The 113,244-nt window shown below is 65.7% G+C and carries 105 protein-coding genes, 1 tRNA gene and 1 pseudogene (1 of these 107 cut by a window edge); 67 read left to right on the top strand and 40 right to left on the bottom strand.

From position 1 onward, the window contains the following. Nucleotides 1-355, bottom strand: the 5' portion of a protein-coding gene (locus TX79_RS11760; protein WP_049927633.1) for a 50S ribosomal protein L15e. The gene continues 236 nt to the left of window position 1, outside the view; 355 of the gene's 591 nt are visible here — the first part of the coding sequence; the start codon lies at nucleotides 353-355; the stop codon falls past the left edge of the window. 310 nt (nucleotides 356-665) lie between these two features. On the opposite strand from TX79_RS11760, the gene TX79_RS11765 reads away from it, so the two are divergent. Then, nucleotides 666-2,918, top strand: coding sequence for a GLUG motif-containing protein (locus TX79_RS11765; RefSeq protein WP_049927634.1), 2,253 nt, complete (start codon nucleotides 666-668; stop codon nucleotides 2,916-2,918). Nucleotides 2,919-3,295: 377 nt separating this feature from the next. Here the strand turns inward: TX79_RS11765 and TX79_RS11770 are convergent, their stop codons facing one another. Beyond that, nucleotides 3,296-4,207, bottom strand: coding sequence for a serine/threonine-protein kinase RIO2 (locus TX79_RS11770; protein WP_049927635.1), 912 nt, complete (start codon nucleotides 4,205-4,207; stop codon nucleotides 3,296-3,298). A 170-nt stretch (nucleotides 4,208-4,377) separates the two neighbouring features. Between TX79_RS11770 and TX79_RS11775 the strand changes: the two genes are divergently transcribed. The 4 genes and pseudogenes from TX79_RS11775 to TX79_RS19875 all read left to right on the top strand — a co-directional run. Continuing rightward, nucleotides 4,378-4,692 (top strand): hypothetical protein, encoded by a 315-nt coding sequence (locus tag TX79_RS11775; protein ID WP_230198572.1) that lies wholly within the window; start codon nucleotides 4,378-4,380, stop codon nucleotides 4,690-4,692. A gap of 77 nt (nucleotides 4,693-4,769) precedes the next feature. After that, on the top strand, nucleotides 4,770-5,603 hold the full coding sequence (locus TX79_RS11780) for a lipoate--protein ligase family protein (protein WP_049927636.1): 834 nt from the start codon (nucleotides 4,770-4,772) through the stop codon (nucleotides 5,601-5,603). Nucleotides 5,604-5,654: 51 nt separating this feature from the next. Further along, nucleotides 5,655-6,611, top strand: coding sequence for a M48 family metallopeptidase (locus tag TX79_RS11785; protein WP_049927637.1), 957 nt, complete (start codon nucleotides 5,655-5,657; stop codon nucleotides 6,609-6,611). Between the two features lie 46 nt (nucleotides 6,612-6,657). Then, nucleotides 6,658-6,774, top strand: a pseudogene (locus TX79_RS19875) (deoxyribonuclease IV); the annotation flags it as partial. A 126-nt stretch (nucleotides 6,775-6,900) separates the two neighbouring features. On the opposite strand, the gene TX79_RS11790 reads toward TX79_RS19875, so the two are convergent. Then, nucleotides 6,901-7,323, bottom strand: coding sequence for a hypothetical protein (locus TX79_RS11790; protein ID WP_049927638.1), 423 nt, complete (start codon nucleotides 7,321-7,323; stop codon nucleotides 6,901-6,903). Nucleotides 7,324-7,477: 154 nt separating this feature from the next. Here TX79_RS11790 and TX79_RS11795 point away from each other — a divergent pair, with 154 nt between their 5' ends. From TX79_RS11795 to TX79_RS11805, 3 genes are all read left to right on the top strand, one after another. Beyond that, a complete protein-coding gene (locus tag TX79_RS11795; RefSeq protein ID WP_049928374.1) occupies nucleotides 7,478-8,347 on the top strand; it encodes a deoxyribonuclease IV in 870 nt (289 codons plus the stop codon). An 85-nt stretch (nucleotides 8,348-8,432) separates the two neighbouring features. Continuing rightward, complete coding sequence (locus TX79_RS11800; protein WP_049927639.1) at nucleotides 8,433-9,398, top strand: AIR synthase family protein; 966 nt, start codon at nucleotides 8,433-8,435, stop codon at nucleotides 9,396-9,398. A gap of 48 nt (nucleotides 9,399-9,446) precedes the next feature. After that, nucleotides 9,447-10,067 carry a hypothetical protein gene (locus TX79_RS11805; RefSeq protein WP_049927640.1) on the top strand — a complete coding sequence of 207 codons (621 nt, stop codon included), beginning with the start codon at nucleotides 9,447-9,449 and terminating at the stop codon, nucleotides 10,065-10,067. A gap of 55 nt (nucleotides 10,068-10,122) precedes the next feature. On the opposite strand, the gene TX79_RS11810 is transcribed toward TX79_RS11805, so the two are convergent. Continuing rightward, entirely contained in the window at nucleotides 10,123-12,969 is a 2,847-nt protein-coding gene (locus tag TX79_RS11810; protein ID WP_049927641.1) for an AAA domain-containing protein, read from the bottom strand. A gap of 204 nt (nucleotides 12,970-13,173) precedes the next feature. On the opposite strand from TX79_RS11810, the gene TX79_RS11815 reads away from it, so the two are divergent. Continuing rightward, a complete protein-coding gene (locus TX79_RS11815; RefSeq protein ID WP_049927642.1) occupies nucleotides 13,174-13,728 on the top strand; it encodes an SPW repeat domain-containing protein in 555 nt (184 codons plus the stop codon). 34 nt (nucleotides 13,729-13,762) lie between these two features. On the opposite strand, the gene TX79_RS11820 is transcribed toward TX79_RS11815, so the two are convergent. After that, nucleotides 13,763-14,041 (bottom strand): hypothetical protein, encoded by a 279-nt coding sequence (locus TX79_RS11820; RefSeq protein ID WP_049927643.1) that lies wholly within the window; start codon nucleotides 14,039-14,041, stop codon nucleotides 13,763-13,765. Nucleotides 14,042-14,206: 165 nt separating this feature from the next. Here TX79_RS11820 and TX79_RS11825 point away from each other — a divergent pair, with 165 nt between their 5' ends. From TX79_RS11825 to TX79_RS11835, 3 genes are all read left to right on the top strand, one after another. Further along, nucleotides 14,207-14,758: a hypothetical protein gene (locus TX79_RS11825; protein ID WP_049927644.1), complete on the top strand. Its 552-nt coding sequence runs from the start codon at nucleotides 14,207-14,209 to the stop codon at nucleotides 14,756-14,758. 84 nt (nucleotides 14,759-14,842) lie between these two features. Further along, complete coding sequence (locus tag TX79_RS11830) at nucleotides 14,843-15,247, top strand: nuclear transport factor 2 family protein (RefSeq protein ID WP_049927645.1); 405 nt, start codon at nucleotides 14,843-14,845, stop codon at nucleotides 15,245-15,247. Next, entirely contained in the window at nucleotides 15,244-15,483 is a 240-nt protein-coding gene (locus TX79_RS11835) for a hypothetical protein (protein WP_049927646.1), read from the top strand. Before TX79_RS11830 ends, TX79_RS11835 begins: the two co-directional genes overlap by 4 nt. A gap of 333 nt (nucleotides 15,484-15,816) precedes the next feature. Here the strand turns inward: TX79_RS11835 and TX79_RS11840 are convergent, their stop codons facing one another. From TX79_RS11840 to TX79_RS11850, 3 genes are all read right to left on the bottom strand, one after another. Next, nucleotides 15,817-16,773 carry a zinc-dependent metalloprotease gene (locus tag TX79_RS11840; protein WP_049927647.1) on the bottom strand — a complete coding sequence of 319 codons (957 nt, stop codon included), beginning with the start codon at nucleotides 16,771-16,773 and terminating at the stop codon, nucleotides 15,817-15,819. Between the two features lie 95 nt (nucleotides 16,774-16,868). Beyond that, nucleotides 16,869-17,165, bottom strand: coding sequence for a hypothetical protein (locus TX79_RS11845; RefSeq protein WP_049927648.1), 297 nt, complete (start codon nucleotides 17,163-17,165; stop codon nucleotides 16,869-16,871). 80 nt (nucleotides 17,166-17,245) lie between these two features. Then, complete coding sequence (locus TX79_RS11850; protein ID WP_081655554.1) at nucleotides 17,246-17,527, bottom strand: hypothetical protein; 282 nt, start codon at nucleotides 17,525-17,527, stop codon at nucleotides 17,246-17,248. 159 nt (nucleotides 17,528-17,686) lie between these two features. Here TX79_RS11850 and TX79_RS11855 point away from each other — a divergent pair, with 159 nt between their 5' ends. The 6 genes from TX79_RS11855 (at nucleotide 17,687) to TX79_RS11880 (ending at nucleotide 20,929) form a co-directional block, all read left to right on the top strand. Continuing rightward, nucleotides 17,687-17,944 (top strand): LSM domain-containing protein, encoded by a 258-nt coding sequence (locus TX79_RS11855; RefSeq protein WP_049927650.1) that lies wholly within the window; start codon nucleotides 17,687-17,689, stop codon nucleotides 17,942-17,944. Next, the gene (locus tag TX79_RS11860) at nucleotides 17,941-18,117 is read left to right on the top strand and encodes a 50S ribosomal protein L37e (protein ID WP_049927651.1); all 177 of its coding nucleotides are present in this window, start codon (nucleotides 17,941-17,943) and stop codon (nucleotides 18,115-18,117) included. The genes TX79_RS11855 and TX79_RS11860 overlap by 4 nt, the downstream gene beginning before the upstream one ends. A 154-nt stretch (nucleotides 18,118-18,271) precedes the next feature. After that, nucleotides 18,272-19,465, top strand: a complete 1,194-nt coding sequence (locus TX79_RS11865; protein ID WP_049927652.1) for a threonine synthase — start codon at nucleotides 18,272-18,274, stop codon at nucleotides 19,463-19,465. A gap of 144 nt (nucleotides 19,466-19,609) precedes the next feature. Continuing rightward, the gene (locus TX79_RS11870) at nucleotides 19,610-20,257 is read left to right on the top strand and encodes a helix-turn-helix domain-containing protein (RefSeq protein WP_049927653.1); all 648 of its coding nucleotides are present in this window, start codon (nucleotides 19,610-19,612) and stop codon (nucleotides 20,255-20,257) included. A gap of 172 nt (nucleotides 20,258-20,429) precedes the next feature. Then, the gene (locus TX79_RS11875; protein WP_049927654.1) at nucleotides 20,430-20,717 is read left to right on the top strand and encodes a HalOD1 output domain-containing protein; all 288 of its coding nucleotides are present in this window, start codon (nucleotides 20,430-20,432) and stop codon (nucleotides 20,715-20,717) included. Continuing rightward, nucleotides 20,714-20,929, top strand: coding sequence for a hypothetical protein (locus tag TX79_RS11880; RefSeq protein ID WP_049927655.1), 216 nt, complete (start codon nucleotides 20,714-20,716; stop codon nucleotides 20,927-20,929). The genes TX79_RS11875 and TX79_RS11880 overlap by 4 nt, the downstream gene beginning before the upstream one ends. Nucleotides 20,930-20,986: 57 nt before the next feature. On the opposite strand, the gene TX79_RS11885 is transcribed toward TX79_RS11880, so the two are convergent. After that, a complete protein-coding gene (locus TX79_RS11885; RefSeq protein ID WP_049927656.1) occupies nucleotides 20,987-21,805 on the bottom strand; it encodes an SIR2 family NAD-dependent protein deacylase in 819 nt (272 codons plus the stop codon). A gap of 120 nt (nucleotides 21,806-21,925) precedes the next feature. Between TX79_RS11885 and TX79_RS11890 the strand changes: the two genes are divergently transcribed. The 3 genes from TX79_RS11890 to aspS all read left to right on the top strand — a co-directional run bounded on the left by TX79_RS11890 (nucleotide 21,926) and on the right by aspS (nucleotide 23,908). Next, nucleotides 21,926-22,186: an antitoxin VapB family protein gene (locus TX79_RS11890; RefSeq protein ID WP_049927657.1), complete on the top strand. Its 261-nt coding sequence runs from the start codon at nucleotides 21,926-21,928 to the stop codon at nucleotides 22,184-22,186. Next, nucleotides 22,170-22,541, top strand: coding sequence for a type II toxin-antitoxin system VapC family toxin (locus TX79_RS11895; protein WP_049927658.1), 372 nt, complete (start codon nucleotides 22,170-22,172; stop codon nucleotides 22,539-22,541). The genes TX79_RS11890 and TX79_RS11895 overlap by 17 nt, the downstream gene beginning before the upstream one ends. Nucleotides 22,542-22,603: 62 nt before the next feature. Next, entirely contained in the window at nucleotides 22,604-23,908 is a 1,305-nt protein-coding gene (gene aspS / locus TX79_RS11900) for an aspartate--tRNA(Asn) ligase (protein WP_049927659.1), read from the top strand. A 404-nt stretch (nucleotides 23,909-24,312) separates the two neighbouring features. Here the strand turns inward: aspS and TX79_RS11905 are convergent, their stop codons facing one another. Continuing rightward, entirely contained in the window at nucleotides 24,313-25,191 is an 879-nt protein-coding gene (locus TX79_RS11905; protein WP_049927660.1) for an esterase/lipase family protein, read from the bottom strand. Between the two features lie 278 nt (nucleotides 25,192-25,469). Between TX79_RS11905 and TX79_RS11910 the strand changes: the two genes are divergently transcribed. The 7 genes from TX79_RS11910 to TX79_RS11940 all read left to right on the top strand — a co-directional run bounded on the left by TX79_RS11910 (nucleotide 25,470) and on the right by TX79_RS11940 (nucleotide 33,137). Next, nucleotides 25,470-26,141: a helix-turn-helix domain-containing protein gene (locus TX79_RS11910; RefSeq protein WP_081655555.1), complete on the top strand. Its 672-nt coding sequence runs from the start codon at nucleotides 25,470-25,472 to the stop codon at nucleotides 26,139-26,141. Between the two features lie 191 nt (nucleotides 26,142-26,332). Continuing rightward, nucleotides 26,333-27,166, top strand: a complete 834-nt coding sequence (locus TX79_RS11915) for a pantoate kinase (protein ID WP_049927661.1) — start codon at nucleotides 26,333-26,335, stop codon at nucleotides 27,164-27,166. Between the two features lie 193 nt (nucleotides 27,167-27,359). Beyond that, nucleotides 27,360-30,260, top strand: a complete 2,901-nt coding sequence (locus tag TX79_RS11920; RefSeq protein WP_049927662.1) for a DUF1508 domain-containing protein — start codon at nucleotides 27,360-27,362, stop codon at nucleotides 30,258-30,260. A gap of 121 nt (nucleotides 30,261-30,381) precedes the next feature. Next, nucleotides 30,382-31,158 carry a 4-phosphopantoate--beta-alanine ligase gene (locus TX79_RS11925; protein WP_049927663.1) on the top strand — a complete coding sequence of 259 codons (777 nt, stop codon included), beginning with the start codon at nucleotides 30,382-30,384 and terminating at the stop codon, nucleotides 31,156-31,158. Nucleotides 31,159-31,533: 375 nt separating this feature from the next. After that, complete coding sequence (locus TX79_RS11930; RefSeq protein WP_049927664.1) at nucleotides 31,534-31,833, top strand: HalOD1 output domain-containing protein; 300 nt, start codon at nucleotides 31,534-31,536, stop codon at nucleotides 31,831-31,833. Between the two features lie 73 nt (nucleotides 31,834-31,906). Further along, nucleotides 31,907-32,089, top strand: a complete 183-nt coding sequence (locus TX79_RS11935; RefSeq protein ID WP_049927665.1) for a hypothetical protein — start codon at nucleotides 31,907-31,909, stop codon at nucleotides 32,087-32,089. 67 nt (nucleotides 32,090-32,156) lie between these two features. Continuing rightward, on the top strand, nucleotides 32,157-33,137 hold the full coding sequence (locus TX79_RS11940; RefSeq protein WP_049927666.1) for a tyrosine--tRNA ligase: 981 nt from the start codon (nucleotides 32,157-32,159) through the stop codon (nucleotides 33,135-33,137). Nucleotides 33,138-33,505: 368 nt separating this feature from the next. Here the strand turns inward: TX79_RS11940 and TX79_RS11945 are convergent, their stop codons facing one another. Beyond that, nucleotides 33,506-34,240, bottom strand: a complete 735-nt coding sequence (locus TX79_RS11945; protein ID WP_049927667.1) for an alpha/beta fold hydrolase — start codon at nucleotides 34,238-34,240, stop codon at nucleotides 33,506-33,508. Between the two features lie 224 nt (nucleotides 34,241-34,464). Here TX79_RS11945 and TX79_RS11950 point away from each other — a divergent pair, with 224 nt between their 5' ends. After that, nucleotides 34,465-35,130 (top strand): DUF7095 family protein, encoded by a 666-nt coding sequence (locus tag TX79_RS11950; RefSeq protein WP_049927668.1) that lies wholly within the window; start codon nucleotides 34,465-34,467, stop codon nucleotides 35,128-35,130. A gap of 2 nt (nucleotides 35,131-35,132) precedes the next feature. Here the strand turns inward: TX79_RS11950 and TX79_RS11955 are convergent, their stop codons facing one another. Both TX79_RS11955 and TX79_RS11960 read right to left on the bottom strand, forming a co-directional pair. Next, entirely contained in the window at nucleotides 35,133-35,921 is a 789-nt protein-coding gene (locus tag TX79_RS11955; RefSeq protein ID WP_049927669.1) for an ABC transporter permease subunit, read from the bottom strand. After that, nucleotides 35,914-36,909, bottom strand: coding sequence for an ABC transporter ATP-binding protein (locus tag TX79_RS11960; protein WP_049927670.1), 996 nt, complete (start codon nucleotides 36,907-36,909; stop codon nucleotides 35,914-35,916). The genes TX79_RS11955 and TX79_RS11960 overlap by 8 nt, the downstream gene beginning before the upstream one ends. A gap of 173 nt (nucleotides 36,910-37,082) precedes the next feature. Here TX79_RS11960 and TX79_RS11965 point away from each other — a divergent pair, with 173 nt between their 5' ends. Beyond that, complete coding sequence (locus tag TX79_RS11965; protein ID WP_049927671.1) at nucleotides 37,083-38,108, top strand: amidohydrolase family protein; 1,026 nt, start codon at nucleotides 37,083-37,085, stop codon at nucleotides 38,106-38,108. A gap of 80 nt (nucleotides 38,109-38,188) precedes the next feature. Further along, the gene (locus TX79_RS11970; RefSeq protein WP_049927672.1) at nucleotides 38,189-38,668 is read left to right on the top strand and encodes a universal stress protein; all 480 of its coding nucleotides are present in this window, start codon (nucleotides 38,189-38,191) and stop codon (nucleotides 38,666-38,668) included. 193 nt (nucleotides 38,669-38,861) lie between these two features. Here the strand turns inward: TX79_RS11970 and TX79_RS11975 are convergent, their stop codons facing one another. Continuing rightward, entirely contained in the window at nucleotides 38,862-39,800 is a 939-nt protein-coding gene (locus TX79_RS11975) for a biotin--[acetyl-CoA-carboxylase] ligase (RefSeq protein WP_049927673.1), read from the bottom strand. Nucleotides 39,801-39,913: 113 nt separating this feature from the next. Between TX79_RS11975 and TX79_RS11980 the strand changes: the two genes are divergently transcribed. From TX79_RS11980 to TX79_RS11990, 3 genes are all read left to right on the top strand, one after another. Continuing rightward, nucleotides 39,914-40,138: a hypothetical protein gene (locus TX79_RS11980; RefSeq protein ID WP_049927674.1), complete on the top strand. Its 225-nt coding sequence runs from the start codon at nucleotides 39,914-39,916 to the stop codon at nucleotides 40,136-40,138. A 123-nt stretch (nucleotides 40,139-40,261) separates the two neighbouring features. After that, nucleotides 40,262-41,224 carry a tRNA 2-thiolation protein NcsA gene (ncsA, locus tag TX79_RS11985; protein WP_049927675.1) on the top strand — a complete coding sequence of 321 codons (963 nt, stop codon included), beginning with the start codon at nucleotides 40,262-40,264 and terminating at the stop codon, nucleotides 41,222-41,224. Between the two features lie 103 nt (nucleotides 41,225-41,327). Further along, nucleotides 41,328-41,765: an SPW repeat domain-containing protein gene (locus TX79_RS11990; RefSeq protein ID WP_049927676.1), complete on the top strand. Its 438-nt coding sequence runs from the start codon at nucleotides 41,328-41,330 to the stop codon at nucleotides 41,763-41,765. 163 nt (nucleotides 41,766-41,928) lie between these two features. Here the strand turns inward: TX79_RS11990 and TX79_RS11995 are convergent, their stop codons facing one another. The 4 genes from TX79_RS11995 to TX79_RS12010 all read right to left on the bottom strand — a co-directional run bounded on the left by TX79_RS11995 (nucleotide 41,929) and on the right by TX79_RS12010 (nucleotide 45,041). Beyond that, nucleotides 41,929-42,762 carry a sugar phosphate nucleotidyltransferase gene (locus TX79_RS11995; RefSeq protein WP_049927677.1) on the bottom strand — a complete coding sequence of 278 codons (834 nt, stop codon included), beginning with the start codon at nucleotides 42,760-42,762 and terminating at the stop codon, nucleotides 41,929-41,931. Between the two features lie 134 nt (nucleotides 42,763-42,896). After that, on the bottom strand, nucleotides 42,897-44,081 hold the full coding sequence (gene ftsZ / locus TX79_RS12000; protein ID WP_049927678.1) for a cell division protein FtsZ: 1,185 nt from the start codon (nucleotides 44,079-44,081) through the stop codon (nucleotides 42,897-42,899). A gap of 2 nt (nucleotides 44,082-44,083) precedes the next feature. Further along, nucleotides 44,084-44,269, bottom strand: a complete 186-nt coding sequence (locus TX79_RS12005) for a ribbon-helix-helix domain-containing protein (RefSeq protein WP_049927679.1) — start codon at nucleotides 44,267-44,269, stop codon at nucleotides 44,084-44,086. A gap of 181 nt (nucleotides 44,270-44,450) precedes the next feature. Then, nucleotides 44,451-45,041 (bottom strand): double zinc ribbon domain-containing protein, encoded by a 591-nt coding sequence (locus TX79_RS12010; protein WP_049927680.1) that lies wholly within the window; start codon nucleotides 45,039-45,041, stop codon nucleotides 44,451-44,453. A 124-nt stretch (nucleotides 45,042-45,165) separates the two neighbouring features. On the opposite strand from TX79_RS12010, the gene TX79_RS12015 reads away from it, so the two are divergent. Continuing rightward, nucleotides 45,166-45,239, top strand: a tRNA-Tyr gene (locus tag TX79_RS12015). A gap of 250 nt (nucleotides 45,240-45,489) precedes the next feature. On the opposite strand, the gene TX79_RS19690 is transcribed toward TX79_RS12015, so the two are convergent. Next, the gene (locus TX79_RS19690; protein WP_195892495.1) at nucleotides 45,490-45,648 is read right to left on the bottom strand and encodes a hypothetical protein; all 159 of its coding nucleotides are present in this window, start codon (nucleotides 45,646-45,648) and stop codon (nucleotides 45,490-45,492) included. Between the two features lie 144 nt (nucleotides 45,649-45,792). Beyond that, a complete protein-coding gene (locus tag TX79_RS12020; protein ID WP_049927681.1) occupies nucleotides 45,793-48,783 on the bottom strand; it encodes an oligosaccharyl transferase, archaeosortase A system-associated in 2,991 nt (996 codons plus the stop codon). Nucleotides 48,784-48,962: 179 nt separating this feature from the next. On the opposite strand from TX79_RS12020, the gene aglG reads away from it, so the two are divergent. The 7 genes from aglG (at nucleotide 48,963) to TX79_RS12050 (ending at nucleotide 57,782) form a co-directional block, all read left to right on the top strand. Continuing rightward, on the top strand, nucleotides 48,963-49,937 hold the full coding sequence (gene aglG / locus TX79_RS12025) for a glucosyl-dolichyl phosphate glucuronosyltransferase (RefSeq protein ID WP_049928376.1): 975 nt from the start codon (nucleotides 48,963-48,965) through the stop codon (nucleotides 49,935-49,937). A 337-nt stretch (nucleotides 49,938-50,274) separates the two neighbouring features. Further along, nucleotides 50,275-51,261: an SDR family oxidoreductase gene (locus TX79_RS12030; RefSeq protein ID WP_049927682.1), complete on the top strand. Its 987-nt coding sequence runs from the start codon at nucleotides 50,275-50,277 to the stop codon at nucleotides 51,259-51,261. A 78-nt stretch (nucleotides 51,262-51,339) separates the two neighbouring features. Beyond that, nucleotides 51,340-52,290, top strand: a complete 951-nt coding sequence (locus TX79_RS12035; RefSeq protein ID WP_049927684.1) for a glycosyltransferase — start codon at nucleotides 51,340-51,342, stop codon at nucleotides 52,288-52,290. A gap of 131 nt (nucleotides 52,291-52,421) precedes the next feature. Further along, nucleotides 52,422-54,242 (top strand): asparagine synthase-related protein, encoded by a 1,821-nt coding sequence (locus TX79_RS12040; protein WP_049927685.1) that lies wholly within the window; start codon nucleotides 52,422-52,424, stop codon nucleotides 54,240-54,242. A 60-nt stretch (nucleotides 54,243-54,302) separates the two neighbouring features. Then, a complete protein-coding gene (locus TX79_RS12045) occupies nucleotides 54,303-55,346 on the top strand; it encodes a hypothetical protein (protein ID WP_049927686.1) in 1,044 nt (347 codons plus the stop codon). Nucleotides 55,347-55,425: 79 nt separating this feature from the next. Next, entirely contained in the window at nucleotides 55,426-56,262 is an 837-nt protein-coding gene (locus tag TX79_RS19355; RefSeq protein WP_154660512.1) for a hypothetical protein, read from the top strand. A 77-nt stretch (nucleotides 56,263-56,339) separates the two neighbouring features. After that, on the top strand, nucleotides 56,340-57,782 hold the full coding sequence (locus TX79_RS12050; protein WP_049927687.1) for an oligosaccharide flippase family protein: 1,443 nt from the start codon (nucleotides 56,340-56,342) through the stop codon (nucleotides 57,780-57,782). Between the two features lie 96 nt (nucleotides 57,783-57,878). Here TX79_RS12050 and TX79_RS12055 read toward each other — a convergent pair whose 3' ends face one another. Beyond that, nucleotides 57,879-58,670 (bottom strand): alpha/beta fold hydrolase, encoded by a 792-nt coding sequence (locus TX79_RS12055; protein ID WP_049927688.1) that lies wholly within the window; start codon nucleotides 58,668-58,670, stop codon nucleotides 57,879-57,881. A 366-nt stretch (nucleotides 58,671-59,036) separates the two neighbouring features. Between TX79_RS12055 and TX79_RS12060 the strand changes: the two genes are divergently transcribed. Then, nucleotides 59,037-61,826, top strand: a complete 2,790-nt coding sequence (locus TX79_RS12060) for a valine--tRNA ligase (protein WP_049928377.1) — start codon at nucleotides 59,037-59,039, stop codon at nucleotides 61,824-61,826. On the opposite strand, the gene TX79_RS12065 is transcribed toward TX79_RS12060, so the two are convergent. Together TX79_RS12065 and TX79_RS12070 are read right to left on the bottom strand one after the other, a co-directional pair. Further along, nucleotides 61,823-64,003, bottom strand: coding sequence for an ATP-binding protein (locus TX79_RS12065; protein ID WP_049927689.1), 2,181 nt, complete (start codon nucleotides 64,001-64,003; stop codon nucleotides 61,823-61,825). The two genes, TX79_RS12060 and TX79_RS12065, sit on opposite strands and share 4 nt — an antisense overlap. 116 nt (nucleotides 64,004-64,119) lie before the next feature. Further along, nucleotides 64,120-64,833: a DUF1405 domain-containing protein gene (locus TX79_RS12070; protein ID WP_049927690.1), complete on the bottom strand. Its 714-nt coding sequence runs from the start codon at nucleotides 64,831-64,833 to the stop codon at nucleotides 64,120-64,122. A 139-nt stretch (nucleotides 64,834-64,972) separates the two neighbouring features. Here TX79_RS12070 and pdxS point away from each other — a divergent pair, with 139 nt between their 5' ends. Then, on the top strand, nucleotides 64,973-65,881 hold the full coding sequence (gene pdxS, locus TX79_RS12075) for a pyridoxal 5'-phosphate synthase lyase subunit PdxS (RefSeq protein ID WP_049927691.1): 909 nt from the start codon (nucleotides 64,973-64,975) through the stop codon (nucleotides 65,879-65,881). A gap of 57 nt (nucleotides 65,882-65,938) precedes the next feature. Here the strand turns inward: pdxS and TX79_RS12080 are convergent, their stop codons facing one another. The 3 genes from TX79_RS12080 to TX79_RS12090 all read right to left on the bottom strand — a co-directional run bounded on the left by TX79_RS12080 (nucleotide 65,939) and on the right by TX79_RS12090 (nucleotide 70,519). Then, nucleotides 65,939-66,265 carry a hypothetical protein gene (locus tag TX79_RS12080; protein WP_049928378.1) on the bottom strand — a complete coding sequence of 109 codons (327 nt, stop codon included), beginning with the start codon at nucleotides 66,263-66,265 and terminating at the stop codon, nucleotides 65,939-65,941. 36 nt (nucleotides 66,266-66,301) lie between these two features. Next, nucleotides 66,302-67,183 (bottom strand): homoserine kinase, encoded by an 882-nt coding sequence (locus TX79_RS12085; RefSeq protein ID WP_049927692.1) that lies wholly within the window; start codon nucleotides 67,181-67,183, stop codon nucleotides 66,302-66,304. Nucleotides 67,184-67,282: 99 nt separating this feature from the next. Beyond that, nucleotides 67,283-70,519 (bottom strand): methyl-accepting chemotaxis protein, encoded by a 3,237-nt coding sequence (locus tag TX79_RS12090; RefSeq protein ID WP_049927693.1) that lies wholly within the window; start codon nucleotides 70,517-70,519, stop codon nucleotides 67,283-67,285. A gap of 165 nt (nucleotides 70,520-70,684) precedes the next feature. On the opposite strand from TX79_RS12090, the gene TX79_RS12095 reads away from it, so the two are divergent. Both TX79_RS12095 and TX79_RS12100 read left to right on the top strand, forming a co-directional pair. Then, on the top strand, nucleotides 70,685-72,004 hold the full coding sequence (locus TX79_RS12095; protein WP_049927694.1) for an ABC transporter substrate-binding protein: 1,320 nt from the start codon (nucleotides 70,685-70,687) through the stop codon (nucleotides 72,002-72,004). Between the two features lie 199 nt (nucleotides 72,005-72,203). Further along, nucleotides 72,204-73,547 carry an ABC transporter substrate-binding protein gene (locus TX79_RS12100; protein WP_049927695.1) on the top strand — a complete coding sequence of 448 codons (1,344 nt, stop codon included), beginning with the start codon at nucleotides 72,204-72,206 and terminating at the stop codon, nucleotides 73,545-73,547. Between the two features lie 32 nt (nucleotides 73,548-73,579). Here TX79_RS12100 and TX79_RS12105 read toward each other — a convergent pair whose 3' ends face one another. Both TX79_RS12105 and TX79_RS12110 read right to left on the bottom strand, forming a co-directional pair. Then, nucleotides 73,580-74,848: an MFS transporter gene (locus tag TX79_RS12105; RefSeq protein WP_049927696.1), complete on the bottom strand. Its 1,269-nt coding sequence runs from the start codon at nucleotides 74,846-74,848 to the stop codon at nucleotides 73,580-73,582. 128 nt (nucleotides 74,849-74,976) lie between these two features. Next, nucleotides 74,977-75,555 carry a DUF6149 family protein gene (locus TX79_RS12110; RefSeq protein WP_049927697.1) on the bottom strand — a complete coding sequence of 193 codons (579 nt, stop codon included), beginning with the start codon at nucleotides 75,553-75,555 and terminating at the stop codon, nucleotides 74,977-74,979. Between the two features lie 276 nt (nucleotides 75,556-75,831). Between TX79_RS12110 and TX79_RS12115 the strand changes: the two genes are divergently transcribed. Then, nucleotides 75,832-77,070 (top strand): NAD(P)/FAD-dependent oxidoreductase, encoded by a 1,239-nt coding sequence (locus TX79_RS12115; RefSeq protein ID WP_049927698.1) that lies wholly within the window; start codon nucleotides 75,832-75,834, stop codon nucleotides 77,068-77,070. Nucleotides 77,071-77,240: 170 nt separating this feature from the next. Next, on the top strand, nucleotides 77,241-78,581 hold the full coding sequence (nrfD, locus tag TX79_RS12120; protein WP_049927699.1) for an NrfD/PsrC family molybdoenzyme membrane anchor subunit: 1,341 nt from the start codon (nucleotides 77,241-77,243) through the stop codon (nucleotides 78,579-78,581). A gap of 140 nt (nucleotides 78,582-78,721) precedes the next feature. Here nrfD and TX79_RS19695 read toward each other — a convergent pair whose 3' ends face one another. Further along, a complete protein-coding gene (locus tag TX79_RS19695) occupies nucleotides 78,722-78,871 on the bottom strand; it encodes a DUF7557 family protein (protein ID WP_195892496.1) in 150 nt (49 codons plus the stop codon). Between the two features lie 342 nt (nucleotides 78,872-79,213). Here TX79_RS19695 and TX79_RS12125 point away from each other — a divergent pair, with 342 nt between their 5' ends. Continuing rightward, nucleotides 79,214-80,416: a chemotaxis protein CheC gene (locus tag TX79_RS12125; protein WP_049927700.1), complete on the top strand. Its 1,203-nt coding sequence runs from the start codon at nucleotides 79,214-79,216 to the stop codon at nucleotides 80,414-80,416. Nucleotides 80,417-80,469: 53 nt separating this feature from the next. Here TX79_RS12125 and TX79_RS12130 read toward each other — a convergent pair whose 3' ends face one another. Both TX79_RS12130 and TX79_RS12135 read right to left on the bottom strand, forming a co-directional pair. Continuing rightward, nucleotides 80,470-80,874: a hypothetical protein gene (locus TX79_RS12130; RefSeq protein ID WP_154660513.1), complete on the bottom strand. Its 405-nt coding sequence runs from the start codon at nucleotides 80,872-80,874 to the stop codon at nucleotides 80,470-80,472. 234 nt (nucleotides 80,875-81,108) lie between these two features. Further along, a complete protein-coding gene (locus TX79_RS12135; protein ID WP_230198573.1) occupies nucleotides 81,109-81,600 on the bottom strand; it encodes a chemotaxis protein CheD in 492 nt (163 codons plus the stop codon). 174 nt (nucleotides 81,601-81,774) lie between these two features. Here TX79_RS12135 and TX79_RS12140 point away from each other — a divergent pair, with 174 nt between their 5' ends. Beyond that, nucleotides 81,775-82,887: an aminotransferase class V-fold PLP-dependent enzyme gene (locus TX79_RS12140; protein ID WP_049927703.1), complete on the top strand. Its 1,113-nt coding sequence runs from the start codon at nucleotides 81,775-81,777 to the stop codon at nucleotides 82,885-82,887. 24 nt (nucleotides 82,888-82,911) lie between these two features. Here the strand turns inward: TX79_RS12140 and TX79_RS12145 are convergent, their stop codons facing one another. Together TX79_RS12145 and TX79_RS12150 are read right to left on the bottom strand one after the other, a co-directional pair. After that, nucleotides 82,912-83,280 carry a hypothetical protein gene (locus tag TX79_RS12145; protein WP_230198574.1) on the bottom strand — a complete coding sequence of 123 codons (369 nt, stop codon included), beginning with the start codon at nucleotides 83,278-83,280 and terminating at the stop codon, nucleotides 82,912-82,914. 116 nt (nucleotides 83,281-83,396) lie between these two features. Further along, the gene (locus TX79_RS12150; RefSeq protein ID WP_049927704.1) at nucleotides 83,397-83,915 is read right to left on the bottom strand and encodes a hypothetical protein; all 519 of its coding nucleotides are present in this window, start codon (nucleotides 83,913-83,915) and stop codon (nucleotides 83,397-83,399) included. Nucleotides 83,916-84,131: 216 nt separating this feature from the next. On the opposite strand from TX79_RS12150, the gene uvrA reads away from it, so the two are divergent. Further along, nucleotides 84,132-87,095 (top strand): excinuclease ABC subunit UvrA, encoded by a 2,964-nt coding sequence (gene uvrA, locus TX79_RS12155; RefSeq protein ID WP_049927705.1) that lies wholly within the window; start codon nucleotides 84,132-84,134, stop codon nucleotides 87,093-87,095. 135 nt (nucleotides 87,096-87,230) lie between these two features. Continuing rightward, complete coding sequence (locus TX79_RS12160; RefSeq protein ID WP_049927706.1) at nucleotides 87,231-88,058, top strand: hypothetical protein; 828 nt, start codon at nucleotides 87,231-87,233, stop codon at nucleotides 88,056-88,058. 122 nt (nucleotides 88,059-88,180) lie between these two features. Here TX79_RS12160 and TX79_RS12165 read toward each other — a convergent pair whose 3' ends face one another. Next, the gene (locus TX79_RS12165; RefSeq protein ID WP_049927707.1) at nucleotides 88,181-91,186 is read right to left on the bottom strand and encodes a GLUG motif-containing protein; all 3,006 of its coding nucleotides are present in this window, start codon (nucleotides 91,184-91,186) and stop codon (nucleotides 88,181-88,183) included. Nucleotides 91,187-91,374: 188 nt separating this feature from the next. Here TX79_RS12165 and TX79_RS12170 point away from each other — a divergent pair, with 188 nt between their 5' ends. Then, complete coding sequence (locus tag TX79_RS12170) at nucleotides 91,375-91,785, top strand: hypothetical protein (protein ID WP_049927708.1); 411 nt, start codon at nucleotides 91,375-91,377, stop codon at nucleotides 91,783-91,785. Nucleotides 91,786-92,096: 311 nt separating this feature from the next. On the opposite strand, the gene TX79_RS12175 is transcribed toward TX79_RS12170, so the two are convergent. Further along, on the bottom strand, nucleotides 92,097-92,537 hold the full coding sequence (locus TX79_RS12175) for a hypothetical protein (protein WP_049927709.1): 441 nt from the start codon (nucleotides 92,535-92,537) through the stop codon (nucleotides 92,097-92,099). Nucleotides 92,538-92,588: 51 nt separating this feature from the next. Further along, complete coding sequence (locus tag TX79_RS12180; RefSeq protein WP_049927710.1) at nucleotides 92,589-93,272, bottom strand: hypothetical protein; 684 nt, start codon at nucleotides 93,270-93,272, stop codon at nucleotides 92,589-92,591. 130 nt (nucleotides 93,273-93,402) lie between these two features. On the opposite strand from TX79_RS12180, the gene TX79_RS12185 reads away from it, so the two are divergent. Beyond that, nucleotides 93,403-94,086 (top strand): VOC family protein, encoded by a 684-nt coding sequence (locus TX79_RS12185; RefSeq protein ID WP_049927711.1) that lies wholly within the window; start codon nucleotides 93,403-93,405, stop codon nucleotides 94,084-94,086. Nucleotides 94,087-94,127: 41 nt separating this feature from the next. Here the strand turns inward: TX79_RS12185 and TX79_RS12190 are convergent, their stop codons facing one another. Beyond that, nucleotides 94,128-95,753 (bottom strand): sensor histidine kinase, encoded by a 1,626-nt coding sequence (locus TX79_RS12190; protein ID WP_049927712.1) that lies wholly within the window; start codon nucleotides 95,751-95,753, stop codon nucleotides 94,128-94,130. A 152-nt stretch (nucleotides 95,754-95,905) separates the two neighbouring features. On the opposite strand from TX79_RS12190, the gene TX79_RS12195 reads away from it, so the two are divergent. After that, nucleotides 95,906-96,403, top strand: coding sequence for a YciE/YciF ferroxidase family protein (locus tag TX79_RS12195; RefSeq protein ID WP_049928380.1), 498 nt, complete (start codon nucleotides 95,906-95,908; stop codon nucleotides 96,401-96,403). A gap of 285 nt (nucleotides 96,404-96,688) precedes the next feature. Further along, on the top strand, nucleotides 96,689-98,137 hold the full coding sequence (locus TX79_RS12200; protein WP_049927713.1) for a M48 family metalloprotease: 1,449 nt from the start codon (nucleotides 96,689-96,691) through the stop codon (nucleotides 98,135-98,137). Between the two features lie 45 nt (nucleotides 98,138-98,182). Here TX79_RS12200 and TX79_RS12205 read toward each other — a convergent pair whose 3' ends face one another. The 3 genes from TX79_RS12205 to TX79_RS12215 all read right to left on the bottom strand — a co-directional run bounded on the left by TX79_RS12205 (nucleotide 98,183) and on the right by TX79_RS12215 (nucleotide 100,195). Next, complete coding sequence (locus TX79_RS12205; protein ID WP_049927714.1) at nucleotides 98,183-99,025, bottom strand: hypothetical protein; 843 nt, start codon at nucleotides 99,023-99,025, stop codon at nucleotides 98,183-98,185. A gap of 151 nt (nucleotides 99,026-99,176) precedes the next feature. Beyond that, the gene (locus TX79_RS12210; protein ID WP_049927715.1) at nucleotides 99,177-99,467 is read right to left on the bottom strand and encodes a DUF5779 family protein; all 291 of its coding nucleotides are present in this window, start codon (nucleotides 99,465-99,467) and stop codon (nucleotides 99,177-99,179) included. Nucleotides 99,468-99,739: 272 nt separating this feature from the next. After that, nucleotides 99,740-100,195 (bottom strand): ferritin-like domain-containing protein, encoded by a 456-nt coding sequence (locus tag TX79_RS12215; RefSeq protein WP_049927717.1) that lies wholly within the window; start codon nucleotides 100,193-100,195, stop codon nucleotides 99,740-99,742. A gap of 120 nt (nucleotides 100,196-100,315) precedes the next feature. On the opposite strand from TX79_RS12215, the gene TX79_RS12220 reads away from it, so the two are divergent. The 11 genes from TX79_RS12220 (at nucleotide 100,316) to TX79_RS12270 (ending at nucleotide 113,057) form a co-directional block, all read left to right on the top strand. After that, a complete protein-coding gene (locus tag TX79_RS12220; protein WP_049927718.1) occupies nucleotides 100,316-100,909 on the top strand; it encodes an Lrp/AsnC family transcriptional regulator in 594 nt (197 codons plus the stop codon). Between the two features lie 402 nt (nucleotides 100,910-101,311). Then, nucleotides 101,312-102,514, top strand: a complete 1,203-nt coding sequence (locus TX79_RS12225) for a LeuA family protein (protein ID WP_230198592.1) — start codon at nucleotides 101,312-101,314, stop codon at nucleotides 102,512-102,514. 317 nt (nucleotides 102,515-102,831) lie between these two features. Further along, entirely contained in the window at nucleotides 102,832-104,643 is a 1,812-nt protein-coding gene (ilvB, locus tag TX79_RS12230) for a biosynthetic-type acetolactate synthase large subunit (RefSeq protein ID WP_049927720.1), read from the top strand. After that, a complete protein-coding gene (gene ilvN, locus TX79_RS12235; RefSeq protein WP_049927721.1) occupies nucleotides 104,640-105,320 on the top strand; it encodes an acetolactate synthase small subunit in 681 nt (226 codons plus the stop codon). Before ilvB ends, ilvN begins: the two co-directional genes overlap by 4 nt. Continuing rightward, nucleotides 105,313-106,365: a ketol-acid reductoisomerase gene (gene ilvC, locus TX79_RS12240; RefSeq protein WP_049927722.1), complete on the top strand. Its 1,053-nt coding sequence runs from the start codon at nucleotides 105,313-105,315 to the stop codon at nucleotides 106,363-106,365. Before ilvN ends, ilvC begins: the two co-directional genes overlap by 8 nt. A 27-nt stretch (nucleotides 106,366-106,392) precedes the next feature. Next, nucleotides 106,393-106,668: a hypothetical protein gene (locus TX79_RS12245; RefSeq protein ID WP_049927723.1), complete on the top strand. Its 276-nt coding sequence runs from the start codon at nucleotides 106,393-106,395 to the stop codon at nucleotides 106,666-106,668. Continuing rightward, entirely contained in the window at nucleotides 106,665-108,086 is a 1,422-nt protein-coding gene (leuC, locus tag TX79_RS12250; protein WP_049927724.1) for a 3-isopropylmalate dehydratase large subunit, read from the top strand. Before TX79_RS12245 ends, leuC begins: the two co-directional genes overlap by 4 nt. Next, a complete protein-coding gene (gene leuD / locus TX79_RS12255; protein ID WP_049927725.1) occupies nucleotides 108,083-108,814 on the top strand; it encodes a 3-isopropylmalate dehydratase small subunit in 732 nt (243 codons plus the stop codon). Before leuC ends, leuD begins: the two co-directional genes overlap by 4 nt. A 123-nt stretch (nucleotides 108,815-108,937) precedes the next feature. Further along, entirely contained in the window at nucleotides 108,938-110,653 is a 1,716-nt protein-coding gene (locus tag TX79_RS12260) for a vWA domain-containing protein (RefSeq protein ID WP_049927726.1), read from the top strand. Nucleotides 110,654-111,360: 707 nt separating this feature from the next. Then, a complete protein-coding gene (locus tag TX79_RS12265; RefSeq protein ID WP_049927727.1) occupies nucleotides 111,361-112,215 on the top strand; it encodes a hypothetical protein in 855 nt (284 codons plus the stop codon). 86 nt (nucleotides 112,216-112,301) lie between these two features. Next, nucleotides 112,302-113,057 (top strand): GIDE domain-containing protein, encoded by a 756-nt coding sequence (locus tag TX79_RS12270; RefSeq protein ID WP_154660514.1) that lies wholly within the window; start codon nucleotides 112,302-112,304, stop codon nucleotides 113,055-113,057. The last annotated feature ends 187 nt before the right edge of the window (nucleotides 113,058-113,244 follow it).

Here is a 113,244-nt window from a genome sequence, read left to right on the forward strand (position 1 = left end):
AGCTGTTGAGGACCCGCAGGTTGGGGTACTTGCGCGAGACGCGCTCCTCGCCGATGCGCTGGATGTTCTTGCGTCGACCGATGCGGTTGACGCCCTGACGCTTCGTTCGGCGACCGGCCGTGAACCGGCTCTTGCGGGCGGTACCCTTGCGGACCGAGACGCGAGCGACGACGATGCCCTGCTTGGCCTTGTAGCCGAGTTCGCGGGCCTTGTCGAGTCGCGTCGGTCGCTCGATCCGTTCGATAGCGCCTTGCTTGCGCCACTCCTGTTTGCGCTGCCACTGCAGTTCCCCGAGTTTCCCGTCGTCGGGGTTCTTCCATGCGTCCTTGATGTGTGAGTAGAAGCTCTTTGCCATGGTTTCACCCGCGGGCGTTTCCTGGTTCAATCCCGAGTTTCGGGATCACATCCCTACCTGTGGCAACGGTGCGTCGACTGCACCGCCGCGTGAACAGGTGCCCGCTGGAGCCCGCGACCCAGCGAGTTGCCCGAACGTACCCAGCGTTCCCGTATAAGCGCTTCGAACCGTCGAAGGGGGCGTGGTTCCGTCCCCAGTCGTCGTCCTCGTTCCCGTTTCCAGGAGATCCTCGAGTGGCCGGCCGATAGCTACCACCTCACGTTACAGAAATACAAAATGACTATGCATTTCAGAGATTACATGTGGTGTTATGACCGATCCGAATCAGCGGGGGGAGACAGGAGCGTCGTACGGCGATTTTGATCGGCCGGATGATCCGTCGGCGCTACTCGAGCAACTGGACGGCAGTGGTAGCCGAACCGATCCGTACGTGCTCACTGACGCTCGAGAACTCCACGCGGTACGCGGGGATCTCGACGCGAACTACGAACTCGGGGACGATATCGACGCGAGCAGCTGTCAGCAGTGGACTGACGGACGCGGATTCGACCCGATCGGTGGCCAGAACGATCCGTTCCTCGGGACATTCGACGGTTCCGGACACGAGATCACCGGATTGGTCATCGACCAGGAGGACGAGGACGCCGTCGGATTGTTCGGTGCCAGTGCAGGCGTCATAGAGGACGTCACCGTGACAGCCGCGGACGTGACCGCCGATCAGTTCGTCGGCGGACTCGTCGGACGGAACCTCGGAAAGATTATCGACGCGTCTGTGACGGGATCGGTCACCGGGTCGAAGAACGTCGGTGGCCTCGTCGGGACGACCCACGGCTCCGTTCACGACCTGCTGGAGGGTGACGAACTCTCCGATCGAGTACGCAACGGCGAGACGGCTGGCCTCTTCGAGGAGTCGGACGATCGGGGGCTCATCACGGACGTAACCGTCGATGTCGACGTTTCCGGGACGGAGAACGTCGGTGGACTGCTGGGACGGAACGACTCGAAGTGTACCGTGCAACGATCGACGGTAACTGGAACCGTCTCCGGGGGCGCTGTGATCGGGGGACTCGTCGGACACAACGAGGGCGCGGTCGTCGACTGTTCGTCCGACGTCTCCGTCTCCGGAACGGAGAAAGTCGGCGGGATCGTCGGCACTAACGCCGAGTCCGTCGTCGACTGTTCGTCGTCGGGGTCAGTCTCCGGCGACGAAGCGATCGGTGGCCTCGTCGGCTACTGTGGCGGGCTGAGCCCGGACCGCGTAGCCGACTCCGAGGCCGAATGTACCGTCGACGGTGACGAGTACGTCGGTGGGCTGGTAGGACGGAATAGCGATTCCGCGATCGAATCGACACGAGCCAGTGGTGACGTGACGGCGACCGACGGCTACGCCGGCGGTCTCGTCGGGTGGGACATCGAGGGGACGATTGCCGACTCCACGGCCGAAGGACGGGTCGAAGCCGACGGAAAACACGCCGGTGGGTTCGTCGGGAAGGCCAAAGAGAGCACCATCGAGGGGTCGACGGCCGATTGCTCGGTGGTCGGGAGCGACGAGCGCACCGGAGGATTCGTCGGGAGCCTCACCGACGGGACGATCACCGACTCGTCCGCCGAGGGAGACATCGAGTCGACCGCGGAACTCATCGGCGGGTTCGTCGGTGGCGCGAAGGAAGCGACGATCACGCAATCGAACGCCCACGTCGAGGTATCGGCCCTGGGCGAGCAACTGATCGACGGCGTCGCTGACAGCCTAGTCGGTAACGAGGTAGATACCTCGGGCGCTATCACGGACGACGGCTGTACCGCCGGTGGTTTCGCCGGCGGATCGATCAGAACGACGATCGAGCGCTCGTCGGCCACCGGCGACGTGACCGCAAGCGGCGATCAAGTCGGCGGATTCGCCGGTGCGGTTCTCGAGGGTCACGTCCGGATGGTAACTGCCAGCGGGGACGTGACGACCATGGGCGACTACGTCGGCGGCCTGGTCGGTTCTGTGCGGAACGGCCGACTGACGTCGGTACGGGCGACGGGGGACGTGGTAACGGTAGGCGATCACGTCGGGGGTCTCGTCGGCGTGGTAACTGAGGAAAGCGAGATCGACGGAGCGAGCGCGAGCGGTGACGCAACTGGCTCCGAACGGGTCGGCGGTCTCGCCGGGAGCAACGCGAAACGATCGACCGTGAGGAATACCCGTGCGAGCGGCGAAATATCCGGTTCGACAAGGGTCGGTGGTCTCGTCGGCTCGAACTTCTCGGACGCCGAACTCGAACGCTCGCTCGCGGTCGGTCGCGTCGTCGACGACGCGAGTGGGGTGTTCGTCAGTATCGCCCGCATGCTGGGGCTCCGACGCGTCGGGGCCATCGTCGGCTACAACGATGCTGACGTTACCAGTTGTTACTGGGACGCCAATCGGTCGGCGAGTTCAGGCTCGAACGGGCTATCGACCGATGAGTTGTGTGGAGAGAACGCGCGCGAGGCGATGGCGGAACTGGAGTTCGACGACACGTGGGTTATCCGCGAAGACGCGTATCCGACGTTGCGAGCGCTTCGAGAACTCGAGAATTGATCGCCGCGTCGATCCCGACAGTCCTTCGATCCTAAGTCGGTCTCGCGTGGGGAGACAGGGATCGGGTATCGGTTCGTTCTTCCCGGGGATTCCAGCGGAGCAGGTTCCGTCGTTCGGAGGGGCATCAGCGGTTGAGTCGTCGTATGTAACTGTTGCATCCGTGGGGCCAGCAGTGTCGAATTCATATATCGGAATGCGATTTATGGCGGGGCGGAAGGGGATTCTCCCCGTCGTGGGACGGTTACGATTACAGTCTGAGCGGCTACTGCAGCCAGAAGTACACGATTCGGCTCAACTATTGCGAAGAGACAGCCGAACCCCTCCGATCCGAGTAACGGGGCTACCGATCGCGTTCGAATCGGTCGACTCGAGAGTCGTCACTCGAGCAACGCCGTCACCGTCTCGAAGGTCTCGTCTTCGATGGCACTCGCGATCTCGTCTTCGTCGAGATCGTCCGGAACGTGCTGGGGGTACTTCCGGCGGAAGTAGCCGATCAGGTTCTCGACGTCGCGCCGGAGGAACTCGCCGGCGTTGTCGTGTTCGGTCGGGACCGCCTGGGGCCAGTCGAAGACCGTCACCCCGTCCTCGCCGACGAAGACGTTGTACTCGCTCATGTCCGCGTGAACGTATCCGATCTCGTGCGCGCGCGCGACCTCCCTGAGGAGCAACTCGAGGACGCCGAGCACCTGGTCGTCCTCGAGTTTCGCCCGCGAGAGTTCGACGCCCTCCATCTTCTCCATGACGATGGCGTGGCGATTCTGGTCGATCGGCCGGGGGACCGACACGTCGGGATACAGCTCCTCGAGAATGTCGTGTTCGCGCTCGGCGGCCTTCCGCGCGGTGTACATCCAGGAGACGTGTTCCTTGTCGGCGGTGTAATCGCGTTCCTTGTGGACCTCCCGGAAGTTCGTGTACCCCTCGCGGTGGTACTTCAGCGCGAGGGGCTTGTACGACCGGACCTCGTAGACGTCGCTCTCCTTGCCGACGCCCAGCGGAGAACCGAACTCGGTGATCGTGTCGCGCTGGACCAGCGCCCGCAGGGCCAGCAGGTCGTAGCCCTCGAACTGGAGGGTGTAGCCTTCGTACTGGATGGTCTTTTTCTCGATCAGCCCGCGTTTCAGACAGCGCTCGAGCCGGTAGTCGACCTCCTCCTCGGTCAGCCCGGCGAAGCGTGGCAGTTTCTCGCGCTGGACCCACTCCGAGAAGCGCATCCCCTGCTCGACGCCGGAGAGGAGATAGAAGTCCTCGTCCTCGAGTTCCGGGAGTAACCCGGCGACGTTCCGCACCATAGGGAGCGATAGCCGTCGAGTACGTAAAAACGTCGTGAGTGATTCGAGTGGGTGACCGTCGGGACACGCCACGTGATAAACCACATCCCGCGATATCAAACCTGCCCCAGCGGGGAAACGGCGAGTGGATGAGAAGGCCTATAGGAACCTCGTCGAATCGCTCGACGAGTATGAGGCGATCAGTTCGAACGGCGGGACGGATTCTGGCGGGGGCCGGCCTGCTCGCCTGGCTGGGAACGACGGCCTATCTCGGCTACCGCGTGTTCGTCGTCGGACTCACGCCCGCACAGCAGCGGGCGGCCGATCAGCTTCCGCACCAGCCTTTCGAAGCGCTCTCCGAACCGCTGTTCGCGGCGTTGTTCGGGGCGTTCGTGGTCGGCGTCCTCGCTATCATCGCGCTAGCGTGCTACGGATACGCCGAATGGCGAGCCGCCCGTCGTCGGCGACTCGTCCTCGAGGGCGAGTTCTCCGACCGGACCGACTGAGCCACCCGTGTTCGAGCGACTCGGCCCCGGTCGACGGCACCGGAATCGATTTGGGACTCGCTCCCGTGGTCCGACCTATGGCTGCACTCGCCGACCGGGAGTGGCGACTCGTCCGGGACGAGCCCCGCGACGGGGCCACGCAGATGGCCCTCGAGGAGGTGGCCGCCGAAACCGCCCTCGAGGAGGACGTCCGGACGGTACGGGTCTACTCGTGGGAGCCCAGCACGCTCTCGCTGGGATATCGGCAGGACGCCGACACGGTCGACTGGGAGTACGGCGAGCGCGAGGGAATCGACGTCACCCGACGCCAGACCGGCGGCGGCGGGATCTACCACGACCGGTACGCCGACATCTCCTACACGATCGTCGCGCCGGCCGACGAGGTCCCCGGCGATCTGATGGACTGCTACGCGCTGTTCTGCGAGCCCATCCTCGAGGGACTCCGTCGAATGGGCGTCGACGCCGACTTCGCGGCGGCCGAACAGGCCTCGATCTACCAGCCCTCGTGTTACCTGCGGGACATCAATCCCGCTCACGACGTCGTCGCGCCCGCGGACGGTGACCAGCCGAGCAAGATCAGCGGGAACGCCCAGTACCGCCAGCGCGACGTCGTCATCCAGCACGGCTCGATCAGTTACGACCTCGAGCCCGAGCACCACGTCGGGGTCTTCGAGACCGAAGTGCACGCCGACGCCTTCAGCGATCGGGTGACGAGCATCCGCGAACAGACAGGTATGGACCGTGACGAGGCGGTCGACGCGCTGGCGAGCGCGCTCGGCGACTGGTGCGACGCCGACGAGGACGAGTGGCGCGACGACGAACTCGAGGCCGCCGAGAAGCTAGCCGAGCGGAAGTTCGGTACCGACTCCTGGGTTCGGGACCGGGAAGTGCTCGAGGCGGACGAGCACTGAGCACTTGTTAGAAACCAAACCGCTTTTCGCCGCCGTCGGCGACGATCCGATATGCGGCTCACGAGCCCCGTCGGTCTGCTCGTTCGAGCCCTCCTCGGTGCCTGCGTCAGCGGTCTCGCGCTCCTCGGGAGCGCGTATACGGTCGTCGCCTTCGCCGCAGCGGTTGTGCTGGTCGTCGTCACCGAGGTCGGTCCGGTGGCGCTGACCGAATCGAACGTCCTGTGGGCGCTCGGCCTGGGATCCGTCCTCGTCCTCCCGTGTTTTGCCTTCGTCGTCGCCCACGCGATTCGGCTGGAACGGCGACGGCTCCTCGAGACCACCGTTCCCGTCGCTGCGACCGACTCCGAGACGGCGCGGACGCTCGAGGCGACGGCGACGCGACTCGCCGCGCAGTTCGACGTCTCGAAGCCGGCGATACGACTCCATCCGGCCGAGACGCCGGTCGCGTACACGACGTACCGGCCGACGGACCCCGTCGTGGCGATCCGTCGGACGGGGTCGCCCGTCGTGGTCGTCTCGAAGGGACTCGTCCGGACGCTCTCGAACGAGGAACGTGAGGCCGTCCTCGCCCACGAGTTCGGCCACCTGGCGAACGACGACCTCCAGTTGACCTCGTGGTTGCTCGTGCCGTTGTTCGCAGCCGACTTCCTCGACGATAACGACGACGAGTGGCGGGTCGATCCGCTCGGCTGGGTGCTCACGTCGGTCGGATTGGTGGGCGTCGGCGTCTTCTCTCGCGGGCGGGAACTCGCCGCGGATCGGGCCGCCGTCGAGGCCACCGGGAACCCGGGCGCACTCGCGTCGGCGCTCGAGACATTGCACGATCGGCGAACGCGACGACCGACGACGGATCTGCGCGCCAGCGCGCGAACGACGAACGCGATCAACGTCCTGCCGACGCTCGGCGACAGCGGACCCGGGACCGGCGGCCTCCGCGGGACCCATCCGCCGCTCGAGGCCCGACTCGAGCAGTGCCGGTCGCTGGCTGTCGACGCCCCGGAGGAGTGAGCCGACGGTCCGACGTACAGAGGTGAACCGGTACTGACGGGAGCCTCTGAAGGTCGGCGGACACGTATCCATCCCCGGCTCGCGCGTCTCGTCAGACGACGAAACACCGCCGTGCGACGACATCCGTAACGCGGTCCAGGACCTGGGAAGCCACACCGGAAACGGCGCAGAGAGGGCCGTATGAACCCGAACAGCACTTCGAGACCGGATCCGATCCACGGACGAGCGTGTCCGACACGTGAATACCGCAACAACCGGTCGGTTGGCGGTTTTCACGACCTCAAGCCGGTCAATCGTCGGAGTTCGCCGTGACGTGTCCAATGAGGCTAGCGAGGAGGAACAGGAACGACGCCTGTGCTTCGTACGAATCGGGAAGAGCGGTCCAGACGCTGACCGCCGCGTGAACCAGGAGGTACAACAACGGTACGACGACGACCGCGACGATACCGGCGGAAACCACTACGTCCCGAACTGACGGAAGTCCCTCGAGCGAGAGATCCACCGTAATGGGGAGCAGACAGATCGATGCCACCAGATAGAGCTGAAACGCGAGGACGAGTGTTCCCAGACTCGGCTGCGGAATCCAGCCGGCGATCGTACTTGCAACGCCACCGATCATCACGAGATAGGACGGTACGAGTACGATACACGCCACGAGCAGCGAGACGACGCCCAGAAAGAACGTTTTGTCGCTGGATCGACTGTCTGACATTAGTAGCGTCTACTGGATGTAGGCACAATATAAGTATACTGTTCGATATGTTCCGCCCGAACGAGCGTCTGGATACCAGTCAGTGTCCGTCACCGATCGGGAACGATCTTCCGAAACCAGTATCTCTATCAGGAACTGGTACTGACGGATGGCCATGAAGATCGGTGCACACGTATCCATCTCCGGCTCACGCGTTTCCTCCGACGACGAAACACCGCCGTACGACGACATCCGCAACGCGGTCCACCGCCAGCGTGCGTTCGGCGGTAACTGCGGGCAGATCTTCACCACCTCGCCGCAGGTCTGGGCCCAGCCCGAGATCAGCGACGAGGCCGCCGAGGGGTTCCAGGAGGAGACCGAGGAGAAACTCGAGGGTCCCTGGGTGATCCACTCGGCGTACCTCGTGAATCTCTGTACGCCGAAGGAGGACCTCCGGCGCAAGTCCAAGGAGAGCATGCAGGCGGAACTCGACGCCGCCGACAAACTGGGCATTCCCTACGTCAACGTCCATCTCGGTGCACACACGGGCGCGGGCGTCGAGCAGGGACTGGACAACGCCGCGAACGTCATCGACGACCTCGACGTCCCCGAGGACGTTACGATCCTCATCGAGTCCGACGCGGGAAGCGGCACGAAGCTCGGTGGCGAGTTCGAACACCTCGCGGGCATCATCGAACGCACCGAGACCGACATCGGCATCTGCATCGACACCGCGCACACGCTCGTCGCGGGCAACGACCTGACGACGCCCGAGGCGGTCGACGAGACCGTCCAGCGGTTCGACGACGAGGTCGGCCTCGAGTACCTCGAGTACATCCACCTCAACGACTCGAAACACGACGTGGGCACGCACAAGGACGAACACGCCCACATCGGCGAGGGCTACATCGGTGAGGACGGCATGAAAGCGATCGTCAACCACCCCGACCTGCGTTACCTGCCCTTCGCGCTCGAGACGCCCACCGAGGACGGGCGCGGCTTCGCCTGGAACATCGAGACGGTCAAAGAACTGCGGGAGGACTGACCCGACTCCGTTTTCGACGCCCGCGGATCCCCGATCACGGCTCGCTGTCGACAGCTACAACCCGGAGACGGTACGAGTTCACCGTATGCCAGGGAAGGTTCCGCCCGGGGAGTTGCTCGAGCACGTCTTCGACCGAACGGGAGCGCCCGACGACGCGGTCGTGCAGGGGCCGGCCGACGGCGAGGACGCGGCCGTGATCGACCCGCCCGAGGGACGACTCGTCGTCAGCACCGACCCCATCTCTCTGGCGGCGTCGGCCGTCGGCACGCTCGGCGTCCACGTCGCCTGCAACGACGTCGCCGCCTCCGGCGCGGACCCGCGGTGGCTGACGGCCGTCGTCATGCTTCCCGACGAGGAGACGTCGATCGGGACGATCACCGACGACCTGGACGCCGCCGCCCGGGAGGTCGGCGCGACTATCGTCGGCGGCCACTCGGAGTACGTCGACGCGCTCGAGCGGCCGCTGGTGACGCTGACAGCGATGGGGATCTCCGACCGGTTCGTCCCAACGGGCGGGGCCGAACCCGGCGATCGCGTCCTCCTGACGAAGGCCGCCGCCGTCGAGGGGACGGCCATTCTCGCGGCCGACTTCGGCGACGAACTCGGGGTCGACGCGGAGACCTGCGAGCGCGCCGCGGGCTTTCTCGAGGAGATCAGCGTCGTCCCCGACGCCCGGGCCGTCCGCGAGTACGCGACCGCGATGCACGATCCGACGGAGGGCGGCGTCGCCGCCGGACTGCTCGAACTCGCCCGTGCCTCGGACGTCCGCCTCGAGGTCGACCGCGAGGCGGTACCGATCCGACCGGAGACGGAGACGCTCTGTGCGGCCGCCGGCGTCGATCCCCTGCGGATCTTCGGCTCCGGTGCGTTGCTCGCCGCGGTGCCGGACGCAGACTGTGCCGACGCGCTCGCTGCGCTGGCCGACGCGGGCGTCGAGGCGACCGAGATCGGCCGCGTTCGCGAAGGCGATCCCGCGCTCGAGGTTGACGGGGAGACGATCACGGAACCGGTCCGGGACGAACTCTACCCTCTCTGGGAGGATTCGGCGTAGGCCCCGGAGCGAAAGGTTGAACGAACTCGGGTGTGAGCGCTAGCCGCAATGAAGCGACGTGAACTGATTGCCCTGGTGGGGGCCACCACGACGAGCGGTATCGCCGGGTGTACGTCCGGATCGAACGAGGACACTCCATCGAACGATGACGACGACCCATCGAACGACGACGGTACGGATGACGAAAACGACGATAGCGCACCAGCGAACGGCGAAACGGGCGCTGAAGACGACTCCGAGAACACCGAAGCGGACGACGATTCGGACGAGAACGAGGACGTCGACATCGAGGCGATCCTGCAAGCCGCCGACTTCGAGGACGACGGCTGGACGCAGGTCGACCGCCAGATCGACGCCGATTACGGATTCCGGGAACTGACCCGCGGCGAGACCGAGCGGCTCCAGGTCGTGGTCGTGATCTTCCCCTCCGAAGACGAAGCCAGAGCGGAGTTCGAGTACTGGTATCCGGCGGACTCGAGCGACCTCGACGTCGCCGACCAGACCGGGGCCTACGAACACCCCCCGGAGGAAGGATCGCCCGGCGAGGTCGAACTCAGCTTCCGGGACGGCGAGGTGATGGTAACGCTCATTCACACCGACGAAACCGACGGCGACGTGGAGGTGGTGGAGTCCTACGCGACGGAGATCTACGAGAACTGGGCCGAGTGAGTGGAGGCATACGTTCCACCGGTCTCGCGCTCGAGGGGCCGGACGCCGGTCGACGCTACCGCCGCGCCCACTCGAGCATCCGTTCGTAGACCGGATCCGAGGCGAGCGCCCGCGAGTCGCCGACCAGCACCAGCGCCCGTTTTGGCCGCGTGAGCGCGACGTTGATCCGGCGGTAGTCCTCGAAGATCGGCCCCCCGAGCGACCCCGTCGCGGTGAACGAGACGACGATCACCTCCTGGCTCGAGCCCTGGAACCGGTCGACGGTGTCGACGGCGACGGCGTCGGGGACGCGGCTCGAGATCGTCGAGACCTGCGCGCGGAACGGCGCGATGACGCCGATGTCGTCGTACTCGAGGCCCGCCGCGGCGTAGGTCTCGATCAGGTCGGCGATCCGGGCGGCCTCCTCGCTGTCGGTGTACCGGCCGTCGTCTCCCTCGACGTCGACGAACGTGACGGGGTCGCGCAACGACTCGGGGAGCGCCTCGAGCGAGACCCCCTCGAGGTCCGCGAGCGTTCGTCCGGCGACCGCGGGTTCGGCGGGCCGCAGTTCGCCGTCGTAGAACTCCTGGGAGGAGAAGTACTGGATCCGCTGGTTCATCCGGTACTGTCGATCCAGCATGATCCCCGCGTCGGGGTACTGCTCGACCAGGCGTTCGAACAGCGACTCGGTGAGGTCCACCGCTCGCGGCTCGTCGCCGCTCGCGTGTTCCGGGTCCCGCTGGTCTCCGCCCTCGGAGCGGACGACCGGCGGCAGCTGTTCGTGATCGCCGACCAGCACGAACCGCTCGGCGAGGTTGACCGCCGCGAACGTCCCGGGTTCGGTCAGCTGTGCGGCCTCGTCGACGACCGCCGCATCGAACGATTGCTCTTTCATCACCCGCGAGCCACAGGTCGCAGTCGTCGCCGCCACGACCTGTGCGTCCTCGAGTTCCGCGAGTCGCGCCGTGGGGTCGCCGGCCCGCTCGAGGCGGTACGGCTCCATGTCCGCGCGGACGCCGCTCTCGGAGCCGACGCGGACGATCCGGTCCCGCTCGAGCGCGTCGTCGGCCTCGCACTGCTCGAGCAGCGCCTCGAGGGCGTTGTCGACGGCCCGGTTGGTGAAGGCCGACAGCAGGACGCGTTCGCCGCGTTCGACCATCGCGCGGATGGCGCGGGCGATGGTGTACGTTTTCCCGGTTCCCGGCGGACCGTGGATCAGCGCGAGGTCCTCCGCACCAACGGCTTTCCGGACGGCCTCGTTCTGCGCGTCGTTGTTGTCGATGAACGTCTCGTCGGGGAGGTCGAACTCGGGTTCGGTCCGTCCGAACAGCACGTCCTTCCGTCGCTCGTCGCCCTTCAGGAGGAAGTCGTGCAGCGCCGCGAGCAGCCGGTCGGTCGTCAGTTCCGAGGGGTAGACGTCGAGCCTGGTGACCTCGACCGGTTCGTCCGCGGTGAGGACGATATCATCGTCTCGCGGCTCCACCGCTCGACTATCCGCGGAGCGTGGCTCCGCGCTTCCCAGCCGTTCGATCCGGGCGAGTTCGGCGTTTCCGCGAACCGGGTGGCCGTCGCTCGCGAGGACGAGGTCGCCCTCCCGGAGCTTCGAGGTCGCGCCCCCGGCGCGACGCGCGCGGAGTTCCCAGCGTCCCTCCGAGAGTTCGCGCATCTCCTCGAACTCGAGGTCGATCAGCGCGCGGTCGTCGTCGGCCCGTTCCTGGGCGTCCTGTTCCCAGAGTTTGGCGTACTCGCGGTGGACCTCGCGGCGTTCTTGCTCGATGGCCCGATAGGTGCGCTGGAAGTAGTCGCGTTCCTCCTCGGGTAGCGGCGTCCCGATCTGTCCCGCCTTCGACTCCTGGTCGAGCCGTCCCGAGACGACCATGCAGGTGTCCTGCTCGAAGCAGTACTCGCACTTCGCGTCGCCCTCGTACCCCGTCGGCACGTCGCCCTCGATCTCCATCGCCGCGATCTCGTTGCGCAGGCGGACGACGAACTTCAGGAGGCCGTCGCCCATCGAGAAGTCCTTCGCGGGCGTGAGGTCGCCGGTCTCCTCGTTGCGGTCGAGCGCCGAATTCTTGGTGTAGAGGAGGGTCCCGGTGTCCACCGGGTCGCCGTGTTCCTCGAGCATCAGGGCGTAGCAGGCGGCCTGGACCTTGTCCTTGAAGCGGGGTTCCTTCTTGAGGTTCTTGCCCGTCTTGAGTTCGACCGGCGCGCCCCGTCGGATGGCGTCCGCGCGGCCGCGGATGCCGAACGTCTCGCTGATGAGCAACTGCTCGGAGCGCCAGCTATCTTCCTCCGTGAGGCGGCCCTGCTCGAGCCAGCCCTCGATCGCCGAGGCGTTTTCGCGAACGTCCTCGGCAACGGCGTCGGCGCTCTCGCCCAGCAGGCCCAACTGGAGGCCCCGTTCCTCGACGCGGGCCTCGATCGACTCCTCGAGGTCGCGACCCCGGAGCAGATCGCCGAAGACCTCGTGGACGATGGTCCCCTTGACGACGGGGTAGTTCAGCGGGATTCCCGACAGCTTGTTCAGGTAGTACAACCGCGGACACTCCACCCAGTTGCGGATCGACGTCACGTTGACGAGGAACGAGGGCTCGACGACGACGTAGGAGTCGCCCGTCGTCGCATACTGGGTCTCGCCCTGGTACTCGTCTTCCTCGACGTTCGTGACCAGCAGTTCCATCCCGGGCTCGAGCAACTCGGCGGACTCGACCCACTTGTCCCAGCAGGTGACCGTCGTCACCTCGCCGTCAACGGTCGTCGACTCGCTCGCGACGCCCCCGTCGGGAACGGGGCCGTCCGGGTCGTCGGCGTCGGTCTCGATCCGCTCGAGTCGCAGCGGGACCTCCGCGAGGTCGGTGTCGCCGTAGCTCGTCGAGACGGTCCGTACCTCGACGTCGCCCGCGACGGTTCCCCGAACGTTCACGCCTGTCCGTCACGGTCGACCGATCAAAAACGCTATCGGTCCCGGTCGGCCGTCGTTGGGACGCCTCGACAACCGTGACTCCGGCAACTGAGTGGCCGCCTCGAGACCGTCGCGTGGTAATCGCGCGTTACTGGCACGACGGTTCCGTCGTCGCTCGAAACGGTCACGGGCGCTTTTGCCCGGCCCGTCGAACCGACGAGACGCATGAGTGATTCGAACCGGGACGACCGCGAACCGGACCCCGCCCCGGAGGCGAAGAACCCGGGCGAGGAGACCGGGACCGCCGTCGACTCCGGCACCGGCGTCGGGGACCGCGACCGGGGCCGAGACCCCCGCGACGAGTCGACCCAGATCGTCACCGAGGAACGCCGGCGCAAGACCTCGGTCGTCAGCGCCGTCGTCGCCGTCCTCGGGGCCTGGGTCGCACTCTCTGTCCTCCTGTTCGACACCGGCGAGATCGCGCTGTGGAACAACGTCCTCGTCGGAGCCGTCGTCGTCCTGGCCGCCGGCTACAACCTCTATCGGCTCTCCAACGACGTCCCGCTGAGCGTCGGAGTCGCGTCGCTCGTGGCCGTACTCGGTATCTGGCTGATCGTCAGCGCCGCGTTACTGGGGATGCCGGCCGGCGCGGGACTGGCGGACAGCCCGTTCTGGAGCACCGTCGGCTCCGGGTTCCTGATCGCCGCACTCGCCGGCTACAACGCGTACGAAGCGCGGGAAGCAAGAGCAGTCGCGACCGAACCCGAAGCCAGCGCGTAGGTCCGCGCGTCGGTTTCAGTCCCGTCGGGTGGCGTCAATCGCTCGCTTCCGCCGTTCCCGCCCGGGAATCGGACTCGAGGCTCGACTCGAGTCGACGAAGGCGGTACTCGGCGGCGTGATGTCGCGTCGCGACGACGGCAAAGGCGATCATTACCCCGGCGAAACCGACCGCGATGAGCGGCGAGAGGCCGTTGACGAGGCTGTTGGCGAGTTGTCCGAGCGCGAGCGCCAGCGGCCCGACCGCGAGCAGGAAACTCTTCGCTGGTGCGGCGCGAAACAGTTCGACGAGCGACGGCGATGAGCGGACGGACATGGAAAGACGTGGTTACGATCCCTTCGTGGGAGTCGACGTATCCCTTTTGGTTCGCCGGTCGGTCGCCGGCGACGAGCGGGCGCGTTCAGGGCCGCCGACGTCTCGAGGGGAACGGATTTCGTGGCAACCGATACGTTCATTCCCTCGGCGTCGCAACCCTCACGTATGCGGATTCGCGAGTGGCAGGACATTCTCGAGGACGTCACCGAGCGGGACGTCGATCCCGAGGGCTGGCGTGCAGTCGCCGGCGACCGTGCGGGCGGCGTCGGTGAGGACATGTACCTCGCGCATCCAGCTGCGGGCGTCTTCTTCCTCAAGACGTACGCGAAAAACCCCTTCGAGGTCCGCGGCGTCGGCACCCAGGTCGCGCGCAACTTAGACGACGAGATCGGTTCGTTCCTCCCCGAGGACGACGCCGGCGGCCGCTTCGCCGTCCAGTCGCCGCCGGAGGACGAAGAGGAAGCCGAGACGGTCTCCAACCGCCTCGAGACGGTGCTCGAGACCCACGCCGACGCGCCGACGCGGCCACAGGACCTGTTCGACGACGTCATGGAGGCCTTAGAGAGCCCCGCGTTCGGTCCGATGGAGTACGACCAGTACGACCGGCCGGACGAACTCGAGGGGCTAAACGAGCAGTTCGAAGAGGCCGACGAACTGCTGAACGCCGAACTCGAGGACCTCATCGAGACCGACGAGGTCGACCGCGGCTTCATGTAATTGGCTTCGGGAGCGACCAACGGGGCGAGGGGCCCTGCGGTCGCGTCCGATGGGCCTTTGAACGCGGCTTGCGACGGACTAGCCATGACTACGAGCGCCGCGGACGTCGTCCGCGACTACTACGACGCGCTGCGGGCCGGCGACCCCCTCGTCCCGTACTTCCGCGACGGCGAGACCACGGTCAAGTTCGGCATCAGCGAGGCCCTGTTCGGCACCGAGGCGGTGGCCGACGCGCTCCGCGAACAGACGGCGACGACTGACGAGTGGTCGGTCGAGAGCGAGCGACTGGTCGTCGACGAGCGCGAGGGGTTCGCGACGTTCGCCGACGAGGTGACGATGGCCTGGACCGACACCGATACCGGCGACCGCATGCGATTCGACACCCGCTGGAGCGGGACGCTGGTGCCGAGCGCGGACGCCGACGGCGAAGGAAACGCGCCGGACTGGCAGTTCGCGACCATGCACGTCAGCACGGCGGACGAGCTATGAGTCGCGGGCGCGATCCCGGCTCGGGGAGGGTCGACGACCGCGGCCTGACACGCCTCGGCATCGGGTTCGTCCTGCTGGTCGGGGTCTCGGGCGCGACGATGGCCCTGCAGGGCGGTGCCTCGCTGACGATCGCTGCCGCCGTGATCCTCGGCAGCGTCGGCTTCGGCGTCGTGTTGCTCTGGTATCTCCGCCGAACGATGCGCGAACTCGAGCCCTCGAGTCGACGGCGACGCTGACACGCGGGAATCGAAGCCGCCTACCGCGTGACCACCCGACGGCAGCAATCAGCTGGCTGTAGCTGGGACTGCGACGTCGTTATCCGGCATCCGGTACGAGTCGAGACACCGTTCCGCACCTGGCCAACTACGTGCAGTGGCGCGCGCTGTCGAGCGGCCGACCGAAAGGGAGGCCGCTCGACCGACACCGTGCGAGGGATGAGCGACCAACGGGAGCGAATCGGTTGGGGAGGGCGTGGCTACTCCTCGTGTCCACGATAGCAGGACGCTTCGTCTCGACAGCCTCCGTTCGAACGGGCAATTCAGTCCTCAAGTCCACGATAGCATCGAATGCTAGGGATCGATCCGCTGAAGCCACAGGTCGGGCGCGTCGAGTTCCTCGTGGGTCGGCAGGTACTCGGGACCCTGCCAGACGACGCTCGCAGCCTCGAGGTCGCGGGCTGTGACGACGCGTTCGAAGAAGTCCTTGCCGCGCTCGTACTGCCGGCGTTTCAGTCCGAGGCCGAGCAGGCGGCGGAACAGCCGCTGGATCGGGCCACGCCCCTTGCGGCGGGCGTCGAGTTTCCGGCGGAGGTCCTCGTACTCCTCGTCGAACGCGTGATCCATCAGGAGTTCGGCGTACCCCTCGACGACGGTCATCGCCGCGTCGAGTTCGCGGAACGTATCCCGGTCGAGACGGCCGTCCGAGAGATTGGCGATGCCCTGTTCCATCCGGTTCTCGAGGTGGTCCGAGAGCCAGGGTGCGGCACCGAACTCGGCGGCGTGGGTCACCTCGTGGAAGGCGATCCAGCGACGGAACCGGTCGTACTCGACCTCGAGGGTCTCGGCGGCGTTCACGATGTTCGGCCGAACGAAGTACAACGCGTGGTCCTCGTCGGGTGCTTCCGCCAGCAGGAGCGGATCGTACTGCCCGAGGACGTTCCGGCCGAGAAACGACAGCAACACGGTCATCGTCCCGGTGTTGATCGTCCGGGCGACGCCGGGAAAGTCGTCGGTGTGGGGCTCGAGTGCGCCCATGACGCGTTCGAACGTAGAGACGTTGGCGTCGATCCAGTGGTGGCGGTTCTGGATCTCGACCGTCTCGGGGACGTCGAACTCGACGCCCGAAACGGTCCGTACTGCGGCTCGCGCGTCCCGAACGTCGCGGGCGTAGGCCTCGCGTTCGCCGGGCTCGAGCGCGAGCGAGCCGGGGTCGGTCGCGGCCTTCGCGGCTTCGGCGGCCGACCCCCAGTCGATCGCGTCGGAACCGGACGCCCCGGCAACGGCCCGGGCGCTACGATAGAGGTTCACAACAGGGGTACGGAGGCGGAGCGCAAAAGCGTTCGGCCGCTCGTGCCCACTCGAGAACGGCGTTCCGGAATGGGACTGACGTACCGCAGACCGTGTCAGTTGACGATGACGTCCGGTTCTTCCTCGGGCTCCAGTTCCTCCTCGTCGTCGCCGCGGTACTTCCTGACGGCGACGCCGATAGCGACGAGCACCGCCAGCGCGACGACCGCACCGATGGCCTTACCCGGACCGGAGCCGTCCTCACCCTCTTCCTCCTCGAGGTCCTCGTACTCCTCGTCGACCTCGAGGTCGGCTCCCCCGCCGATGGGGAGCGCATCGCCGATCGTTCGGGGGCCGAACTGGTGGTCACCGTCGAGATGCAACTCGATGAACGTGAACTTCTTATCGCCCATACGTAGGTGGTCGGCGACCGGCCACTTAGCCGTTTGGCCGACTCGCCGCGGCTGATACGGACCGCCGTCGCGGGACGCGATCAGCCCTCGTCTTCCTCCTCGCCGCCGGGCCGCTCGCCCTCCTCGTCGGTCCCTTCACCGGGTTCGTCGGTTTCGTCCTCGTTTTCGGGCTGGGCGGGCTCCTCCTCGACCTGGTCGGACTCCGGTTCGTTCTCGCCGTCCTGGGGTGTCTCCTCGCCCGGCCCTTCGTCGCCGCACCCGGCGAGCGCGACGAGCGAGCCAGTTGCGGCCAGTCCCGACAACCTGATCGCTCGTCGCCGACTCCGATCCGGCTCGGTTCGGTCGTCTCGAGTCCCCCTCATGGTCACCGGCGGTTGGCCACCGCCGGCCAAAGCCCCACGGCTTGCGAGCCTCGCGAACGTCGTCGGACACCCCGTATGGTCACCGTACCACACGTCGCAGCCGTCCTCGGCGGGGGCAGGACCGGTACGATTAAGTGTCCATCACCTGCGGTCTTTCGTATGAGTGGACGACCGCTGGACGTCCTCGAGGCGTCGCTTGGCGAACGCGTCACCGTACGGCTCAAAAGCGGCGACGAGTACGTCGGTGAACTCACGGGCTACGACCAGCACATGAACCTCGTTCTCGAGGACGCGACGATTCCCTCCGAAGCGCCCGTTCCGGAGTCCGAACGGCCCGAGGAAGCGGAATCGACTGAGGAGCCGATCGAAGACACAACCATTATACGCGGCGATAACGTCGTTTCGATCACTCCATGACTGGTGCAGGAACCCCGAGCCAAGGAAAGAAGAACACGACGACCCACGTCAAGTGTCGTCGCTGCGGTGAGAAGTCCTACCACGTGAAGAAGAAAGTCTGCTCGTCGTGTGGTTTCGGCAAATCGTCCAAACGCCGCGACTACGAGTGGCAGTCGAAAGCCGGCGACAACTGATTCTCCGATCGAGACTTCTGTCTCGTTTCTCGCAACGTTTCGACGACGATCCGTGAGCCGTTCGGTCGAGTCGCCTCTCCCCGTCGGTCGTCGCTGACTCACCCCGCCGACGCCCGATGGACAGCCATTAGTCCCGGGCCGCGAACAGTCGGATATGGAGACGACACAGGCCTTCGTCGGCCTCGAGTGCGTCGACTGCGGGGCGACGTTCGACGCCGCCGACGCGACGCATCGCTGTCCGGACTGCGACGGCATCCTCGATCCGCAGTACGAGTACGACGCGATCGACCTGGATCGCGAGACCCTCGCGTCACGGCCGTTCGACTCGATGTGGCGCTACGAGGAACTGCTGCCGTTCGCCCGCGAGGCGGCCGTCACGATGGACGAAGGAGCGACGCCGCTGGTCGAGTGTCCCAGCCTCGCCGACGAGTTCGGCGTCGGGCGCGTCCTGATCAAAGACGAGGGGCGCAACCCGACAGGCACTTTCAAGGATCGCGGCCAGACCGTCGCCGTGACGGCCGCGACCCAGCACGGCGCGAGCGAGGTCGCCCTCGCCTCGGCGGGCAACGCCGGGCAGGCAGCGGCAGCCTACGCCGGCCGCGCGGGTCTCGAGTCACACGTCTACCTCCCATCCCGGTCGGGCTTTACGAACAAGGCGATGGTCAACGTCCACGGCGGCGACATGACCGTCGTCGGGGGCCGGATCGGCGACGCCGGAGCCGCCTTCGAGGAGGGGCTCGCGGAACACGACGACTGGTATCCGCTGCAGACGTTCGTCACGCCCTACCGCCACGAGGGCAAGAAGACGATGCTTTACGAGATCGTCGAACAACTCGACTGGGAGACGCCCGACGTCATCACGTACCCCACCGGCGGCGGCGTCGGCCTCATCGGCATGTACAAGGCCGCCCGGGAGTTTCGCGACCTCGGCCTGATCGACGAGTTGCCGGCCCTGTACGCCGCCCAGGCCTCGGGCTGTGCGCCGATCGTCGAGGCCTTCGAGGAGGGGCGAGCGGAACACGAACCGGTCGAACACCCCGACACGATCTGTGGCGGCCTCGAGATTCCCGATCCCGGCGCGAGCCCGTGGATCCTCGAGGCGCTCCGCGAGACCGACGGCGGTGCGGTGGCGACCGACGACCCGGACATCCTCGAGGCGGGCGTCCAGGTCGCCAAACGCGAGGGCCTCGAGATGGTTCCCAGTTCCGCGGCGGCAGCGAGCGGTGCGTGGGAACTCGCCGAGCGCGGGGAGTTCGACGGCGACGAAACCGTCGTCATCCTCAACACCGGTGCGGGGAACAAGGAAGCCGACGTGTTGCGCAGCCACCTGATGAGCCAGGGCGTGTGAGCGCGCTCCGGGTCGAGCACGAACGGGTCGATCGATTCGACCCGCCATACTATCCCGCCGAATCAGGTTGTACTTAGGCCAAGACGGGCCAAAATATCCGATTTGGCCTTAACGGTTTTGCGTCTTCACTCGGGACCACCAACCATGAGTCTCCTCGCGGAGTTCGACGCGGCATCGCCCGACCTCGTCCTCGGGCAGACGCTCCAGGCGATGCCGTCGCTCACTATCGACCTCGAGCGTCAGTACGCGCTCGATCCGTCGCGGCCGATCGCGTTCTGCTGGGCCACCTGTGGTGACTTCTCCCGCCTCGAGACGACGCTCGAGGAGGACGGAACGGTCGACGAGTTCCAGCGTCTCTCGCGGTCCGACGAGGTGGCGCTGTACCGGGTCATCGGGGCCGACGGGGGTGCCATCGACGCCTACAGCCGGTGGGTCTCCGTCGGCGGCGAACTGCTCGAGTGTCACGGCACCGACGGGCGGTGGGAACTGTCGATGCGGTTTCCCGACCGCGACGCCTTCTCGGAGTACCACGGCTTCCTCGAGGCCCGCGGGGTCGACCTCGAACTACACCGACTGGCGAACGGCGAGGACGTCCGTACCGACGCCGGCGGCCTCACCGACTCCCAGCGGGAAGCGCTGTTGCTCGCGTACGAACACGGCTTTTTCGACGTCCCACGCGAGACGACGCTCACCGCCATCGCCGAGGCGCTGGACATCTCGAACCAGGCGGTCAGCGAACGCATCCGTCGGGGACAGGCCCGTCTGGTCGAAAAGCACCTCGTTTCCGACTGACGCGCTCGAGCACCCGAGAGTCGGTGTCTCGGGTCGCTCCGCTACCGCCGCTATCGCCCACCCAGGTCGCGACTTTCGTTCGTACAACATTCACCGAAACGATATTTCTTGCTGGCGAATCCACGATAGGCGTACCACCGGTCTTATACGGGGTGACGGCTTCGTACGAGTGATGGCACCCCGAGCACCCTCCAGCCCCTCGGACGAGGAGCCTCTCTCGGTACGGGTCGTCCAGGAGATCGCAGCATACGACGACGTCGACCCGATGGACCTCTCGCCACCGCTGTACAGCAGCATCGATCCGACGGCGCTGGATGCCCTCTTCGAATCGACGTCAACGACCGGGAAACGGTCCGGCCAAGTCACCTTCGAGTACGAGGACAAGCGAGTCGCCGTCGCGAGCGACGGCTCGATCGAGATCGAACCCCAGCGGACGGCAGGCGAGCCGAAGACCGAATGAAGTACTGCCTGCACTGCGACTGGTTCGCGGACGCCACTACGAGCGAGCGGGACCCGTCACGGCTGGCGCTCGAGCACTTCGTCGAAACCGGTCACACGATCGACACCAGCGACTCGGTCGGGAGACCGACGCCGCCGGCGATCTGCGAGGCCGTCGTCGTCCGGGATCTCCTGGATCCGGCCGATGACACCTCCCACACCGAGTCCGCCTAGCTACCAGCAGGTACCGACCGCGCGACGATCGGCGTGTTTTCGACCGGCACCCGTCCGTTACTGACGATCGACGAGTTCCTGTAGCCGCGGGAGCACCTCGGTAACGTCCCCCCGTCGGACGACGTCCGCGATGGAGTCGCAGGGCGTCTCCTCGAGATTGACGACGGCGACGGTCGCCCCGGCGGACGACGCCAGCCGCGGGAGGGAGGCCGCCGGTTCGACGACCAGCGAGGAGCCGATCGCGAGGAACACATCGCTCTCGCGGGCGAGCGAGCGCGCCCGCTGGATGACCGCGCCCGGGAGTTGCTCGCCGAAGAGGACGACGTCGGGTTTGTAGACGCCGCCACACTCGCAGGTCGGCGGCAGTTCGCCGTCGGCGGCGCGCTCGAAAATCGGGTCCCCGTCCCGACGTCGCCTGCAGTCGACGCAGCGAACCCGCTGGGAGTTGCCGTGTAACTCGAGCACGGTCGGCCCGTCGCCCCCGTCGCCGTCGGTGCCGTCGTTCGACCGATCGGCGTCCGACTGGTCACCGACGATGGCGTCGACCGCGTCCCCGTGAAGGCCGTCCGTGTTCTGGGTGAGGATCGCCTCGAGGTAGCCGTCGCGACCGAGTTCCGCCAGCGCCTCGTGGGCGGCGTTGGGTTCGTACTCCCCGTCGAACAGCTCGCGCTGGAGTTCGACGCGATCCGCCCAGAACCCCTCGGGGTCGCTCCGGAACCGGCCGTAGGTGAACTGGCCCTCCTCGAAGCGGTCCCAGACGCCGTCGTCGCCGCGGAACGTCGGCACGCCCGACGGCGCGGAGATGCCGGCACCCGTGAACGCCACGACCGTCGCCGACCGATCGATCTCGGCGGCGAGTGACTCGAGATCGTCCATACGCGAACGTCGGCGTCGAACGGCAAAAACGCGCAGGTCCGACGGCGGCGTCGTTCCCGGCTCCGCTTCCGGCGGACGCAGAACACATATGAGCACAGAACGAGAAACACAGCGACACAGATGAGTAGCAAGACGATCAGTCTCCGCGAGGAAACGTATCGTCGGCTCGAGCGGGCGAAACGGGACGACGAAAGCTTCAGCGACGTCGTCGATCGGCTGCTCGTCGACGAGGAGAACCCGTTCCGTGAACTGGTCGGCTTGCTCGACGAGAGAGAAATTTCCGACGTACGACGGGAATCGAAGGCGTTTCGCGCCGAGATGAACGATCGGTTCGACGCCCGCGATACCGACCACGAGTCTACCGATGGTGTTGATCGATAGCTGCTTTCTCATCGACCTCTTCGAGGAAGATCCAGGGGCAATCGCGAAACTCGACGAATTCGACTGGCACGACGCGTCGGTGTCGTCCCTCACCTCCACGGAAATCGGTCGTGGCCTTCCCGAATCTCGTCGTGATCGATTCGAGTCGATTATCGAACGTATCGACGTCTTACCGTACGGATTCGCAGAAGCGAGGCGAGCGATCACGGAACAACGCCGTCTCCAGCAGGAGGGAAGGACCATCGGGGCAGTCGACGCGATGATCGCGGCGACAGCGATCGAAGCGAACAAACCGGTTCTCACGCGAAACGTCGCGGAGTTTCGGCGAACGCAGGCCGAGGTAACCCCGTACTGAGCGGGCAGCGCCGACGGCCCCGAACGGTTGCGCTTAAGTTTCGCCTGCGTGAATCGGGTGGTATGCAGGATAGAACCTACACTGCCGACGCCGAACCCGGCGACGAGGTAACGGTCGCCGGCTGGGTCCACGAGATCCGTGACCTCGGCGGTATCGCCTTCCTGATTCTCCGTGATACGTCCGGCAAGATCCAGATCAAGTTCGAGAAAGACGAGATGGACGACGACCTCGTCGAGACCGGTCTCGACGTCGCCCGCGAGAGCGTCGTGACGGTCTCCGGTGCGGTCGAGGAGGAGCCGCGTGCCCCCACGGGCGTCGAGGTCGTTCCCGAGGACCTCGAGGTCGTCGCCCCGGCCGATCCGGAACTGCCGCTGGACCCCTCCGGGAAGGTCGACGCGGACCTCTCGACGCGGCTGGACAACCGAACGCTCGACCTGCGCAAGGAGGCGGTCCAGGCGATCTTCGAGATCCGCGCGGAGGTCCTGCGTGCGGTTCGCGAGCAGTTCCGCGCGTTCGACTGCACCGAGATCAACACGCCGAAGATCGTCGCCACCGGTACCGAGGGCGGCACGGAACTGTTCCCGATCACCTACTTCGGCGAAGAGGCCTTCATGAACCAGTCGCCCCAGCTGTTCAAGCAGCTGATCGCCGGTTCGAACGTCGAGCGCGTCTTCGAGATCGGCCCCATCTTCCGTGCCGAGGAACACAACACGCCCCGACACTTGAACGAGGCGACCTCGATCGACTTCGAGGGCGCGTTCTGTGACGAGCAGGACGCGATGGACGTCGCCGAAGGGATCGTCCGCGCGGCCTACGAAGCAGTCGACGAGAACTGCAGCGAGGAACTCGAGGCGCTCGGCCTCGAGGACGCGTTCGAGGTGCCCGAGGAAGAGTTCCCCCGCATCTCCTACGAGGAGGCCATCGAACGGATCAACGCGACGGGCGAACTCGACGAACAGCTCGTCTGGGGCGACGACCTCCCGACGGAAGGCGAGAAGGCCCTCGGCGAGGACGTCGGCACCCACTACTTCATCACGGACTGGCCGAGCGAGATCAAGCCGTTCTACATCCAGGACCACGACGACGACCCCGACCTCTCGACGGGCTTCGACCTGATGCACCCGCGGATGGAACTGGTCTCGGGTGGTCAGCGCGAACACCGACACGAGCACCTCATCGAAGGGTTCGAGCAGCAGGGACTGGACCCCGACCAGTTCGAGTACTACACGAAGATGTTCAAGTACGGCATGCCGCCCCACTCCGGCTTCGGCCTCGGCGGCGAGCGCCTGCTCATGACGCTGCTCGACCTGGACAACATCCGCGAAGCGGTACTGTTCCCGCGAGACCGACAGCGGCTGAGCCCGTAAGGGCTCGCCGGTGTCAGTCGAGCGGGAACTCGGAAGTCGCAGCCCGGTAGCGAGCGAAGCGAGCGACCCGGAACGTCTTTCCGGTGTTCCCGCGAGATCGCCAGCGTTTGTCGCCGTAGGCGACAAACCTGGGAGCCAGCAAGGCGTGCCGAACGGAGAGAGCCACGCCTTGCAGGACCGGCAGCGGCTGAGCCCGTAGGGCTCGCCGCGGCCCGTCAAGCGGGAACTACGGACTGAGTTCCTTCCCACGCCGTTACGGGATCTCACCGACGTGATCGTCTCGAGCCAGCGCAGTGACGAAAAGTGGGGGACGAATCGTAACCAGGTGGCCGGGAGGGCACCGTCCCGGGCGGTTCGGATGCGGCCGGGGTGTCAGTGACGGCCGCGTGGAGTTCCGCGCGGGATCAGAAGATCCCGCCGCCGGTGTCGCCTTCCTCGGTCGAGTCGAGGTTCTGGGCGAGGTTCTCGCCGACCACGTCGTCGCCGAGGAATCCGAGGTGGCTGCTGACGCTGTCGGTAACGTCGACGTCGACGTAGTTGTCCGGAGTGTCGCCGGGACAGCCCGAGCCGTCGTTGCCGAGCGCCGCGCCGCCGATGCCGCCGTAGGCACTGCCGACCGTCGAGTCGTTGTTGGAGTGGTAGTTGCGAACGACGCCGGCCCCCTCGACGATGCCGTCGTACCACTCGCCGCTGCCGAACAGGCCGTCACAGACCATGTCGCCGTCGGCGGCCGCGCCCAGGGGTGCGATAGTGTCGATTTCGTAGCTCGAGCCGATCTTGTCGGCCGCCCAGAGCACGCAGCGACCGCCGAGCGAGTGACCCACGAGGCGGATGTTCCCGCCGCCGGAATCGTAGAAGTCCTCGGCGAGTTCGGCCGTCACTTCGCCGACGTCCTCGGTGTCGCTCTCGGCACCGGGGAAGTTGAACGTCGTCGCAGGCCACTCGAGGGCGACGGCCTCGTCGGGTTCGTAGCCACCGGCCTCGAGGGAATCGAGGACGTCTTCGGCCTGACTCTGGACGGTCGTGTCGCCGAACCAGCCGTGGATGAACACGTACAGTTCGTCCGCGACCGGTAGGTCGTCGTCGGCACTCCAGCCGAAGAGCCCTTCCTCGACTTCGATGACATCGACGTCACCGAACCACTGGGCGGACGCCGATCCGGTGACCGCCGTCAGCCCCGTCGCCGCGACGGCGGTCGTCCCAGTTGCCTTGAGCATCGTTCTCCGCGTCGTCGATCGTGAGTCGTCGGTCCGTTCCGTCTCTGGATCGTGGTTGTCTGCCATGCTACAGTGAATCAATGAATAATAATATGAATATAGCTAATTCTTCTATGTTGAATTCGTTTATATCAGGGCACCAACTTAATCAGTATAACTGACATTTCCCCAGTAGCCAACGACGAACAGGACGGAACTTCCGCACTAGGCATCGTGTGGAAAAAGAAATCGTCGATACCAACACCATCACGGCGTCTATCCGGCCCCGATTCGATTACCGTTAGACTAGTACTGTTACTTATTTCACAAAATACTTATCAACAACAATATCTCAATTGCGTCGTATGAAACGGGTGACGTACACTGTCTCACCGGAGTCGGGTCACTTCGAACCGGCGGAGAAGCGCTGCCGTGAGAACGGGATCCGATTCGAGGCCATCCACGAGGCCGACCTGCTCGAGGATGAGACGGTGAATCTCCTGCTCGAGGTTCACAACTCGCCGCCCCAGATCAGGGCGGCGGTGCCCGACGACCTCCCCCGACTCGTCGACCGGGTGCTGAGTACGGACGGCGACCGGACGATGGTTCAGTTGCGGTACGAACCGACGGCGACGAACCGCCGGTTCCTCGAACTGTTGCGCACTCACGGGGTGATCGTCGAGTATCCGATGACGTTCGTCGCTCCCGATCGATCGATCCTGCGGGTCAGCGTCATCGGGCCGGAAACGGAAGTCCAGACGTACGTCGACGAGTTGCGCGGGTTCGCTGACCTGAGCATCGAGAGCGTCACCGAGTATACCCCCGATGGGTGTACGGACGCCGATATTCTCACCGAGCGACAGCGGGAAGTGTTACGGATCGCGTTCGACCGGGGCTACTACGAGAGTCCTCGCGAAGCCACCTACGAGGACATCGCCGCCGAACTGGACTGCTCGGCGAGTTCCGTCGGGCAGATCCTCCGTCGCTCCGAGGCCGCGCTCGTCTCGTCGACCGTCGCCGACCGACCGTCACCCTGAGACGCGTCGTACTCCGATCCGGCGTCCTGACCTGTACTCAGCTTCGGGCCGGAACACCGCCGACCCCCCGCCGTCCGAAGACGCCGTTCGTCACCCACCGCCCGGTTTTTCCGTCGGGCACTGCCCCGTACTCGGTTGCGTCCCGCTCGAAAACGTTCAGAGTTATACCGTCGCGGTGGGAACTCCCCCCAATGCGTGACGAGGCGACGGCGTTCGTCCCCGGCCACATTACGGGGTTTTTCAGCGCTTATCACGACGAGGATCCGACGAAAGCCGGCTCGCGTGGCGGTGGACTGACGCTCACCGACGGCGTCGAGGTGACGGTCGAACCGGCCGACGGGACGAAATCGACCGTCCGTCTCGACGGCGAGCGGATCGACGTCGATCCCGTGACGACGGTCCTCGAGGCGTTGAACGCTACCGCTCGGGTCGAGGCGACGTCGGAACTGCCGATCGGGTCGGGTTTCGGCGTCTCCGGTGCGATGGCCCTCGGGACGGCGCTGGCGGCCAACCGGGTCTTCGAGCGCGGGCTCTCGGAAAACGAACTGGTGACCATCGCCCACGGTGCCGAGGTCCAGGCGGGGACCGGGCTCGGCGACGTTGTCGCACAGGCTCGCGGCGGCGTTCCGCTCCGGCTCGAGCCCGGCGGTCCACACGAGAACGAACTCGACGCCATTCCCGCCCGTGCGCGCGTAGAATACGTTTCATTCGGCGAACTGTCGACGGAAGCCGTGCTCTCGGGGGACACCGAGACGTTGACCGCAGCCGGCGACCGGGCGCTCGCGCGCGTCGTCGAGGAGCCGACGCTGACGTCGTTCATGGTCGCGTCCCGCCGGTTCGCCCGCGAGGCCGGCCTGTTGACCGACCGCGTGACGGCGACCCTCGAGGACGTCGCGGCCGCCGACGGACAGGCGTCGATGGCGATGCTCGGCGAGACGGTGTTCGCGCTCGGGACCGGCCTCTCCGACGCCGGCTACGAACCGTCGGTCTGTGCGGTGCATCCGGCCGGCGCGATCATGAAATAACCCGCCAGGACCGAACGCCGCCGTTTTCATACCTGAAAACGGTTGTGGCCGGTCGGGGAGCCGTTTAAAGGGCTTCGGTAACCGAACCGGGATCGACGGTTTCAGCGGTGATAACGTCCGGGACAAATAAAGATCGATTGACACCTGGCCAAAATTTTATTTAACGTTGATCTAGTTATCAAGCAGATTTCGAATGGACTCAGGACTGAGCGCTCACCAAAAGCTGTATCGACTCTACGAACTGTACGTCGGCGAGCCAGACTCGCGATCCGACGTATACGGCTACTGGCTGTTTATCATCGGCTACCTCGTAGGAGCCGCGGGAGTACTCGTATTCGTCGTCAGTTACGCCGGGCAAACGGAAGCGTACGGCCTGATCAGGGTGTCGTCAGCCATCGCCGGAACGGGAGCAGCGGTGGGATTATTCGGTATCGTTCTCATGCTACCGTTGCGAAAACGGGGGATACAGGCCAGCGTGATCGGACTGGTAATAGCTCTCGCCGGCGTGGCGGTCTCCGCGTGGGCGTATCCGGAAGACTGGCTCGGGCACGGGATGGACCTGACCGTAGAAGCCGTCGCAATTACGTCCGCAGGAATCGGCATTATGGCGGGTGTTGCTTTCCTCGTCCCGTTCGTGACGGGCGAACGCGGGATGTTCGTCGAGGACGTCGGGCAGGACGAGGATCCGCCGATCATGACCGGCGACGCCCTCGAGGGCGCGCAGTTTGCCGTCTTCCGCGACGAGTCGGGCGACTGGAAGTGGCACGTGCTTCACCTCGAGGCGCTCGCGGCGAGCGACGAGCGAGCCCCGACGCGGCCCGACGCGACCGAGGACATCGAACGCGTCCAGTCCCGGATCAGTTCGGCCGGGCTGCTGGAGCTGACGACATCGGCGTTCCGGCTCTACGAGGACCGCGACGGAAGCTGGCAGTGGACGCTGGCCCGCGACGACGGCAGCGTCGTCGGCAGCTGTGCCGGTGAGTTCCCGACCCGTGACGACGCCGAGGAATCGGTGAGCTTCCTCAAGGACGAGGGTTCCGAGGCCGACGTCATCGAGATCGACGGTGCCGCGTTCACCTACGAGACCGAGCGGGACCGCTGGCAGTGGACGCTGATCGACGACGAGCGGACGCCGCTCGCGCGCGGCGACGACGATCACGCGAATCAACAACAGGCCGAGGAAGCCGCACGCTCGTTCGCCGAACGGTTCACCGACGCACGCGTTCTCGACGTCGAACACGTCGGTGCCGAACTGTACGAGCGTGAGGGCGCGTGGGCCTGGCGGTTCGTCGACGACGAGGACGAGGTCGTCGCCGAAAGCGCCGATACGTTCGACAGTCGCCGCGACGCGGAATCGGCCGTCGAGGCACTGTTGCCCGAACTCGAGTCCTCGTCGGTCGTCGTCGCCGGCGAGCCGAGTTACGAACTCTACGAGGTCGGCTCGGACTGGCAGTGGCGTCTCGTCGACGCGACCGAGACCGTCCTCGCTCGAAGCCCCGACGACGGTGCTCACGAGACGATGGCCACGGAGGCCGACCAGTTCGCCGCTCATGCCGAGACGGCCGACGTCGTCGAGATCGACGACGCGGAGTACGAGGTCTACCCGGCCGAGGAACGGACTCCGTCGCCGTCCGGCGACGACGACCTGCCGGCACGAGCGGACGGCCAGGAGGCGAAAGCCGACGGTGGCACGACGCTCGAGTACGAGGAAGAGGACGCGGGTCCCGACTGGCACTGGCGGCTCGTCACCGAGGACCGAGAGGTCGTCGCCGCGAGTACCGAACCTCACTCCGACGCCGAGGCAGCCGCCGAGGCGATCGAACGGGTTCGCGAGCAGGCCAGCGAGGCCGAACTCATCGAGTTCGAACACGCGGCGTTCCAGGTCTACGAGGCCGACGACGGCGAGTGGCGCTGGCGGCTGATCGACGAGGACGGCAACGTCCTCGCGGACAGCGGCGAGGAACACACCACCCGGAGCGAGGCCGCCGAGGCCATGATGACGCTGAAGGAGGAGGCTCCCGAGGCCGAACTGCTCGAGATCGAGACGGCCGCCTTCGAACTGTTCGTCAACGAGGACGACGAGTGGGGCTGGCGGCTCATCGACGAGGCCGGGAAACTGGTCGCCGAAGACCCGTCGACGCATCCGACCCGCGGCGCGGCCCGGAAGGCGATGAACCGGCTGCTCGAGCACCTCGATTCGGACGTCCGGACGATGGAACGGGCCATCTTCCAGCCCTACGCCGACGACGACTGGGAGTGGCGGTTCGTCATGCCGGCGGGCGAGACGGTCGCGAAAGGGGACGTCGGCTATCCGACCCAGGACGAACTCGTCGACGACCTCGATCGCGTCCGCGACGCTGCCGGTTCGGCACAGCGTCACTCGATCGGCGACGTCATGGTGCAGCTGTACGGCACCGACGAGTGGCAGTATCGGCTGCTCGACCGCGACCGGGAGAAGCTCGCCGACGCGACGGTTTCCTACCCCAGTCAGGACCGTGCGACGGCTGCCGTCGACGAGATCCGCTCCCACGCGGCCGACGCACCGGTGTTCTCCATCGAAGACGCCGTCATCCGACTCGACCGTGACGACGACGGCTGGCGCTGGCGGCTGGTCGACCGCGAGCGCGAAACGATCGCGAGCGCCACCGAGGCGGTCGGCGACAAGGACGCGGCCTACGACGTCATCGAGGAGGTCCGCCAGCTGGCCCCGCTGGCGGGCCGGGTCGACTTCGACGTCGCCTCCTTCGAACTCGCCGCCGACGACGACGGCGAGTGGGGCTGGCGGCTGCTCGACGAGGACGGCCGCGTCGTCGCGACGGGCACGGAGCGCTACGAGTCCAACGAGGCCGCCCGCGACGCCCTCGAGGACGTCCGCGACGTGATCGAGGCCGCGAGCATCCTCGAGATCGACGAGGTGTCCTTCGAACTGCACGCCGCGGACGACGGCGACGGCTGGGTCTGGCAGCTGATCGACGAGTACGGCGCGACGATGGCGACGAGCACCCAGACCTACGACACCCGGACGGCCGCCCGCGAGGCGATGAACGACGTGAAGGCCCACGCCCCCGACGGCTGGATCACCTTCACGGACTGACCGGGCTCGAGTCGCCGTCCGGTGACGGTGACTCGCGTTTCGCACCTGAAACAGCCGGGCCGACCACGCTCGGTCGCCCCGGATCGGTCGGCTTTTTAACACTCGTCGCCAGGTAACGGCCGTGAGCGACGACGATACGGTCCCGGCGGACGTCGAGCACGAGGCGGAGATTCCGGAGGACCACCCGCGGTACCAGGACCTCCTCTCGCGCCACCGCATCGAGGAGGGGATCGAGAAGGGCATCACCCATCTCCAGGGGATGCACGCCGAAGGCCGGGGCAGCGCCTTCGACTACCTGCTGGGCGAGGAGACCATCGAGAGCGCCGACGAGGCCGAACGCGCGGCCGCGGCCCACCTGCTGCTCGCGGAGAAGCCGGTCCTCTCGATCAACGGCAACGTCGCGGCACTCGTGCCCGAGAAGATGGTCGAACTCGCCGCGGTCGTCGACGCCGACCTCGAGGTCAACCTGTTCAACCGGACGCCCGAGCGCATGCAGGCTATCGCCGACCACCTGCGCGACCACGGGGCCGAGGACGTGAAGGGCCTCGAGGCCGACGCCCGCATCCCCAATCTCGACCACCAGCGCGCGAAGGTCGACGCCGACGGCATCTACGCGGCCGACGTCGTGCTCGTCCCCCTCGAGGACGGCGACCGCGCGGAGGCGCTCGAGGCGATGGGCAAGACCGAGATTGTGATCGACCTCAACCCGCTCTCGCGGTCGCCACAGGTCGCCGACGTACCGATCGTCGACAACATCCTCCGTGCGGTCCCAAATATGGCCGACCACGCTCGCGACCTCGCGGACGCCGACGCGGCGGAACTCCGGGCGATCGTCGAGGCGTTCGACCGCGAGGCGGCGCTCGAGGCGGCGGAGGAGCGGATTCGGAACGGGTTGTGATCGGCCACGTAGAGCCGTCATCGTTCTCTCGGCGCTCCGAGACGGTAGTATCGTCCCCGTTAGCAGATGTGGCTGCGCGTCGGTCCCGTGACGGTAGCCGACTCGCGACTCGAGTAGTACCCCCATCCTCGAGTCGAGGCAGCCACCCCGGGCGTCGGCGTCCGCATTCGGCCGACCGGCCCGACGAAACGACCGGTCGCCGTCCTCGTGAAACGGCGTTAGGGAGACTCTCGAACCACTCGCCCGAGGATCGCCGCGCCGTGAGAGACGAGGAGTCGGCGAGCACGCGAGACAGCGGATCGCAGGGATCTATCAGTCAGCAGGCATGCAGCCGCCGGTAACACCGTTACCCGCGCGTCCGATCAATGACGGGCCATGACCGGACCGCCGGACGTCTCCGACGACGACGACGTACTCGTACAGCGGACGCTCGACACCGAGCAGGACGCTCCCGCGACCCAGCTCGTCGATACGATCGCGCAACTCGAGCACAGCGACCCGCTCGAACTCTCGCCGGTCTACGACTGCATCGACAGCCTTGTTACGGACCTGTTCTCCTCGCCGCCGCCCGCCGAGGCCGACGCCTGCCTGACGTTCACCTACCAGGGGTACCGGATCCACGTCCAGCAGGACGGGACGGCGACGATCATGCGAGCCGCGAGCGACGAGCGGTAACGGGGCGACCAAGTAGTGGTGACAGCGGCCCTGGGGCCAACGATTATTGCGCCGGCGTTCGAAGCGGGAGCTAATGCCATCGCTCGAGCCACCGTGTCTGCGATCGGAGCACGCCTCGAAGGGAGCCGCGAAGGGCGCGAAAGTCGGGAGCAAGGTCGGCAAGGTGGCCGGACCGGCCGGCGGTGCCGTCGGTGCCGGCGTCGGCGCGGCGACCGGCTACCTCGCGGGAACGGCCCGCGACCGGCTTCCCTTCTAGGCGCGACCGACTCGTTCGCACAGTTCACAAAGGCATAAATCCATCCGCTGATTCCGCTCAGATAGTGATGGATACCTACGACCTGATTACGCGCAACGCCGAGGAGGTCGTCACGGAGGAGGAACTCGAGGAACTCGCCGACGATCCCGACGGTAAACGGGCCTACGTCGGCTACGAACCCTCCGGCGTGCTCCACCTCGGCCACCTGCTGACCGCGAACAAGCTCATCGACCTCCAGGAGGCCGGCATGGAGGTCGTCGTCCTGCTCGCGGACGTCCACGCCCACTTAAACGACAAGGGCACCTTCGAGGAGATCCGCGAGACCGCCGAGCAGATGAAAGCCCAGTTCATCGCGTACGGCCTCGAGGAGGACCAGACGGAGTTCGTCTACGGCTCGGAGTTCCAGCTCGACGAGGAGTACGTCCTCGACCTACACGAACTCGAGGTGTCGACGACGCTCAACCGCGCCCAGCGCGCGATGGCGGAGATTCAGGGCGGCGAGACCGCCAAGGTGAGCCACGTCGTCTACCCGCTGATGCAGACGCTGGACATCGAGTACCTCGACCTGGACCTCGCCGTGGGCGGCCTCGACCAGCGCAAGGTCCACATGCTCGCCCGCGAGGAGCTACCGGAACTGGGCTACGATGTCCGTCCCGCCCTCCACACGCCCATCGTCGCCGACCTCACCAGCGGCGAGGGGAAGATGTCCTCGAGCGAGGGCGTCACCATCTCGATGGAGGACTCCACCGAAGACTTAGAGGAGAAGGTCAACTCGGCGTTCTGTCCGCCGACCCGCGACCCCGAAGGCGACCTCGAGAACCCCGTCCTCGAGCTGTTCGAGTACCACGTCTTCCCACGATTCGACGAGATCGTCGTCGAACGCCCCGAGAAGTACGGCGGGGACCTGACCTACGAGGCCTACGAGTCGCTGGCCGAAGACCTCGAGTCGGGCGAACTCCACCCTGCGGACGCCAAGAGCACGCTGGCGAGCTACCTGGACGAACTGATCGCGCCGGGTCGCGAGAAGCTGCGCGAACTCCGTTCCTGAAGGGGTCGCTACGAGCGGCGAGCGGTTCACACACCGTCGCGGTTTTTCGTCTCAGATCCTGACGAACGAGACAGGCGAAGGTGATTCCGTTCCGCGCTTCCAATTTCGGTAGTCGGTGGCGCGCGCTGTCGGCCAGCCGAGCGACGGCGAGGCTGGCCGACAAAATCGTGCGAGGGATGAACGAGCGACCGACGGGAGCGAGTGAATCGGCTGGGGAGGGCGTGGCCACCCCCCGTGTCCACGATAGCAGGACGCTTCGTTTCGTCATCCTCCGTTCGAACTCACCGGTCAGTTCGCAGACCAACTGATTGGTCAGATACGCACTGAAAGAGCCGTTCGAACTCGAGCCCCCGAGGGCCGTCCTCGGATTACGACTCCGCGATCGTCGGGACGCGGGCCTGCTCTTCGACCACGTCTGCACCCTCCTCGAGCGCCTCGAGCAGCAGGTCGACGTACCGGTCGCGGCTGATCGAGGAGAACAGTTCGTGGCCGCCGTTGTAGAGGACGACGTGTTCGGCCGGGACGCGGTTGCCGATCGCCGCGAAGTCGATCAGCGGGTCGCGCAGCGACGCGAAGACGACCGCATCGTGGTCGATGGCGAGCAGGTCCTGCTGTGCGTGGCGTGTCTCCCTGATGAACGCCGGGGAGACCCAGCGGGGCATCGTCGCGAGCTGGTGGTCGGTCGCCTTCGTGCCGAGGACGGCCTCGTCCATCTCGCCGACCGGCAGACAGGGAAACGAGGTCGGCACTTTCGAGACGGCCTCGAGAACCTGCTCCGACGGGAACCGGCTGCCGTAGCCCCACCAGGGGCTCAGGTAGACGTGGTTGTCGGCCCCGTCGAGCGCCTGGGCGACGAGCGCGCCCGCGCTGTGGCCGAGCAACTGGTACTCCTCGAGGTCGCGGACGTACTCGGCGACCGGCTCGAGCCAGTCGGCCTTGAAGTCCTCGACGTTGGTGGGGAGTTCGAACGCGTGGACCCGGTAGCCGGCCTCGGTCAGCGTCCCGATGAGCCAGCTGACGTTCTCGTGGGTCCAGCGGTTACCCCAGCCCATGACGAAGACGAGTTCCTTCTCACCGTCCTCGTTGAAGACGCGGTGTCGCATATCCGTCCGTTGGCCGGGAACGGATAAAAAGGTGCTCTCTTGACACGTCCCTCGAGATCGGCGGTGATCGTAGCGAAATCGACGATTCCACCGTGTTCCGACGGTCAGGATTCGTGATACGGACGGAAGCGGAACGGAGTCCGGGACGTCGATCCGGTCCGCTCCGGACCCCGGAGCCGGCACGCTGAGAAACGGTTTTGCGGCTCCGGGTCGAATCGCGACCGATGACTGGACTGGACCGCACCGACGCGGTCGACCGCCTCGAGACGCTCGTCGAGACGGTCGAGTCAGAGCGCATGCCCGTCCCCGTCCGGGAGGTCTGGGCGTTCGGCGATATCGCGCTCGGTCTCGATCCGATCGACCGCCTGGACGTGTACCTGACGAAGGACCTGCTGGTCCGCGACGACAGCGACGTCGAGGGGGACCCCGACGAGCGATTCCGCGAGTCACACGGGATCGCGGGCGTCGGGAAATCGGTCCGGGCCGACTGGGCCGTCGAACACCCCGAGTATCTCCGGGCCAACGCCAACGGTCACGCCGCCCCCGAGAAGTGTCTCGCGGCCCACCTGCTCGGCGAGGACGAACCGATCCACCTCGAGGTCTGTAACGCCTCCTTCGAGGACAACGTCACCCAGCGCCTGCGCGGGGCGAAACTGCGGGGCGATTACACCGAGTTGCTGGACCCGCGCGGCGTCTGTCTCTGGGTCGACGGCACCCGTAGCGACGAGGCGTTCCGCAAACTCCGCGAGAGCGAACTCGCCCTGCCGACACTGTCGGATTCGCTCGAGATGCTCGGCCTCGAGCGCGAAGAGGCCGACGAGGCGGCCCGGGAACTCCACGCCTGGCGGGAGCAACAGGAGGGCGTGACGGTCCGGGGCGACGTCGTCTAGACCTAGATGTCTCGCCGGGAGAACCACAGTTGGCTGGCCACCAGCAAGGCCAGCGCCATTACGACCAGCACGCCGGCGCTCGTGAGATCGTAGGTACCGTCGAGGAGGATCTCGTTCGGGTCGAAATACCGCGACGGCGCGACGAGTCCAAGGGCCTCGTAGTCGGTCTCGACCAGCAGCGACTCGAGGAAGTAGAGGACGAACGTGACGCCGAGAGCGGTCCGCTGGGCGATGCTGGCTCGGTCGAAGACGACCGACGCCAATAGGCCGACGCCGGCGCAGGCGAACAGGTAGGGGATCGACAGCAGATGAACAGCGAGCAAGTCACTCGCGGCAAGCGGTTCGTCGATCAGTTCGGCACCGACGTAGAGGACGACCGGCGTGAGGACGTTGACGGCCAGGATGGGGACGGCCAGCGCCGCGAACGTCTCGCCCACCAGTCGGGCGCGAGAGAGCGGCATCGCGAGCAGGATGTCGGTCCGACCACGGTCGACGTCGTCGGCGATCGTCCCGGCCGCGAGATACGCCAGATAGAGCCCCAGCAGGATGATCCAGCCGAAGACGTAGAGTTCGAACGCGAGAAACCCCTCGAGCGACGTCATCGACTGGAGGTCGAACAGCCGGATCATCGCCTCGGGCATCGCCTCGAGGAGTTCTTCGTCGTCGCCGAACGCCTCGCTGTAGGAGGGGAACAGCCAGACCATGATCGCGGCGAGGACCGCCATCGCGAGCGAGAGGGAAAGGCTCCCACGGAATCGGCGTCTCCCGTCGTACCGCACGAATTCAAACATCGGTCTCGCCTCCGTCGGCCGCCTCACCCGGGCTCCCGGCACGCGTCGCCGAGGCGTCGTCCTCGCCGGGAACCGGTTCGTCGTCGCCATAGAACCGCAGGAAGACGTCCTCCAGCGGGGCTTCTTCGATCGTACAGTCGAGCAACTCGAGGCCGCGGAGTCGCTCGAGGACGGCGTTGACGTCCCCGGTGTGGGTGAACGTGACCTCGGTGACGGCATCCGCGTCGCCGGTACCGTCGTCGTGGACGGTCACCTCGAGGTCGTGGACGCCCTCGCCGTCGAACGTCGCGGGCGGGTGGTCGCCGAGCGCGCGCAGGCGGACGAGTTTGCCGCTGCGGTGTAACAGCGACTCGACGGGTTCGACGGCCACGAGTCGGCCGTTCCGGATGATCCCGACGCGGTCGCAGAGCCGACGGACCTCGCCGAGGACGTGCGAGGAGAAGAAGACGGTGAGCCCGCGCTCGCGTTCGTCCCGGAGGAAGGAGGCGAAGCGCTGTTTCATCAGCGGATCCAGGCCGCCGGTCGGTTCGTCGAGGATCACGAGGTCCGGATCGTGCATGAACGTCGTCACCAGGCCGAGTTTGCGGACGTTCCCGTGGGAGTAGTCCCGCACCGGGCGATCGAGCGGCGGGTCGAACAACTCGAGCAGTTCCGCGCTGCGCTCGTCGCCCTTGATCGACGCGTGTAACTCGAGGACCTGCCGGCCCGTCACCCCCTCGTCGAACGCCGGGTTGTCCGGCAGGTAGCCCAGTCGCCGTTTCGCCTCGATGAGTTGGCGCTCGTCGGTCACGTCCCGGCCGAAGATGCGGGCGGTGCCCGCGGTCGGCGAGACGAACCCCAGTAGCGTCCGGATCGTCGTCGTCTTTCCCGCCCCGTTCGGACCGAGGTAGCCGAAGATCTCCCCCTCCTCGACGGTGAAGGTGACGCCGTCGGTGGCGAGCACCTCGCCGTACTCCTTCGTGAGCCCCTCGAGTTCGATCGCTGCCATGCCCTAGGTCATGGGCGTCGATCCCCATGTAAACACCCGGTAACGTCCGGCGTTCGGAGCCGTCGACGCCGAGTCGCTCCCGTCTCGCTTCGACCGACGGAACCGGACGTGGCCGCCGGGCCGGCGTCGGCCCACGTCGAACGGTTGAAGGAATCGCCCACGAACACCCCGGTATGGAACTGACCGGAACCGTACTCCGCGGTCGGGAGTTCGAGCCCGTCGAGGGACGGGTCGTCGTCGGGGACGACGGACGGATCGAAGCGGTCGAGGAGGCGTCGGTCGAGAGCACCGACATCGTGGTGCCGGCGTTCGTCAACGCCCACACCCACGTCGGGGACTCGATCGCCAAGGAAGCCGGCGGCGGGCTCTCGCTCGAGGAACTCGTCGCGCCGCCGGACGGACTGAAACACCGGCTGCTCCGGCAGGCCTCGCGCGAGGAACTGATCGAGGGGATGCGCCGCTCTCTGCGGTACATGCGCCGCGGTGGCACCGCGGCCTGTCTCGACTTCCGGGAGGGCGACGTCGAGGGCGTCGAGATGCTCCGGGAGGCCGCCGACGGGATCGACCTCGACGCGCTGGCGTTCGCCCGCGGCTCGATCGAGGCGATGAAGGCAGGCGACGGTTTCGGTGCCAGCGGCGCGAACGATGCGACCTTCGACCGCGAGCGGGACGCGACGCGGGAGGCGGGCAAACCGTTCGGGATCCACGCCGGCGAGGTCGACGCCAGCGACGTCGACCCCGCGCTGGACCTCGAGCCGGACTTCCTCGTCCACGTGGTCCACCCCGAACCGGCCCACCTCGAGCGGATCGCCGCCCAGGAGGTGCCGGTCGTCGTCTGTCCGCGCTCCAATCTCGTCACCGACGTCGGGCTCTCACCCTACGAGGAACTCGCCGAGCGCACGATGCTCGCGCTGGGGACGGACAACGTCTTCCTCAACTCGCCGTCGATGTTCCGTGAGATGGCCGTCCTCTCGAAGCTCTCGGACCTGCCCGCCGCGGAGATCCTCCGGATGGCGACCGTCAACGGGGCCGAGATCGCCGACCTCGAGTACGGGCTGATCGAACCCGGCCGCGAGGCCAGACTGCTGGTGATAGACGGCGACTCGGACAACCTCGCCGGCGCGCAGGACCCGGTCCGTGCCGTCGTTCGTCGGGCGAGCGTCGACGACGTCCGGGACGTGATCACGCCGTCGGCGTGACTCCAGGACGCCGGCTACTTCTCTTGATGTTTCGTAGCAACACTTATGCTCGCTGGCGAGGTACGTGATGACATAGCACGATGTACGATCGTATCCTCGTCCCCACGGACGGCTCGTCGGAGGTCGACCAGGCCCTCGAGTACGCCTTCGACCTCGCGCGCGAGCACGACGCGTCGATCCGGACGCTCTACGTCGTCAACGCGGCCGGCTACGGCGGCCTCCCGATGGAGACGGCCTGGGAGGGGATCAGCGAGGCGCTCAGGGACGAGGGAACGGCGGCGATCGAACACGTCGAGGCGATCGCCCCGCCGGACCTCGACGTCGAGGGCGAGGTCCGCGAGGGATCGCCGAGTCGCGTCATCGCGGAGGAGGCCGACCGGCGCGACTGCGACCTGATCGTCATGGGCACCCACGGCCGCGGCGGCATCGACCGTCTCCTGCTCGGCAGCGTCACCGAACGCGTCGTCAGGTGCGCGCCCGTCCCTGTCCTCACGGTCCAGGTCGACGTCGACGCCGACGACGAACCCCGCAAAACGTCCTCACAGGTCGCAGTCGAGTGAGGTCCCGACCCGTTCGCGGCCAACAGCCGACAGACCGCCCAGCCGAACGTCCTGTATGCCGACCTGTCGTGGTCAGCGGCTACTTTACCCCCCGCGTACCGGCCGTCGGTGACCGCCCGCTGGCGACGTCGATTCTCGCCTGGCTGCTGTGGCACCGCCACCGCCGGACCCGGGACCTCCTCGAGTAGCGCGCTCAGACCGGCCGCAGGTGCTCGCAGTCGCCCGCCGCAACCGTCTCCCGACCGTCGTCGGTCTCGAGGACGAGCGCGCCCGCGTCGGTGACGTCGACGGCGTCGCCGACGACCTCGCCGGCCGGCCGCTCGACGCGAACGCGCTGGCCGAGCGTCAGCGCCAGGTCGCGCCAGGCGGGGACGACGGCTGCGAGGTCCGTCCGCAGGGCCTCGAACTCCTCGAGCAGGCGCTGGACGAACCGCCGGCGGTCGACGTCGCCGGCTTCCTCGCGGACGCTCGTCGCACCCTCGGGCAGTTCCTCGACGTCGAGGTTGGCGTTGACGCCGACGCCGACGACGAGCCACGCGACCCGGTCGGTCTCGCCCTCCATCTCCGTGAGGATGCCCGCGAGTTTCCGGTAGTCGCCGGCCTCGCCGACGGCGACGACGACGTCGTTGGGCCACTTGATCCGGGCGTCGACTCCGGCCTCGCGGGCGGCCCGTGCCGTCGCGACCGACGCCGCGAGCGTGTACAGCGGCGCTCGCGGGGGCGCGATCGTCGGACGGGTGACGACGCTCAGCCAGACGCCGCCCGAGGGGGCGGTCCACTCGCGCTCGAGCCGTCCCCGGCCCCCGGTCTGTTCGTCAGCGAGGACGACCACGTCCGCTGCGCCGTCGGTCGCCAGTTCGCGCGCTCGGTCGTTCGTGCTCCCGATTGCCTCGTGGTACTCGACCGCAAACGGCGCTTCGAGGTCGAACTCGACGGTCGCTCCGGTGTAATCGGCGATCCCGGCGAGTCGATACCCGTCCGGGCCGCTCTCGATCTCGAAGCCCGCGTCCCGGAGTTCGTCGACGTGTTTCCAGACCGCGGCCCGCGAGATTTCGAGGTCCGTTGCGAGGTCGGGTCCCGTCACCGGGCCGTCGGCGACCGACTCGAGGATCGCCCGTCGCGTCTCCTGCATACGTACCGAGGGGTGGCGGACCCATTTGAATCGCGTGGATCTGCCGGTCGGCCCCCCGTCACCGAAGCGAAACCGCCGGAACGCTGTAGTACCTCGTGGCTGTAGGTTCACACATGGCGTCCGACCACGACGGCGACCACGAACACGAACTGGAAGCCGAGTACCTCTCGCCGAGCGACGCGACGGTCCTCGAAATCGAGGACGAAGACGGCGGGCTTCGGCTCGAGGTCGTCCTCCCGTGTCCGACGTGCAACGAACCGGTACGGGCGTCCGCACCCGTCGAGAGCGTCGTCGACGCGGACGTCGAACTCCCCGTCGACGATTCGATCTACGACTAGTCCCGTCGAACTCGAGTCGTCGCCGTCGAAGGGGCCGGTTCCTCTCCCGTTTTCGAGCCGTAATGACTCCCACCGACCGAAGAGACGAAACCGTGATGGACGGCCGTCGACAAGATCCCGGTGATGGACTGTAATCGGTGTGACGAAGAGGCGGTCATGCACGCCGCCTACTCGGGGGCACACCTCTGTGCGGATCACTTCCGCGAGTCGGTGGAAAAGCGGGTCCGACGTCGGGTGCGCCGGGACGACCTCGTGCCGCGGGACGCATCGCCCGAGAACCCCCAGACGTGGGTGATCGGCCTCTCCGGCGGCAAGGACAGCGTCGTCCTCACGAAGATCCTCCACGACACCTTCGCCGAGGACCCCCGCATCGAACTCGTCGGCCTGACGATCCACGAGGGCATCGAGGGCTACCGCGACAAGTCCGTCGACGCCTGCGTCGACCTCGCCGCGGACCTCGGAATCCGGCACGAACTGGTCTCTTACGCCGACGAGTTCGGCATCGAGATGGACGACGTCGTCGAGGACGACCCCGAGAACATGGCCGCCTGCGCCTACTGCGGGGTGTTCCGCCGGGACATCTTGGAGCGCTACGCCGACGACCTCGAGGCCGACCTCCTGCTGACGGGCCACAACCTCGACGACGAGGCCCAGACTGCGCTGATGAACTTCCTCGAGGGCGACGTCGCCCAGATCGCCAAACACTTCGACGCCAGCCTCGGCCCCCTCTCCGAGCGCGAGGAGCAGGACGACTTCGTCCCGCGCGCCAAGCCGCTCCGGGACGTCCCCGAGAAGGAGGTCGCCCTCTACGCCCACCTGGAGGATCTCCCCGCCCACATCACGGAGTGTCCCCACGCCAGCGAAGCGTATCGCGGCGAGATTCAGCAACTCCTGTACGACTTAGAGGAGAACCACCCCGGAACGCGTCACTCGATCCTCTCGGGCTACGAGGAACTGGCCGGCATCGCCGCCGAAGAGTACAACGACGACGCGACAAGCGCCGACCTCCAGGCGTGTGCCGAATGCGGCTCGATGACGACGCGCGAGGTCTGTCGGAAGTGTTCGTTACTCGAGTCGCTCGTCTGAGGGGCTGTTCGATAGCGCCGTCGACCCGTTCAGGAAATCGTGAGTCGCCCGACAGGTGCAGGCACGCTCGCTTTCCCCTGACCGGGACTACTGGGAGTGAACCATGAGCGACACGCCGACCGACACCGAACCGACCGGCAGTACCGCACCGAATCGGACGACCCTGAACACGGATACGATGCAGTGGGTGAGCGCGATCGTCGCCCTGGCCGGACTGGGCCTCGTGGCCTACCCCTTCATGTTCGAGGCCACGGAGACGGCGATCTGGAACGATACCCTGGTGGGAACGGCGATCTTCCTGGCCGCCGGCTACAACTTCTACCGGCTCTCGAAAGACCGGTTGGCGAGCGTCGGTGCCGCCGTGCTGGCCGCGCTGCTCGGCCTGTGGGCGCTCGCCTCGCCTGCGGTCATCGAGATGGGCAGTAGCGAACTCGCGATAACTACCGCCGCCGGCGGACTGCTCGCCGCCGCCCTCTCGATCTACAACGCCTACGCGAACAACCGCGCCGACACCCCCGAACACGCCCGCACTCGAGCGTAACCGACCGGATCCTCGTCCACAACTGCCCGCCTCGAATCGCCCGTTCGAGAACCGATTCGACGCGTTCGTTCACCGTCGTACGCACGGCGACGGCCCGTTTTCGCGGCGTGTACGACACGTCATACGTTCGGCAGACTCTCGAAAACGATCGCGTTGGCGCGGACTACGGCCGCCGAAACCGCCGTCGTGCCACCTCGAGGTCCGCCGGCGTGTTGACGTTCAGATGCCACCCCTCGAGTTCGACGCCGACGTAACGCGAGCCGCGATCGACCAGTCGCTCGAGGGCGTCCGTCAGTTCGTACTCGCCGCTCGCCGCGCGGTCGACCGTCCGACAGGCCTCGATCAGCGACGGTCCGTGGTGGGTCCGGACGCCGGCCGCGACGTAGCCACCCGTGGAATCATCGCCTCCGGCGTCGTCGCCTTCCGAGTCGAGTTCCCACCCGTCCGTCGGTGCGTCGTCGATCGACGTCTCGAGGTGCCGTACCGTTCCGTCCGGGCCAACGTCACATCGGGCTTTCGCCGTCGCCTCGTTGCGACCGGCGCGGTCCAGCAAGATGGTGCCGTCGACGCCCGGTTCGGCGTGGTGTTCGCGAAGCCGTGAGAGGGCACAGTCGTCGAAAACGTTGTCGCCACAGACCGTCATGATGGCGTCGGGAACGTCCGGCGTCACAGCGAACGGATCCGCGCCACCGGACGGGATCGAAACGTCATACGCGTCTTCGGCCGCTCGACGGACGGCGTGAGCGAGTCCCTCTCGGTCGCGCTGGGAAGCGTACGTGACCGACGCGCCGCGAACGGAGTCACCGATCGCGTCGACGATTTCGTCGGCCCGATAACCGACGACGACCACGACGTGATCGACCCCTGCGTCGACGACTGCGTCCAGACAGCGACGCAGGAGTGGCTCGCCCCCGACCTCGAGCAACGGTTTCGGCGTCTCGTCCGTCGCCGGGCGGAGACGCGTCCCACGGCCGGCGGCGAAAACGATCGCATCCATCCAACTGCTCGAGCATACGTACTCTACGCAAACGAAGGTTGTGACTGGCTGTAAACGGTAGTCGAAAACGAAGGGAACGGCGGTCGAAATCCGGATCGGTCGACGAAACGGTTCGCGATCGAAGACGGACCGGGTTAGCGAATGACGTCGACGCCGTTCTGTTTCTCGACTTCGCTCCGGCCGCCGTCGCTCTGGGCACCGAAGCCGCCGGCCCCCTCGACGTTGTTGCTCGCGTCGAAGTCCGTCTCGTCGATGCCTTCGATACTCGCGCGGGACTTGTCGGCCTGCTTCTGGGTCGTCGGGCCCAGAACCTGCGCCGACTGGACGCCGGTCATGATCGCCATGACGCGGACCTTGCCCTTGTAGTTCTCCTGAATGCGCGCGCCCCAGATGACGTTCGCCGAGGCCTCGAGGCGCTCCGTGATGTTGTCCGCGATGCCCTCGGCCTCTTTGAGGGTGAGATCTGGGCCGCCGGTGATGTGGACCAGTCCGCCGGACGCGCCGCGGTAGTCGACGTCCAGCAGCGGGTGGTTCATCGCGTCCTTGACGACTTCGTCGGTCTTGTTCTTGTCCTGGGTCTCGCCGACCAGCATGACGGCGACGCCACCCTGGTTCATGATCGTCGACATGTCGGCGTAGTCCAGGTTGATCAGGGAGGGCTGGGTAATGGTCTCCGAGATTCCCTTGACGGTCTCGGCGATGATCTGGTCCATCACCGAGAACGCCTTGCCGATCGGGAGGTTCGGGACGTAATCGAGCAGTCGGTTGTTGTCGAGCACGATGATCGAGTCGGCCTGCTCGCGCAGTTTCTCGAGGCCTTCCTCGGCCTTCACCGTGCGGGCACGCTCGACGTTGAACGGCGTCGAGACCATGCCAACGACGATCGCGCCCTGCTCTTTGGCGATCTTCGAGACCACGGGGGCCGCACCGGTACCGGTGCCACCGCCCATCCCGGCGGTCACGAACACGAGGTCCGCGTCGCCGAGGACCTCCTTGATCGTGCTCTGGGCCATCTCGGTCGCGCGTTCACCCATCGACGGGTCGCCACCGGCACCGAGGCCGTTGGTCAGCGACTTGCCGACCAGGATCTTCGTATCGGCCTCGATCATCTTCAGGTGCTGTTTGTCCGTGTTGATCGCCACGGTGTCAGCGCCGTCGACGCCGATGTTGTACAAGCGGTTGATCGTGTTGTTCCCGGCACCGCCACAGCCGACGATGACGATCCGCGGGTCGCCGAACTCGTCGCCGTCGAGTTCGGCGTCCATCTCGCGGGCCTCCTGTTCGGCGTTCTCGAGTGCGTCTTGAACGATATCCTGCATCGTTACACCTTGGCCCAGTTGCGCTGTTGTTTACCGGACTGCTCGGTCTGTCCATCGTACTGTTCGTTGATCATCTCACGGACGGCCGACCGGATCGCTTCGCTCCGGTTCGGGAACTCGCCCGAGTCGACGAGTTGTTCGACCTCCTCGATCTGCTGTTTCGGGATTCGCAGTGTCACACGCTCCATGGTTGTATTCCCCATTGGTAAGACGGCGCGCCCCTGTCAGACGCGGCGTGTCTTACAGCGGAAACGCCCTGTGACGGGCGATTTCGTCGTCATACGCCTGCTGTAAGACGACCGTCTTACGCGAGTAAACGGATTAGCAGCTTGGATAATAAAAGTTTCGTCAGACACGACTGTTCGTGTCTTACGACGGTCGCGAACTCCGACTGTCGGACTCCAAGACGTCCGCCGCAGGGGTCCGCCGGCCACAGCTGGGACAGAACGCCCAGTCCGACCGGAGTTCGTCCCCACACTCACAGAACAGTCGTCGCGAGGTCTTCTCCCCGCAGTTCGGACAGTACACGTGCTCGCCCGCGACGTGTTCGCCACACTGGTTACACCGCGTGACGTCCGCGTCCGCGCGCGAGCGATCGGTCGTAGTCGTCCGATCGTCGACGGCCGACGGCTCCCGGACCCGGGCGTCGTCAGACACCTGGCCGTCGACCCCCTCGAGCGAGATCGTGACGTTGACGTCCTGCGTCTCAGGTGTGTGCGTACGCGGTTGCCGTCGGGGATCACCCAGCCGCTCCCCGAGCAGGTCGTCGACGCGTTCGCGGACGAGGTCATCGATCGTCGTGTCCGACGCCTCCCGTTCCACGCACTCGTCGGACGCCTCCTCCGAGGACTCCCCGAGGTACGCCCGCAGGGCCTCCCGCATCGCCTCGCTCTTGGAGACCTCGAGCGCCTCGAGTTGCTCGACGAGATCGTCGTCGGCGCGGAACGTGATCTTGCTCATGCGACTCGATGCCATTCTATTGGAAGGCCACCTATTTCAATCATTCCACTGTTCGGGACGGTTCGGACTCGTCGTTGCGAATGATAACCCTTATGTCTCCCACAGCGGCTACGTTGAGGTGTAACCGCCCTTAGCTCAGACTGGTAGAGCAGCCGACTGTAGATCGGCTTGCCCCCCGTTCAAATCGGGGAGGGCGGACTTTTCGTGATTCCAACCGACGAGCGAAGCGAATCGCCGGAATCACGAAACGGATATCCCGACACGATTGCGTCAGTCGCAGCGCGCGAACGCAGTGAGCGCGACCGTCTGGCATCTATTCAAATCGGAGTGGGCGGGCGTCCTCCGGAGCTCTAACAAGCCGCTGTCACTACCATACTGTCGTATACACGGCGCTCGAAGCCCTGCACTACGTTTAAGGGCCTTAATCGAACGTGACTCGAGTCGCCGATCACGCTATATCCCCCTCGTTCAGCGCAGCCGTTTCGGAGACGACGAACTTCGCGAGCGTCCGTTTCGAGTGCGATCCCACGAGGTGATCCTCGAGTCGCTGCTCGGCCGGGACGACCGTATGACAGAGCGGACACTCGACCGGTGGTCGGGATGCCATACCGTACACAGCCGGATGACGAGGAAAAGTTCCGGGCCGGCACTCGCGGCCAGCGATACTGATCGGCCGTCGACAAACGAACGTGCGACCGAGCAGCGAGACTCGCCGTGGGACGGAAAACGGGCCGTCGGATCGCCCGGTCAGTTAGGCGTCGCCGGAATCGGTTTCGTCGTCGGCAGCCGTCTCGTCGCCTCCGTCAGCGTCCGAGGACTCGTCCTCCGAGTCCGTCCCGTCATCTGCGTCGTCGCCGGATTCCCCGTCGGACGTGTCGACTGGCTCGAGGTCGACGTCGATCTCGCCACCCTCGACGACGTCGGATTCGGGGACCGAAACCTCGCCTTCGTAGACGGTGCCGTCGTCGGTCGTGACCACCACGGTGTACGCTCCGAGCGCTTCGACGGCGCTGTCCGTGTAGCCGTCCTCGACGTCGAGTTCGTCGTTGGTGGCGTAGGGGACGGTCAGCTCGAAGCTGCCGTCGGCCTCGAGCGAGACTTGCTGGCTGTAGCTCGTGTTCGAACCGCCGTTGGTCTGGAGGCCGAGCGCCGCCGTCACAGTCCCCTCCTCGGCTCCGTCGACAGCGCCGGTGAGCGTCGCGCCTTCGACGCGCTCGTACGTCTTGACTGCAGGTTCCTGGCGGACGTCGAAGACTTCGTACGTCGGACTCTGGGTGAGTTGCTGGTACTCGGCCTGCTCCGACCGATCGAACATATTGAACTGCCGGTTGACGACGACGATCGGTTGGCCCTGTCCGGGCGGTGCGATCTGCCCGTCGTCCGTGACGTGCGTGACGTCACCGTCTTCGTAGCCGGCCGCCTGGTAGGCCTGCAGGAGCTGTTCCATCTGGGGATCCTGCTGGGCGGCCTGTTCGTAGTAGTCCTCGTCGAAGACGTCGGCGTAACTCGCGTACATCGACCGGTTGATGCCGTTCTCGTGGACGAGCCGGTAGTGTTCCATCCCGTCGGCGTCGTCGAAGTACAGCTGTGCCACCGTCGTGTTGTCGTACGGGAGGTCGCCGTAGATGTCGCCGACGTTGTCCCGGGTGACCGTCTCCTCGAGCGTGTCGGGCGTCGTGTAATACTGGTAGTCGGGACCCGTCCACTGGGTGATCGCCGGGAACTTGTCGCCGGCCATCGCGTCGTCGATCATGACGTACCGGATCTCCTCGTCGGTGTTTTCGGCCGCGTCGACGATGTCACGGAGTTCCTCGTTCGTTTCCTCGTCGGGCTCTGCCCCCGTCGATATCGCCTCGAGGATCAGTTCGGCACGCTCCTCCGACTCGGCAGTGAGATAGGCAGAGGACGACTCCGCGTGTTGCTGGAACGGGTTCGAGTGCGGGATGCGTTCGGCCTGCGTCGTTATCAGGTGGCCGTAGTCCCACCACGAGAGAACACCGTATGCGCCGTCTGGGTAGTCGTAATCCTCCCCTTCGGGGTAGTCGTAACTTCCGAAATACTCGAGTTCGGACGCGTTATCGGCCCCACCCCAATCGCCGGGTTCGGGCGAGTTGTCCGCGAGCCACTCGTTGGACTCTTGCCAGACGATCGAGTCACTGCTCGGGTTGGAGTTCGGCCCGAGTTCGGACTGTTCCCAGACGGGGCCGCCGGTTGCCGTCGCGGCGATCGGCGGCAACAACGGAGCGAACAGTAGTAAGACGATCATGAACACCACGATGATCTGATACCCCTGAATCCGTCTGAGCGACGCGAGTGAGTCGCCGAGATCGAGGTTGACGAAGCGGGCGACGTCGGCGACGAAGACGGCATTGACGGCCGCGATCGCGAGAACGAGATAGTACGAGAACCGGATCTGTGTCGCGGCCATACTGGTCAGGAAGAGCGACCAGACGATCACCAGCGTATACTCGGTCCGGTATTCACGACCGACGTACGGCCGCGCCGCGAGCAGAATCAGGCCGACGACCATCGTATAGAACGCCGCACCGTACTCACTGAACACGTACGTCGTGAGGAAGTCGGTCGGTTGCTGGGCTTCCTGAATCGTCGCCCGATGATCGGCCGGATCGAGTGGCATGATCCGTCCGGTCGCCTCGCTAACGAGCCGATCGAACAGGTCAGGCATAACGACCGCCAGTGCGCCGAGCGCAAGGACGATCAATCCCAGCACAGCGACGGGGTAGTATCGCCTCTCGATTCCTCGGGTGTCCCACTGTCGTGCCAGCCAGGCCATCGTCACGAATCCGCCGACGCCGAGAATCGCCAGTGCCGGCTGAATGTAGCTGAAACTCGTCACGCTGAATCCGGGATCTTCGATCAGCAGGAGCGTGATAACTGCCGTGACGCCGAAACTCACCGCGCCGACGAACGCCAGGTGGTCCGGCGAGACGCCACGGAGATAGTCGATACAGAGAGCGACGATGAAGAACACGCCAAAGATACCGACCAACAGCACGGCGGGAGGCCACACCCAGATATACAGCGCCAGCGCCAGCCCGGCGAGTGCACTGTATATCGTCGGCGATCTGAGAGCGTCCCAGTCACGATCGACGAGCAGTTCGTAGATCGGCTGTTCGCGTTCGCCAGCCCGGACCGCAACCATCATCGCGAGGACTGCGATCGACATGAACAGCACCTCCGCAACGTGGTGCTGGAGTTGGCCCGTCGTCGTCCGGTGGAGGAACTGCCCCGGGAGCAACGCGAGAACGAACACGGACGCGATACCGCCCATCGTTCCCCCGAGTCGACGCCCGATATAAAACACGGGGATCGCCACGAGGGCGGCCATCACCGGCACCGCGAGAAGGGAGACGGTAAACAGCGTCTCCGTCGACGGATCGCCGAGACCGACGATCATCGCCGCCGTGACGATGAGCTGGTCGAACAGGGTCCCGAACTGGCCGACGTAGTCCCCCGTCGGGAACCCGGTCCAGATCTCGTACGGCATCGTCCACGGGTAGTTCTGGGACGTCCATTCGACCGTTCGCCAGTGATACCAGGAGTCGATCGCTGCAAAGGCAGGACTCCCGTCCTCCGTCACGAAATTCTCGTAAGGGAGGATCCGCACCAGGAACATAAACAGTACCACGGCCCCGACGATGGGGATGTGATACCACTCCCTCCAGGTTTCGAGGAAGGACGTCTCGGTCCCCTCCTCGATACGTTCAGTGTCCGTACTCATTAGCATGCACCAGACCCATGCGGGGAATAAGCCTTGTCATCTATCCGCGACGTATGGCGGCCCGCGAGACAGTCAGGGATCACAGGAGAACACCGACGAGCCGACCGCTGCACGTGACGAGATCCGGCCACCACTCGAACGAAAAGGCTTATTCGCCGACCACGGGAATCGGTCGGACGATGAAGGTCTCCGTCGTCATCTGTACCTACGCGATGGACCGCTACGACGTCTTTTCCGAATGCGTCGATAGCGTCCTCGCTCAAACGTACGAGCCGCTCGAGGTCGTCATCGTCGTCGACGGAAACGAGTCGGTCTTCGACCGCGTCTGTGAGGAGTACGGTGACCGCGAGGGCGTCGTCCTCCACTGCAACGACGAGAACCAGGGAATCTCCTACAGTCGAACGCGGGGAGCCGAACTCGCGACCGGCGACGTCGTGGCGTTCATCGACGACGACGCGGTCGCCGAACCCGACTGGATCGACGAGTTGGTGCGCGTCTACGAGGACACCGACGCAATCGCGGTCGGCGGCCACGTCAAACCCGACTGGGTGACGGAGAAACCGGACTTCTTCCCCGAGGAGTTCTACTGGCTCGTCGGCTGTGACGAACGCGGGTTCGGCGAACACATGGAGGAACTGCGGAATACGTACGGCTCGAACATCTCCTACCGCCGAGACGTGTTTCTCAACGTCGGTGGCTACGACGAAAACACCGGTCGGAAAGGCGATCGCCACATTCAGGCCCACGAGGCACCCGTCTGTATTCGGATCGCGAACAAGTACGGTAAGGGCGTGATTTACAACAAACGGGCGGTGGTGCACCACAAACTGTTCGACTATCGGGGCGACTTCCGCTGGCTGGTCGGCCGGTCGTTCTGGCAGGGGTACTCGAAACGCATCATGGACCTGCTGTTACCCGAGGCGAAAGGCGACAAGAACGAGTATCTGAAGCAGTTGTTGCTCGAGTTCGTCCCACTACGGCTGTGGGACCTGGTTCGGTCGCCATCGAAGCCGGAAGCGAAACAACTCGTCACTGTTTTCGTCTTTACCGCGGCTGTCGGCTTCGGCTATCTGTACGGGTTGCTGGACGTCGATCGGTCGGAACTTCGCGGGGAGCAACCGGCAACGCCACCGGCCGATCCATCCCAACAGTAGCTCGACCGCGAAGCCAGCACGAGGCCGACGTCCGAATCGGGACGCCCTGGTAAACTCGACCGTCGTCACGGAAATCGAACGTCCGGAGGGTCCGAATTCGACGTTCGAAACGATCAGTTCCACCGACAGGATCGTGCCGAACGCAGTCGCAGTATCTCGAGCCCCACAGCGATCCGACTCGAGTGCGATCGGTTCGCTCGGTAGCCCACTGCTATGGTGTACATCCGTCGAGGGACGACGTTCGATCGTGCCTTCACTACTCGCTTCTCAGGACTGTCTTCCGGTGACCATACGCTTTCGAGGTGCTTTTGAAGGCGAGTCGCGAGGGTGTACGTAAATGCGTATTCTCGTCACCGGCGGCGCGGGGTTCATCGGCGGCCACCTCGCGGAGCAATTCGTTCGAGACGGGCACGACGTCGTCGTACTCGACACGCTGGATCCGTTCTACGACGTCGGAATCAAGGAACGGACGATCGACGTCGCTCGAACCGCCGCCACGCGTGGTGACGGCCAGTACGAATTCGTCGACGGGAGTATTACGGATGCAGAACTGGTTTCCGACGTCGTTGCCGACGTCGACGTCGTCTTCCATCAGGCTGCACAGGCCGGGGTACGGACGAGCGTCGATAATCCGGAGAAGACGACGCGGATCAACGTCGACGGGACGTTTACGCTCCTCGAGGCAGCGAGGGAACACGGGGTCGACCGATTCGTCAACGCCAGCTCCTCCTCGGTCTACGGCAAGCCCGAATACTTACCGTACGACGAGGACCATCCGACGAACCCGGTCAGTCCGTACGGCGCGTCCAAGGTCGCCGCCGAACACTACGCACGCGTCTATCACGAGGTGTACGGACTCCCGACCGTTTCACTGCGCTATTTCACGGTCTACGGTCCACGCATGCGTCCGAACATGGCCTTTACTAACTTCGTCTCACGGTGTCTCCACGGCGAGTCGCCCGTGATCTACGGCGACGGCTCGCAGACCCGGGATTTCACCTACGTATCGGATGTCGTCGATGCGAACCGACGGCTGCTGGAGACGGACGCCGCCGATGGCGAAGTCCTGAACATCGGTTCGACGGGGCGGATTACGATCGAGGAACTCGCACAGGTCATCCGGGACGAAATCGATCCGTCGATCGGGATCGAATACGGCGATCCGCGAGAGGGAGATGCGGAACACACCCACGCCGACGTCTCGAAGGCGACCGAGTTGATCGGCTACGAACCGAACGTCTCGATCAGGGACGGTGCGAAACGGTTCGTCGAGTGGTATCGAGAAAACGAGGACTGGTACGATCCCCTGGTTCGCCGATCGTAGGCCCCGACCGCGAGCGGACGACACCGAACGGGAGAACGAAGCCTATAACCCATCACCGCGGGAATCTCGGCCAACGGGATGAGCAACGGCGACGGACTTCGCGTCCTCCACCTGGTAACGGCGAGAGAGATCTTCTTCGATCAGCAGATCGAAACCCTCGAGCGAAAGGGTATCGAGTGTACGGTCTGTGTCGTTCCCGGTGCGGAACAGATCGACGGCGACATGGGTACCCGTCGGGGAGTCAAAGAGTATCTCCAGTATCTCCCCCGCGTCCGCAGCGAACTCCGGAACGGGGACTACGACCTGATTCACGCAAACTACGGCCTGACTGCCCCGTACGCGATCACACAACTTCGACTTCCAGTCGTGTTGACGCTGTGGGGGTCGGACGTCGTCGGCTTCGACGGCCTCGTCACGAAAGCCTGTGCCTGGCGCTGTGACGCCGTGACCGTCCGCAGCGAGGAGATGCGGGAGTTGCTCGGGAAAGACGACGCGTACATCGTCCCCAGCGGCATCGACCTCGAGAAGTTTCGCCCGATCGATCGGCAGGAAGCGAGGCGTCGCGTCGGCTGGGACACCGACGGGACCCACGTGCTGTTTCCCTACTCGCCGGAGTACGAGCGGAAAAACTATCCGCTGGCCGACCGCGTCGTGAACGGGGCCGAACGAGAACTGGGAACGGAGATCACGTTACAGACGATCTCCGGTGTCCCCCACGAGGAAGTGCCGTATTACGTCAACGCGGCCGACGTGATGTTGCTGACCTCCGACCACGAGGGGTCGCCGAACACGGTCAAAGAAGCGATGGCGTGTAACGTCCCCGTCGTGTCTACCGACGTCGGTGACGTCCGGGAACGACTCGAGGACGTTTCTCCGTCGGGAATCGGAACGACCGAGTCGGAACTAGTCGATCGACTCGTTACCGTGTTGCGCGCCGGTGAGCGATCGAACGGCCGCGACGCCGCCCGCGAGGTAAGCTGGGACCGGATCGGTGATCGTCTGATCGACATTTACGAATCCGTCTTGTAACAGGAACCTACGCGGTGGCACGATTCGAGCAGGGACTGCACACCCCACTGCGGCGCACCATGTGACGCTCTTCGCGGCTCCGCTCGTCCGTATCCAACAACTATTTTCGTTTCCACTGGACCTGTATTCACATGCCCGGAGTGACGGTCGTTGCCGGCCCCGAACGTCCACGTTCGTCGACTCTCGAGTCCGCCCACCGGCCTTGCCACTACGACGATCGGTACGCGTACCGAACGTACGACGGGGCGTCGTCAGCGCTCGTGACGGCCCGGTATCCGGCCTATCCGTTCGAGAGGATCGAGTTCGAGTCCGCGGAAACGACGGTTACCGTCGAAGGGGTCGTCTACAACCGGGATACGGACACTCTCCGAACGGAGATCGAACGCCATCTGGTCGGCGGAATCGACGTCGAAGACGTGTCCGAGTGGCTGGCGGAACTCGACGGGGAATTCGTCTTCTACGTCCGGGACGACGCTCGTAACGAACTAACGATCGTACCGGATTTGCTCGGCCAGCTCCCGCTGTTCTACGCGACCGAAACGCCCGGGTACGCGGTAGTCGGACGAAACAAGTTCGTACTGTCCCGCCTCGTCGATTCGCCCGCACTCGATCGCCTAAGCGTCGCACAGTACCTTCGAATCGGATACACGTTGACCGGCCGAACCCTGTTCGAAGACGTCCGACGGGTCCCCGATGGAACGATCGTTCGAATCGACGCCGACACGGGAACACTCGAACTCGAGCGGCACCACCAGTTCGACTTTTCGACGGAATCGAACGAGGAGCGATCGGTCGAATCGAACGCGCGGACGTTGGCAAAGAGATTCACTGCAGCAGCGCGTCGACGGGCAGCTTCGTGTCCGGGAACGAACGCCCTGTTGTTGAGCGGGGGGCTCGATTCCCGGGGCGTGATGGGCGCGTTCGAACGTGCCAACGTCGAGTACGTCGCTGCAACCCGTGACTTCGAACACGACTCCCGGGCGGACATCGAAGTCGCAGAAGAACTGGCCGCTGCAGTCGACGCCGATTGGAAGCGAATCGACACGCCCGCACCGACGGGCGCGGACCTGCTCGATCACCTCGACATGACCGCGGGGACAGACCCGTTCAACATCGCCCACATCCAGCCGTTTCTCAGGCGGGTCCGGTCTCACGCCGGCGAGTCGGTCTGGATGTATACCGGTGACGGTGGCGACAAACTCCTCCCCGACCTGTCTCCGCGCGTCGAACTCGAGACGCGCTCCGATCTCGTCGACTACATCCTCAGGACCGAATCACAGTACGACGCCGCCGACGTCGAAGCGATGACCGGCGTCCCCGACGCCGAAATCAGGTCCGCAGTTCGGTCCCAACTCGAGGGGTATCCGGAGTCGACGCTCACGAAGCAGTATCTCCACTTCGAACTGTTCGAACGTGGGTTTTCCTGGCTGTTCGAGGCAACCGATACCAACCGCAACCACTCGTGGACGACGTCGCCGTACTACGCACTCGACGTCCTCGAGTACGCGATGAACTGCCCCGACGAGCAAAAACGGCGGTATCGGCTGTTTACCGCATTTCTCGAGGAACTCTCGCCGGAGTTGACCCGGATTCGCAACGCGAACGTCGGTGCGGCACCGGCGAGTCGGTCACATACAGTGCGCTACTCGGTTCACGACGTACTGTTGCGGTATCCAAGAGTTCTCGATCGCGTACTCCCGCTCGTCAAACGGATGCTCGGCACCAAAACCGATTCGGACCCGAGTCCCGCTATGATCTCCTGTATCCGCGAACAACTCGAGCAAAACTCGAGTACCGCGATCGATCTCGAGGGTACGAAAGCGACTCTCCTCGAAAACCCGACATCGTACTCGCGGTACAATCTGTGTCTAGCATTCACACTCCTGTCGGTATTGGATCAGTGGTCGGGGACGGACGTGCTGGAGGACTATCGGAACGTTGAGTTCGGATAGCAGTAGCAGTGGCTAACCTGGAAGGAAATGCTTACGACGAAGAGTTAACTGTGGTAGAACATGGCAATTCCGATCCGGACCGGGATACGAAAACTCCGAGAGGAAGGAATCGGCCCGTTTACTGCCCGAACGTGCCAGTACCTCGGCCTCCCGGTTTGGAATACGATCACGTCCCGTTATCCAACCGGAACGAACGTCTTCGAGCGGGAGTGGGATCTCCTTATTGTCCTCGATTCGGGGCGTGTGGATGCGTTTCGCGAGGTCGCCGAGTCGACGGTTCTACCCGAAGAAATCGGACAGATCCGATCTGTGGGGAGTGCCTCCTCAGAATGGACCTTGCAGACGTTCAGGGAGGAATTCCGCGACGAAATCGAGAAGACGGCACTCGTCACTCGTAACGGATGGCCCGACCACGTACTCGCCGAAAACCTCCACAACGATGAAGAGAACTTCGAAAGTCAAAGCCAGCGTGGATTCCCCAACTGGTCTCCCGTCTCGTCCGATGCGTTCGCCCACTACGAGCGGATTCAGTCGGTCGCGAATCAGGACGATCGAATCCATCCCCAGAGTTCACACGTTCCACATATCCTCACTGATCGAGCGATTTCCATAGCTCGGCGGGAAGAGTTCGATCGGATGATACTCTGGTATATGATGCCACACTATAAGTTTATCGCGGACGCGCTTGACTGGACGCCAGGAGAGCACTCGATCGAGGAGTTGATGGACGGTCTGGAGCCGACCCGGCACCTCCGTCCCGAGGAAGAATCGTACGGTCCCGCGAGACGTGGCGAGGTATCGGCCGAGAAGGTCCGGGAACTCTACGTAGCGAACCTTCGGTTGGTCCTCGAGTATATCGAGGTTCTGCTCGAAAACGTGGATGCTGAACGCGTCGTCATCAGCGCAGATCACGGTGAAGCACACGGAGAGAAGGGAGTGTGGTCACATCCCTTCGGATGGCCGTTCGCACCGGTCAAAACCGTCCCCTGGGCGGAGACGACGGCAACCGACGAGGAGACGTACGAACCCAGGTACGAGGCGCTAGAACGGGAGGTCAACCAAGAAGAACAGAAACAAATCCTCAAAGACCTGGGGTATCTGTAACTGCAATGAGGATCCGTGAGAGGACCAGTTGATAACCGGTTCCATTTTCAGCCTGCTCACTAACTATTCGAATACCTATATGGAGATCTCTCTACGGCGAATTACACACGAATATCGGAAGGCGGGACTGCTTCATCTACTCACTGGTGGGATAGAAGCCGCCACGATCGAATTACTTTCTAGGGTGCCACGAATTTATTGGAAAGCCGTTCCCAAGTATTACGAATGGCGTTCGTCGAACGATATCTATGACTACGAGTATCCACCCCACCCGTTCAAGATCGAATACGTAAATCCGGATGACATCAGGAGAGTAACCGATCGATCGAACAAAGATGTGAACAGACGACTAAAGTTCGGCGCAGTCCGAGACGGTTCCTGGGATCAGACGGGCAAGAAGTTCACAGACCAGGAAGTATATAAAATAGCCAAGGAGCACTTTGTAGAGGGACGGCCATGGGAGGAAACGACCATTTATCCACGGTTGGTAAAGAAAGCAGAAAATGACGAGTACAGTACGTGGAAATACACCTCCCGAGAGGACGTTCTGAACCATCTCGAGCGATTCGATAGCTTATATCATCGGATCGAAACGAACGGATACCACCAACAACGAGACTTACTTGAAGGTCCGAAAGGCGCAACGGGCGGTATCTTTCTAGAAACCCTGGATGAGGTAACGGTCGACGTCGGTCGTGATGGTGAGTTGCTGTTTGCTGATGGGTTACACAGACTCGTAATTGCAAAGCTACTCGAACTGGATTCGATACCTGTCGTCTTCCTGGTTCGGCATCCGCACTGGATGGAAACACGCGATCGCATCGCCTCTGGAAACGATATTCCGGATCATCCCGATCTCAGAGACCTCACGCGGGAGACGCCGAAAGACCGATGGAAGCCGAACGTCGGTGATTGAAACGGCCTTTCCACCCCTAGTAACCGGCTACGAGAATGTACGTGACTTGAAGTAGCTCGACTGCTGAACTGGAGGTAATGAAGGTCGGGCAGAGTTCTGCCGTATACTTTTTTTCGAAATTCAGCTCGTCGATCATCGGTTTCGCCGCTACCTTCTACATCGCCCGAGTTCTCGGGGCGAGCGGGTACGGAAGCTATACGCTCGCATTGACCGTGCTCGCCTGGCTGAAAATCGGCGGCCGCATCGGGTTGGGTTCGGCGATTACGAAGCGAATGAGCGAGGGAGACGAGCCAGCGGCGTATTTCGTTACCGGATTCGGGATGATGGCTGCCGTATTCGCGATTGCCGCCACGCTCGCGCTCGCGTTTCGAACCCCCATCGAAAGCTACGTCGGAGCGTCAGTGCTCTCGATCCTGCTGGTGCTTTTGGGTGCCGAACTCTTCCGATCGTTCACCGCTGCCGCACTCAAAGGACAGCACCTCGTTCACGTCTACGCCGTTCTCGACCCGATCAACGTCACGGCTCGGAGCGTCCTTCAGATCGGGATCATCGCCGTCGGCTTCGGAGTCGGTGGACTGCTGGCTGCGTACGCGTTCGCTTCCGTGGCTATCGGACTGGTAAGCCTGATTTTCCTCTCGGTCGGCCTCGCACGGCCGACCGTACGACACGCCAGGAGCCTCTTCGACTACGCGAAGTACGCCTGGCTCGGTAACCTGAAGAAAATGTCGTTTAGCTGGATCGACGTCACCGTCCTCGGCTTTTTCGTCTCACAGTCGCTCGTCGGAATCTACTCGATCGCGTGGAGCGTCGCTGCGCTGCTGACGATCTTCAGCAAGGGAATCAGCGAGACGTTGTTCCCCGAGATCAGCAAACTCTCGACGCGTGACGACCTTTCGATGGTCCAGAATCTCGTCACCGACTCACTCCGGTACAACGGACTGTTCATGATACCAGGACTGGTCGGCGCTGCAATCATCGGCGAACGCGTCCTGTTGATCTACGGGCCGGAATTCGTCGGCGGTGCGACAGTACTTATCATCCTGATCTTCGCCCGAACGATCTATAGCTACCAGAAACAGCTCGTCAACACGATTAACGGACTCGACAAACCGAACATCGCGTTCCGAATCAACGCAGTTTTCGTCGTCGTGAACGTCGTTTTCAACGTCGTGCTCATCTGGCAGTATGAACTACTGGGCGCAGCAGTCGCGACGGCGCTCGCAGCGACGGTGAGTCTCGGCTATGCTTACGTGGCGCTCGAGGGACTCCTCGAGTTCGAGATTCCTATGATCGACGTCGTCCACCAGTGTCTGGCTGCCCTCGTAATGGGTCTCGCTACCTATGGGCTCGCTACGTTGGCACCGCCGATGGAGGACTCGGTTTCCGGCCACTTGATTACGGTCGCGATCATCGGCATCGGCGCGGGGATCTACTTTCTCACGTTGCTTGCCATTTCGAGTCAGTTCCGATCGACCGTCGAACGAAACCTCCCGTTCGACGTGCCGGCGATCGGCCGGTAGCCGGCCGAGTCTGACCAGTGATTCTATTGCGTCTCGTTGAGCGACCAGCAGACTCGAGGTCAGGTCGCCGTTGCAGTGGTTATTCGGTATCCACCGCTATCGCGGCTCTTCGACCCGTCGAACGAACCGGCGCACAGCGTCCGTAAACGCTTCGGGTCGGTGGAGGTTGCAGATGTGGCCGGCACCCTCGAGGACCACTACCTCCGCACCGCCGGCCGCTGCGTGCTCGTCCTCGCCGCTGCGCATGAGTTTGTCGTTCTCACCGTTGATCACCAGCACCGGCCCGGGGTAGGACTCGAGCTTCGCCCGGAAGTCCCGGCCCGCGACGTCGGGCCCAGGCGTGCCGAACTCCTGCGGGAAGATGCCCGACTCGAGGATCTCGCGCTCGTGTTCCGGGGCCAGCCCCCGGTTTCGCACCCATCGCTCGCCGAGCCGCCGGACGGCGTTCTCGAGCGTTTCACTGCGGGTGGCCAGGCGAACGAGCGCTCCGGTCGCCCGGGTCATGACGTCGAACGTTCGAACGGGGTTGACGCTGCTGCCGGCGATCACGAGCCCGTCGACCTTTTCGGGGTAGCGGCTCGCGTACTCCGTGATCGCGTAGCCGCCCAGCGAGAGCCCCACCAGTATTGCCCGGCCGCCGGCTTCGGACTCGACGACCGCGTCGAGGGCGTCGATGGCCGGTTCGAGGTCGAACTCCGCGTCCGCCCACGTCCCGTGGCCGGGGAGGTCAGGTGCGATGACGCGAAACTCGTCGGCGAGGGCGTCCCGCTGTGGGGCCCACATCTTGCGAGTGAACATCGCACCGTGAACGAACACGATCGGCTGGGCGTCCGGGGGGCCGGCGACGTCGATGCCGCGGACCGCTTGGGAGGTGGTCGCGTCGGACATACACACACCGAACGGGGCTGTGAACCGTAACGGTGGTGCCGGCAGATCGAACCCGGGGCTCGAGCCAGCCGCCCAAGCCCACTGACGTCCGTCCCGAGAGCGCCGAACACGAAACACCTAACACGGGTGGCTGGAGTACAACCGAACATGAACGACGCCAGCGCGGCCCGGGACGATTGCGTCCTCGAGCCGTGTGACGCCGTTTTCGTAGGGGCTCCCTAGCCCCGCATCCCCTACCCCGTTTCGACGGATGTATTGTCGCCGATCAGTATTCACCGACCAACGGTCAGTACGCACGATGACAGCCCGATCACCGCGACGTTCGATCCCGACGTACCGACGACGCCCGCTCCGGGCGGTGAGACTATGAGCATGGACGCACCCGAACGGGAAGCCGACAACGACGCCGCCCACGAGGAGCCGAGCCTCGAGGGCGAGTACGAGCCCGAGGCGGTCGAGAGCCGCTGGCAGCGACGGTGGGTCGACGAGGAGGTCTACGCCTACGAGAGCGACCCCGAACGCGACCCCAACACGGTGTACGCCATCGACACGCCGCCGCCGACGGTCTCGGGGAGTCTCCACATGGGCCACCTCTACGGCCACACGCTACAGGACTTCGCGGCCCGCTTCCAGCGGATGGCCGACGGCGAGGTCCTGTTTCCCTTCGGCTACGACGACAACGGCATCGCCAGCGAGCGCCTGACCGAGCAGGAACTGGACATTCGCCACCAGGACTACGAGCGCCGCGAGTTCCAGGAACTCTGCCGCGAGGTCTGTCAGGAGTACGAGGCCGAGTTCACCGAGAAGATGCAGGGCCTGGGCTGTTCGATCGACTGGAACAACACGTACAAGACGATCGAACCCCGCGTCCAGCGGGTCTCTCAGCTTTCGTTCATCGATCTCTACGAACAGGGCCGCGAGTACCGCAAGAAGGCCCCCGCGATCTGGTGTCCCGACTGCGAGACGGCCATCTCACAGGTCGAGATGGAGGACGACGAGCGCGGCTCGCACTTCAACGACATCGCGTTCGAGGTGGCCAGCGACGGGACTGACCGCGACGAGTTCGTCATCTCGACGACCCGGCCGGAGCTGATTCCGGCCTGCGTCTCGGTCTTCGTCCACCCGGACGACGACGAGAACCAGGATCTGGTGGGCGAGACCGCCCGCATCCCGATCTTCGGCCACGAGGTGCCGATCATCGCGGACGACCGCGTCGACATGGAGAAAGGCAGCGGGATCGTGATGTGCTGTACCTTCGGCGACCAGAAGGACATCGAGTGGTACCAGGCCCACGACCTCCCGCTGCGGGTGGCCATCGACGAGTCCGCGACGATGACCGACCTCGCCGGCGATTACGAGGGCCTCTCGACGGAGGAGGCCCGCGAGGCCATCGTCGAGGACTTAGAGGACGAGGGCTACCTGCGGGACCGCTGGGAGATCTCCCACACCGTCCAGGTTCACGAGCGCTGCGAGACGCCCGTCGAGTTCCGCGTCTCCAAGCAGTGGTACGTCGAGATCCTCGATCACAAGGAGGAGTACCTCGAGGCCGGCCGGGAGATGGACTGGTACCCCGAGAAGATGTTCACGCGGTACAAACACTGGATCGAAGGCCTCGAGTGGGACTGGCTGATCTCCCGCCAGCGCGACTCGGGGATCCCGTTCCCGGTCTGGTACTGCGCCGACTGTGACACCGAAATCGTCGCCGAGAAGGCAGAGCTGCCGGTCGATCCCCTGAGCGACGAGCCGCCGGTGGATAGCTGTCCGGAGTGCGGCCACGACGAGTTCGTCCCCGAGGACGACGTCTTCGACACGTGGGCCACCTCCTCGCTAACGCCGCTGATCAACGCCGGCTGGGACTGGGACGCCGACGCGGAGGAGTTCCGGATGGAGAAGCCGGAGCTGTACCCGTTCGACCTGCGCCCGCAGGGCCACGACATCATCTCGTTCTGGCTGTTCCACACCGTCGTCAAGTGCTACGAGCACACCGGCGAGGTGCCCTTCGACGCGACGATGATCAACGGCCACGTCTTGGACGAGAACCGCGAGAAGATGTCCAAATCGAAGGGCAACATCGTGGCTCCGGACGAGGTGCTCGCGGACTACCCCGTCGACGCCGTCCGCTTCTGGGCCGCCAGCGCCGCCGTCGGCGACGACTTCCCGTACCAGGAGAAGGACCTACGAGCGGGTGAGAAGCTCCTGCGAAAGCTCTGGAACGCCTCGAAGCTCACCGACACCCTCGCACCCCGTGATCCCGAGGAACCCGAGGAACTCGAGCCGATCGACCGCTGGCTGCTCGCGGAACTCGACGACGCGATCGCGGAGCTGACGGCCCACTTCGAGGAGTACGAGTTCGCGAAGGCTCGCGACCGCCTCCGGACCTTCTTCTGGAACACCTTCTGCGACGACTACCTCGAGATCGCCAAAGGACGGGAGGACAACCCCTCGACGCAGTACGCGCTGCGGACGGCTCACCGAACCTTCCTCGAGCTGTGGGCACCGTTCCTGCCCCACGCGACCGAGGAGATCTGGCAGGCCGTCTACACTGACGACGGTGCCGATCTCGAGGACAGCAGTATCCACACCCGCGACTGGCCCACTCCGCAGGGGTACGAGGCCGATCTCGAGGCCGGCGAGACCGCCATGGAGGTCATCTCGGCGTTGCGACGCTACAAGAGCGAGCACCAGTTGCCGCTGAACGCCGACCTCGAGTCCGTCTCGGTGTACGGCCCCATCGAGGGCTTCGAGGACGCGATCCAGAACGTGATGCACGTCCGGGAGCTGACGGTTCTCGAGGACGAGCCCGAAGTGACGACCGAGGTCGCCTCGATCGACCTCGACTACTCGACGCTCGGGCCGAAATTCGGCTCGAAGGTCGGCGAGATCGATTCCGGTATCGAGAACGGCGAGTACGAAATCGTCGAGGACGGCGCGGAGCCACGCTCCGCGGATAGCTCGAGTAGCGCGGAACGGAGTTCCGCGGACAGTCACGCGGCGAAGCCGCGAGACGACGGCGATGAGCCGCGAGAGGGGCGCGTCCTGCGAGTCGCCGGCGAGGAACTCGGCGAGGACCTCTTCGAGGTCGAGTACGAGCGGACCTACTCCGGCGAGGGCGAGATGATCGAGACCGAGTCGGCGGTCGTCATCCTCGAGGACTAACCTGCGGGCGTCCGGTTCTCGTCCGCGTCGTCGGCACTCGTCTCCGCCGCCGGTAACGTAACCGAGAACGTCGTGCCGCCCCCAGGCTCGGACTCGACGCGGATGTCGCCACCGTGGCGTTCGACGATACGCCGGCAGACCGCCAGTCCGATGCCGGTCCCGGGGTGTTCCTCGTGGCTGTGGAGTCGCTGGAAGACCTCGAAGATCCGATCCTGATCGTCGGGGTCGATGCCGACCCCCTCGTCGCGAACCGATATTTCCCACATCGCTCCCGTTCGCTCAGCGCCGACCCGTACGTGCGGCGGGTCGTCGCCGCTGTACTGGATCGCATTGCTGAGCAGGTTCTGGAAGACCTGCCGCAACTGGCTGGCGTCGCCGTCGACGCGAGGCAGTTCTTCGGCCACGACGTCGGCGTCGCTCTCCTCGATCCGTACCCCGAGGTCGTCGCGGACGTCCGCGAGAATCGCGTTCAGGTCGACCGGCTCGAGGGGGTCCCCCTGCGTTTCGACCCGCGAGTACTCCAGCAGCCCCTCGATCATCTCGCGCATGCGCTCGGCCCCGTCGACGGCGAAGTCGATAAACTCCAGCGCGTCAGCATCGAGGTCGTCGCCGTAGCGGCGCTCGAGTAGTTGCAGATAGCTCGTCACCATCCGGAGTGGCTCCTGCAGATCGTGGGAGGCCGCGTAGGCGAACTGCTCGAGTCGCTCGTTCGAAGCCTCGAGTTTTCGCTCGTACTCCTTGCGTTCGGTAATATCGCGGAAGTAGACCGACAGCCCCGACTCGGAGGGGTAGGCGGTAAACTCCAGCCAGGCGTCGAACGTCGCGGCCTCGACGTCGAAGCTGACGGGTTCCTGGGTCTCCATCGCCGTCTGGTACTTTTCACGGAACAGCGGCTCCGTCGGCTCGGGAATCGTCTCCCAGACGGGCCGGCCGAGCAGTTCGTCCCGTGAGCGGTCGATGATCGCGGCCGCCCGTTCGTTGAGGTGGGTGTACCGCCACTCCTCGTCGAGCGCGTAGAACGCGTCCGAGATGCGACCGAGAATCTCGCTCAACTCCGTCTCGAGTTCGGCCTTTCGCTGCTGGAGCTGCCGTTCCCGGGCCTTGAGTTGGGTCACGTCCTTGGCCGCGGTGACGATCCGTTCGATCTCGCCGTCGGGGCCGTAGACCGGTGCCGTATTTACGCGGAAGTGGAGCCGTTCGCCGCTCGGCGGTTCGAACACCAACTCCTCGTCGAAGACCGGTTCGCCGGTCGCTACCACGCGCGCCGACGTCGTCTCCGTCGAGTCCAGCAGCTCCCCGTCTTCGTCGTAGATCCTCCACTCGCCGGTATCGACGGGGTTCTCGCGGAACTCCGCCTCGGAGAGTCCGAACGCCTCCTGTGCGCGCTGGTTCGCCCGGATCGTCTCGCGCTCGGCGTTCTGGACGGCGATCGCGATCGGTGCCGTCTCGAGCAGCTTTTCGGTCTGATCGGACTCCCGTCGGAGTTTCCGTTCGCGCTCCTTGCGCTCGGTGATGTCGTCGACCGAAATCGCGATGAGCGCGTCGCCGTCGTCGCCCGCGATCGGTGTAGCGGTAATCGACCGCCAGCGGCGGTCGCCGGACGGCCGTTCGACCTGACACTCGTAGTCGGTGACCGACTCTCCGGTATCGAGGGCCCGCGTCCACGGTCGGTCATCGTGTGGAATCGGGTCGCCGTCGTCATCGTAGAGCGTCCAGCCTTCGACGGTGGCAGCCGAACGATCGTCGTCCAGATAGGGTAGTTGGTCGAAGAGCTGTCCGTTCCCTCGGACGATCGTCCCGTCGGCCGCGACGATGCCGATACCGACCGGCACGGTTTCGAGGACTCGCTCGGCGAGCGAGCGGTCGTCTTCCTGTCCCTGGCCGGCCCTATCTCCCCCTGGCGACTCGTCCCGAATCGGCCGCCGGCTTCCATCGACGCGTCCGTCGTACGGCTCTCCCGCCGGTCGCCACCAGACGGTGGTGCCGTCGATTTGCTTGGTTCGAAGCTCGTTGCTCTCGGTCAGTTCGTTCAGCGCGAGTCGGGCCGCCCGTGTGTGACACGCGAGCCGCTCGGCGACTTCTCCGGCCGTGACCGGGACGCCAGGAGGGCCTGACTCGGCGAGGACGTTCCGCACGTCCTCGAGTGAGACGTCCGGGCCTGAACCGGGAACTCCCATGGGACTCCCTAGCGACAGATGAATAAACGTGTGGCGCTCGGCTCGAGACCGTGTCGACGGCTGACGTAGCTTTCAGCGTCGTTTCCGTCAGTCGCTGTCGAACGATGCCGGGCGGGTTACGACCCCTGGTCCGGCGTCGTTCCGTCGTCGACCCGAAGTGCGAGCTTCTTCGCGTGGATGGCGAGTGCGAAAAAGAGCGCGAGCAGCGTGAACGTCACCTCACCGGCGGCGATGACCCCGAGCGCGTCAGCGCCGAGAAACAGAGGCGTGTCACGCGACACCGGGACGGACGTGTGGTGTAGCTCGCCGAGGATCGGTACGAAGTAGTCGACGACGAGGTTGCTGGCGTACCACACGAGCGCGACCGCGACGCCCCCGACGGAGAAGTCGGTGATCCGGTGGAGCACCAGCGCCTGGACGACCATCGCGAGGTGGCTCCAGAAGAGGAACTGGTACATCAGCGGATGGGTCTGCGCGGTATAGGTCTCGTGGAAGACCAGCAGCGTGTACGGCGTCCACAGCCCCAGAATGACGTTCCCGAAGAACGCAAGCGCCGTCAGCCAGGGCTGCTCGCGACCGAGTTTCCACGCGGCGATCGCCAGCGCGATCAGCAGCGTCGCCATCGGGCTGTCCGGCACCCACGGCCACATGGCGGTCGGCGTCCCGGCGAACTGGCCCGAGTAGTACCAGAAGCCAAAGGCCGTCCCCGCGAGGTTGATCGCGACCACGAGCCACGCGAACCGGAGTCCGAGGTCCTCGATCGTCTTCGGGACGGGGGCGAGATATCGCGGCAACGGATCGCGGTCGGGCAGCCCGGTCGACGAAAGCATCGTTCGGCCTCACGGACGGTACGTGCAAAACGATAGTGGTCTCGGTCGAGAGGTCGGGGACTGCCGTCGTCGGGTCGGCTACCGGACCGACAGGTGGTCAAAGGACACCTGTAAGTGGAGGCGGTTCGAACGCCCACTCATGCCAGAGAGCACCGATCTCGAGGAGCTTCGGCGGGGAACCGACCTCGTCAAGCGTGGGTTCGCCCGAATGCAGAAAGGCGGCGTCATCATGGACGTCGTCGATCCCGAACAGGCCCGCATCGCCGAGGAGGCCGGTGCGGTGGCCGTAATGGCGCTCGAGGCCGTCCCCGCGGACATCCGCAAACGCGGCGGCGTCGCCCGGATGGCCGACCCGGCGGACGTCGAGGAGATCGTCGACGCCGTCTCGATTCCGGTGATGGGGAAGGCCCGCATCGGCCACACCAAGGAAGCCCAGATCCTCGAGGCCGTCGGCGTCGACATGATCGACGAGTCGGAGGTACTCACCCCGGCCGACGACGCCTACCACATCGACAAGCGCGACTTTACCGCACCGTTCGTCTGCGGTGCGCGCAACCTCGGCGAGGCCCTCCGGCGCATCGACGAGGGTGCGGCGATGATCCGCACGAAGGGCGAAGCGGGAACGGGCGACGTCAACCAGGCGGTCCACCACCAGCGCAACATCAAGAGCGCGATCCGGAAGATCGAAGGGATGACCCACGAGGAACGGGAGGCCTACGCCCGCGAGATCGAAGCGCCCGCCGAGTTGGTCCACGAAACTGCCGAACTCGGTCGCCTGCCGGTCGTCAACTTCGCGGCCGGCGGCATCGCGACGCCCGCCGACGCCGCGCTGATGATGCACCACGAGTGTGACGGCATCTTCGTCGGCAGCGGCATCTTCGGCGCGGAGAACCCGCCCGCGATGGCCGAAGCCATCGTCGAGGCCGTCAACAACTGGGACGACCCCGAGGCACTCGCCGAGATTTCGAAGAACCTCGGCAAGGGGATGAAAGGCGACGCGAACGTCGACCTCCCTGACGAAGAGAAGTTGCAGGGTCGGGGCGTCTAAAGCGGAACCACTACGTTCGCCGTCGAACGGCGATGATACCGGAAGCCGACGGCTCTGTTACTGAACGGCCACCGTTCCGACCAGATACGCGAGATACGTCACGAGCGACCCGAGCGCGAACGAGAGGACGCTCGAGGGAGCGATCACCGCCCCGGCAGCGACGCCGACGAGCGCGAGGACCACGCTAGCACCCTGTACGACCGGCCGCTCCCAGTAGAAGCGAACGGTCCCGTGGGCTCGAGTCGCGGCGAGTTCGAACGCGATCGTCCCGAGACCGCCGACCGCGGCGGCCGGCCACCGGATCGACGCGTCGACGGCGGCGACCGCGATGACGACGGCGGCGAGAACGACGGTTGCGAGCGCAGCGTCGGTTCGTGAAACCATCGTCGATTCCACGGGCATAGCGTCCGTTGACCGCCCTCAGTCGCGATACAACCGTGCCCCGTCTCCCACCGCGGTCTGGTAGGCCCGACTGTCGACGCCGGCCGCGTCGAAGGCGTCGATCATCGCCGACGCGACCGCGCGGCGACTCGAGCGCCGACAGACCGCGAGCACGCCCGGACCGGCACCGCTGACGGTGACGCCGGTCGCGCCGGCCTCGAGGGCGGACTCGCGGACGGCCTCGTAGCCCTCGATGAGCGCGGCCCGTTCCGGGGTGACGATCTCGTCTTCCATCCCGCGGCCGACGAGCACCGGATCGTCTCTGGTCATCCCGACGGTGAGCGTGGCCGCGCTGCCGACGGTGTCGACGACGTCCGACAGCGCGGCGCGCTCGGGGACGACGTCGCGAGCGTCGCGCGTCGAGACGGTCGTCTCCGGGAGACAGACCACGAGCGGAATCGAGGCGTCGACCTGCGTCACGCCGTCGGCAGTCGCGACGGTGAACCCGCCAAGCAGGGACGGCGCGACGTTGTCCGCGTGGGCTTCGCCCGAGACGAGCGCTTCGCCTTCGGCGGCGATCGGTACGAGTTCCTCGCGCGAGAGGCCACGGTCGTACAGTTCGTTCAACGCCAGGGCAGCCGCGGCCGCGCTCGCGGCCGACGATCCCAGCCCCGACGAGGGACGAACGCCTTTGTCGATGCTGATCCGCGCGGGGGCGTCGAGCGCGTCGGCAACCGCACCGACGGTGTTCTTTTCGGGGTCCTCCGGGATGTACTGGCTCCCGGTTCCGGTGACGGAGATCGTCGTCTCGGGCGCGCGTTCGACCCGAACGACGTCCGCGGGCGTCTCGAGTGCGACCCCGAAGACGTCGAAGCCGCTCCCGAGGTTCGCGCTCGTCGCCGGGGCCCGAACGGTGAGCATGGGGAGTGCTTGCCACAGTGTACGCAAAAAGGTAGCGACCGACGGCAGCGACCCGCCTCGAGCGCCGAGTCGGCGACCGCGAATCGGCTCGTGCCGAGGTTACTCGTCGTCGTCGGTTTCGCCGAACGTGAAGACGTCGTCCGTGGTCGACGAGTCGGCTTCGTCGGCGTCCGTCTCCTCGGGTGCGTCGTCCGCGTCGGTCGACGCCGTCGCTTCTGCGTCCGCATCGTCGTCCGCGTCCTGGCTCCCGTCGTCGGTATCGTCCGCGTCGGCGGGTGCGAGGGGATCGGCCCCGTCGTCGCCTTCGTCCGTCTCGTCGTCGACCGGTGCGAGCGGGTCCGCCGCACCGTCGTCGGTCTCGGGTTCCTCGTCCGCGACTGAACCCTCGGCCGCCTCGATCAGGTCGTCGCCGTCAGTTGCCTCGTCGTCCGCGTCGGCCGCCTCGTCGTCTGTCGTCTCCGACTCGTCGGACTCGGCCGTGCCTTCCTCCGTCGTCGGCTCGAGTTCGATCGCGTTCTCGGCGAGCGGATCGCTGGAATCGTCGGCCGTCGACTGGGCCGGCTCCGCCGCCGACGCATCCGCCCCATCGAGCGTCTGCTCCTCATCGTTCGCGTCCGAACGTGCGATCGGGTCGTCCGTGTCGCCGTCCTCGACGTCGTCGGTCGACTCCGATTCGAGATCGATCGCGCCGACGTCGTCGGTAGCGGACGCCTCCACGTCGGCGTCGGACGACGCGTCGGTCCCAGCCGCGTCGTTCTCCGGCGCGGGCGCTTCGATCGCGTCGTCCGTCGCGGGTGCCCCAGCGGTCTCGTCCGCGGATGCCTCGCCGTCGTCGACCTCGTCCGACGAATCGGCGTCGTCGTCCTCGTCGAAGCCGAGGATTTCGTCGGCGTCGATTTCGTCGGCCGTCGACTCCTCGTCCCCTGGGGCGGACGCCTCGATCGCGTCGTCGGACTCGAGCGTGATGCCGTCGCCACCGGAGTCGTCGGCATCGTCGTCGCCATCTTCCGGCTCGACGAGTCGACCGCGTCGGTCCTCGACGTCGGTCTCGAAGCGGTCCAGCGCCGTCGAGAGCTGCGTGGACTGCGAAGAGAGGTTCGACGCCGCCTTCGTCACTTCCGTCAGGGCGGTCGTCTGTTCCTCCGCGGCGGCGGCGACGTTCTGGGCCTCCGAGGTCGTCTGTTCGGACACCGTCGCCGCCTCGTCGACCATGGCGACGACCTCCTGGGTCGAGGCCGCCTGCTCTTCGGTCGCCGCGGAGATCTCCTGGACGCCCACGTTCGTCTCGCGGGCGAGGTCGGCGATCTCTTCGAGGGCCTCGACGGCCTCCTGGACGCGGTCGCCGGCGTCCTCGACGTCCTCGCTCGTGCCTTCGACCTCGGCGGTCGACTGTTCGGTCCGCTCGCGGATCGCCTCGAGTCGCTGTTCGGCCTCGTCCGCGGCGTCGGCGACGTCCTCGGAGAGGGCCTTGACCTCCTGGGCGACGACGGCGAACCCTTCTTCGTCCTCGCCGCTGGCCGAGCGGGAGGCCTCGATGTTGGCGTTGAGCGCCAGCATGTTGGTCTGGCGGGCGATCTCGGAGATCGAGTTGATCAGTTCGTCGATCTGCTGGACCTCCTCTTCGAGGCGGCGCATCTCGGCGACCGCGTCTTCGGCCTCCGATTCGACCGCGTCCATCGCCTCGATGGCTGCCCGGGCGGCCGCCTGTCCTTCCTTGCCGGTTTCGACGGTCCGTTCGGCGATGTCGGCGACCTCGTTCGAGGAAGCGGCGATCTCCTCGGTGGTCGTCGAGAGGCCGCTCATCTCCTGGTTGACCGACTGGAGCGACTCGTTCTGTCGTTCTGCCCCGTCGGAAATCTCCTGGATCGACTCGGTCACCTGCTCGGAGGCCGACTGGACCTCCTCGCTCGAGGCCGTCACCTGCTCGGAGGCGGTCGCGACGTCGGTCGCGAACTGGCTCAGTTCGGCGACGGTGGTCTCGATCTCCTCGAGCATCTCGTTGAAGTCCTCGGCGATCGCTTCCATCGCCTCGTTCTCGCTCTCTGCGTCCATCCGCGCCGTGAGGTCACCTTCCGCGGCGGCCTCCATCACCTCGCTGTACTCGTCGGCCTTGTGCTCGAGGTGGTCGTTGATCTGTTGGGTGCGTTCGCGTTCCTGTTCGGCCTCCTGGCGGGCCTGTTCGGCCTCCTCGATCTGTTCGCGCAAGGCGACGCGCATCGAGTCGAAGCCCTCGTAGAGCCGGCCGATGTTGTCGATCCGTTTCGTCTCGAGGTCGACGTCGAGGTTGCCCTCTTCCATCTCGCCGGCCTTGCGGGTCAGCCGGTCGATCGAGACGGCGGTGTTGCGTCCCAGTACCGCACCGATCAGGCCGATCAGGAGCACGCCGCCGGCAGTCGCGTACGTCCCCCAGTCGTTGACGGTCTGGACGAACCCGTAGGCCTGAGTCGCCGGTTCGTGGGTGACGATCACCCAGTCGGTGCCGTGGACGCGTGCCGCGCTGACGACGTAATCTTCGTCGGGGAAGTCGTACGCGTCGAGGACGGACGCCGTCCCCGCATCCACCTGTCGGGTCGTCGGCCCCTTGGTCCGGGCGTCGTCCGTAATCGCGGTGTCGTCGTAGGATTCGCCGAGCATCTCGTACGAATCGAGACCCTCGATGTCCGCGCCGTAGCCGGCGTTGTCGAGGATGATCTCGTTATCGCCGTCGACGACGATCGACCGAACGCCCTCGGCGTCTTCGAGTCGGTTGCCGTAGGCCTCGAGTTCGGCCGTGTAGATGACCGCGCGATCCTCGGCGTCGGGAACCGACAGGACGTACGTGATGACCGCGGACTCCTCACCGAGTTCGCCCTCGGCGACGTACGGCTCCGAGACCCAGGGGATCTGGGTCGTCGCTTCGGCGAACGAGTCGTCGTCGACGGCCTGGAGGTCGTCGACCGACGCCTGTCGGAGCGAGTCGTCGGTACTCGCGAGCACCGTTCCCGCCGCCGTGTCGACGTAACTGATCGCGAAGCCGTCGTCGGCGATGTGTTCGTCCCACTCGAGGAACCGCTCCTCGATCGCCGCGGGATCGTCGCGGGTGACGACGTCCGAGTACGCGATGTTGGTTATCATACGCTCGTTCTGTTCGTTCCACATCTGCAGACCCTGGGCTTCCTGACTGGCGAATGAGGTCTGGTCCGTCTCGACACGGTCCTCGACCTCCGCAGTGATCCCAGCAGTCGCGACGAATCCGATCAGCCCGACCGACAGCCCGAGAATCAGGAGAACGATCCCGAATTTGACCGCATACCTGCGTCGAATGGCTGCCGGTACCAACCGTCGAGCAATATCCATGGATATCGGACGGGTGCCCTTGGTGGCACATAAATTGTAATCCCCAATTATCGCCCCTGATAATTCGATCCGGATTCAGGGACGCATATTGCACGGTTCTGTAGGAGCGAGTACAGTAGTTCATCCCGAAATATTAAAAGAGCTGGATGGGTATTCCAGAATGACATGACCAACAGTGCGCGGGCGGACCCCGACGACGACGGTCGGAACGAGCGGGACGGATCGACGCGACGGCGCATGCTGCAGGCGTCGGCGGGAACGGCGACGGTCGCCCTGGCTGGCTGTCTGGACACGGTCGACGTTTTCGGCGGAACTCCCGAAGCGGACGAGACTGTCACAGTCGGCGTTCTCGCCCCGAATCCGGAGAAGGACGTCAGCGGACGGGCGATCGAACGCTCGGCACGTGTTGCCGTCGAACTGCTCAACGAGAACGACGGCATCGACGGGACGGACGTCGAACTCGTCGTCGGGAACACCGCCGGCGACCCCCTTGAGGCGCGCCGGGAGTACCACCGACTCGTCCTCGACGAAGAAGTCGACGTCACCGTCGGAATCTCGACGAGCGAGGTCCTCGAACACCTCATCGACGACATCGCCGAGCAGGAGACGGTCCACATTACGGCCGGCGCGGCGACGACGGCCCCAACCGACCTCGTTCGAGACGAGTACGAGGACTACAAGTACCACTTCCGGGCCGGCCCGATCAACGAGTACGACCTCGGACAGGCACAGATCGACTTCCTCAACGACATGGCTCCGGACATGGGCTGGGAGTCGATCGCCCTGCTCGCGGAGGATTATAGCTGGTCGCAAGGGGCCTGGGACACATTCCAGACCCGTCGGGACGAACTCCCCGTCGAGATCGTGATGGATCGACGGTACGCGCCGGCGATCGACGACTTCACCGACCTCTACGACGAGGTCGAAGCCGCCGGTGCCGACGCGGTCTTCATCTCGACGGCACACACCGGAAACGCGGCCGTGCTCGACTGGCAGGCCGACGAACGGCCGTTCGAGTTCGGCGGCATTCACGTTCCGATGCAGTACCCCAACTATTACGACGCACTCGGCGGTGCCTGCGAGTTCGGCATCGGCCAAAGTAGTGCGCCGATGGGGGCCGAACTCACCGAGGAAACGCCGCGGTTCGAATCGGCCTACGAGGAGCGATACGGCGTCTCCATGCCCGTCTATACCGGCTATTTCGCGTACGACGCCGTCTCGCTGTTCGCCGAAGCCGTCGAACAGGCCGGCAGCCTCGAGTCCGGTGAGATCGTCGAAGCCCTCGAGGAGATCGAAGGGTTCGACGGCAGCGCCGGCACGATCGAGTTCTACGGTCGCGATCACGAGTACCCGCACGATCTGGTGTACGAGACCGGTGAAACGCTGTACTTCCAGTGGCAAGAACAAAACGGCGAGGGCACACAGGAGGTCATCTGGCCCGAGGAACACGCCACGTCCGACTACGTCGAACCCGACTGGTTCTAGACGGCGCGGTTCGCTCGCTCAGCACCGCTTCTCTTCCGGTCTTTTTACGGCAACCGTTCGTCGGGCGTCAGCACGCAGTCACCGTGTCGAATCCGCTGAACGGCAGCGACAGCACGTCGGTACCGTGTCGATCGGTGAGTGCCGATCGCCACCTCCGAGCGCCACAAAGGTTAAGATACGTAATTAAGTGAATGATAATATGGGAGAATTTCCTCGGGGTAGAGGGGATGCTGCGGGCAAGCGAGCGACGAACGGTCGCCGACGGCTTCTGACGACGGCAGCAGGGATCGGCACGGCGTCGCTTGCGGGCTGTCTGGGCGACCGGGATTTGGGGGACATCGTCGTCGGTTCGACCGACGGAAGCGAGGAACCGGTGACGATCGGGGTACTCGCGCCGGATCCGGACGGCGACTTCATCGGCCGCTCCATGGCGCAGGCGGCCAGCGTCGCCGTCGACGAACTCCGTAACCGGGGAGGCATCGACGGCCACGACGTCGAGTTGGTCGTCGGGGACACCGCCGCGAACCCGCTCGAGGCGCGCCGGGAGTACCACCGCCTGATCCTCGAGGAGGGGGCGGACGTGACGGTCGGCGTTTTCGACAGTCCGTCGCTCGAGTATCTCATGGACGACATCGCGGAGCAGGAGACGCTCCACCTGACGACGGGGGCGGCGACCGCCAGGGCGAGCGAACTGGTCCGGGAGGAGTACGATCGGTACAAGTACCACTTCCGGGTGGGGCCGACCAACGAGTACGACCTCGGTCTCAGCGTCGTCGATTTCGTCAACGAGATGGGGCCGGAAATCGGCTGGGATACGATCGCCGTCCTCGTCGAGGACTACCCCTGGGCGGACGGACCGTGGCAGGTCTACCACGAACAGTTCCCGTGGACGAGCGTCGACGTCGTCCTCGAGGAGCGGTATCCGCCGGCGATCGACGACTTCGAGGGTCTGTACGACCGAGTAGCCGAGGCCGGTGCCGACGCCGCACTCGTGGGAACGGCACACACCGGCACCGAAGCGTTGCTGGACTGGTCCTATCCGAACCGTCCCGACCCCGACCCGGAGCCCTACGGGTTCGCGTTCGGCGGCACGCACGTCCCGATGCAACTGCCGACGTACTGGGAACGGACCGGGGGCGCGTGTCGATACGGGTTCAGCAACGTCAGTGCGACGGCGACCAGCGACGTCGGCGCTCTCACCCAACAGTTCGTCAGCGACTACGAGGACGCGTTCGGCAGCACGCCCATCTACACCGGCTATCACACCTACGAAGCGATCCTCATGTACGCCGAGGCCGTCGAACAGGAGGGGTCGCTCGACGCGGACGACCTCGTTCCGGCCCTCGAGACGATGTCGTTCGACGGCGCGACGGGGACGATCGAGTTCTACGACCGCGACCACGACTATCCCCACGACCTCGAGTACAGGAAGTCGGAGACGCTGTTCTTCCAGTGGCAGGAGCGCGACGGCGAGGGCGTCCAGGAAGTGATCTGGCCCGAGAAACACGCCACGTCCGACTACGTCCACCCACACTGGGTCTGAGCCCCATCGACGGGTCGTCGTCCGACGACCGATCAGTCGTCGGCTCCCGTCTCGAGCGCCCGATTCTCACCGACGAACCGATCCAGGCCGACGACCAGCGCCGCCGACAGGAGCGCGCCGGCGACGGCGAACCCCGCGACGACCAGGAAGAAGGCCCCGGTCGAGAACCCGCCCAGGACGAAGCCACCGATGGCGATGCTCGCCGCACCGAACCCGAACTCGCCGAGATAGGTGTAGCCGTAGGAGAGCCCGCGCGTATCCGCCGGCGTGTAGACGGCGACGGCGTCCTGGTAGAACGGCTGGATGGCAAAGAGGAAGAAGCCGAAGACGCCACAGAGGGCGACGACCGACGCGAGGCCCATCCCCGTGACGGGGACGAACGCGACCGCGAGGGCCGCGAGGACCGCAAACAGCGCCGCGAGGCCGCGTGCCGGTTCGAGCCGGTCGGTCAGTTTCCCGCCGGCGTACTGGCCGGCCATCCCGACGACGAGCAGGCCGACGTAGATGTAGTCGGCGGGTTCGATCCCCTCGAGGCCTGCCGGCAGCGCGAGCGCGTCCATCGCGGGCAGCCCGTGGAGGATTTCGGGGAGGTACGTGAGCATCCCGCGGTAGTAGAGGCCCTCGAAGGTGACGATGACGAAAACGATGGCGAACGCGCTGGCGAACAACGCCCTGGAGTTCGAGACGAGTTCGGACAGCGACAGCGACTCGGCGGGGGCGGCGTCGACGTCGTTCTCGACCGCCGCAGTCGGATCGAACTCCGCACTGAGACCGTACGCCAGCGCGATCACCCCCGGTATCGCGAGAATCGCGGCGACGAACTGCCACTCGAGGCCGATCAACAGCGTCGCGGCGACGAAGGGACCGAGCGCGATACCGACGTTCCCGGCGATGCCGTGCCAGGCGAAGACGGTGCCGCGTTCCTCGACGCCCGTACTGATCAGCGCCAGACCCGCGGGGTGGTAGATGCTCGCGGCGACGCCCCACAGCACCAGGCCGAGCGCGATGCCGTAGATCGACGGGCTGGCCGCGATGACGAGAAAGGCCGCGCTCATCCCCCCGAGACAGACGAGCACGAGCCGTTTGGGTCCGTACCGATCCGCGAGGATGCCGGCCGGGAGCGCCCCGAGACCGAAGGGCGCGTAGCCCAGCGCGACGACGAGGCCCATCAGCGCGACGCCGATCTCGTCGAACTCGGCGAGCCAGACCACCAGAAAGATCGGAATCGACGTCTCGAACCAGTGGACCAGCGCGTGCCCCGCCATCGTAAAGCCCGCGATCGCTCGATCGTTTCCCTCCATACTCGGTGTTGAATCCGCACCGCTGGGCCTACTTAGCCGCTTGGAAGCGGGCCGCGTCTGCCGCTGCCCGTCCCGGACGGCGCGACAGACGGTGGGTCACGTCGTCGGCGACCAGCCTCGGGGTCGGTTCACTCGTCCACGCCGACGGCCTCGTCGGCGTCCACGTCGGCCGGTTCCTCCTGCCCCCCGACGACGAGGTCGCCGTCCTCGGTTTCGACGTAGACGTCGTCGGCGAACCCGCCCTCCGCGTGGGGATGTTCGGGATCCTCGAGGTTCTCGGGGGTCGAGGGGGCCTCGGGCAGGCCCTCCGGCGGCGCGAACTGCCCGAGGGGGTCGTCGATCGTCACGTCCCACGTCTCGAAGAACTCGCGGTAGCGATCGTAGTGGGCCTCGAGTTCGTCGGTCGGGAACTCCATCATCTCGGTCCAGCCGTGGTTGTAGAAGTCGAAGTTGGCCTGGATGTGGGTGATCTCGCGGGCCTCGGCCTCGCTGTAGCCGTCCTGGAGGGCCCGGAGGTAGGCGTCGACGGTCGCGTCGAACAGGGCGTCGAGGTGGGCCTCGCGCTCGTCGGCGTGGTCCGGATCGGCCTTGCCGAGGAACACCCGCGTGTGGAGTCGGACGAGCCCCGACTTGGCGACCGAGCGGACGCCTGGCGTCTCGAGAGCCTTGCGGGACGCGAAGTGGCGCGCGTTCTGACGGAGTTTCATACCCCATCGTAGGGCGGGTGTGGTAAAGAACGTACGGACGATACGGGACCTCGAAACGGGAGCGACGGCAGTACGTAGGGTCGACGTCGGCTTCCGTGGGCGTCGAAGACGGAGGCAAACGTTGCAATCCGAAAATCGATATCGGAACCGGGCCGTTTCGAAAACGATGGTAACTTGGACGCCGGAATTTGCGACGACTGTAACGTCGGTTCGGCCGTCGAGGCAAAAGCGACGAGATAGCAACCCACTTTAACCCGCATTACGAACCATCCGATCATGACTCAGTACGTTATCATCGGGGACGGTATTTCCGGCAGTTCGGCTGCCGAGACGCTCCGGGAAGAGGACCCGGACGCGGATATTACCGTCATCACCGATGAGGGAGAGCCACTGTACAATCGCATTCTCATCAAGGAACACGCGAAAGGCAAACTCCCCGAGGCCCCCATCTCGATCCACGACGAGGAGTGGTACGACGAACGCGACATCGACCTCTCGCTGAACACCCACGTCACCTCCGTCGATACCGACGCGAAGACCGTCCGTACCCACGAGGGCGAGGACCACGAGTACGACAAACTGCTGATCGCCACCGGCGGGACGCCGACGCAACTGCCCGTCGAGAACAGCGACGCCGATGGCATCCACCACTTCTGGACGTTCCAGGACGCCCGCCGGATCCGCGAGGCGGCCGAGAACTCCGAGCAGGCGGTCATCGTCGGTGCCGGCCTGCTCGGCATCGACTTCGCCGCGGTCTGTGGCGCGCAGGGCATCGAGGGCAAGTACCTGATGCGCGGCGACCGCTGGTGGCGCTACGCCCTCTCCGCCGACGGCGCGGAGATCATGCACGAGGGAATGCGCGAGAAGGGCGTCGAACCCGTCTTCGACAGCGGCGTCGACCGCTTCGAGGTCGACGACGACGGTCACGTCGAAGCCGCCGTCGACCCGAACGGCGAGCGCTTCGAGTGTGACTGGGCCGGCGTCGCCATCGGCCTGACGTTCAACACCGAATTCCTCCGCGGGAGCGGGATCGAACGGGACAACGGCATCGTCGTCGACGAGTACATGCAGACCAACCTCGAGGACGTCTACGCGGCCGGCGACATCACGAGGTTCTACGACGTCCTGCTGGGCGAGCAGGCCCAGAACGGCTCCTGGGGCTCGGCCAAGGAACAGGGTCGGGTCGCCGCGGTCAACATGGCCGCCGACGCCGAAGAAGAGGAGTTCGAGTGGGTCTCCTCCTACTCCATCACGCACTTCGACTTCCCGTTCCTCTCCTTTGGCCACCCGACGCTGGGCGACGAACACGTCGAGCGCAAGTACAGCGACACCGAGTGGCGACGCATCGCCTTCAAGGACGGCAAGATCGTCGGCGGCGTCCTCATCGGCGACCTCTCGCCCCAGAGCAAGTTCAAGCAACTGATGCGCGAACAGCGGGTCGTCGCCGACCAGGCCGAGGTCCTCCTGGAGCAGTCGGTCGACCTCGACGAACTCGCACCCGCTCAGGAGCAGTAACGACCCCCTCGTTTTCGACGTCGCAGTTCGGGTTCCGTCCCCGATAGGCAGTCTTTCGCCCTCAACTGATCCGTCCCTGCGACCGGACGGTCCGTCCCAGACAGGGCTGCTTGCGATGACAGGCTATCAAACGAGGTGGGTGGCCAGGGTACGTTTCGGGCGCTTCGGGAATGAGTACCAAAACGCCAAGCGAGGCCGACATCCTTCGGCCGATACGCAAGACGTCAAAGACGTATTACGTGGTGTTCGCTATCGCCGCCCTGGCACTGGGGGTGTTCCTGGTCGGCTGGTTCTACCAACTCGCCGAGGGGATGGCCGTGACTGGCCTCTCCGACTGGGGGACCGGCGGCGGCGTCACCTGGGGGGTGTACATCGGCGCGTTCATCTGGTGGGTCGGCATCGCCCACGGCGGGATCATCCTCTCCGCCGCGGTTCGCCTGCTGGGGATGGACCGGTACATGCCGGTCGCACGGCTGGCCGAACTGCTGACGATCGCCGGCCTCTCCGCGGCCGGCTTCTACATCATCGTCCACATGGGCCGGCCCGACCGGATGGTCACCAGCGTCATCGGTCACTACCACATCACGGTCCACAACTCGCCGCTGGTGTGGGACGTGACGGTCATCACGGCCTACTTCGTGCTGACGGCGACCTACCTCGCGCTGACGCTTCGCTACGACGTTTCCCGGCTCCGTGACGACCTGCCCGGCCACTTCGGCCCGGTCTACAGCATGCTGACGATCGGCTACAGCGAGCGGGAGGACGAGATCGTCCAGCGGATGGTCTGGTGGCTCGCGCTGGCGATCATCATCATGGCCCCGCTGTTGCTCCACGGCGGCGTCATTCCCTGGTTGTTCGCCGTCCTGCCGACCTACCCGCGCTGGTTCGGCGGCGTCCAGGGGCCGCAGTTCCTGACGATCGCGCTCACGTCGGCGATCAGCGGCGTCATCCTGCTGTCGTTTGCCTTCCGGCGCGCCTACGACTGGGAGCACATCATCACGGACGACGTCTTCCGCGGCCTGTTGCTCTGGCTCGGCTTCTTCTGTCTGCTCTTCCTCTGGCTCCAGCTCCAGCAGGTCACCACCGGGACGTTCAAGCCGCCCGTCGACCTCGACGCCGCCTGGCACGCCACCCTCGAGGAGCCACTGTACGGCGTCGCGATGGCGATGGTCGCGACCGTCCTCGCGTTCATCTTCGCCCAGACGATCCGGCCGTCGCTGTTCACCAAGGGACGAGCCGTCGTCTGTGGCGTCGCCGTGTTGCTGGCGACGCTGACCGAGAAGGTGCTGTTCGTCATCGAGGGCTTTCTGCACCCCTCGTTCGAAATCTACCGCGCGACGCCCGGCGAGTACGTCCCGAGCCTCATCGAAATTTCGTCCATTCTCGGTACCATCGGGCTGGTGGTACTGTTCTTCCTCACCGTCGCGAAGGTGTTCCCGGTCGTCGAACTCCACGCGATCGAACACCTCCGGGAGGACCACACCCACGAGGAACCGGCGACCCACGACTGACAGCCCCCGTCTCGCCGTTCGCTCGACGATACCAGCCCGCAGGCGATCGATCGTCTCGGCGATCGCCAGCCCGGCCGAACCTGCCGTCTACGGGGACGTCTTTCCATTGCCCAGGAACGAGTACGCGAGCCCCGTCGCGGCTACTCGGAGTACCCCTCCTGGAGGAACGCACCCTCGGTCTCGTAGATCGAGACGAGTTCCTCGACGAACTCCTCGCGCGACTGCTCTTCGTCGCGGTGACTGTCGATTCGCTCCACGAGCTCCTCGCTGAGTTCGAGCGTGTGTGTCATGACCAACCCCTACCGGAACGTCGATCCCACTGGTCAAATACCCCCGGGTCGCAGCCTCCGGGGACAGGACGAGCGAGAGACGGCCCTCGAGCGAGCGGACGTACGTAGCGGGGAAAACGGAGCCATGGAGCGTGTGACAGGGTCCGTGGCTCCACGGGTGAGTACGCTCCGTTCGGCGAAAAGCTTCACGCCGCGAGAGACCGCGATCCGGTCCCGACGGCAGCGCCCGTCGAACCTGCTCGTGTCACCGCTCGAGAACGGGCACCCAAAGATAGATTACGGGACCGTCCTAGCACAGAACCATGTCCGGAGTCGAACCCGGGACTCCCGAGGGGTGACGCGATGGAGATCGACATCCAGTCCCTCGAGACGTACAACGACCTCGCCCGGGAGGGAAGCCAGTCGGCGGCGGACGCGCTCTCGGAACTGACGGGGAGCGAGACCCACGTCGAGGTGACCGGCGTCTCGATACAGTCGCCCTCGGACCTACGGAGCGCGTTCGGTGACGGCGAGTTCGGCGGCGTGCGCGTCTCGCTGAGCGACCCGCTGGCCGGCGAAACGGTGCTCGCGTTCGACGAGCGAGCGCGAAACGCGATCACGAACCAACTGGTCGACGGGGACGATCCCGACCGGGCCGAAAGCGCCGTCGTCGAGGTCGGCAACATCGTCGTCAACGGCTTCGTCAGCGGCTGGGCCGATCACCTCGAGACGAAGGTCGAGACTTCGCCCCCGACCTACGTCGAGGGGACCGGCGTCGACGTCCTGCCGGACGGAACGGTCGCCGACGAGGAGACAGTGCTGGTCTTTCGGAGTCGCGTCCACCTCGTCGACGCCGACGTCGCGTTCCGCATCCTGTTGCTCCCGAACGTCGACGCTCTCGAGGGCCTGCTCGAGCGCGGCACCGACGGCGGCGTCTCCGTCGAGAAACTCCGGGTGTTCACCGAGATGACCGAACGCGGCGCGGCCCGGGCCGCCGAGAACATCGGAACGATGACCGGCCTCGCGGCCGACGTCGAAGTCAACCGGCTGACCTTTACGCCGATCACGGACATCCCCCACCAGGTGGGGGACGACCGACGCGTCGGCGCGGTCGTCACCTACGCCGGCACGCCGAGTGGCTATCTGGCGGTACTGTTCGATCCCCCGTCGGCGCGGACGAGCGTCGAGGCCCTCGGCCCGGTCGCGTTCGACGACGACGGGGAGTGGGGGCCGACCCAGCGCGAGGCGCTCGAGGAACTCTGTAACGTGATCGTCAGCGGCTTCCTCGACGGCTGGGCGAACGTCCTCGAGACGTCGATCAGACACTCGCCGCCCGAGTTCGTCGACGACATGGGCTCCTCTATCGTCAGCCCGATGGTCGCCGACGTCGCTCGAACCGAGAGCCACGCCTTCCTGCTGGATTCGACCATCGAAACCGCCGACGCCGAGGCGATCCGGTGTCAGCTGTTCGCGTTGCCCCGTCCGGGCGAACTCGAGGCGGCGCTCGGCGACCTCCTGGTCGAGCGGGCCGAACGGACGCGGGCCGATCCCGACGAGGTCTTCTGACGGACGCGCCGCTCGCGAACAGTTCGAACCGCGACCGAAAAGGTGGTGCCTCGTTACAGTTTTCGGTAGCCGCTCGCACCGCCTGCGATCAGTGCGATGCCGGAAGCGACCGTGACATAGATCCCGATCCCCGCGAACTGGAGCCCATCTGCGACCGTAAGCACGGCGAGGATCGAGGTCAGAGCCCCGGCCGCGACCGTGACGAGCATCGATATCTTATCGAAGTCTCGATAATACGCCAGACCACCGGCCACGATTGCGATAACGGCTACGAGCTGACCAACCCGTGACTGGTATCCCGGCGTCGCCGCGAGCCCCATGACCGACACCCACGGCAAGAGCACGCCGACGATCGTTCCGACGGCCCCGCCCAGAATGATCTTGGCCTCGAGACCGAGGTCCGTGTCGGTTGCCGCTCCACTTGCAATACCTCCCCCAGTTGTTGTGTCAGTTCCCATGACAGCCACAAAACAGCAATCCTAATTAAATGTTGTGTTCGAAGTAGTTGGTGAAGAAAATCAACCAGTTGAAAGTGAATAGAAAACCGTTCTGAATTCCCCTCCGACGGAACGGATCGACGTCCGCCAACGCTGTGAAGGGCGACGCGTCCGCCGTGGGACAGCAGGCCGTTCTCGGGTCCCCATAGGTTCCCTGACCAGCCCAGATCAGGTTGGCCGTAGCCGAATCGGGAGTCACACCGTCCGGAGCATCCCGTTTGCCGTCTTGATCTCGAGGTCGCCGGTCACCGGATCGAACGTCACCATACGTCCGGCGTCGCCGCCGACGTCGACGCTCTCGACGGGGATCCCCTCTCGCTCGAGGACGGTGCGTGCGGCCTCGACGTTTCGCTCGCCGATCGGCCGCTCGAACGTGTCGAACTCGAGCATCGTCGCCCCGCCGGCGAGTTTCGCCCAGGCCCGGTTCGGATTCCCGCCCCAGGCTTCGAACTCGACGAGCATCGCCTCGATGCCTACGTCGGCGAACTTCGCGGCCGGTTCGGGGTCCGACCGCCCCGTCGCTTCCGGGAGCATGAAGTGCAACAGGCTGCTGACGGTCGCCCGCTCGTCGTGGACGACGACGACGCCACAGGACCCGACGCCGCTCGTCCGGAGCGGCCGCTCCTCGTCCGTGACCGCGTACTCCGCCACACCGACCGGGATCACCCCGGATTTCCTGCGTGCCACCTGACCACCTCGGGGGACGACGACTGTCGGATGCACATCGTCGGTTCCGTGTGGTAGTAGTTCCGGCCGATGACGGCCGGTTCGGGGACGATCGGTCATTCGGTTCGGTGACGAGCGGCGGCGTCGCCCGCCGGTTCCACCAGACCGAATAGCCGGCGGATCGACCTGGACGGTATGGATCTGCGCACGCTCCGCGAGGCGATTCCAGCCCTCGAGGACGGCGTCTACTGCAACTGGGGTGCCGGCGGACCGAGTCCGCGACCCGTCGTCGAGGCGGCCACGGACGCGCTCGAAGATCACGAGTACGTGGCTCCCACCGGGGAGGGACAGTACCCCGCGGCCTTCGAGGCCGACGATCGGGCGCGTGAGGCGGTCGCGGACCTCGTCGGCGGTGCGCCCGACGAGATCGCCCTGACCGAGAGTACGACCGACGGGATCACCCGCGTCGCGGGCGCGTTCGACTGGGACGAGGACGACGTCGTCGTCCGGACGGACCTCGAGCACGCCGCGGGCGTCCTCCCCTGGGAGCGACTCGAGCGCAGGTACGGCGTCGACGTGCGCGTCCTCGAGACCGAAGACGGGCGACTCGATCTCGAGGACGTGAAAGCGATTGCGAGCGAGGCGACGCTGCTCTGTGTGAGTTCGCTCACCTGGACCCACGGGACGCGGCTGCCGGTGTCCGAAATCGTCGAGATCGTCCACGACGCCGGTGCGCTGGCCCTGGTCGACGCCGTCCAGTCGGTCGGCCAGACTCCGGTCGACGTCACCGACTGGAACGCCGACTTCGTCGCCGCAGCGGGCCACAAGTGGTGCGTCGCACCGTTCGGTTCGGGCTTCCTCCACGTCCGGGACGGCGTCGCGACCGAGCACGACCTCTCCCCGGCGGCGATCGGCTACCGCAGCGTCGTCGACCCGGACGTCGCCGACTACGAGTACGCGCCGGGCGCTCGCCGATTCGAGGTCGGCACCTCGAGCCCGGCACCGCACGCCGGACTCGTCGAGGCGATCGACCTGCTCGAGGAAATCGGTCTCGAGCGGATCGAAGCGCGCATCGAGTCGTTGACCGATCGGCTGAAGGCTGGCCTCGAGGACGAACGGCTCTACAGTCCTCGCGCGTTCGAATCGGGACTCGTGACGATCGCCGTGGACGATCCCGACGCAACCGTCGAGCGACTGGCCGAGAACGATATCGTCGTCAGGTCGATCCCCGGATACGACGCCATCCGGGCGTCGATCCACGCGTTCAACACCGACGGTGACGTGGACGCGCTGCTCGAGGCGCTGTAATCGCGTTCGACGCCGGAGTGGCGGTCAGACGCTCTCGTCGGGGTCGTGGCGCGCTTTCATCCGCTCGGCTTCCCTGGCGTACCGGTCGCGGGTCTCGTCGTCGGCGACCGGCGCGAGTCGATCGGCGTCGACGTCGACCGCCGCGGTGACGGTCGGGGCACCCCGCGCCCCGAACCGGTTGTAGGCGCGTTCCTGCTGGTAGTAGCGAGCGCCGTCGGTCGTCGCGTAGGTGATCATCATGATGTTCGGCGAGTCCGCGGAGAAGGTGCGCTCGACCATCCAGACCCGCACGAGGTCGTCCGCATCGTCGTCGGCGTCGACCGCCGTCTCGCCGTCGACATCGGTTTCGGAACCCGTCCGACTCCCGTCTACCATTCGCACGCTATCGCTCATACGCGGAGGTTGGAAACCGACGGGATCAATCGTCCCCGAGTTCCCGTGTTGCGGGAACGACCCGTGATACGACGGCGGTTTTCGGGAGGGCTGCTCCTCGAGCCCCGTCCCGGTGGTTACGCGTCCTCTCCGTCGTCCTCGTCGGCCGCTTCGGCGGCCGCCTCGACGAGCGTCTGCCGATCCTGCTCCTGAAAGTAGGCGGGCGCGTCGTTGTCGGCCTCGAACTGGACCACGCGCTGGAAGGCCGTCGCGTCGTCCTCGACCGACGACTCGAGTTCCTCCGCGAGGTCGGTGTAGCCCGCGGCCAGATCCTGGAACGCCTGCATCCGGGCCTGTTTGGCCTCGACCACCGACTGGGTCTCCTCGAGTTCGTCCTGGAGCGTCTCGAGTTCCGCCACGTCGACGTCCGCGTCGGGGCCGCCCGCCGACTCGGGCGACTCCGTTCCCGCAACTGCGTTCCGGTGGTCCTCGAGGCGGGCGCGGATCTCGCTGACTCGCTCGTCGATTTCGGCCAGCAGGTCGTCGGCCTCCTCACCCATCCGTTCGACCTGCCCCGAGAGCAGGCCCGCCTGAATGCGACAGTACTCGACGAACTCCGCGACCGACACCCCATCGCTGTTCGCGTCGTCGTTCATACCCCTCCTTGGAACTGCCCCGCGAAGTTACTTTGGTCCGTTTCGCACCCGGTGGGGAACCCAGCGCTCGCCGAGTTGGCGTCGAGGCGCGACGCGTCTCGTGCTAGCATCACACAGATAAACCCGCTTTCAGACCCGTTAAGTCCTTCCGGCCACTGACACACCCACAGTGTATCGAGCAGCGAGTCGCGCGAGCAGACTGTCACCAACCGAGCCATGAGCAAGGAGTACATCGAGGTGCGGGGTGCGGAGGAACACAACCTCAAGGATCTCGACGTGGAGATCCCCCGCGAGGAGTTTACCGTCGTCACCGGCCTCTCGGGGTCGGGGAAGTCGTCGCTGGCGTTCGAGACGGTCTACGCGGAGGGCCAACGCCGCTACATCGAGAGCCTGTCGGCCTACGCCCGGAACTTCCTCGGGCAGATGGACAAACCGCAGGTCGAAACCGTCGAGGGGCTCTCCCCGGCGATCTCGATCGACCAGAAGAACGCCGCGAACAATCCACGATCGACGGTGGGGACCGTCACGGAACTGCACGACTATCTCCGTCTCCTCTACGCCCGCGTCGGCACGCCCCACTGCCCCGAGTGTGGGCGTGAAGTCGGCGAACAGTCCGCCCAGAACATGGTCGAGCGCATCCTCGAGTTGCCCGAGGGGACGAAGGCCAAACTCGCGGCCCCCGTGGTCCGCGACCAGAAGGGTGCGTTCGAAGACCTCTTCGAGGAACTGGTCTCGGAAGGGTACTCCCGCGTCGAAATCGACGGCGAGGAGTACGACCTCACGCTCGACGATCCGGACCTCGACGAGAACTTCGATCACACGGTCGACGTCATCGTCGACCGCGTGAAGGTCTCCGCCGAGGACCGCCCGCGGATCGTCGACAGCGTCGAGACCGCCCTCGACGAAGCGGAGGGCGTCCTGAAGGTCATCCTCCCCGATCCGCCAGAGGAGGCCGCCGAGGATTTGGGCGAGGAGGCCCGCCGGACGGGCGCACTGGGCGACGAGGAAGAGGACGACGATCGGTTCGTCGTCGAGTTCTCGAAGGACCTCGCGTGTACCCACTGCGGGATCGACGTGCCCGAGATCGAGACCCGGTCGTTCTCCTTCAACTCGCCCCACGGTGCCTGTCCCGAGTGTGAAGGCCTGGGCGAGACCAAGGAGATCGACGAGGACCTGGTCGTCCAGGACGAGTCCAAGCCGCTCAAGCACGTCTTCGAGGCCTGGAGCTACAACCGATCCTACTACCAGACGCGCCTCGACGCCGTCGCCGACCACTTCGACGTCTCGCTGTCGACGCCATTTGAAGAGTTAGACGAGGAGATCCAGCGACAGTTCCTGTACGGCACCGACGAGGAGGTGCTGTTCAAGCGCCACACCAAAAACGGGACTCGACGCAAGCGCAAGCGCTTCGAGGGCGTTATCCCCAACCTCGAGCGCCGGTACGTCGAGACCGATTCGGACTCGACCCGCGAGCACATCGAGGACTACATGTCGGCGACGGAGTGTCCGGCCTGTGACGGCACCCGGCTCAAGCCCGCCTCGCGTGCTGTGCTGGTCGACGGCACCTCGATCACCGAGATCAACGCGATGAGCATCGGGGACGCCTTAGAGCACTTCGAGTCGATGGAGGCCGACCTCACGGAGCGCGAGAAGGTCATCGCCGAGGAGATCTTGAAGGAGATCCGCGCACGACTCAGCTTCATGGTCGAGGTCGGACTCGAGTACCTCACCCTGGATCGAGAGGCCTCGACGCTGTCGGGTGGCGAGAGCCAGCGCATCCGCCTCGCCACGCAGATCGGTTCGGGCCTCGTGGGCGTCCTCTACGTGCTCGACGAGCCCTCGATCGGCCTCCACCAGCGGGACAACGATCGCCTGCTGGACACGCTCGAGGAGCTGCGGGACCTCGGCAACACGCTGCTGGTCGTCGAACACGACGAGGAGACGATGCGCCGCGCGGACAACGTCATCGACATGGGACCCGGCCCCGGCAAGCGCGGCGGCGAGGTCGTCGTCAACGGCCCCGTCGAGGAGGTCAAACAGTGCGAGGAGTCGATCACCGGCGATTACCTCTCCGGTCGCAAGCAGATTCCCGTCCCCGACGAACGGCGGGACCCTGACGGCACCCTGACGATTCGGGGTGCTCGCCAGCACAACCTCGGCGATCTGGACGTGGACATCCCGCTCGGATGCTTCACGGCGATCACCGGCGTCTCCGGCTCCGGGAAGTCCACCCTGATGCACGAGGTGCTGTACAAGGGGCTGGCTCGCGAGATGAACGACAACACGTCGGTCATCCCCGGGGACCACGACGCCATCGAGGGCCTCGAGGAGATCGAGACCGTGCGCCTGATCGACCAGTCGCCGATCGGTCGGACGCCCCGATCGAACCCCGCGACCTACACCGGCGTCTTCGACCACATCCGCGAACTGTTCGCCCAGACCAAACTCGCCAAACAGCGCGGCTACGAGAAGGGCCGGTTCTCCTTCAACGTCAAGGGCGGTCGCTGCGAGGAGTGTGGCGGCCAGGGCACTGTCAAGATCGAGATGAACTTCCTCTCGGACGTCTACGTCCCCTGCGAGGAGTGTGACGGCGCTCGCTACAACGACGCCACGCTCGACGTCACCTACAAGGGCAAGACCATCGCGGACGTCCTCGAGATGTCCGTCGAGGAGGCCTACGACTTCTTCGAGTCCTCGAGCCAGATCCGCCGCCGACTCAAGCTGCTGAAAGACGTCGGCCTCGACTACATGAAACTCGGCCAGCCCTCGACGACGCTGTCGGGCGGGGAAGCCCAGCGGATCAAGCTCGCCGAAGAGTTGGGGAAGAAGGACTCGGGTGAGACGCTCTACCTGCTCGACGAGCCGACCACCGGGCTCCACAGCGAGGACGAGCGCAAGCTGATCGACGTCCTCCACCGGCTGACCGACAACGGCAACACCGTCGTCGTCATCGAGCACGAACTCGACCTCGTGAAGAACGCGGACCACATCATCGACCTCGGTCCCGAGGGCGGCGAGAACGGCGGCCGGATCGTCGCCACCGGGACGCCCGAGGACGTCGCCCGACTCGAGGACTCCTACACCGGGCGCTACCTGCGCGACCTGCTCCCGAAGGTCGACCTCGAGGGGCCACGCGGCGAGCGCGTCGAGCCGGTGACAGCGGCGATGGACGACGACTGATCGCCGCCGCTCGGTCGGGTTCGGTTCTCGTGGGCCGTCGTCTCCGTTCGATCACCCCGTCGGAGGGCGCGTAATCGAGTGACGGACGATTTATGTATCCATAGCAGTGAGGGTTTCGAAAGCACTGGCTTCCGTATGTGTACGCAGACGGTGTCGGAACTGGAGTCGGAGTACCGATCCAACCCGTCGATCGAGCTGATCGAGCGGTTTGCCGAGACGTTGGGCACCGCGGCAACCGACGGGTTCGCCGCGACGGAGTACGACGGGAGTCTACCCAGAATGTACGGCGACGAGCCGTTGGTCCGGGCCAAACAGTGCCAGGAGCGCCTGTGGGAACTCTACGAGAGCCACCCGGACGTCGAGGCAGTCGCCACCGCGTTAGTCGAGGTCCAGCAGGAGGCGATCCGTGCGTACTGTCGCATGGAACGGCGGGATCAAGGACTGCTACGGGAAGCATTGCAATCGCTCGGCGAACTCGGCGACGACGGGGTCGACGGCGTCGACGAAGCCCTCGAGGACGTCGCGGAGCCGATCGTCGAGCGGTATACGTCGTTCGACCCGGAGACGTACATCGACGAGGACGAACTCTGGCCCACCCCGGAGACGCTGCGCGGGATCATCACCGTACTCGAGGACCTCGAGGAGGCAAACGACGGCGCTGCCCTCGAGGAGGCGATCGACGCGCTCCGTGAACACGAAGAGAGAGTACGGACGGCCCGGGAAGAAGCGGAGCCACGCTTTCCCCGCATCAACGAGGCCACGGTTTTCGTTGCCAGTCTCTTCGGGACGCCGATGCTCGTCAACTTCTGGATCATCTGGTCACTCGAAGGCCACGGGCCGCTGTTCGCCCTCTACAACCTGGTGATCCTCGAGAACCTCTCTTTCGGATATCGTGTCGCACAGTTGGCCGGAGCGGCCGTCTTCGTCGCGCATATCGGATTCCTCTTTTACGTCGTCGACTGAGCAGAATCAGGGCTCTCCACGAGGATCCACGCGACGGTCGTTCCGGTGTGAGAGGGTATCTACGCGCCTCGTGCCGAACAGGGGGTGGGGCAGTTCCGACAGACCGGAAACACGGAGGGAGGTTAGACGACGCGGTCCCGGAGGCCGTCGAGCGACGCCAGTCGTGGCGGTTCGTCGGGAGCGGTCGGTTCGATCCAGGTCTCCTCGAAGTCGACGCCGTTGAGACGATCCACGGCCCTCGTCCCACGGATCGCCTTGGTTCCCAGCCCTTCGACGCACTCTACGGTCGACTCGCCGTGTTCCGTTCCGATCGCACCACTACACTCGGCGCTGACGGCGTCGTAGTACGCACACTTGAGCGTCGCGTCGTCGTGGTCTCCGGACGGGATCGAGCCGACGATACCCCCGATGCTCTCGAAGATCGTCATCGAACTCCCGGTTTCGCCGAGGGCAACTGCGGCCGTCACGGAACCGGCGTGCTTCCCGACGACGCCGCCCACGGACTGCTGGCCGCTGACGTCGCAGCGGGAGACGGCGTCGGCGATCGATCCGACGTTCGTGCCGGCGACGCCACCGACGGTTGACATACCCGCGATCGACCCCGCAGCAGCAACCTCGGTGACTGTCCCCTCGTTCTGTCCGACGACTCCGCCACAGTTGGTCGTGCTGCCCGTCTGGACGAACGCGATCGACCGTTCGATCCGCTCGCCGTTGACGCCCGCGATTCCGCCGACGAGCGTTGCTTCTTCGAGGTCGGCTGACGCCGCGATCCGTTCGATCGTACCAGCGTTAAGCCCGACGATACCGCCTGCCTTCCGCTGGGCATCGATCGTTACCTGAACGGTCGTCTCCGCGATCGATCCTGTCGAGATGCCCACGAGTCCGCCGACGGATTCGTTCGCCGAAACCGCCCCATCGACCGATCCCCCACGGACCGATCCGGATTCGTTGTTCGTGCCCGTGAGCAGCCCCACCGTGTTCTGGCCGGCGACCGTCCCGGTGATGGTCACGTCGACGATCGATCCATCCGACGCGCCACAGAGGCCACCAACGCCAGTGAACCCCGAAATCGAAACATCGTCCAGGATCAGGTCCCGGACGTGACCATCACTGATCTCCGCGAACAATCCGACTCGAACCCGCTGGCGATCGATTTCGAGGCCAGTGATTCGATGGCCCGAACCATCCAACTCCCCACTGAACGGTTGATCCTCGTCGTCGCGAGAACCGATGGGGGCGAATCCGTCGCCGTCGTTCCACCCTGCGGTTGTGCGTGCGTCGATGTCACAGCCGAGTACGTAGTGGGCCTCTACGTCAGCGTCGATCGCCTGGAGTTCCCTGACGTCCGTGATCACGTACGGATCGTCCTCGGTGCCCGTTCCGTCGGCCGCCGCGAGGAGGTCCGCGTACCGCTCGGGATCGGGTGCCGGCGTGGACGGCTCGTCGTCACACCTGCTCTCGGGAACGCGTGGCTCCGGATACTCGTCGGGGACCGTCACCCACGCTTCGTCGAACGCGAAGGCCGTGAGCGTTTCCTCGGCAGTCGAGCCACTGAGAGCGTTTGAATCGAACCCATCGACCGACTCAACGACCAGTTCGCCGTCGCCGCGGGTACCGACGGCGTCGTCCGTGCCAGCAACGTCGCGGTCCCAGTAGGACGTTTCGACGACGGCCCGGTTCGGTGAACCCGTGGACGGTCGACCCAGACGACCGATGCAGCCGCCGACGGTGCCCTGACCGTACAGCGAGGTCGCTGCGAGCGATCGAGCGACGGTCCCGTGATTCGTTCCGCTGATCCCGCCGACGAACCGATCGCCGATCACATCGCCGGTAGCACGCGACCGCTCGATCGTCCCGTCGTTCGTCCCGGCGATACCCCCGGCCTTGTTCCAGTTACCCAACAACTCTCCGGAGGCACGACACCGATCGATCGTGCCGTCGTTCTCGGCTACGAAGCCGCCACCACTCCGTCCCTCGCCGCGGACGTCGACCGACACAGTCGACGTACTGATCTCGCCGTCGTTCGTGCCGGCGAACCCTCCGGCCCTGTTGACGACCCCTTCGATGGTCCCGTCGGCGTTACATCGGGCAATATCGCCGCTGTTCTGTCCGACGAATCCGCCGGCGTACATCGACTCCGGGTCCGCCTCGACGGTCGCAGAACAGTCCGCAATTCGGCCATCATTGCTCCCAGCAACCCCGCCAACGCTCATCGCATTTCCAGTGAGGGCGCTCGAGGCGGTCGAGTCGACGATAGACGCTCGCGTGGCAGCGTTCGTACCAACGATCCCGCCGACTAGGGAATTGCCCTCCACGGGTCCGAGCGCCTTGGCCTCCTCGATCGTTCCCTCGTTCGTGCCGGCGATGCTGCCGGTCCGTTTCCCGCCCGTGATCGATCCGCTGGCCGTTGCCGACGTGACGACGCCACCAGCGTTGATACCGACTACACCGCCGAGATTGGCGTCTGTGGTAAAATCGAGTTGGTCGTCGGCGCTCGAGGTCACGTCCACGTCCGCGTCCGCCGCTTCGAGGACGCCGTTTCCACGATTCTTGCCCACGATCCCGCCGGCGTTACTCGGTGCTTCCACCGTTCCCTCGGCCGAGACGCCACGAACGGTGCCAGCGTTCGATCCGAGAACGGTCCCGACGATCCTGTCCCCCCTGACGTCGCCGCAGGCAGTCACGTTAGCGATCGTTCCCTGGTTGATGCCGGCAATGACGCCCCCATACCCTTTGCACGAGACGGTCGCGTCGACTATGTCGACGTTGTGGACCTCTCCATCGCCGACGACGGCGAACAGTCCTGCTGGATACGACTCCGGACGGTCGATCGTCAAACCGATAATCTCGTGGCTGTCGCCGTCGAACGTTCCGCAGAACCGGCGTTCGTTGTCCGGTTCGAAGTCGCCGATCGGATCGAACCCGGCCCCGTCGTTCCACTCGCCGGTCGCACTGGCGTCGATGTCACAGCCCAGCACGTAGTGGGCATCTAGATCGTGGTCGATGGCCGTGAGGTCACGAACGCTTGTGATAACGTATGGATCAGCGGGAGTCCCATCGCCGTCGAGATGCTCCAAAACCTCGTTGGGGTCGGACGGTTCCGTCAGATCGACGTCGTCACCGGTCATGGCACGACTCAACGAAGGCCCCTCTGATAATCATGACGAATATCTAATGAGTTGGTCGAGATGAGAGGTCGGATCAAGCAGTTGGGACGTCGGTAGACCACCTGCCTACCAGCCAGTAGGCGACTGCTCCGCTGGACGCTCGAGCCGAAACCCGAACCGTTACCGAGGTCGGCGCGAAACGGCCGATCGTGACCGACAAGGAGAGCGTCCGACGACGGCTGGTGGGCGGCGGGGTCGTCTCGATCGGAATGCTGGCTCTGCTCCTAGTCGTGGTCGGCGCACCGGCCACGGTACCGGAAGCGATCCCGTTCGCGTGGTTCGGCGTCGGTGGCCTCGCGCTGCTCGTGGCTGGGCGACGGGAACGAGTCTCACTCGGGGGAACCAGCGTCGGCTGGCCGCGCGTGGCTGGCGTCGGATTGGCAGTTCTGGCGCTCGGCTCGAGCGTTCTCGGCTTCGCCTATCTGCTCGTCGCACCGGACGCGTGGAGCCTCCTCCGGGCGGCGCTCGCGTTGCTGGTCGGACTCCTGCTGTCGTTCGGCGCGCTCGAGTGTCTGCTGGGCGGTGTGGGCCTCGACGAGGAAACCTTCGCCGTGGAGTGATCCCGCGGAGGGCGCGGAGGGGCCGATTCGGGACGCCTCGAGTGGTCCGGGAGCGCCGTCGACGTCCCTGTGACGTAGCTATTAACAGCATCGAGTCCGTATCAACGACTGGAGGTCAACGCCATGCCATACGTTCCGGACTTCCCGTCGGAAGACCGTGACGAGGAGGATGGCCGACCGAATCGCGGCATCATCGACCGCATCATCGACGGCGGCTTCCCCACGCCGTCGCGCGGCTGAGCCGTCCGTTCGAGCGTTTTTTGACGGCGTCGTCCTCGAGAGGGGTCGGTAGCGAGTTCCTCGAGCCCGGTTCAGCGTTCGAGCCAGCCGTCGTCGGCCAGCGACGCCGCTGGCGGTTCGGCGTCGACGAACTCGAGCGGGCGACGGGTGCCGTGGCGGTCGAACGCTCCGAAGGAGTCCTCCTCGAGTGTCCAGGGCGGGACGGCGACGAAGATCACCTGTGCGAGGTCGTCGCGTTTGGTGACCGACAGTTCCCTGAGGGGATGAGAGACGAACAGCCCCTCGGCCGAACGCGCCGGCGTCGAGAGATCGATCCCGAAGACGGCGTCGAGGGCGTCGCCGGCCGTCGGGAAGTAGAAGTCGGTGAACACGGGCGTCTCCGGCGGCAAGCCGTCGGCTCCCTCGAGTTCCCCTGCGGGGGTGATCGACACTCCGGTCGTCACGCGATCGGGGTCCGAGTCCGCCGCGAGGTCGACCAACACCTCGGCGAGGGCGCGCGTGATGTGGACCACGTCACTGCATTCGAGGGCGATACAGTTAGCTGTGTGCCCCGACGGCGTCGGTCAAACGGGCAGCGCGTTCCGTAGCGTCTTCGCGAACAGCCGCGGCGTTCGCCGGCGGGCGGTCGCCAGCGCCTTCTCGAGTGCGGCCGTCGCGTCCTCCTGGATGCCGGGCCCGTGCCCGACGAGGATCCGGTCGGGTTCGAACCCGCGCAGTTGCTCGCGGGGCGGGACGAGTCTGCGCATCGGGTGGACGCCCAGTCGTTCGTCGTCGACGCGGAAGTACGGCGACGTCCCGACCGATTCGGGGACGACGAGCGTCCCGTCGGCAGGATCGTAGAGGGCGACCTCCTGCCAGAACCGGTTGTCGACGACCGTGTGAGCCTCGAGACCGGTGTCCCCGAGTTCGTCCTCGAACCGAACCACCGGCGCACCGAGCGAATCGGTGACGCCGTCGAAGTGGTGAGGGAGCGAAACGGGAACGTCGTGCCGTTGCGCGATGGTGCCAGCGTCGCGGGCGTGTCGGTCCAGCAGAACCGTGACGCCGGCGACCTCGCCGTACTCCGAGAGCAAGTCGTCGAGTCCGTCGGCGTCGACGGGATCGATCAGCCAGACGTCGCCGTCGACGGCGATGGCGTGACTGGCACGCTGCATGCGCTCCTCGGGGTGGGCGATCCAACCGACGCCGCGGTCGTACCGATCGATCACCGCGACGTCGCTCGCGCGCTCGTCGATCCGGAAGGTCATACGAACCCGTACGTCCACCAGTTGCTTAAACGCACGTCGATTCGTCCCACTCGTTCGCGCCTCGTCCCCAGCGGTGACGCTATCGTCTACCGGCGACGCTCCTTTGTCGATTCCCCGCGTAGCCGGGGACATGCTCACCGGCCTCTCCTGGCTCGCGCTCGAGGTCAAATACCTCGAGCGCGCCCGGTCGTTCTACGCGGACGCCCTCGAGCTGACCGTTCGGGACCGTCGCGAGGACGAACTCGTCTTCGCCGCGGGCGAGACGGATCTCGTCTGTCGGCGTCCCACCGGCGTCCCTCGCGGCGGCCTGCACACCCACTACGCGTTCTCGATCCCCGCAGAGGAGTACGACGACTGGTGGAACCGACTCGAGGAGGACCACGACCTCGAGGAGGCAAAGTTCGGCTCCTCGCGCTCGCTATACCTGTACGATCCCGACGGCAACTGCGTCGAACTCGGCCAGCGCGACGTGGCGGGACCGGGCATCGACGGCGTCTTCGAGGTCGTCCTCGAGGTGGAAGACCTCGACCGTGCGACGTCGTTCTACGCGGACCTGGGCTTCGAGACGGTCGACGAGGGCGAGAACCGCCGCCGCGTCCGGATGGCGGGGCCGATGGCCCTCGAACTGTGGGAACCCCACCTCGGCCTCGCGGACGCTCGTGGAGGCGTCCACGTCGACCTCGGCTTCGAGACGAGCGAGCCGACCGCCGCGCTCGAGGCGGTCTCGGATCGGGTCGCGACCGTCGACCGCGTCGGCGACGAGGAAGTCGTCGTCCGGGACCCGGACGGTCACGTGTTGACGTTCCGGACGTGACTCCGGGACGTCCCGGCTCGTGGCCGCCGGACCGAGCGGAATCACTCCGCCTCGTGCTCGTCGCTCCGATCGGTCCGACGCGGTGACGAGTCGGGAAGCGTCGGTCGCCCGTCCTCGACGGCCGGGATCGTGAAGTAAAACGTCGCACCCTCCCCCGGTTCGGACTCGACCCAGATCTCCCCGCCGTGACGTTCGACGATCCGCCGGCAGAGCGCCAGCCCGATCCCCGACTCAGAGCCCTCCTCGGCCGTGTGGACGGTTTCGAAGACTTCGAAGATCCGCTCGCGCTGGTCCGGATCGATGCCGATCCCCTGATCGGCGACCGCGAACTGCCAGCCGTCGCTCGTGCGTTCGACGCCGACGTGGACCTGCGGCGGGTCGTCGCCGCTGTACTTGAGCGCGTTCGAGACGAGATTGCGAAAGACCTGGGCGAGCTGATCTGCGTCCGCAGTGACCGTCGGCAGGTCCTCGTAGGTGACCGTCGCGTCGGTCTCGTCGATCCGCGGCCGCAGATCCGTGAGGACGTCCTCGAGGACCGCCTCGGCGTCGGTCGGCTCCAGGGGTGACCCCCGGGTCGTCACCCGCGAGTACTCGAGCAAGTGGTCGATCATCGCCCGCATCCGGTCGGCCCCGTCGACCGCGAACGCGATGAACTCCTCGGCGTCCTCGTCGAGTTCGTCCTCGTAACGGTCCTCGAGCAGTCCCAGGTAGCTCGAGACCATCCGGAGGGGTTCCTGGAGGTCGTGGGAGACGGCGTAGGCGAACTGCTCTAAGCGCTCGTTCGACCCCTCGAGGCGTTCGACGCTTCGCTCCAGTTCCTGCTGGGTCCGCCTGAGTTCCGTCACGTCGGTGTAGAGGGCGAACGCGCGCTCGGCCTCGGTCCCCTCGTCGTCGGTCCCGACGTCGTAGGGGATCACCCGGAGCTTGTAGTGGCCCCGTTCCTCGGGGCCGTCGACGGTGACCTCGCCCTGGTAGATCTCGTTGTCGGCGACGTGTCTCGCGACGTTCGCCTCCGTCTCCGTCTCCTCGAGCGGGACCACCTCGAACAGGTTCTCGCCCTCGGCGTCCGCGCTCGTGTGCTCGAGGAGGTCCTCGAAGACGTCGTTGGCGCGCTCGACCGTCGGTTCGCCGCCCGCGTACCGGAGGTCGGCGATCGCCGACGGGGCGTTCTGGAACAGCGACTCGAAGCGCCGCTTCTCGGTTTCGGTCTCCGCCCGGGCGGCCTCGAGTTCACGGGTCGTCTCCTCGAGGTCGGCGATGGAGCGCTTGCGCCGGGCCTTCTCGTAGCCGACTGCCACACCGGCCGTTCCGCCGACGAGCGCGACGAACAGCGCCTGGAACAGCACCACGTCGGCCTCGATGGTGGCCTCCGGCGTCAGGTACTGGTGCGTCGCGTAGCCGCCGGAGGCCACTCCCGCGAGCACGTAGCCGGCCGCCGCGTAGCCGCCGACGGTCGCCCGGTCGGTCGGCGACTCGAGGTTCGAGAGGGCGTAGGTGCCGACGGCACCGAACACGATCGAGAGGACGAGCAGCGACACCTGGCCGAGCAGGGTCGCCAGTACCGGGGCGTCGTGGACGAGGAGGTGATACACCGAGAGGGCCAGCGAGACGACGACGATCGACGCGACGCCGCCGGTGCCGAGCCACCCGGGGGCCCGTCCGTCCATAGGCGGTATTCCTGCGGGGTGCAGTTATAAATTCGGCCGAACGGGACGTGACTAAAACCGGACGGTCGTTCAGGTGCGGACGCGCCACGGGCCGCCGAGTGCAAGCCCGTCGTTTATCGAAGCCAGTGCTGTTCCAACTGATGGATCACGCCATGAGCATCGACTCAACCGAGGACCTCTTCGTCTCCGGACTGAAACACGCCTACCACACCGAACAGCGACTCGTCGACGCGCTCGACGAGCTCGAGCAGACGGCCTCGAACGAGGAACTCAAGTCGGGCTTCGCCGAGCATCGCGAGGAAACCAAACAGCACATCGACCGCATCGAACAGGTGTTCGACCAGCTCGACGCCGACGCCGAGGCCGAGGAGGATCCCGTCGTCGAGGGGATGATCCAGGCCCACGAGGAGTTCATGGAGAAGGACCCCAGCGACGAGGCCATCGACCGGTTCAACATCGCCGCCGGACAGAAGGCCGAACACTACGAGATCGCCACCTACGGCAACCTCATCCCGATGGCCGACCAGATCGGGCTGGACGACGTCGCCGACACGCTGGAGGAGACGCTCCGGGAGGAGCAGGACGAACTCGAGACGCTCTCGGAGAAGGGCGAGCAGTTCGACTACGGCGAACTCGAAGCGACGGAGTAGCCCTCGAGTCGGTCTCGGATCGGGTCGCGAGGGTCGACCACGTCGACGATGAAGCGGTCGTCGTCCGGGATCCGAACGGGCACGTACTGATGCGTTCGAGGGAACCGTCCCAAACGGGACGCCCCGTCTGTTTGCGGTCGTGATCGACGCGCCGAGTCGGCACGACACACATGTGACAGATTCGGAACCTAAAAGTAGGGGTGAACGAGTTCGATAGACGATGGGCCGGGACGACCGAACTGCCGATTTCCGGAGCGAAGCTTCCTCAGAGCACGGCGGCTGTACATGACGAATACGCCAGAGTCCGATCTCGAGACGGATCCGCCGGCGTCCGAACTCGACCGTCTCGGTTCCCGAATCGAGTCCGACCTCGGACCGGCGTCCAGCCCGTTCAATCCCGTGGCCGAAGGGTCGGATCGGTTGGCGGTGGAGATCGCCGCAGAAACCGACGTTCGGGAGGTCTTTCGGATGATCGAAGCCGAACCGGACGTCACGGGCACGATCGCCGTCGTGAGGTTCGGAGGACACGCACAGTGGACGATCACCTGTGAAAACGGCGATATCGTCTCCGTCGAGTACGAAACCGACGACCACTGGCGTCCGCGACGAACCGTCGACGTGTGGTTCGCAGACAGTCTCGTCTTCGTCGGTATCGGTGTCGTTCTGGTCGGTCTCCTGACCGCCGTCCTCGGAGTCGCGGTCCCGACGCCGATGTCCGGTTCAAACGCACTTCTCGCGGTCGGACTCGGAGGGGTACTGTTACTGGCTGGTGTCCTGCTCCGGATACTGCGGGCGCTGCTGGGCTGGCATCGCTCGAATCTCCAGCTGTGGACGAACAAACGATACGATGTCGTCCCTGGCGAGTACGTTCCCGCCTTCGACGGGCTCCCACCGCGCGATCGTGCGGTCGTCGTGTCGATCGAGACGGCGAAAGAACGGGTCAACGATCTGCTGGCCGTGCCGCCAGCGATCGAGTCGCTCGTCGCTACGAGCGTGTTCGCGTATCTGCTCGTGGTCGCATATCTGGCCGTCGGTCCACTGGCAGTGGTGCTGATCGGACTGTTCCCGTTCGTTTCGTTCGTCCTCTCCGTCGTGGTGATCCCCCGGTATCTGGTATCGATAACGAGTGCGCCCGAATCGAACCAGCTCTATCACTTCCTCGACGAACTACACGAGGGCGACGGCGACCAGCCGCTCGTTCGTCTCATCGGCAACGCCGACGATCCGATCGACGAACACCTGCCAGCGGCCTACCCGTGGGAAAACCTCGTCGTGTTACCGCGTCGGATCGTCGAGACGTTCGAGCCAGCGGAACTGAAGGCGGTCCTGGCCCACGAGTACGCCCACCTGCGTCACCACCCCGTCGAGTGGCACGCGATCGCAGTTGGAACCGCGTTCGTGCTTCCCGGTCTCGCGTTGCTCGTGACGCCCGTCGCGCCGACTGCAGCCCAGCTGTGGGCCGGATTGGTCGGCTACCTGCTCGCGGTCGAGGTGGGCAACCGGTTCGTCTGCCGTCGCTGGGATCGGACGGCCGACGCGTTTGCAGCCGAACGGACCTCGCCGATAGCCGCCGCGACTGCCATCCTTCGGCTGACGGATCGGCCGGTCCTCGATTGGCCCCTGACCGATCACGACACCTGGATCGATCAACGTACCGTGCCCGAAGCGCATTCGGCCCCCGGCCACCGGTTCGTGCGTCTCGTTCGGCTGGCGTCGAACTCGGACGAGACGTGACCCTCGCGTCGCCTCCGTGCGATCGGTCCCCACGAACGCGCTTTCTTACGGCGGAACGAGTAGTTGCCCGTCCTCCTCGAGCATCGAGTCGCCGGCGACCGCCGCGTTGAAGGCGACGACCTCGGCGTACTCGTTCTCGTCCTCGTAGGTGCGGTTCGACGGCGACTCGTCCGTGATCCGGTCGATCACGTCGTCGTACGCCTCGGCGGCGATCTCGCGTCCACCGGCGACGATCGCCTCGATCGTGGCCCGCTGGCGAACGTAGGGTCGGTGATCGGCGTCGACGGCCTGCGCTCGCTCGTCCGGACCCTCGTCCAACAGCTCGCGACCGCGCGATTCCGCACTTTCGATGACATGGAGCGGCGGGCCGGGGTAGTGAGTGAACGTGCGCTCCCGTTCGTCGAGCGCGGTCTCGATGATCGTCCCCGGCTCCGCGTCGAGCGGGACGGACTCGTTCTCGAGACCGGCCTTCGTGACGAGGGCGTCGATCTCCGCTCCCTCGAGGCGGTCGCGGTCGGTGACGAGCGTCATCACCGCTTCGAATCGGACGAACGGTTCGAACACCGGCTCGCGCAGCCGATCGATTCGGTCGGCGAACTCCGCGGCTCCACCAGCGCGTGCGGCGTCGGCGACGAATCGCGCTTTCGTGAGTTCCGGCAGGAGATCGGCGTTCGGATCGGGAAAGCGGTCCCGGTCGATTCGGTCTTCGAGCGCGGCTGCGTACGCCTCATCGCCGACCAACTCCGGGGGGAACGGCCGCTCGCCGAACCGCTCGGTGGATGCGGAGGACTCGAGTCGCTCGAGACAGCCCACGAGCGGCAGCGACAGCCCGCCGCCGGCGACGCTTCGGAGCAGCCGTCGCCGGCCTGGCGAGGAATCGTCCGGCATGTGAGAGCGGTCTACTCGAAGGTAGAAAAGTAATACGACTGTCAGTACCGGGAACAGAACGGAGAGCGGGACAGCTACGTCGGTTGCCCCGTACCGAAGAGAGAACGCAGGCGTCGATGGAACCGGGGCGAACGTCGGACGGCCCGCCGATTCAGAGTCGATCCGTGTTCACGTCCACGCCGGGCGGGGTCACCAGCAGGAAGCCCCGGAAGTGAACCAGGTTCCCGCCCGCCTCCTTGACGTCGCGGGCGAAGCCAGAGGCGAGTTCGTTGACTTCGCCATCGACGTTGAGGACGAGGACGTTGCCCTTCGAGATCGACTCGAGCCACTCCTCGTCGGACGTCGTCCCGTCGAGGACGCCCAGTTCGATGCTGCCCTCGAGTTCGAGTTCCTCCTCGATGTGTTCCTCGGCCGTTCGCAGATCCAGGTCGAAGTCGCTCATAGGGCGTGGGTCGAACCGGGACGAGAAAAACGTTCGCCTCCGAACGTTTGCTCTGCGGGCGCGCCTTCGGCGCGCCCTCGGCAAAATCTCGAGAGAGCGAAGCTCTCTCGGACCTCGCAGGAGCGAAGCTCCCGCTTAGCTTCGATGAAAAGCCTTCGTCACCCCCTCGGCCCGCTCATTCACTGACTCACGGCTTCGCCGTTCGTCTCTCCGCGGCGCTTCGCGCCGCGCTTTCGTTCGCTCACCGCTGCGATGGTTCGCGCTCGGGGGGACTAGTCCTGCGGGAACTCCTTCTGGAAGCCGCGGAACTCGGTGTGGTGGGCCTCCTCGTCGGCGAGGATCGAGACGGCGACGTCCTCGGTGACCGGATCGTTCGCCTCCGAGGCGGCCTCGTGGAGCGCGCGATACGTCTCGATCGCGTCGTCCTCGGCCTCGAGCACGCCCGCGATGACCGACTGGACGTCCGTCGTGTCTTCGGGTGGTTGCAGGCTCGACTGGGTCGCCTCGAAGCCCGCCGATCCGGGGGGCGACTCGTCGAGTTGCTTCAGGCGCTCGCCGAGCATGCGGGCGTGGTCGAGTTCTTCCTGGACGTCCTCCTCGAGGCTCGCTTTGACCTCCTCGGCGTGGACGCCGTCGAGGACGATCGCGTTCGTCAGGTAGTTCATCACGGTCTCGAGTTCGTCGACGTAGGCCTCCGTCAGGAGGTCGGTGATCTCGTCGGTCGTCATGCCGGGCCGGCCTACCACGAGCGGATACAAAACGCTGACACGCGCTGTGGCAACCGTAGCCGCGCCATCTCGCGGGCCGATCGCGCTAGACTCTTCCCCGTACCGTCCCTATCGACGGCCATGCGCGATCTGGACGAGACCGACCTCGAGATCCTCGACCTCCTCGCCGAGGACGCCCGCCGGCCCTACAGCGAAATCGCCGATCACGTCGGGCTGACCCCACCGGCCGTCTCCGATCGGATCGCCCGGCTGGAGGAGCAGGGCATCATCCAGGGCTTCACGATCGACGTCGACCGGGAGACGCTCCACGGCGAGACCCCGATCCTCGTCGAACTGGAGCCAGCGCCAGCGGCCGTGGCGACGGTCTACGACGCCGCCGCCGACCTCGAGGGAGTCGAGGCGGTCTTCGAGGGGATGGACGGCCGGGTGGTCGTCCACGCGACGGTTCCCGACCGGGACGTGCGCTCGTGGCTCGCGTCGGCGATCGACCTCGAGTCGATCGCCTCCTACGACGTGACCGTCCTCTCGCGATCGGACCGGATCGTCGGCGTCTCGGCGAACGAGTTCTCCCTCGAGTGCGTCGTCTGCGGGAAGACCGTCACCGGCGACGGCGTGACGACCACGGTCGGCGGCGAGGTCAAGACGTTCTGCTGTCCCTCCTGCGAGGACCGCTACGTCAGCGAGTACGAAGCCCGCCGGGAGGAACTCGAGTGAGCGATAGAACTCGGTCGACGTGACGTTCTGGGCTACATTTCTTCATCTTGGGCTAAAATCCCCCTTGATAGTGAACGTTCGAAGTTCCGTCGTCGGTCGTGGTCCCTCGTGCTGACCGAACGTTCATCGAGGGGTGCGCGCGACCGACGCCGCGTTCGTTTCGGGCAATATCTGCGAAAACATAGGCCGTCGACCGACGATTGTAGGTCCGAACGAGCGGCCACCCCATATGATAATAAGTAATTTATTGACTATTAGGGCGTTGATGTCGTGCGGTTTTCTCCGAAGGCTGTGATGTCATCACATGACAGTCGTGCGCTCGAGGGTCGAAACAGCGCCAGATTTATATACGACGTCGCGCCTGGGATTCGATTACAATGTCTGAACAAGGCAACCCGTCCTCTGACACCAGTCAGGGGGGTCGAGTTCTTCCAGGGCACGTTAGATTCCACTGACGAAATAGAGTCAGCACGTGTCTTCGATACCACCCTCCGGGATGGTGAACAGTCGCCCGGAACTTCGTTCTCGTACGACGATAAACGGCAGATCGCCGCGATCTTAGACGAGATGGGGACCCACGTCATCGAAGCGGGGTTCCCCGTCAACTCCGACGCGGAGTTCGAGGCCGTTCGTGACATCGCGTCCTCGACGTCGACGACCACCTGCGGGTTAGCCCGCGTCGTCGACGACGACATCGAAGCGGCGCTCGATTCCGGCGTCGAGATGGTCCACACCTTCGTGTCGACCAGCGACGTCCAGATCGAGGACTCGATGCACGCCACGCGAGACGAGGTCGTACAGCGCGCAGTCGAATCGGTCGAACGCGTCACGGAGGCGGGCGTGACCTGCATGTTCTCGCCGATGGACGCAACGCGAACCGACGAGGCGTTCCTGATCGACGTGATCGAGGCCGTCTCCGAGGTCGGCGTCGACTGGATCAACGTTCCCGACACCTGTGGCGTCGCCACGCCGAGTCGGTTCAAGGCAATGATCGAGAAGGTCTGTGCCCACACCGACGCACGGGTCGACGTCCACACGCACGACGACTTCGGGCTGGCCACCGCCAACGCCTTGGCCGGCATCGAAGCCGGGGCCGACCAGGCCCAGGTGTCGGTCAACTCCATCGGCGAACGCGCGGGCAACGCCGCCTACGAGGAGTTCGTGATGGCCGTCGAGTCGCTCTACCAGACCGACACGGGGATCGACACGACGCGCATCACCGAACTCTCGGAGGTCGTCGCGGAGAAAAGCGACGTGCCGACCCCGGGCAACAAGCCGGTCGTCGGCGACAACGCCTTCTCCCACGAGAGCGGCATCCACGCCGCCGGCGTCATCGAGAACGCCGACACCTTCGAACCCGGCGTGATGACCCCCGAGATGGTCGGTGCCGAGCGCCGACTGGTCATGGGCAAACACACCGGGACCCACTCGGTCCGCGAACGACTCGAGGAGCTGGGTTTCGAGCCGACCGACGAACAGGTCCGTGCGGTCACCCGCCGCGTCAAAGACTACGGCGCGGAGAAGCGACGGGTCACCGTCGACGACCTGGAACGGTTCGCGACCGAGGCCGGCGTCGAACGCCAGCAAGAGGAGGTGCGCGTCTAAGGGATGTTCCCCCCGTTCGCTCACCGTCGCGAGCACCGGCTATCGCGTTCGAATCGCTGCCGGACTCGCAACAGTTATGCCGCTCCGGCGTACATCGTCACCACGAATGACGGTGCGCGCTCTGCTGTCGGTTCGCCCCACCGGGTTCGACAGCACCGCGTTCGCCTCGATTCGTATTGTAGGGGCGTCCTCGCCCCACCTATAGTACGTCGACGCCTTCGGTCCGGATTCGCCGCATCGTTTTCAGCCACGACACCACCCCAGCAGATGACACCAGACCGATATCCCACGACCCGCGACGACGCGGGAGAGAATCGATGAGCGAACGCGCAACACCGGTGACACAACCAGACGCGGACGAACAGGGCGACGAGGAACCGATCACCGACAGCGCGGCACCCGACGCCGCGACCGAGTCCGAGACGGACGCCGCGCCCGAACCCGTTACGACGGGCGCTGAGGCGGTCGTCCGCGCCCTCGAGAACGCGGGCGTGGAGTACGCCTTCGGCGTCCAGGGCGGGGCGATCATGCCCGTCTACGACTCGCTGTACGACTCCGAGGTCTACCACGTGACGATGGCCCACGAGCAGGGCGCGGCCCACGCGGCCGACGCCTACGGCATCGTCTCGGGCGACCCGGGCGTCTGTCTCGCGACCTCCGGCCCGGGGGCAACGAACCTCGTGACCGGAATCGCCGACGCCGACATGGACTCGGACCCGCTGGTCGCGCTGACCGGCCAGGTCCCGACGGAGTTCGTCGGCAACGACGCGTTCCAGGAGACGGACACGACGGGCGTCACGACGCCGATCACGAAGGACAACACCTTCGCGAGCGATCCCGACCGGGTCGGCGACGACGTGGGCGAGGCGTTCGCGCTCGCCCGCGAGGGCCGACCGGGACCGACGCTCGTGGACCTGCCCAAGGACGTCACCAAGGCCGACACCGACCGCGAACCGGACGAACCGCGGACGCCCGACACCTACCACGTCCAGGAACGGGCCGACCCCGAGATCGTCGCGGCCGCGGCCGAGCGAATCGAGAACGCCCGCAAGCCGGTCATGCTACTGGGCGGCGGCGTCATCAAGGGCGAGGCCAGCGACGTCTGCCGGGAGTTCGCCATCGAACACGAGATTCCGGTCATCACGACGATGCCCGGCCTCGGCTCGTTCCCCGAGGATCACGAACTCTCGCTCGAGATGGCGGGGATGCACGGCACCGGTTACGCCAACATGGCGATCACCCACTGCGATACGCTGCTCGCCGTCGGCACCCGGTTCGACGACCGCCTCACCGGCGGCATCGAGACCTTCGCGCCCGACGCGGAACTCATCCACGTCGACATCGACCCCGCCGAGATCAGCAAGAACATCCACGCGGACTACCCGCTGGTCGGCGACGCCGGCACGGTCGTCTCCCAGCTAGCGGAGGCGGTCGACTCCTCGCCCGAGGCCACGAAGTGGCGCGCCCAGTGCCAGCAGTGGAAGTCCGACTACTCGATGGCCTACGACGCGCCCGAGGACGAACCGATCCAGCCGGAGTTCGTCGTCGAAGCACTCGACGAGGCGACCGACGACGACACCATCGTGACGACCGGCGTCGGCCAACACCAGATGTGGGCCTGCCAGTACTGGACCTTCACCGAGCCCCGCACGTGGGTCTCGAGCCACGGGCTGGGGACGATGGGGTACGGACTGCCGGCGGCCATCGGCGCGCGACTCGCGGCCGACGACGACCAGGACGTCGTCTGCGTCGACGGCGACGGCTCGTTCCTGATGACGATGCAGGAACTGTCCGTCGCGGTCCGTGAGAACTTAGACATCACCGTCGCGGTGCTCAACAACGAGTACATCGGGATGGTCCGCCAGTGGCAGGACGCCTTCTTCGAGGGCCGTCACGCCGCCTCGGACTACAACTGGATGCCCGAGTTCGACAAACTCGCCGAGGCCTTCGGCACACAGGGGTACCGCATCGACGACTACGACGAGGTCGCCGACACCATCGAGGACGCCATCGCGTACGACGGCCCGTCGGTCATCGACGTCCACATCGACCCGCAGGCCAACGTCTACCCGATGGTGCCAAGCGGCGGCGACAACGGACAGTTCGCACTGACGGAGGACCAGCTATGAGCGGAAACGAACGAAAGCGCGGACTCGAAGGACCGCCGCCGGAGGAGCGCCCGACGCCCGAGGGCCGGCGCAACAAGCAGGGCATTCGCATCGACCCCGAGGTCGAGGCGACCCACGAACCGCGCCGGACGGTCATCTCCGCGCTGGTCGAACACGAACCCGGCGTGCTCTCGGACGTCTCGGGGCTGTTCTCGAGGCGACAGTTCAACATCGAGAGCCTGACGGTCGGGCCCACCGAGGACGAGGCGCTCGCGCGGATCACCCTCGTCGTCGAGGAGCCCGACCCCGGGATCGAGCAGATCAAGAAGCAACTGCGGAAGCTGATCCCGGTCATCTCCGTCCAGGAGCTCGAGCCCGACGCGATGCGCCGGGAACTGGCGCTGATCAAGGTCACCGCCGACCGGCCCGACCAGGTCGCCGCCGTCGCGGACATGTACGACGCGAAGACGGTCGACTCGAGCCCCAAGACGGCGACGTTCGAGGTGACCGGCAGCCGGCAGAAGATCGAGGCGGCGATCGACACCTTCGGCCAGTTCGGCATCCGCGAGATTTCCCGGACCGGGACGACGGCGCTGGCCCGCGGCACCGACGAGACGGCCGGGCCGACGCCCGCCGACGCGAGCGTACCGTCCGCCGACGAGGCGAACCAGTTTACGGAGACTGCAGACGATGACTGACGACTTCACCACCGAGATCTACTACGACGACGACGCGGACGTATCGACGCTGGACGACGAGACCGTGGCCGTGCTGGGCTACGGCAGCCAGGGCCACGCCCACGCGCTCAACCTGCACGACAGCGGCGTGGACGTGGTCGTCGGCCTCCGCGAGGACTCGTCCTCGCGGTCGGCCGCCGAAGCCGACGGCCTCGAGGTCGCGACGCCCGCGGAGGCGGTCGCACGGGCGACGTACGTCTCCGTCCTCGTGCCCGACACCGTCCAGCCGGCGGTCTACGAGAACGCGATCGAACCGAATCTCGAGGCAGGCGACACGCTCCAGTTCGCCCACGGGCTGAACATCCACTTCAACCAGATCGAACCGCCGGAGGACGTCGACGTGACGATGGTCGCGCCGAAGAGTCCGGGACATCTCGTCCGGCGCAACTACGAGAACGACGAGGGGACCCCCGGTCTGCTGGCGGTCTACCAGGATACGACTGGCGACGCCGAGGAGCGCGCCCTCGCGTACGCGAAGGGGATCGGCTGTACCCGCGCGGGCGTCATCGAGACGACGTTCCAGGAGGAGGTCGAGTCCGACCTCTTCGGCGAGCAGGCCGTCCTCTGTGGCGGCGTCACCGCGCTGGTCAAGCACGGCTACGAGACGCTCGTCGACGCGGGCTACTCGCCCGAGATCGCCTACTTCGAGTGTCTGAACGAGCTGAAACTGATCGTCGACCTGATGTACGAGGGCGGGCTCGGCGAGATGTGGGACTCCGTGAGCGATACCGCCGAGTACGGCGGCCTCTCCCGGGGCGAAGAGATCGTCGACGAGACGGTCCGCGAGAACATGGAGGAGACCCTCGAGGAGATCCAGCAGGGCGAGTTCACCCGCGAGTGGGTGCTCGAGAACCAGGCCGGTCGCCCGAGCTACACGCAGCTTCGGGAAGCGGAGAAGAACCACGAGATCGAGGACGTCGGCGAGCGACTGCGCGAGCTGTTCGCGTGGGCAGCGGAACAGGAGACCGAAGACGACGACTCCGTCCGCGTGCAGGCGGACGACTGACCGAAACAGGATACCGACCGACACACCATGACAGACGACGACACGACAGACACGATGGCGGACGTTAGCCACACCCACCCCTACACGGGGGAGACGGCTGGCCGACTGTTCAGTCGCGGCCCGACGGTCGCCGCCGATGGGGGGACCCCGGCCGGCGAGCGCGCCGCGACCGACGCGGAGGAACCGGACGAGGAACGAACGATGGCGGACGTCGATCACACGCCGCCGCACGACGCCGACGACGCGAACCGCGTGTTCGAACGCGGGAAGCGTCGCTCCGGACCGGTAGAGGACGCAGAATGAGCGAGGGTACACTGTACGACAAGGTCTGGGACCGCCACACGGTCACGACGCTGCCGACGGGACAGGACCAGCTGTTCGTCGGCCTCCACCTCATCCACGAGGTAACCAGCCCGCAGGCCTTCGGCATGCTGCGCGAGCGGGACCTCGAGGTCGCCTACCCCGAACTCACCCACGCGACCGTCGACCACATCGTGCCGACGGCCGACCAGTCCCGTCCCTACAGCGACGACGCGGCCGAGGAGATGATGTCCGAACTCGAGAAGAACGTCCGCGAAGCGGGCATCGACTTTTCGGACCCGACGACGGGCGACCAGGGCATCGTCCACGTCATCGGCCCCGAGCAGGGCCTCACACAACCGGGCAAGACGATCGTCTGTGGGGACAGCCACACCTCCACCCACGGGGCCTTCGGCGCGCTCGCGTTCGGAATCGGCACCAGCCAGATCCGGGACGTGCTCGCGACGGGCACCGTCGCCATGGAGAAACAGAAAGTACGGAAGATTCAGGTCGACGGCGAACTCGGCGAGGGCGTCGAGGCGAAAGACGTCATCCTCGAGATCATCCGCCGACTCGGCACCGAGGGCGGCGTCGGCTACGTCTACGAGTACGCCGGCTCCGCCATCGAGTCGCTGGGCATGGAAGGACGGATGTCCATCTGTAACATGTCCATCGAGGGCGGGGCCCGCGCGGGCTACGTCAATCCCGACGAGACCACCTACGAGTGGCTCGCGGAGACCGACTACTTCCAGGAGAATCCCGACCGGTTCGAGGAACTGAAGCCCTACTGGGAGTCGATCCGATCGGACGAGGACGCCGAGTACGACGACGTCGTCACCATCGACGCCGACGAACTCGAGCCCGTCGTGACGTGGGGCACCACGCCCGGCCAGGGAATCGGCATCGCGGACCCCATCCCGGCCCCCGAGGACCTGCCCGCGGACAAGCAGGACACCGCGCGACGCGCCCAGGAACACATGCGCGTCGAGCCCGGCGACACGATGGAGGGCTACGACATCGACGTCGCCTTCCTCGGCTCCTGTACGAACGCCCGTCTGCCGGACCTGCGACGGGCCGCGGCGATCGTCGAGGGCCGCGAGGTCCACGACGACGTCCGCGCGATGGTCGTCCCCGGCAGCCAGCGCGTCCAGGAGGCCGCCGAAGAAGAGGGCCTGCGCGAGGTCTTCGAGGAAGCCGGCTTCGAGTGGCGCAACGCCGGCTGTTCGATGTGTCTGGGCATGAACGAGGACCAGCTCGAGGGGGACGAGGCGTGTGCCTCCTCCTCGAACCGGAACTTCATCGGCCGCCAGGGCAGCAAGGACGGCCGCACCGTGTTGATGAACCCGCAGATGGTCGCCGCGGCGGCGATCGAAGGCGAGGTTACCGACGTTCGCGAGATGAAGGAGGTGCAGACGGTATGACGCGCGAGACCGACCAGCGGGAGGTCTCGGGACGAGCGAGCGGGGAGGAACGACCCGGGAGCGCCGCCGAGGTTCGGGAGGTCCGAACCGACGGCGGTGACGAAATCGAGATTCCGGAGGTCGACTACGTCTCGGGGTCGGGCATTCCGGTCCGCGGGAACGACATCGACACCGACCAGATCATCCCCGCACGGTTCATGAAGGTCGTCACCTTCGACGGCCTGGGCGAGTTCGCCTTCTTCGACCAGCGCTTCGACGAGAACGACGATCCGAAGGAGCACCCGTTCAACGAGGAGCAGTTCCAGGACTCCTCGGTGATGGTCGTCAACAGCAACTTCGGCTGTGGCTCCTCGCGCGAGCACGCGCCCCAGGCCCTGATGCGCTGGGGCATCGACGCGATCGTCGGCGAGAGCTTCGCCGAGATCTTCGCGGGCAACTGCCTCGCGCTCGGCATCCCGACCGTCACGGCCGACAGCGAGACCGTCGAGGAACTGCAGGACTGGGTCGACGAGCACCCCGACGAGGAGATCGAGATCGACGTCGAGAGCGAGACGGTCACCTACGGTGACACCACCATCGACGTCACCGTCGACGACGCCCAGCGCAAGGCGCTCGTCGAGGGCGTCTGGGACACCACCGCGCTGATGAAGTCCAACGCGGGCGAGGTGCGCAAGACGGCCCAGGACCTGCCGTACGTCGAGAACTCGGCGATTCCGGAAGCCGAGTGATTCCGTCGCTCGAAGACGGAGTCTCGGCGCTCGCCACGACTCGAGGCGCGCTCGTTTTCCGTAACTACAAGCGTCGTTTCACCTAGCGTAACGGATTATCCGGTCGCCCGACAGGATAGGAGTATGCCCTCCGATCGACGACGGTTCCTGACGCTCTGTACCGCCGCTTCGAGCGCCGCGCTGGCCGGCTGTTCGGCCGTCACGAACCGAATCCCGTGGACCCGAAGCGGAGACGGCGTGGACGACTGGCAGTACTCGCCGCCCGAGGAATCCGACGGCTGGCACTTCGGGGGGACCGACGACGCCCTCGAGGTGAACGAGGAGGCAGCTACCGGGGGCGACGAAATGATCGGGCTGTCGGCCGGCGGCGCAGCGGACGTCGGGACCTTCAGACGGAACGTCTACGAGGGGTACCTGCCGATTCCCGAGAGCATGGCCGACGAGGGGCTGTTCCACGAGTACTACTTCGACACCGGTGGCGACGGCTCCTGCGAGTCGCTGTTCTGTCCGACGTACACGCCGGCGGCGTCGCCGGACCCGCTCTCGGGCGAGACCGAACGGTACCTCTCGGTCGGGCTGGACTCCGGGCTCTCGCAGTCGGCGTTCGAGCGGCCGCCGCTGAACCTCGTGATCGTCCTCGACATCTCGGGGTCGATGAGCGCGAGTTTCAGCGACTACTACTACGACGCCTACGGCAACGAACGCGAACCCGACGGCGACACGAGTCGGCCGAAGATGGACGTCGCGAAGGACGCGCTGGTCGCGATGACCCGCCACCTCCGCCCGGAGGACCGGTTGGGCGTCGTCCTCTTCAATCAGGAGGCCCACCTGGCCAAACCCCTCCGCGCGGTCGAAGACACGGACATGGACGCCATCCGGGGCCACATCCGGGAGGACGTTCGAGCCACGGGTGGCACCAACGTCTCGGCCGGGATGGAACGCAGCGCGGACCTCGTCGCGGAGCACGTCGACGCGGACCGCGACGAGTACGAGACCCGTTCGGTCCTCATCACCGACGCACAGACCAACGTGGGCGAGACCGACGCCGACGAACTCCGCGGGAGCCTCGAGGAAAACGCCGAAGCGGGCCACCACACGACGGTGATCGGCGTCGGCGTCGATTTCAACGCCGATCTGATCGACCAGATCACGGCCGTCCGCGGCGCGAACTACTACAGCGTCCACTCCGCGGACGAGTTCGAGGAACGCATGGACGAGGGGTTCGAGTACATGGTGACGCCGCTCGTGTACGACCTCTCGCTGGAACTCGAGGCCGAGGGCTACGAGATCAGCCGGGTGTACGGTTCGGACGCCGCCGACGAGGCGACCGGCGAACTGATGCGGGTCGAGACGCTGTTCCCGTCCGAGCGATCCGACGGCGAGGCGAAAGGCGGCGTCGTCCTCGTCCGGGTCGAGCGAACGAGCGTCGGGGCGGCGGACGACGCGGAACTGGCGCTCGAGGCCAGCTGGGAGACCCGCGCGGGCGAGGAGCGGTCGACGACCGAGACCGTCTCCCTGCCCGCCGGCGAGGAACAGTACGGCTCCGACGCGGTGCGGAAGGCGATCCTGCTGGCGCGAGAAGCCGACCTCCTGACGAACTGGACCGTCCACGAGCGCGAGGCGACGCTCGTCGAGGAGCGCGACGGCATCGCTACACCGCCCGCCGAGGACCGCCTCGGGAAGTGGGAACTGGAGTCGGACCCGCTGTCGGTGAGCCAGCCTTACGACGATCGCCTCGAGACGTTCCGGAACCACCTCGCGGCCGAGATGGACGCCATCGGCGACGAGACCCTCGAGCAGGAACGCGAACTGCTCGACGCGATCCTCGAGAGCGCCTGACCGCGTCGAGACTCGACACAGACGATGCTGCAGTCGGTTCCGGACTGGTGTCTCTCTGTCTGGCTCTCGATTCGATCGTTGCTGGCGTCGGATTCGGGGCTTTTGAGGTGGCTTCCACTCGAGTGGCTATCGGCCAGAGTACCGTCGGTATAACATCCGGAAAACGGTATCTCGCCCTCCGAGTGGCTCTCAGTGCGTGTATCCTCGTCCGATGGTGATCATGGTCATCGTCTCGGTCAGCCGTACCTCACATCGGAGTGGTCGTTGAGTCCGTTGGTGCGACCGCGGTGCAGGACGCCGATGAGAGGCAATCCTCGAGGACGCCGAATCGCTCGCGGTCGCGGTCACGGACGCCCACTACGAGGTCGGAATCGAGAGCGCACCCGTCGCGGCGACCGCCCGGTACGGCACCTACACGGCCTCGTACGTCGTCGGCGGCACGTACCGTCTCGAGTCGGTCCCCCCTCGGTACGCACGACCTCCGCGTGAGTGCCTGGATACGTGTCGATGAGGAACGGTCGGTCGATCTGTCGGCCGACGACGTCGAGACGTTCTCGCTGTGGGGCGACGGGCGGTCTCGGTCACTATACGACCACGGATCGCGAACCATCGGTGACGCCACGGTTACAGTCGAGCGAGGATAGGGCGACGTTCGAGGCCGCCTCGACGTCGACAGTTTCTTGCGTCGACAGGTTCCGCTACCGACCATGCCGATCGTCGCCCTGGGGAGAGCCGTGGAGTTCCTCGCTCCGGCCGTCGTGGGACTGGTCGTCGCGCTGGTGGGACTCGTCTTCGTCGGGCTCCTCCTGTTTATCGTCGGGATCGGCCTGCTGCGGATCGTCGACGGCACTCGCGGCCTCTACACCCGGGCGCACGTGTCGACGACCGACCCGCTCGAGCCGGGCGATGCGCCCACCTCGGGACACGCGACCGTCGTCGGCCGGGCCATCCCGGCCCCGGACGGCCCGTCAGCGGCACCGTTCTCCGGCCGCGATGCGCTGGGCCACCGGTATCGCATCCGCCAGCGGACCGACGGGGTCGGCTGGTGGACCGTCGCGGACGGCGGCGAGACGGGCCGGTTCCTGCTCGAGGGACCGACCGGACGGGTTCTCGTCGAGGGTCGGGGAGCGGCACCCGACGGCATCGAGCGTCAGCAGGTTGCTGCTCACGACCCGGACGAATCGTTCGACGTCGAGGCGCGGGGCAGACTCGAGGCGTCCGCGGCGTTCGACCCCGACCTCGTCCCCCACGTCGTCGGCGAGAGCGTCAGCGATCCGCGCCAGTACGAGGAGGGGCGACTCGAGCCCGGACAGGAGGTCTACGTCTACGGAGTCTGTCGCGACGACCACACCTACGACGCCCGGATCGACGCCGACGAGTCGGTAGCGTTCGTCGTCGACGACGACCCACCGGCGGACGCGCTGGCGGACCACGGCGTCACGTGGCGCGGGAGCCTCGGGAAGGTACTGCAGGGCGGTCTCGCGGTCGCCGTCGGCGGGTTCTTCCTGTACGTTATCGTCGTCGGCATCGGGGGCGAACTGCTCGCGTTCGCCGGCTTCTGACGGAATCCTGGAGTACAGCGGAAGGGGCGTCCGACCCACGGGGATCGATAGGAATTCCTAAGTGTTCGGTGGCGGACACCACGAGTATGTCGACCAGGGCCGTGCTCGCCGGGCTGGTGTTCACCGCGGTGGGGGCCGTACTCGGCGGGCTCGGCGTTCGAGACCTCCGCCGGAGTCGGTCGATCGCCGCGAGCGACCCGGTTCCGATACGTGACGCCGCCGACGCCAGCGGCCGCGTCGAGTTCGAAGGCGTCGCGCGGGCGGGCAATCCCTTCGATGCACCGTTCTCGGGTGAGAAGGCCATAGTCGCCACGTACCGCGTCGAGGAGCGCCACTCGAGCGGGAGCGACGACGACGAGAGGTGGCGGACCGTCGCGAGCGGGACGATCGAACGCCCGTTCGTCGTCGCGGACGACACCGGCCGCATCACGGTCGACCCGGACGGCGCGACGATCGATCCTGACGGCCAGCCGCGGGTCGAATCCGTCGAGGACGGCGGGACGCTCTCCGACGCGATCAGACTGCGGCTCTCGGCGCTCACCGACGAGATCGACGACTTCGAGTCGATTCTGCCCGACAGAAGGCGTCGACGGTACGCGGAGGGGGTTATCCGGCCCGGCGATGACGTCCACGTTTACGGCGGGCAAACGGAGCGAGTCGAGCGCGAAGGGGTCGACGCGACGGTCACGACCGCCGCCGGAGACCACTACCGGATCACCGCCGGCGACGAGTCCGACGCCGTCTCCGCAGCGTCTCGTAGCGGTATCTGGAAGATCGGCATCGGGCTGTTCGCCGGTTTACTGGGGCTGTTTTTCGTCTATGCGTCGCTGGGAGGGAGCTAGCTACCAGGGACGACGATCGGCGTTCGAACCCGTCCACGAAGGTCGGTCGACTGTACCCCCGTTCAGACCGGCTGCTGCGTCGCGCCGGCTTCGATCCACTCGAGTCGACCGTCGGTCGGTCCGTTCGTCGCCAGTACGTGGCCGGTGCGTCCGAGAGGAACGACTCCGGAAGCGCTTCGCGCTCGGA

This window comes from Halopiger goleimassiliensis (assembly GCF_000455345.1).
In the GTDB taxonomy this organism is placed as follows: Archaea; Halobacteriota; Halobacteria; order Halobacteriales; family Natrialbaceae; genus Halopiger_A; species Halopiger_A goleimassiliensis.

Bases quoted from the DNA above. Each gene is read 5' to 3' on its own strand.
- TX79_RS11855 (WP_049927650.1), top strand. From the start codon at position 17,687: ATGAGTGGACGACCGCTGGACGTCCTCGAGGCGTCGCTTGGCGAACGC.
- leuC (WP_049927724.1), top strand. From the start codon at position 106,665: ATGAGCGAGGGTACACTGTACGACAAGGTCTGGGACCGCCACACGGTC.
- TX79_RS12200 (WP_049927713.1), top strand. From the start codon at position 96,689: ATGACGAATACGCCAGAGTCCGATCTCGAGACGGATCCGCCGGCGTCC.
- TX79_RS11920 (WP_049927662.1), top strand. From the start codon at position 27,360: ATGGACTCAGGACTGAGCGCTCACCAAAAGCTGTATCGACTCTACGAA.
- TX79_RS11880 (WP_049927655.1), top strand. From the start codon at position 20,714: ATGAAGTACTGCCTGCACTGCGACTGGTTCGCGGACGCCACTACGAGC.
- aglG (WP_049928376.1), top strand. From the start codon at position 48,963: ATGAAGGTCTCCGTCGTCATCTGTACCTACGCGATGGACCGCTACGAC.
- TX79_RS11945 (WP_049927667.1), bottom strand. From the start codon at position 34,240: ATGCGACACCGCGTCTTCAACGAGGACGGTGAGAAGGAACTCGTCTTC.
- TX79_RS11990 (WP_049927676.1), top strand. From the start codon at position 41,328: ATGAGCGACACGCCGACCGACACCGAACCGACCGGCAGTACCGCACCG.
- TX79_RS11850 (WP_081655554.1), bottom strand. From the start codon at position 17,527: ATGAGGGGGACTCGAGACGACCGAACCGAGCCGGATCGGAGTCGGCGA.
- nrfD (WP_049927699.1), top strand. From the start codon at position 77,241: ATGAGTACCAAAACGCCAAGCGAGGCCGACATCCTTCGGCCGATACGC.
- TX79_RS12215 (WP_049927717.1), bottom strand. From the start codon at position 100,195: ATGACGACCGACGAGATCACCGACCTCCTGACGGAGGCCTACGTCGAC.
- TX79_RS12180 (WP_049927710.1), bottom strand. From the start codon at position 93,272: ATGACCTTCCGGATCGACGAGCGCGCGAGCGACGTCGCGGTGATCGAT.
- TX79_RS12045 (WP_049927686.1), top strand. From the start codon at position 54,303: ATGGCAATTCCGATCCGGACCGGGATACGAAAACTCCGAGAGGAAGGA.
- ncsA (WP_049927675.1), top strand. From the start codon at position 40,262: ATGGACTGTAATCGGTGTGACGAAGAGGCGGTCATGCACGCCGCCTAC.
- TX79_RS11865 (WP_049927652.1), top strand. From the start codon at position 18,272: ATGGAGACGACACAGGCCTTCGTCGGCCTCGAGTGCGTCGACTGCGGG.
- aspS (WP_049927659.1), top strand. From the start codon at position 22,604: ATGCAGGATAGAACCTACACTGCCGACGCCGAACCCGGCGACGAGGTA.
- TX79_RS12185 (WP_049927711.1), top strand. From the start codon at position 93,403: ATGCTCACCGGCCTCTCCTGGCTCGCGCTCGAGGTCAAATACCTCGAG.
- TX79_RS11955 (WP_049927669.1), bottom strand. From the start codon at position 35,921: ATGTTTGAATTCGTGCGGTACGACGGGAGACGCCGATTCCGTGGGAGC.
- TX79_RS12115 (WP_049927698.1), top strand. From the start codon at position 75,832: ATGACTCAGTACGTTATCATCGGGGACGGTATTTCCGGCAGTTCGGCT.
- TX79_RS19355 (WP_154660512.1), top strand. From the start codon at position 55,426: ATGGAGATCTCTCTACGGCGAATTACACACGAATATCGGAAGGCGGGA.
- TX79_RS11975 (WP_049927673.1), bottom strand. From the start codon at position 39,800: ATGCAGGAGACGCGACGGGCGATCCTCGAGTCGGTCGCCGACGGCCCG.
- TX79_RS12265 (WP_049927727.1), top strand. From the start codon at position 111,361: ATGCCGATCGTCGCCCTGGGGAGAGCCGTGGAGTTCCTCGCTCCGGCC.
- TX79_RS11890 (WP_049927657.1), top strand. From the start codon at position 21,926: ATGAGTAGCAAGACGATCAGTCTCCGCGAGGAAACGTATCGTCGGCTC.
- TX79_RS11980 (WP_049927674.1), top strand. From the start codon at position 39,914: ATGGCGTCCGACCACGACGGCGACCACGAACACGAACTGGAAGCCGAG.
- TX79_RS19695 (WP_195892496.1), bottom strand. From the start codon at position 78,871: ATGACACACACGCTCGAACTCAGCGAGGAGCTCGTGGAGCGAATCGAC.
- TX79_RS11870 (WP_049927653.1), top strand. From the start codon at position 19,610: ATGAGTCTCCTCGCGGAGTTCGACGCGGCATCGCCCGACCTCGTCCTC.
- TX79_RS11790 (WP_049927638.1), bottom strand. From the start codon at position 7,323: ATGTCAGACAGTCGATCCAGCGACAAAACGTTCTTTCTGGGCGTCGTC.
- TX79_RS11875 (WP_049927654.1), top strand. From the start codon at position 20,430: ATGGCACCCCGAGCACCCTCCAGCCCCTCGGACGAGGAGCCTCTCTCG.
- TX79_RS11860 (WP_049927651.1), top strand. From the start codon at position 17,941: ATGACTGGTGCAGGAACCCCGAGCCAAGGAAAGAAGAACACGACGACC.
- TX79_RS12070 (WP_049927690.1), bottom strand. From the start codon at position 64,833: ATGCTTTCGTCGACCGGGCTGCCCGACCGCGATCCGTTGCCGCGATAT.
- TX79_RS11825 (WP_049927644.1), top strand. From the start codon at position 14,207: ATGCGGATTCGCGAGTGGCAGGACATTCTCGAGGACGTCACCGAGCGG.
- TX79_RS11830 (WP_049927645.1), top strand. From the start codon at position 14,843: ATGACTACGAGCGCCGCGGACGTCGTCCGCGACTACTACGACGCGCTG.
- TX79_RS12030 (WP_049927682.1), top strand. From the start codon at position 50,275: ATGCGTATTCTCGTCACCGGCGGCGCGGGGTTCATCGGCGGCCACCTC.
- TX79_RS11785 (WP_049927637.1), top strand. From the start codon at position 5,655: ATGCGGCTCACGAGCCCCGTCGGTCTGCTCGTTCGAGCCCTCCTCGGT.
- TX79_RS12270 (WP_154660514.1), top strand. From the start codon at position 112,302: ATGTCGACCAGGGCCGTGCTCGCCGGGCTGGTGTTCACCGCGGTGGGG.
- TX79_RS12080 (WP_049928378.1), bottom strand. From the start codon at position 66,265: ATGGTTTCACGAACCGACGCTGCGCTCGCAACCGTCGTTCTCGCCGCC.
- uvrA (WP_049927705.1), top strand. From the start codon at position 84,132: ATGAGCAAGGAGTACATCGAGGTGCGGGGTGCGGAGGAACACAACCTC.
- TX79_RS11885 (WP_049927656.1), bottom strand. From the start codon at position 21,805: ATGGACGATCTCGAGTCACTCGCCGCCGAGATCGATCGGTCGGCGACG.
- TX79_RS12105 (WP_049927696.1), bottom strand. From the start codon at position 74,848: ATGGAGGGAAACGATCGAGCGATCGCGGGCTTTACGATGGCGGGGCAC.
- TX79_RS19690 (WP_195892495.1), bottom strand. From the start codon at position 45,648: ATGGCATCCCGACCACCGGTCGAGTGTCCGCTCTGTCATACGGTCGTC.
- TX79_RS12195 (WP_049928380.1), top strand. From the start codon at position 95,906: ATGAGCATCGACTCAACCGAGGACCTCTTCGTCTCCGGACTGAAACAC.
- TX79_RS11905 (WP_049927660.1), bottom strand. From the start codon at position 25,191: ATGGCAGACAACCACGATCCAGAGACGGAACGGACCGACGACTCACGA.
- TX79_RS12035 (WP_049927684.1), top strand. From the start codon at position 51,340: ATGAGCAACGGCGACGGACTTCGCGTCCTCCACCTGGTAACGGCGAGA.
- TX79_RS11965 (WP_049927671.1), top strand. From the start codon at position 37,083: ATGGAACTGACCGGAACCGTACTCCGCGGTCGGGAGTTCGAGCCCGTC.
- TX79_RS12145 (WP_230198574.1), bottom strand. From the start codon at position 83,280: ATGAGCGATAGCGTGCGAATGGTAGACGGGAGTCGGACGGGTTCCGAA.
- TX79_RS12220 (WP_049927718.1), top strand. From the start codon at position 100,316: ATGCGCGATCTGGACGAGACCGACCTCGAGATCCTCGACCTCCTCGCC.
- TX79_RS12055 (WP_049927688.1), bottom strand. From the start codon at position 58,670: ATGTCCGACGCGACCACCTCCCAAGCGGTCCGCGGCATCGACGTCGCC.
- TX79_RS11835 (WP_049927646.1), top strand. From the start codon at position 15,244: ATGAGTCGCGGGCGCGATCCCGGCTCGGGGAGGGTCGACGACCGCGGC.
- TX79_RS12160 (WP_049927706.1), top strand. From the start codon at position 87,231: ATGTGTACGCAGACGGTGTCGGAACTGGAGTCGGAGTACCGATCCAAC.
- TX79_RS12010 (WP_049927680.1), bottom strand. From the start codon at position 45,041: ATGAGCAAGATCACGTTCCGCGCCGACGACGATCTCGTCGAGCAACTC.
- TX79_RS11800 (WP_049927639.1), top strand. From the start codon at position 8,433: ATGCCAGGGAAGGTTCCGCCCGGGGAGTTGCTCGAGCACGTCTTCGAC.
- TX79_RS11765 (WP_049927634.1), top strand. From the start codon at position 666: ATGACCGATCCGAATCAGCGGGGGGAGACAGGAGCGTCGTACGGCGAT.
- TX79_RS12150 (WP_049927704.1), bottom strand. From the start codon at position 83,915: ATGAACGACGACGCGAACAGCGATGGGGTGTCGGTCGCGGAGTTCGTC.
- TX79_RS12190 (WP_049927712.1), bottom strand. From the start codon at position 95,753: ATGGACGGACGGGCCCCCGGGTGGCTCGGCACCGGCGGCGTCGCGTCG.
- TX79_RS12065 (WP_049927689.1), bottom strand. From the start codon at position 64,003: ATGGGAGTTCCCGGTTCAGGCCCGGACGTCTCACTCGAGGACGTGCGG.
- TX79_RS11775 (WP_230198572.1), top strand. From the start codon at position 4,378: ATGAGGCGATCAGTTCGAACGGCGGGACGGATTCTGGCGGGGGCCGGC.
- TX79_RS12100 (WP_049927695.1), top strand. From the start codon at position 72,204: ATGGGAGAATTTCCTCGGGGTAGAGGGGATGCTGCGGGCAAGCGAGCG.
- TX79_RS12085 (WP_049927692.1), bottom strand. From the start codon at position 67,183: ATGCTCACCGTTCGGGCCCCGGCGACGAGCGCGAACCTCGGGAGCGGC.
- TX79_RS11845 (WP_049927648.1), bottom strand. From the start codon at position 17,165: ATGGGCGATAAGAAGTTCACGTTCATCGAGTTGCATCTCGACGGTGAC.
- TX79_RS12130 (WP_154660513.1), bottom strand. From the start codon at position 80,874: ATGGGAACTGACACAACAACTGGGGGAGGTATTGCAAGTGGAGCGGCA.
- TX79_RS12110 (WP_049927697.1), bottom strand. From the start codon at position 75,555: ATGAAACTCCGTCAGAACGCGCGCCACTTCGCGTCCCGCAAGGCTCTC.
- TX79_RS11770 (WP_049927635.1), bottom strand. From the start codon at position 4,207: ATGGTGCGGAACGTCGCCGGGTTACTCCCGGAACTCGAGGACGAGGAC.
- TX79_RS12020 (WP_049927681.1), bottom strand. From the start codon at position 48,783: ATGAGTACGGACACTGAACGTATCGAGGAGGGGACCGAGACGTCCTTC.
- TX79_RS12205 (WP_049927714.1), bottom strand. From the start codon at position 99,025: ATGCCGGACGATTCCTCGCCAGGCCGGCGACGGCTGCTCCGAAGCGTC.
- ftsZ (WP_049927678.1), bottom strand. From the start codon at position 44,081: ATGCAGGATATCGTTCAAGACGCACTCGAGAACGCCGAACAGGAGGCC.
- TX79_RS12260 (WP_049927726.1), top strand. From the start codon at position 108,938: ATGCCCTCCGATCGACGACGGTTCCTGACGCTCTGTACCGCCGCTTCG.
- TX79_RS11910 (WP_081655555.1), top strand. From the start codon at position 25,470: ATGAAACGGGTGACGTACACTGTCTCACCGGAGTCGGGTCACTTCGAA.
- TX79_RS12165 (WP_049927707.1), bottom strand. From the start codon at position 91,186: ATGACCGGTGACGACGTCGATCTGACGGAACCGTCCGACCCCAACGAG.
- TX79_RS11930 (WP_049927664.1), top strand. From the start codon at position 31,534: ATGACCGGACCGCCGGACGTCTCCGACGACGACGACGTACTCGTACAG.
- ilvN (WP_049927721.1), top strand. From the start codon at position 104,640: ATGAGCGGAAACGAACGAAAGCGCGGACTCGAAGGACCGCCGCCGGAG.
- TX79_RS12060 (WP_049928377.1), top strand. From the start codon at position 59,037: ATGAGCATGGACGCACCCGAACGGGAAGCCGACAACGACGCCGCCCAC.
- TX79_RS11795 (WP_049928374.1), top strand. From the start codon at position 7,478: ATGAAGATCGGTGCACACGTATCCATCTCCGGCTCACGCGTTTCCTCC.
- TX79_RS11805 (WP_049927640.1), top strand. From the start codon at position 9,447: ATGAAGCGACGTGAACTGATTGCCCTGGTGGGGGCCACCACGACGAGC.
- TX79_RS12090 (WP_049927693.1), bottom strand. From the start codon at position 70,519: ATGGATATTGCTCGACGGTTGGTACCGGCAGCCATTCGACGCAGGTAT.
- pdxS (WP_049927691.1), top strand. From the start codon at position 64,973: ATGCCAGAGAGCACCGATCTCGAGGAGCTTCGGCGGGGAACCGACCTC.
- TX79_RS12140 (WP_049927703.1), top strand. From the start codon at position 81,775: ATGGATCTGCGCACGCTCCGCGAGGCGATTCCAGCCCTCGAGGACGGC.
- ilvC (WP_049927722.1), top strand. From the start codon at position 105,313: ATGACTGACGACTTCACCACCGAGATCTACTACGACGACGACGCGGAC.
- TX79_RS11895 (WP_049927658.1), top strand. From the start codon at position 22,170: ATGGTGTTGATCGATAGCTGCTTTCTCATCGACCTCTTCGAGGAAGAT.
- TX79_RS12125 (WP_049927700.1), top strand. From the start codon at position 79,214: ATGGAGATCGACATCCAGTCCCTCGAGACGTACAACGACCTCGCCCGG.
- TX79_RS11915 (WP_049927661.1), top strand. From the start codon at position 26,333: ATGCGTGACGAGGCGACGGCGTTCGTCCCCGGCCACATTACGGGGTTT.
- leuD (WP_049927725.1), top strand. From the start codon at position 108,083: ATGACGCGCGAGACCGACCAGCGGGAGGTCTCGGGACGAGCGAGCGGG.
- TX79_RS11940 (WP_049927666.1), top strand. From the start codon at position 32,157: ATGGATACCTACGACCTGATTACGCGCAACGCCGAGGAGGTCGTCACG.
- TX79_RS12050 (WP_049927687.1), top strand. From the start codon at position 56,340: ATGAAGGTCGGGCAGAGTTCTGCCGTATACTTTTTTTCGAAATTCAGC.
- TX79_RS12095 (WP_049927694.1), top strand. From the start codon at position 70,685: ATGACCAACAGTGCGCGGGCGGACCCCGACGACGACGGTCGGAACGAG.
- TX79_RS11820 (WP_049927643.1), bottom strand. From the start codon at position 14,041: ATGTCCGTCCGCTCATCGCCGTCGCTCGTCGAACTGTTTCGCGCCGCA.
- TX79_RS11970 (WP_049927672.1), top strand. From the start codon at position 38,189: ATGTACGATCGTATCCTCGTCCCCACGGACGGCTCGTCGGAGGTCGAC.
- ilvB (WP_049927720.1), top strand. From the start codon at position 102,832: ATGAGCGAACGCGCAACACCGGTGACACAACCAGACGCGGACGAACAG.
- TX79_RS12245 (WP_049927723.1), top strand. From the start codon at position 106,393: ATGACAGACGACGACACGACAGACACGATGGCGGACGTTAGCCACACC.
- TX79_RS12210 (WP_049927715.1), bottom strand. From the start codon at position 99,467: ATGAGCGACTTCGACCTGGATCTGCGAACGGCCGAGGAACACATCGAG.
- TX79_RS11780 (WP_049927636.1), top strand. From the start codon at position 4,770: ATGGCTGCACTCGCCGACCGGGAGTGGCGACTCGTCCGGGACGAGCCC.
- TX79_RS11950 (WP_049927668.1), top strand. From the start codon at position 34,465: ATGACTGGACTGGACCGCACCGACGCGGTCGACCGCCTCGAGACGCTC.
- TX79_RS12005 (WP_049927679.1), bottom strand. From the start codon at position 44,269: ATGGAGCGTGTGACACTGCGAATCCCGAAACAGCAGATCGAGGAGGTC.
- TX79_RS11815 (WP_049927642.1), top strand. From the start codon at position 13,174: ATGAGTGATTCGAACCGGGACGACCGCGAACCGGACCCCGCCCCGGAG.
- TX79_RS12040 (WP_049927685.1), top strand. From the start codon at position 52,422: ATGCCCGGAGTGACGGTCGTTGCCGGCCCCGAACGTCCACGTTCGTCG.
- TX79_RS11960 (WP_049927670.1), bottom strand. From the start codon at position 36,909: ATGGCAGCGATCGAACTCGAGGGGCTCACGAAGGAGTACGGCGAGGTG.
- TX79_RS11935 (WP_049927665.1), top strand. From the start codon at position 31,907: ATGCCATCGCTCGAGCCACCGTGTCTGCGATCGGAGCACGCCTCGAAG.
- TX79_RS11995 (WP_049927677.1), bottom strand. From the start codon at position 42,762: ATGGATGCGATCGTTTTCGCCGCCGGCCGTGGGACGCGTCTCCGCCCG.